Source organism: Paralcaligenes ureilyticus (assembly GCF_004346225.1).
GTDB classification, from domain to species: domain Bacteria; phylum Pseudomonadota; class Gammaproteobacteria; order Burkholderiales; family Burkholderiaceae_B; genus Paralcaligenes; species Paralcaligenes ureilyticus.
In genome coordinates this window covers 57672-173014 of the sequence record NZ_SMAJ01000005.1, presented here as the reverse complement: position 1 = coordinate 173014, position 115343 = coordinate 57672, and the positions used below count along the sequence as shown (strand labels likewise).

104 protein-coding genes, 1 tRNA gene and 1 pseudogene (2 of these 106 cut by a window edge) are annotated in these 115343 nt (G+C 58.5%); 52 read left to right on the top strand and 54 right to left on the bottom strand.

The features are described from left to right. Positions 1 to 350: the 3' portion of a hemerythrin domain-containing protein gene (locus tag EDC26_RS09130; RefSeq protein WP_132581737.1), read on the top strand. Its footprint begins 199 nt before the window's first position; the window shows 350 of its 549 coding nt (coding positions 200-549); its start codon lies off the left edge, out of view; its stop codon occupies positions 348 to 350. Here EDC26_RS09130 and EDC26_RS09125 read toward each other — a convergent pair. Beyond that, complete coding sequence (locus EDC26_RS09125; RefSeq protein ID WP_132581735.1) at positions 347 to 790, bottom strand: VOC family protein; 444 nt, start codon at positions 788 to 790, stop codon at positions 347 to 349. The two genes, EDC26_RS09130 and EDC26_RS09125, sit on opposite strands and share 4 nt — an antisense overlap. A 140-nt stretch (positions 791 to 930) precedes the next feature. Here EDC26_RS09125 and EDC26_RS09120 point away from each other — a divergent pair, with 140 nt between their 5' ends. Continuing rightward, positions 931 to 1575: a TetR/AcrR family transcriptional regulator gene (locus EDC26_RS09120; protein WP_132581733.1), complete on the top strand. Its 645-nt coding sequence runs from the start codon at positions 931 to 933 to the stop codon at positions 1573 to 1575. An 11-nt stretch (positions 1576 to 1586) separates the two neighbouring features. Here EDC26_RS09120 and EDC26_RS09115 read toward each other — a convergent pair whose 3' ends face one another. Continuing rightward, positions 1587 to 1862, bottom strand: coding sequence for a hypothetical protein (locus EDC26_RS09115; protein WP_132581731.1), 276 nt, complete (start codon positions 1860 to 1862; stop codon positions 1587 to 1589). Between the two features lie 581 nt (positions 1863 to 2443). Between EDC26_RS09115 and EDC26_RS09110 the strand changes: the two genes are divergently transcribed. Continuing rightward, positions 2444 to 3478, top strand: a complete 1035-nt coding sequence (locus tag EDC26_RS09110) for an aldo/keto reductase (protein WP_132581729.1) — start codon at positions 2444 to 2446, stop codon at positions 3476 to 3478. On the opposite strand, the gene EDC26_RS09105 is transcribed toward EDC26_RS09110, so the two are convergent. Beyond that, positions 3418 to 3969 carry a sterol desaturase family protein gene (locus tag EDC26_RS09105; protein WP_132581727.1) on the bottom strand — a complete coding sequence of 184 codons (552 nt, stop codon included), beginning with the start codon at positions 3967 to 3969 and terminating at the stop codon, positions 3418 to 3420. The genes EDC26_RS09110 and EDC26_RS09105 overlap by 61 nt on opposite strands. 205 nt (positions 3970 to 4174) lie before the next feature. Here EDC26_RS09105 and EDC26_RS09100 point away from each other — a divergent pair, with 205 nt between their 5' ends. Together EDC26_RS09100 and EDC26_RS09095 are read left to right on the top strand one after the other, a co-directional pair. Beyond that, positions 4175 to 5353, top strand: coding sequence for an efflux RND transporter periplasmic adaptor subunit (locus EDC26_RS09100; RefSeq protein WP_132581725.1), 1179 nt, complete (start codon positions 4175 to 4177; stop codon positions 5351 to 5353). Beyond that, the gene (locus tag EDC26_RS09095) at positions 5350 to 8520 is read left to right on the top strand and encodes an efflux RND transporter permease subunit (protein WP_132581723.1); all 3171 of its coding nucleotides are present in this window, start codon (positions 5350 to 5352) and stop codon (positions 8518 to 8520) included. Before EDC26_RS09100 ends, EDC26_RS09095 begins: the two co-directional genes overlap by 4 nt. Before the next feature lie 166 nt (positions 8521 to 8686). Here EDC26_RS09095 and EDC26_RS09090 read toward each other — a convergent pair whose 3' ends face one another. Next, positions 8687 to 9592: a LysR family transcriptional regulator gene (locus tag EDC26_RS09090; protein ID WP_165930970.1), complete on the bottom strand. Its 906-nt coding sequence runs from the start codon at positions 9590 to 9592 to the stop codon at positions 8687 to 8689. Positions 9593 to 9718: 126 nt separating this feature from the next. Here EDC26_RS09090 and EDC26_RS09085 point away from each other — a divergent pair, with 126 nt between their 5' ends. Further along, on the top strand, positions 9719 to 10366 hold the full coding sequence (locus EDC26_RS09085) for an FMN-dependent NADH-azoreductase (protein ID WP_132581721.1): 648 nt from the start codon (positions 9719 to 9721) through the stop codon (positions 10364 to 10366). Positions 10367 to 10520: 154 nt separating this feature from the next. On the opposite strand, the gene EDC26_RS09080 is transcribed toward EDC26_RS09085, so the two are convergent. Then, positions 10521 to 10733 carry a hypothetical protein gene (locus EDC26_RS09080; protein WP_132581719.1) on the bottom strand — a complete coding sequence of 71 codons (213 nt, stop codon included), beginning with the start codon at positions 10731 to 10733 and terminating at the stop codon, positions 10521 to 10523. 383 nt (positions 10734 to 11116) lie between these two features. Between EDC26_RS09080 and EDC26_RS09075 the strand changes: the two genes are divergently transcribed. The 3 genes from EDC26_RS09075 to EDC26_RS09065 are packed head-to-tail and all read left to right on the top strand — an operon-like array spanning position 11117 to position 17653. Then, positions 11117 to 15316: a Pls/PosA family non-ribosomal peptide synthetase gene (locus EDC26_RS09075; RefSeq protein ID WP_132581717.1), complete on the top strand. Its 4200-nt coding sequence runs from the start codon at positions 11117 to 11119 to the stop codon at positions 15314 to 15316. Positions 15317 to 15342: 26 nt separating this feature from the next. Further along, positions 15343 to 16731 carry an ATP-dependent RNA helicase DbpA gene (gene dbpA, locus EDC26_RS09070; RefSeq protein WP_132581715.1) on the top strand — a complete coding sequence of 463 codons (1389 nt, stop codon included), beginning with the start codon at positions 15343 to 15345 and terminating at the stop codon, positions 16729 to 16731. 40 nt (positions 16732 to 16771) lie between these two features. Next, positions 16772 to 17653 carry an OB-fold protein gene (locus EDC26_RS09065; RefSeq protein ID WP_132581713.1) on the top strand — a complete coding sequence of 294 codons (882 nt, stop codon included), beginning with the start codon at positions 16772 to 16774 and terminating at the stop codon, positions 17651 to 17653. A 601-nt stretch (positions 17654 to 18254) separates the two neighbouring features. Here the strand turns inward: EDC26_RS09065 and EDC26_RS09060 are convergent. The 5 genes from EDC26_RS09060 to EDC26_RS09040 are packed head-to-tail and all read right to left on the bottom strand — an operon-like array spanning position 18255 to position 24805. Then, positions 18255 to 18485 (bottom strand): acyl-CoA carboxylase biotin carboxyl carrier protein subunit, encoded by a 231-nt coding sequence (locus tag EDC26_RS09060; RefSeq protein WP_132581711.1) that lies wholly within the window; start codon positions 18483 to 18485, stop codon positions 18255 to 18257. A 50-nt stretch (positions 18486 to 18535) separates the two neighbouring features. Then, positions 18536 to 19897, bottom strand: a complete 1362-nt coding sequence (locus EDC26_RS09055; protein ID WP_132581709.1) for an acetyl-CoA carboxylase biotin carboxylase subunit — start codon at positions 19895 to 19897, stop codon at positions 18536 to 18538. Between the two features lie 25 nt (positions 19898 to 19922). Next, positions 19923 to 20903, bottom strand: coding sequence for a Bug family tripartite tricarboxylate transporter substrate binding protein (locus EDC26_RS09050; RefSeq protein ID WP_132581707.1), 981 nt, complete (start codon positions 20901 to 20903; stop codon positions 19923 to 19925). Positions 20904 to 20951: 48 nt separating this feature from the next. Further along, positions 20952 to 23225 carry an acetate--CoA ligase family protein gene (locus EDC26_RS09045; RefSeq protein ID WP_165930969.1) on the bottom strand — a complete coding sequence of 758 codons (2274 nt, stop codon included), beginning with the start codon at positions 23223 to 23225 and terminating at the stop codon, positions 20952 to 20954. A gap of 50 nt (positions 23226 to 23275) precedes the next feature. After that, the gene (locus EDC26_RS09040; protein ID WP_132581703.1) at positions 23276 to 24805 is read right to left on the bottom strand and encodes an acyl-CoA carboxylase subunit beta; all 1530 of its coding nucleotides are present in this window, start codon (positions 24803 to 24805) and stop codon (positions 23276 to 23278) included. A gap of 134 nt (positions 24806 to 24939) precedes the next feature. Between EDC26_RS09040 and EDC26_RS09035 the strand changes: the two genes are divergently transcribed. Beyond that, on the top strand, positions 24940 to 25857 hold the full coding sequence (locus EDC26_RS09035) for a LysR substrate-binding domain-containing protein (protein WP_132581701.1): 918 nt from the start codon (positions 24940 to 24942) through the stop codon (positions 25855 to 25857). Positions 25858 to 25944: 87 nt separating this feature from the next. On the opposite strand, the gene EDC26_RS09030 is transcribed toward EDC26_RS09035, so the two are convergent. Continuing rightward, on the bottom strand, positions 25945 to 26760 hold the full coding sequence (locus tag EDC26_RS09030; RefSeq protein ID WP_132581699.1) for an EcsC family protein: 816 nt from the start codon (positions 26758 to 26760) through the stop codon (positions 25945 to 25947). A gap of 195 nt (positions 26761 to 26955) precedes the next feature. Here EDC26_RS09030 and EDC26_RS09025 point away from each other — a divergent pair, with 195 nt between their 5' ends. From EDC26_RS09025 to ycaO, 7 genes are all read left to right on the top strand, one after another. Beyond that, positions 26956 to 27759, top strand: a complete 804-nt coding sequence (locus EDC26_RS09025; protein WP_132581697.1) for a GntR family transcriptional regulator — start codon at positions 26956 to 26958, stop codon at positions 27757 to 27759. Positions 27760 to 27810: 51 nt separating this feature from the next. Continuing rightward, positions 27811 to 28593 carry an ABC transporter permease gene (locus EDC26_RS09020; protein WP_243700847.1) on the top strand — a complete coding sequence of 261 codons (783 nt, stop codon included), beginning with the start codon at positions 27811 to 27813 and terminating at the stop codon, positions 28591 to 28593. A 3-nt stretch (positions 28594 to 28596) separates the two neighbouring features. Further along, positions 28597 to 29412, top strand: coding sequence for an ABC transporter ATP-binding protein (locus EDC26_RS09015; protein WP_132581695.1), 816 nt, complete (start codon positions 28597 to 28599; stop codon positions 29410 to 29412). Positions 29413 to 29449: 37 nt separating this feature from the next. Continuing rightward, entirely contained in the window at positions 29450 to 30436 is a 987-nt protein-coding gene (locus tag EDC26_RS09010) for an ABC transporter substrate-binding protein (protein ID WP_132581693.1), read from the top strand. Beyond that, positions 30433 to 32052, top strand: a complete 1620-nt coding sequence (locus tag EDC26_RS09005) for a GMC family oxidoreductase (protein WP_132581691.1) — start codon at positions 30433 to 30435, stop codon at positions 32050 to 32052. The genes EDC26_RS09010 and EDC26_RS09005 overlap by 4 nt, the downstream gene beginning before the upstream one ends. Positions 32053 to 32079: 27 nt before the next feature. Beyond that, positions 32080 to 33225, top strand: a complete 1146-nt coding sequence (locus tag EDC26_RS09000) for a mandelate racemase/muconate lactonizing enzyme family protein (protein WP_132581689.1) — start codon at positions 32080 to 32082, stop codon at positions 33223 to 33225. A 173-nt stretch (positions 33226 to 33398) separates the two neighbouring features. Next, a complete protein-coding gene (gene ycaO, locus EDC26_RS08995) occupies positions 33399 to 35123 on the top strand; it encodes a 30S ribosomal protein S12 methylthiotransferase accessory factor YcaO (RefSeq protein WP_132581687.1) in 1725 nt (574 codons plus the stop codon). Here the strand turns inward: ycaO and EDC26_RS20580 are convergent. The 3 genes from EDC26_RS20580 to EDC26_RS08985 all read right to left on the bottom strand — a co-directional run bounded on the left by EDC26_RS20580 (position 35090) and on the right by EDC26_RS08985 (position 37252). Next, positions 35090 to 35254, bottom strand: coding sequence for a FitA-like ribbon-helix-helix domain-containing protein (locus tag EDC26_RS20580; RefSeq protein WP_425012481.1), 165 nt, complete (start codon positions 35252 to 35254; stop codon positions 35090 to 35092). The genes ycaO and EDC26_RS20580 overlap by 34 nt on opposite strands. Positions 35255 to 35581: 327 nt before the next feature. Beyond that, positions 35582 to 35657, bottom strand: a tRNA-Thr gene (locus EDC26_RS08990). A gap of 146 nt (positions 35658 to 35803) precedes the next feature. Next, positions 35804 to 37252, bottom strand: a complete 1449-nt coding sequence (locus EDC26_RS08985) for a YdgA family protein (RefSeq protein ID WP_165930968.1) — start codon at positions 37250 to 37252, stop codon at positions 35804 to 35806. Positions 37253 to 37431: 179 nt separating this feature from the next. Here EDC26_RS08985 and EDC26_RS08980 point away from each other — a divergent pair, with 179 nt between their 5' ends. Then, positions 37432 to 38028, top strand: coding sequence for a 2-hydroxychromene-2-carboxylate isomerase (locus tag EDC26_RS08980; RefSeq protein ID WP_132581683.1), 597 nt, complete (start codon positions 37432 to 37434; stop codon positions 38026 to 38028). 47 nt (positions 38029 to 38075) lie between these two features. On the opposite strand, the gene ispH is transcribed toward EDC26_RS08980, so the two are convergent. Both ispH and EDC26_RS08970 read right to left on the bottom strand, forming a co-directional pair. Next, complete coding sequence (ispH, locus tag EDC26_RS08975; RefSeq protein WP_132581681.1) at positions 38076 to 39038, bottom strand: 4-hydroxy-3-methylbut-2-enyl diphosphate reductase; 963 nt, start codon at positions 39036 to 39038, stop codon at positions 38076 to 38078. Then, positions 39038 to 39493 carry an FKBP-type peptidyl-prolyl cis-trans isomerase gene (locus tag EDC26_RS08970; RefSeq protein WP_165930980.1) on the bottom strand — a complete coding sequence of 152 codons (456 nt, stop codon included), beginning with the start codon at positions 39491 to 39493 and terminating at the stop codon, positions 39038 to 39040. Before EDC26_RS08970 ends, ispH begins: the two co-directional genes overlap by 1 nt. Before the next feature lie 73 nt (positions 39494 to 39566). On the opposite strand from EDC26_RS08970, the gene radC reads away from it, so the two are divergent. The 5 genes from radC (at position 39567) to EDC26_RS08945 (ending at position 44725) form a co-directional block, all read left to right on the top strand. Next, entirely contained in the window at positions 39567 to 40244 is a 678-nt protein-coding gene (radC, locus tag EDC26_RS08965; protein ID WP_132581677.1) for a RadC family protein, read from the top strand. A 60-nt stretch (positions 40245 to 40304) separates the two neighbouring features. Beyond that, positions 40305 to 40937 (top strand): arylformamidase, encoded by a 633-nt coding sequence (gene kynB / locus EDC26_RS08960; protein WP_132581675.1) that lies wholly within the window; start codon positions 40305 to 40307, stop codon positions 40935 to 40937. A gap of 245 nt (positions 40938 to 41182) precedes the next feature. Then, entirely contained in the window at positions 41183 to 41449 is a 267-nt protein-coding gene (locus EDC26_RS08955; protein WP_132581673.1) for a type B 50S ribosomal protein L31, read from the top strand. A 97-nt stretch (positions 41450 to 41546) separates the two neighbouring features. Further along, positions 41547 to 43316: an ArnT family glycosyltransferase gene (locus EDC26_RS08950; protein WP_132581671.1), complete on the top strand. Its 1770-nt coding sequence runs from the start codon at positions 41547 to 41549 to the stop codon at positions 43314 to 43316. After that, a complete protein-coding gene (locus tag EDC26_RS08945) occupies positions 43313 to 44725 on the top strand; it encodes an MATE family efflux transporter (protein ID WP_132581669.1) in 1413 nt (470 codons plus the stop codon). The genes EDC26_RS08950 and EDC26_RS08945 overlap by 4 nt, the downstream gene beginning before the upstream one ends. 632 nt (positions 44726 to 45357) lie before the next feature. On the opposite strand, the gene EDC26_RS08940 is transcribed toward EDC26_RS08945, so the two are convergent. Continuing rightward, entirely contained in the window at positions 45358 to 46617 is a 1260-nt protein-coding gene (locus EDC26_RS08940) for a class I SAM-dependent methyltransferase (RefSeq protein ID WP_132581667.1), read from the bottom strand. 444 nt (positions 46618 to 47061) lie between these two features. Here EDC26_RS08940 and EDC26_RS08935 point away from each other — a divergent pair, with 444 nt between their 5' ends. From EDC26_RS08935 to EDC26_RS08860, 16 genes and pseudogenes are all read left to right on the top strand, one after another. After that, entirely contained in the window at positions 47062 to 48255 is a 1194-nt protein-coding gene (locus EDC26_RS08935; RefSeq protein WP_132581665.1) for a Bcr/CflA family multidrug efflux MFS transporter, read from the top strand. A 105-nt stretch (positions 48256 to 48360) separates the two neighbouring features. Beyond that, entirely contained in the window at positions 48361 to 48597 is a 237-nt protein-coding gene (gene rpmB / locus EDC26_RS08930; protein WP_132581662.1) for a 50S ribosomal protein L28, read from the top strand. A gap of 36 nt (positions 48598 to 48633) precedes the next feature. Then, entirely contained in the window at positions 48634 to 48801 is a 168-nt protein-coding gene (rpmG, locus tag EDC26_RS08925) for a 50S ribosomal protein L33 (protein WP_132581660.1), read from the top strand. Positions 48802 to 48894: 93 nt separating this feature from the next. Beyond that, complete coding sequence (gene leuS, locus EDC26_RS08920) at positions 48895 to 51549, top strand: leucine--tRNA ligase (RefSeq protein ID WP_132581910.1); 2655 nt, start codon at positions 48895 to 48897, stop codon at positions 51547 to 51549. A gap of 49 nt (positions 51550 to 51598) precedes the next feature. Then, on the top strand, positions 51599 to 52303 hold the full coding sequence (locus EDC26_RS08915; protein ID WP_132581657.1) for an LPS-assembly lipoprotein LptE: 705 nt from the start codon (positions 51599 to 51601) through the stop codon (positions 52301 to 52303). Between the two features lie 7 nt (positions 52304 to 52310). Then, positions 52311 to 53363 (top strand): DNA polymerase III subunit delta, encoded by a 1053-nt coding sequence (gene holA / locus EDC26_RS08910; RefSeq protein ID WP_132581655.1) that lies wholly within the window; start codon positions 52311 to 52313, stop codon positions 53361 to 53363. A gap of 28 nt (positions 53364 to 53391) precedes the next feature. Further along, positions 53392 to 54684, top strand: coding sequence for a glutamate-5-semialdehyde dehydrogenase (locus EDC26_RS08905; protein ID WP_132581653.1), 1293 nt, complete (start codon positions 53392 to 53394; stop codon positions 54682 to 54684). An 11-nt stretch (positions 54685 to 54695) separates the two neighbouring features. Next, complete coding sequence (locus EDC26_RS08900) at positions 54696 to 55112, top strand: CopD family protein (RefSeq protein WP_132581651.1); 417 nt, start codon at positions 54696 to 54698, stop codon at positions 55110 to 55112. A gap of 11 nt (positions 55113 to 55123) precedes the next feature. After that, positions 55124 to 56632, top strand: a complete 1509-nt coding sequence (locus EDC26_RS08895) for a THUMP domain-containing class I SAM-dependent RNA methyltransferase (RefSeq protein WP_132581649.1) — start codon at positions 55124 to 55126, stop codon at positions 56630 to 56632. A 106-nt stretch (positions 56633 to 56738) separates the two neighbouring features. After that, a complete protein-coding gene (locus EDC26_RS08890) occupies positions 56739 to 56918 on the top strand; it encodes a hypothetical protein (protein WP_132581647.1) in 180 nt (59 codons plus the stop codon). A gap of 109 nt (positions 56919 to 57027) precedes the next feature. After that, positions 57028 to 57582 (top strand): RDD family protein, encoded by a 555-nt coding sequence (locus EDC26_RS08885; protein WP_132581645.1) that lies wholly within the window; start codon positions 57028 to 57030, stop codon positions 57580 to 57582. Between the two features lie 110 nt (positions 57583 to 57692). Then, positions 57693 to 59003 (top strand): annotated as a pseudogene (locus EDC26_RS08880) (acetate--CoA ligase); the annotation flags it as partial. Between the two features lie 32 nt (positions 59004 to 59035). Continuing rightward, positions 59036 to 59566: a gamma carbonic anhydrase family protein gene (locus tag EDC26_RS08875; protein WP_132581641.1), complete on the top strand. Its 531-nt coding sequence runs from the start codon at positions 59036 to 59038 to the stop codon at positions 59564 to 59566. A 159-nt stretch (positions 59567 to 59725) separates the two neighbouring features. Then, positions 59726 to 60655 (top strand): Hsp33 family molecular chaperone HslO, encoded by a 930-nt coding sequence (gene hslO, locus EDC26_RS08870; RefSeq protein WP_132581639.1) that lies wholly within the window; start codon positions 59726 to 59728, stop codon positions 60653 to 60655. A 220-nt stretch (positions 60656 to 60875) separates the two neighbouring features. Next, entirely contained in the window at positions 60876 to 61883 is a 1008-nt protein-coding gene (locus EDC26_RS08865) for a TadE/TadG family type IV pilus assembly protein (RefSeq protein ID WP_165930967.1), read from the top strand. A 354-nt stretch (positions 61884 to 62237) separates the two neighbouring features. Next, on the top strand, positions 62238 to 63305 hold the full coding sequence (locus tag EDC26_RS08860; protein WP_243700854.1) for a PQQ-dependent sugar dehydrogenase: 1068 nt from the start codon (positions 62238 to 62240) through the stop codon (positions 63303 to 63305). A gap of 1 nt (position 63306) precedes the next feature. Here EDC26_RS08860 and ftsB read toward each other — a convergent pair whose 3' ends face one another. From ftsB to EDC26_RS08805, 11 genes are all read right to left on the bottom strand, one after another. Further along, the gene (gene ftsB / locus EDC26_RS08855; RefSeq protein WP_132581633.1) at positions 63307 to 63642 is read right to left on the bottom strand and encodes a cell division protein FtsB; all 336 of its coding nucleotides are present in this window, start codon (positions 63640 to 63642) and stop codon (positions 63307 to 63309) included. 72 nt (positions 63643 to 63714) lie between these two features. Then, positions 63715 to 65001: a phosphopyruvate hydratase gene (gene eno, locus EDC26_RS08850; protein WP_132581631.1), complete on the bottom strand. Its 1287-nt coding sequence runs from the start codon at positions 64999 to 65001 to the stop codon at positions 63715 to 63717. A 163-nt stretch (positions 65002 to 65164) separates the two neighbouring features. Further along, entirely contained in the window at positions 65165 to 65620 is a 456-nt protein-coding gene (locus EDC26_RS08845) for a MarR family winged helix-turn-helix transcriptional regulator (RefSeq protein ID WP_132581629.1), read from the bottom strand. A 2-nt stretch (positions 65621 to 65622) separates the two neighbouring features. After that, the gene (locus tag EDC26_RS08840; protein ID WP_132581627.1) at positions 65623 to 67221 is read right to left on the bottom strand and encodes an MDR family MFS transporter; all 1599 of its coding nucleotides are present in this window, start codon (positions 67219 to 67221) and stop codon (positions 65623 to 65625) included. 544 nt (positions 67222 to 67765) lie between these two features. After that, on the bottom strand, positions 67766 to 68050 hold the full coding sequence (locus EDC26_RS08835) for a DUF1330 domain-containing protein (RefSeq protein ID WP_132581625.1): 285 nt from the start codon (positions 68048 to 68050) through the stop codon (positions 67766 to 67768). A 59-nt stretch (positions 68051 to 68109) separates the two neighbouring features. After that, positions 68110 to 68964 carry a 3-deoxy-8-phosphooctulonate synthase gene (gene kdsA / locus EDC26_RS08830; protein ID WP_132581623.1) on the bottom strand — a complete coding sequence of 285 codons (855 nt, stop codon included), beginning with the start codon at positions 68962 to 68964 and terminating at the stop codon, positions 68110 to 68112. A gap of 26 nt (positions 68965 to 68990) precedes the next feature. Next, on the bottom strand, positions 68991 to 70670 hold the full coding sequence (locus tag EDC26_RS08825) for a CTP synthase (protein WP_132581621.1): 1680 nt from the start codon (positions 70668 to 70670) through the stop codon (positions 68991 to 68993). A gap of 54 nt (positions 70671 to 70724) precedes the next feature. Further along, positions 70725 to 72470, bottom strand: coding sequence for an aminopeptidase P family protein (locus EDC26_RS08820; RefSeq protein ID WP_243700853.1), 1746 nt, complete (start codon positions 72468 to 72470; stop codon positions 70725 to 70727). Between the two features lie 63 nt (positions 72471 to 72533). Continuing rightward, positions 72534 to 73187 carry a CoA transferase subunit B gene (locus EDC26_RS08815; protein WP_132581617.1) on the bottom strand — a complete coding sequence of 218 codons (654 nt, stop codon included), beginning with the start codon at positions 73185 to 73187 and terminating at the stop codon, positions 72534 to 72536. An 11-nt stretch (positions 73188 to 73198) separates the two neighbouring features. Beyond that, positions 73199 to 73897 (bottom strand): CoA transferase subunit A, encoded by a 699-nt coding sequence (locus tag EDC26_RS08810; protein WP_132581615.1) that lies wholly within the window; start codon positions 73895 to 73897, stop codon positions 73199 to 73201. 62 nt (positions 73898 to 73959) lie between these two features. After that, complete coding sequence (locus EDC26_RS08805) at positions 73960 to 74457, bottom strand: acyl-CoA thioesterase (RefSeq protein ID WP_132581613.1); 498 nt, start codon at positions 74455 to 74457, stop codon at positions 73960 to 73962. Between the two features lie 219 nt (positions 74458 to 74676). Between EDC26_RS08805 and EDC26_RS08800 the strand changes: the two genes are divergently transcribed. Beyond that, the gene (locus EDC26_RS08800; RefSeq protein WP_165930966.1) at positions 74677 to 76323 is read left to right on the top strand and encodes an electron transfer flavoprotein-ubiquinone oxidoreductase; all 1647 of its coding nucleotides are present in this window, start codon (positions 74677 to 74679) and stop codon (positions 76321 to 76323) included. A 153-nt stretch (positions 76324 to 76476) separates the two neighbouring features. Then, positions 76477 to 77646, top strand: coding sequence for a formyltransferase family protein (locus EDC26_RS08795; RefSeq protein ID WP_132581611.1), 1170 nt, complete (start codon positions 76477 to 76479; stop codon positions 77644 to 77646). Between the two features lie 4 nt (positions 77647 to 77650). On the opposite strand, the gene EDC26_RS08790 is transcribed toward EDC26_RS08795, so the two are convergent. From EDC26_RS08790 to EDC26_RS08770, 5 genes are all read right to left on the bottom strand, one after another. After that, positions 77651 to 78466 (bottom strand): DMT family transporter, encoded by an 816-nt coding sequence (locus EDC26_RS08790; protein WP_243700846.1) that lies wholly within the window; start codon positions 78464 to 78466, stop codon positions 77651 to 77653. A 231-nt stretch (positions 78467 to 78697) separates the two neighbouring features. Further along, a complete protein-coding gene (gene acs / locus EDC26_RS08785) occupies positions 78698 to 80677 on the bottom strand; it encodes an acetate--CoA ligase (protein ID WP_132581609.1) in 1980 nt (659 codons plus the stop codon). An 82-nt stretch (positions 80678 to 80759) separates the two neighbouring features. Further along, the gene (locus EDC26_RS08780) at positions 80760 to 82070 is read right to left on the bottom strand and encodes an MFS transporter (protein ID WP_132581607.1); all 1311 of its coding nucleotides are present in this window, start codon (positions 82068 to 82070) and stop codon (positions 80760 to 80762) included. Next, positions 82067 to 82474, bottom strand: a complete 408-nt coding sequence (locus EDC26_RS08775; RefSeq protein ID WP_132581605.1) for a heme-binding protein — start codon at positions 82472 to 82474, stop codon at positions 82067 to 82069. Before EDC26_RS08775 ends, EDC26_RS08780 begins: the two co-directional genes overlap by 4 nt. Next, positions 82471 to 84357, bottom strand: coding sequence for a propionate--CoA ligase (locus EDC26_RS08770; RefSeq protein ID WP_132581603.1), 1887 nt, complete (start codon positions 84355 to 84357; stop codon positions 82471 to 82473). Before EDC26_RS08770 ends, EDC26_RS08775 begins: the two co-directional genes overlap by 4 nt. 324 nt (positions 84358 to 84681) lie before the next feature. Here EDC26_RS08770 and EDC26_RS08765 point away from each other — a divergent pair, with 324 nt between their 5' ends. Further along, positions 84682 to 85365, top strand: coding sequence for a C40 family peptidase (locus EDC26_RS08765; protein ID WP_207915092.1), 684 nt, complete (start codon positions 84682 to 84684; stop codon positions 85363 to 85365). Between the two features lie 420 nt (positions 85366 to 85785). On the opposite strand, the gene EDC26_RS08760 is transcribed toward EDC26_RS08765, so the two are convergent. Continuing rightward, positions 85786 to 86088: a DUF2325 domain-containing protein gene (locus EDC26_RS08760; protein WP_132581601.1), complete on the bottom strand. Its 303-nt coding sequence runs from the start codon at positions 86086 to 86088 to the stop codon at positions 85786 to 85788. Positions 86089 to 86373: 285 nt separating this feature from the next. On the opposite strand from EDC26_RS08760, the gene EDC26_RS08755 reads away from it, so the two are divergent. From EDC26_RS08755 to EDC26_RS08735, 5 genes are read left to right on the top strand one after another with little or no spacing between them, the layout of a single operon-like run. Then, complete coding sequence (locus EDC26_RS08755; protein ID WP_132581599.1) at positions 86374 to 87591, top strand: amino acid ABC transporter substrate-binding protein; 1218 nt, start codon at positions 86374 to 86376, stop codon at positions 87589 to 87591. Between the two features lie 25 nt (positions 87592 to 87616). Continuing rightward, positions 87617 to 88480: a branched-chain amino acid ABC transporter permease gene (locus tag EDC26_RS08750; protein ID WP_132581597.1), complete on the top strand. Its 864-nt coding sequence runs from the start codon at positions 87617 to 87619 to the stop codon at positions 88478 to 88480. After that, positions 88477 to 89424 carry a branched-chain amino acid ABC transporter permease gene (locus EDC26_RS08745; protein ID WP_132581595.1) on the top strand — a complete coding sequence of 316 codons (948 nt, stop codon included), beginning with the start codon at positions 88477 to 88479 and terminating at the stop codon, positions 89422 to 89424. The genes EDC26_RS08750 and EDC26_RS08745 overlap by 4 nt, the downstream gene beginning before the upstream one ends. Then, positions 89421 to 90155 carry an ABC transporter ATP-binding protein gene (locus tag EDC26_RS08740; protein ID WP_132581593.1) on the top strand — a complete coding sequence of 245 codons (735 nt, stop codon included), beginning with the start codon at positions 89421 to 89423 and terminating at the stop codon, positions 90153 to 90155. Before EDC26_RS08745 ends, EDC26_RS08740 begins: the two co-directional genes overlap by 4 nt. After that, positions 90152 to 90874 carry an ABC transporter ATP-binding protein gene (locus tag EDC26_RS08735; protein ID WP_132581591.1) on the top strand — a complete coding sequence of 241 codons (723 nt, stop codon included), beginning with the start codon at positions 90152 to 90154 and terminating at the stop codon, positions 90872 to 90874. The genes EDC26_RS08740 and EDC26_RS08735 overlap by 4 nt, the downstream gene beginning before the upstream one ends. 90 nt (positions 90875 to 90964) lie before the next feature. Here EDC26_RS08735 and EDC26_RS08730 read toward each other — a convergent pair whose 3' ends face one another. Beyond that, on the bottom strand, positions 90965 to 91912 hold the full coding sequence (locus EDC26_RS08730) for a CysB family HTH-type transcriptional regulator (protein ID WP_132581589.1): 948 nt from the start codon (positions 91910 to 91912) through the stop codon (positions 90965 to 90967). Between the two features lie 72 nt (positions 91913 to 91984). After that, entirely contained in the window at positions 91985 to 93478 is a 1494-nt protein-coding gene (locus tag EDC26_RS08725) for a CoA-acylating methylmalonate-semialdehyde dehydrogenase (protein ID WP_132581587.1), read from the bottom strand. Between the two features lie 259 nt (positions 93479 to 93737). Between EDC26_RS08725 and EDC26_RS08720 the strand changes: the two genes are divergently transcribed. Further along, the gene (locus EDC26_RS08720; protein WP_132581585.1) at positions 93738 to 94670 is read left to right on the top strand and encodes a LysR family transcriptional regulator; all 933 of its coding nucleotides are present in this window, start codon (positions 93738 to 93740) and stop codon (positions 94668 to 94670) included. A 123-nt stretch (positions 94671 to 94793) separates the two neighbouring features. On the opposite strand, the gene lptF is transcribed toward EDC26_RS08720, so the two are convergent. Further along, positions 94794 to 95915: an LPS export ABC transporter permease LptF gene (gene lptF, locus EDC26_RS08715; protein WP_132581583.1), complete on the bottom strand. Its 1122-nt coding sequence runs from the start codon at positions 95913 to 95915 to the stop codon at positions 94794 to 94796. Positions 95916 to 95974: 59 nt separating this feature from the next. Here lptF and EDC26_RS08710 point away from each other — a divergent pair, with 59 nt between their 5' ends. The 3 genes from EDC26_RS08710 to EDC26_RS08700 all read left to right on the top strand — a co-directional run bounded on the left by EDC26_RS08710 (position 95975) and on the right by EDC26_RS08700 (position 98882). Next, positions 95975 to 97477, top strand: a complete 1503-nt coding sequence (locus tag EDC26_RS08710) for a leucyl aminopeptidase (protein ID WP_132581581.1) — start codon at positions 95975 to 95977, stop codon at positions 97475 to 97477. A gap of 9 nt (positions 97478 to 97486) precedes the next feature. Next, positions 97487 to 97921: a DNA polymerase III subunit chi gene (locus EDC26_RS08705; protein ID WP_132581579.1), complete on the top strand. Its 435-nt coding sequence runs from the start codon at positions 97487 to 97489 to the stop codon at positions 97919 to 97921. Between the two features lie 250 nt (positions 97922 to 98171). Then, on the top strand, positions 98172 to 98882 hold the full coding sequence (locus EDC26_RS08700; RefSeq protein WP_132581577.1) for a Bax inhibitor-1/YccA family protein: 711 nt from the start codon (positions 98172 to 98174) through the stop codon (positions 98880 to 98882). A 195-nt stretch (positions 98883 to 99077) separates the two neighbouring features. On the opposite strand, the gene rarD is transcribed toward EDC26_RS08700, so the two are convergent. Next, positions 99078 to 99956 (bottom strand): EamA family transporter RarD, encoded by an 879-nt coding sequence (rarD, locus tag EDC26_RS08695; protein ID WP_132581575.1) that lies wholly within the window; start codon positions 99954 to 99956, stop codon positions 99078 to 99080. A gap of 395 nt (positions 99957 to 100351) precedes the next feature. On the opposite strand from rarD, the gene EDC26_RS08690 reads away from it, so the two are divergent. Beyond that, entirely contained in the window at positions 100352 to 100843 is a 492-nt protein-coding gene (locus tag EDC26_RS08690; RefSeq protein WP_132581573.1) for a DUF2165 family protein, read from the top strand. Positions 100844 to 101240: 397 nt separating this feature from the next. Here the strand turns inward: EDC26_RS08690 and EDC26_RS08685 are convergent, their stop codons facing one another. The 16 genes from EDC26_RS08685 to EDC26_RS08610 form a co-directional block, all read right to left on the bottom strand. Further along, entirely contained in the window at positions 101241 to 101837 is a 597-nt protein-coding gene (locus EDC26_RS08685) for a PIN domain-containing protein (protein WP_243700845.1), read from the bottom strand. A gap of 51 nt (positions 101838 to 101888) precedes the next feature. After that, positions 101889 to 102476, bottom strand: coding sequence for a DNA repair protein RecO (gene recO / locus EDC26_RS08680; RefSeq protein WP_132581569.1), 588 nt, complete (start codon positions 102474 to 102476; stop codon positions 101889 to 101891). Next, the gene (gene era, locus EDC26_RS08675) at positions 102469 to 103356 is read right to left on the bottom strand and encodes a GTPase Era (protein WP_132581567.1); all 888 of its coding nucleotides are present in this window, start codon (positions 103354 to 103356) and stop codon (positions 102469 to 102471) included. The genes recO and era overlap by 8 nt, the downstream gene beginning before the upstream one ends. Beyond that, positions 103353 to 104114, bottom strand: a complete 762-nt coding sequence (gene rnc, locus EDC26_RS08670) for a ribonuclease III (protein ID WP_132581565.1) — start codon at positions 104112 to 104114, stop codon at positions 103353 to 103355. Before rnc ends, era begins: the two co-directional genes overlap by 4 nt. After that, complete coding sequence (gene lepB, locus EDC26_RS08665; RefSeq protein WP_132581563.1) at positions 104114 to 105001, bottom strand: signal peptidase I; 888 nt, start codon at positions 104999 to 105001, stop codon at positions 104114 to 104116. Before lepB ends, rnc begins: the two co-directional genes overlap by 1 nt. 29 nt (positions 105002 to 105030) lie before the next feature. Beyond that, positions 105031 to 106824 (bottom strand): translation elongation factor 4, encoded by a 1794-nt coding sequence (gene lepA, locus EDC26_RS08660; RefSeq protein ID WP_132581561.1) that lies wholly within the window; start codon positions 106822 to 106824, stop codon positions 105031 to 105033. A gap of 112 nt (positions 106825 to 106936) precedes the next feature. Further along, positions 106937 to 108433 (bottom strand): Do family serine endopeptidase, encoded by a 1497-nt coding sequence (locus tag EDC26_RS08655; RefSeq protein WP_132581902.1) that lies wholly within the window; start codon positions 108431 to 108433, stop codon positions 106937 to 106939. Between the two features lie 28 nt (positions 108434 to 108461). Beyond that, complete coding sequence (locus EDC26_RS08650) at positions 108462 to 109514, bottom strand: MucB/RseB C-terminal domain-containing protein (protein WP_132581559.1); 1053 nt, start codon at positions 109512 to 109514, stop codon at positions 108462 to 108464. After that, positions 109514 to 110023, bottom strand: a complete 510-nt coding sequence (locus tag EDC26_RS08645) for a sigma-E factor negative regulatory protein (RefSeq protein WP_132581557.1) — start codon at positions 110021 to 110023, stop codon at positions 109514 to 109516. Before EDC26_RS08645 ends, EDC26_RS08650 begins: the two co-directional genes overlap by 1 nt. A gap of 10 nt (positions 110024 to 110033) precedes the next feature. After that, entirely contained in the window at positions 110034 to 110633 is a 600-nt protein-coding gene (gene rpoE / locus EDC26_RS08640) for an RNA polymerase sigma factor RpoE (RefSeq protein WP_132581555.1), read from the bottom strand. Further along, entirely contained in the window at positions 110630 to 111211 is a 582-nt protein-coding gene (locus EDC26_RS08635) for a hypothetical protein (protein WP_132581553.1), read from the bottom strand. The genes rpoE and EDC26_RS08635 overlap by 4 nt, the downstream gene beginning before the upstream one ends. Positions 111212 to 111224: 13 nt before the next feature. Continuing rightward, the gene (gene fabF, locus EDC26_RS08630) at positions 111225 to 112454 is read right to left on the bottom strand and encodes a beta-ketoacyl-ACP synthase II (protein ID WP_132581551.1); all 1230 of its coding nucleotides are present in this window, start codon (positions 112452 to 112454) and stop codon (positions 111225 to 111227) included. A gap of 147 nt (positions 112455 to 112601) precedes the next feature. Beyond that, positions 112602 to 112841: an acyl carrier protein gene (gene acpP / locus EDC26_RS08625; protein WP_013742768.1), complete on the bottom strand. Its 240-nt coding sequence runs from the start codon at positions 112839 to 112841 to the stop codon at positions 112602 to 112604. 280 nt (positions 112842 to 113121) lie between these two features. Beyond that, a complete protein-coding gene (gene fabG / locus EDC26_RS08620; protein ID WP_132581549.1) occupies positions 113122 to 113868 on the bottom strand; it encodes a 3-oxoacyl-ACP reductase FabG in 747 nt (248 codons plus the stop codon). 5 nt (positions 113869 to 113873) lie between these two features. Then, on the bottom strand, positions 113874 to 114806 hold the full coding sequence (fabD, locus tag EDC26_RS08615) for an ACP S-malonyltransferase (protein WP_132581547.1): 933 nt from the start codon (positions 114804 to 114806) through the stop codon (positions 113874 to 113876). Between the two features lie 2 nt (positions 114807 to 114808). After that, on the bottom strand, positions 114809 to 115343 hold the 3' portion of the coding sequence (locus EDC26_RS08610) for a beta-ketoacyl-ACP synthase III (protein ID WP_132581545.1). It continues 452 nt past the right edge of the window; the window shows 535 of its 987 coding nt (coding positions 453-987); its start codon lies off the right edge, out of view; its stop codon occupies positions 114809 to 114811.

Genomic DNA, 115343 nt, shown 5'->3' with positions numbered 1-115343 from the left:
CACTGCAGCACCACGCCGATGAGGAAGAAAACCTGTTCCCCGCCCTGATCGAATCCATGGCCGGCTCGGACGCAGTCTGCATACGAGAAATGACGCAAGGCCTGGCGGATGACCACCGCGCACTGGAAGCGCGCTGGCGGCGTCTGCGCCAGGTGCTGGAACACATCGCGGCGGGCCAGCCCACTAATCTGCCCACCGATGACATCGACGCATTTACCGGCCTGTACGAGCGCCACCTCAAGCTTGAAGAAGACGAGTTGTTGCCGATGGCGGCCCGTTTGCTTGGCGACGATGAGCTGGCCGCCATCGGTCGCGCCATGCGCGAGCGACGAGGCATAGGCGAAGTTTAGGCCGCCGGAACAATCGGCTTTTCAAGCGGCACAATAACCATCCACGACACGCCAAATTGGTCGGCGACCATGCCAAAGCGCGAGGCATAGAACGTCTTGTCCATGGGCATCTGCACCTGCCCGCCTTTGGACAATGCCGCAAACAGGCGTTCGGCCTCGGCATCGCTACTCGCATTGAGCGATAGTGAAAATCCCTTGAAGTCAGGCTTGCCTTGGCACCGGCCATCGGAAGCATGCACCGTGCTCTCGCCGATGCGCATGGTCATGTGCATGATCTTGTTCTCGGAACCCGCAGGCATCTGCGCCTTGCATTCTTCAGAGGGTTCGGGGCCATCTTTCATACGCATAAGCATCACCACCTCGGCGCCCAGCGTACTGCGATAAAAATTGGCCGCCTCTTCACAGCGGCCATCGAAAAACAGGTAGGGTGTGACTTGCATGGCAATCTCCTTCAAGACTTGGAATATGAAAGGCGAGGATGTCGGCAGGTTTATTCAGACACAGTGTTGCACTTTTGTGTACACCGTACACAAAATAGTAGCAAAGATAATGTACAGTGTCTACATCTTTTGGAGGAATAATGAAAGCCAATGTAAGCCGGCCGCCGGCGCGCAGCACTTATCGCCATGGAGACCTGCGCCACGCACTCCTGGAAGCGGGAATCGACCTGGCGCGTGCGGGCGGCCCCGACGCGATCGTGCTGCGCGAGGCCACCCGTCGCGCAGGCGTAGTGCCCAATGCCGCCTACCGGCATTTCGCCAGCCGGCATGAATTGCTCCAAGCCGTACGCGCAGCCGCTCTTTCCGAACTGGCAGTGGCGATGGAAACGGAATTGGCGGGGCTGCATCAGGGGAAAAATCCTGTTGAATTCGCCCGCGCCAGCGTGCGAGCCGTGGGCACCGCTTATTTGCGATTCGCCCAAACCGAAACAGGGCTGTTTCGTACCGCATTTGCGGCCACCGATCCGGTGGAACAGGACACCGACCCCGCAAAAACAGGCGCCACGGGCCTCAACCCCTATCAATTGCTAGGCTTGGCCCTTGACAGGCTGGTCAAAGCCGGCGTGCTTGCCCCGAATCGCCGCGCGGACGCCGAATACCTGGCCTGGTCAGCCGTGCACGGCCTGGCCATGTTGATTATTGAAGGCCCCTTGCACAACCTGACCCCCGCGCAGACAGCCGTTGTCGGTCAGCGCCTGCTGGACATGGTCGAAAAAGGGTTATAACGTTCGAAGCGCTAGCGGCGCCACCCGCGACCACCCCAGCCATGGTGACGACGGCCACCACCCCACCAGCCAAAGCCGAAGTTCAAAGATACCGGCGGACCGATATAAGCGGGGGCCGGCTCCACGTAGACAGGGGCGGGTTCCACATAAGCGGGCGCCGCATAATAGCCGTCCGAGTAGCTATAAGACGAATAGCCAGCCGGATAGACGGCGCAACCGCCGAGAACTGCCATCACACTGAGCGAAAAAATCAGGCGTTTCGCCACGCCGGTCGTAATTTGTCTCATGTCGTTTGGACATCGCCGGTACCCGGCGGTTCGATAATCACGGGCTTTGTTACAACTGTAGTGAATCGGTTGCAAGGGCTTGTAGCGGCAGCCCTTGTGGCTGCCATCGGTGATCTGAAAATACCGCAACGATTATCAACGATTTGGCACCCACAAGAGGTGCCGCTACATGCGACGGCCACGTCAATTAGACCCACCAACGATCCCCCAAACACCCACCACACGAGCGTCGGGGCCAGTCAAGGTGGGGCGGGCGATTCGGGCGCGCCGCGCGCAGGGCCGGCTTCGGGGATTCAAGGCGTGCGCTGTTTGAGCGGGACGCTTGCGAATAGCCTGGGGGGCTATTCGCCTCGCGAGTTCGCACGCCGCCCCGAAGCCGGTCCTGCGCGCGGGAAGTTCTGGCGCAGCCAGAACCGTGCCCGTCCGAGCCCGATCCACCTTGACTGGCCCCGATGCGGGGCTAGAAGAAGGTTCCAAGCAAGATAACATTAATGCGAAAGGATGAATGCCACCCACAAGGGGTGGCGCTACGGGTTTTGTGCTATTTTTGCTTCTTGTCATCAGAACCGGATAGATCAATCATGCAATATCGACGTTTAGGCAAAAGCAATCTCAAAGTGTCGGCCCTATGTCTGGGCACCATGATGTTCGGCGACCAAACCGAACTGGACGAAGCGCGGAGCATCGTCGCCTCGGCCCACGAACACGGAATCAACTTCATCGACACCGCCGACGTATACACCAAAGGCGAATCCGAACAAATGGTGGGCAAGCTGCTACACGCCAATCGCCATGACTGGGTACTGGCGACCAAGCTGGGCAACGCCATGAGCGCGCAACCCAACCAATCGCACTACTCACGCAGCTGGATGATGCGCGAAGTCGACAACAGCCTGCGGCGCCTGGCGACCGATTACGTCGACATCCTGTACCTGCACCGCGACTTTCATGGAGAAAACCTGGAAGAAGCCGTACGAACCCTGGGCGACCTGATCCGCGAAGGCAAAATCCGCGCCTTCGGCGTTTCCAACTTCCGCGGCTGGCGCATTGCCGAAATCATTCGTTTATGCGAAAAAACCAACGTCCCCGCCCCCATCGTATGCCAGCCTTACTACAACCTGCTCAATCGCGGCCCCGAAGTGGAAATCCTGCCCGCCTGCGCGCATTACGGACTGGGCGTGGCGTCATACAGCCCCATTGCCCGCGGGGTTCTAACAGGCAAATACCTGCCCGGACAAAGCCCCGCCGACAGCACCCGCGCGGCGCGCGGCGACAAACGCATGATGGAGACCGAATTCCGTGAAGAATCGCTGTTGATTGCGCAAACACTGCAGCGGCATTGCGAAGCACGCGATATCAAGCCCGGACACTTCGCCACGGCATGGGTTCTGGCCAACGCACTGGTCAGCGCCGTGATCGCCGGGCCACGCACCCTGGCTCAAATGGAAGACTATTACCCTGCCATCGATATCAAGATCTCCGCCCAGGAAGAAGCCCTGGTCGATAGCCTCGTCAGCCCCGGGCACCCTTCAAGCCCGGGCTACAACGATCCCGGCTATCCGTTCTTCGGACGAGTCGCAAAAACCCAGTCCCAGAAAGACGTGGTCACCCCATAATAAACATTGGCGCCCGGCTGGTGGTGCAATGCGTGGGCCCGCTTGCGCGACTGGAACCAGCCGCCCTTGGCCCGCCAATGGTGGGAGGCGTGATGCATGACGTCATAAAACAAGTACCCGCACATTACGCCCAAGGTCGCGGCGAGCGCCAGCCACACATCAATCAACAAGAAAAGCGGCGCAAACACCAGCGCCGCAATCAATAACAGGCTGCCCACGGTAGAGGTGCCTATCAACGCAAAAGGCCGTTTGTGATGTTCGTCGTGCCAGCGTTTGAAAGGCTGCAGACCGTGCAGAATATGGCGGTGCAAGACATATTCGATCAGGCTCCATACCGCCAGCCCCAGCACCAAGGCCAGCGCCAACACCGGCCAGCGCCCAATCGGCGTATAAAACAACACCGCAAAAAAACCTGCGAGAATAGTCGCCGGGTACACAACAAAATCAGCGGCATACGCGACCGGGCTGTGCTCAAGTGCAAAAAATTTCATCGGTATCCTCGGTTTGCACCATATGGTCAGGCTAATCGTCATGATACCGGAGTTTGCATCAACCAATAAACGGAGTTTGCAACAATCAAAACCTTCCGGAATTAAAATGTCATAATCGCGTCTGACCAGGCAATTGAACTCTGCCAGGGCGAACATGTCTACCCGTATGCCTGCAGCCCGCACTGAAGGAAATTAAGCCCAAACCATGACCACCCTGTCTTCGACGCGGCGCTCGATGCTGCTGATCGGCATACCCGTGCTGGCTGTCCTGGGCGGCGCGATCTGGCTGATAACCCACCACAAAACCGATGCCGCGCCGCCACCTGCGCAGACAACGTCGGTCGTGGCCACAACGACCCGGGTACAGCAACACGACGTCCCTATCTATCTTACCGGCATCGGCACCGTCACCGCACGCGAAAGTGTCACGGTCAGGGCACGCGTAGATGGCCAGCTGGAGGCCATCGGCTTCAAGGAGGGGCAGGACGTCACCCAGGGACAATTGATTGCCCAGATCGATCCGCGCACGCTGCAGGCCCAGCTGGATCAGGCGCTGGCTCAGAAGGCAAAAGACGCGGCGCAACTGGCCAACGCCCGGCTGGACCTGCGCCGTTATACGGACCTGGCCAAACAAAACGCCTCGCCCCGGCAACTCCTGGACACTCAGCGAGCTCAAGTAGCCCAGCTGGAGGCCGCCCTACAGGCCGACGAGGCGCAAGTCAACTACGCCAAAACCCAATTTAGCTTTACCCGCATTACCGCTCCGATCAGCGGGCGCGTGGGTGCCAGGCTGGTCGATCCGGGCAATATCGTACACGCGACGGACCCCAACGGCCTGGTGGTCATTAATCAGATCGATCCCATCTCCGTCGTATTCACCCTGCCTGAAGAATCGTTCCAGGATATCAACCAAGCCCTGCATAACAGCAAAACTCCTCTGGCCGTAACGGCTTATGCCCGCAACAACCCCGAAGCGCTGGGGCAAGGCCACCTGATCCTGCTGAACAACCAGATCGACACCAGCACCGGCACCGTGCAGTTGAAGGCCGATTTTCCAAACTCGGACCACAAGCTGTGGCCCGGCCAGTACGTCAATGCCCGGCTTTACCTGGGCGTGCGCAAAAGCGCGTTGACCATCCCCTCGCAGGCCGTCTTGCGCGGGCCCGAGGGCAACTTCACCTTCGTCGTCGACGCGAACGACACGGCGCGGGTTCAAGCCATTCATGTGCTTGGAATCCAGGACGGCCTGGCCATTGTCGACAAAGGGTTGCAAGCCGGGCAAAGGATCGTGACAGACGGCCAGTACAAACTCAAGACGGGAGTCAAAGTCACTGAATCAAGTCCGCAAAAGGCAGCCAGCACGACCCAGGACGACACCAATTGAGCATCTCCGCCACATTCATCAAGCGGCCGATTGGCACGTCGCTGCTGGCGCTGGCGCTCTTTCTGGTCGGGGCGGCGGTATGGCCGCTCCTCCCGGTCGCCCCCCTGCCGCAGGTGGACTTCCCCACTATCCAGGTCACCGGCAAGCTGCCGGGCGGCGACCCCGAGACGATGGCCTCGAGCGTGGCCCAGCCGCTGGAGCGACAGTTCTCCCAAATAGCGGGCCTGACACAAATGACCTCGGTCAGCGCGCTGGGCTCGACGCAAATCACGCTGCAATTCGATCTGGCGCGCAATATCGACTCTGCGTCGCTGGACGTACAGTCGGCCATCAATGCGGCCACCGGGCAGCTACCGGCCAATATGCCCAGCCCGCCCACCTTTCGCAAGATCAATCCGGCCGACTTCTCCATCATGCTCCTGTCGGTCCAGTCCGACGTGCTGCCGCTGACGCAAGTCAATGATTACGCCGACAACATACTGGCGCAGCAACTCTCGCAAATCGAAGGTGTCGGGCTAGTCAACATTTTTGGCCAGAAGAAACCGGCCATACGCATACAGGTAGACCCCGTCAAACTGGCGGCCCTGGGCCTGAGCCTGGAAGACATACGCGGCGTCATTGCCAACACCACGGTCAACCAGCCCAAAGGCACGATAGATGGCCCCAAGCAAAGCTTTACCGTCTACACCAACGACCAGCTGCTCGATGCCCAGCCCTGGAATGACGTCGTGCTGGCCTATCGCAATGGCACGCCGATACGAATCAAGGACGTGGGCATTGCGGTGCCCGGAGCCGAAGATGTCAAGCAGGCAGCCTGGGCCTTTCCCGGAAAGGCCGCGACTCCGGGCGACTCAGCCATCAGCGGCCCATCGCTGATCGTGGGCATCACCAAGCAGCCCGGCGCGAACGTCGTGGAAACCGTGGAGCGCATCAAGGCGGCGATGCCACACCTGCTGGCCTCCATTCCGCCCACGGTCCATGTCAGCACCATGACCGACCGCACGCAAAACATACGCGCTTCGCTGCACGAAGTCGAACTGACCCTGCTGCTGTCGATTTGTCTGGTGGTCGGCACGATTTTCGTTTTCCTGCGCAGCGTCCCGGCCACCCTGATACCCAGCGCCACCGTGCCGCTGGCGCTATTGGGCACGGCCGCCATCATGTATCTGGTGGGATTTAGCCTGGACAATCTGTCGTTGATGGCGCTGACCATTGCCGTGGGCTTCGTTGTGGACGACGCCATCGTGATGCTGGAAAACATATATCGCCACATCGAAGAGGGCATGCCGCCGATGGAGGCAGCCTACAAGGGGTCGGCCGAAATCGGCTTTACCATTGTTTCGATTTCAATTTCACTGATTGCCGTATTCATACCCCTGTTGCTGATGGGCGGCATTGTCGGCCGGCTGTTTCGCGAATTCGCAATTACGGTGACGCTCACCATCGTGGTCTCGGTCGTGGTGTCGCTCACGCTGACCCCCATGCTCTGCTCACGCTTTCTCAAAAACAGCAATCGCGAATCGCATGGCCGCATCTATCGCACGTTCGAGCGCGGCTTTGACCTCCTGCATAACGGCTACCGGCGCGGACTGAACCTGGTCTTGCGCCATCAGTTCATTACGCTGTGCAGCTTTATTGCCACCGTCGCGGCCACAGCGGTACTGTTCATCGTCATTCCAAAGGGCTTCTTCCCCCAGCAGGACACCGGCTTCGTCTTCGGCTTTGCCGAAACCTCGCAGGACTCATCATTCTCGGCCATGAACACGCGCATGATGGCGCTGGCCGACGTCATACGCGAAGACCCGGACGTTAGCGGGTTTGGCATGAGCAGCAACCAGCCTACCTTCAACACCGGCCGATTCTTCATCAACCTCAAGCCCAAGGACCAGGGCCGCACCATCAGCGCCGACCAGGTCATTGCGCGCTTAAGGCCGAAACTTGCCGATATCGAGGGCATCCGGCTCTTCATGCAGGCCGGACAAGACATCAATGTGGGCGGCCGGCTGTCGCGCACCCAATACCAGTACACGTTGACCGACGCCAATCTGGATGAGCTCAATATCTGGGCGCCCAGGCTGCTCGCGCGCTTTCGGCAACTGCCGGAGCTGACCGATGTAGCCTCCGACCAGCAAAACGCGGCCAGCACGGCAACCATCACCATAGACCGGGCCCGGGCGGCGAGCTTTGGCATCACGCCGGCCCTGATCGACGCAACCATCTACGACGCCATAGGCCAGCGCCAGGTGGCGCAATACTTCACGCAGATCAACAGCTACCACGTCGTGCTGGAAGTCACTCCGCGCCTGCAGGAAGACCCCAATCTTTTCAGCAAGCTTTACGTGACCTCGCCCATTACCAAGCAGCAAGTGCCGCTGTCGAGTTTCGTTACGGTGGACACCAACAAGACAGGCTACCTGTCGATCAGCCATCAAAGCCAGTTTCCCGCGGTCACCCTGTCATTCAATCTGGCCCCGGGCGTGGCGCTTGGACAAGCCGTCACGGCGATCGAGAAGGCCCAGTCCACGATGAACGTGCCGCAGTCGCTGATTGGAGCATTCCAGGGAACGGCCAAGGCCTTTGGCGATTCGCTGGCCAGCCAACCCTATCTGATCGCCGCCGCGCTGGTCGCCGTTTACATCGTGCTGGGGCTGCTGTATGAAAGCTACATCCACCCGCTGACGATTCTGTCGACCCTGCCCTCGGCCGGCGTGGGCGCATTGCTGATACTGATGGCCAATGGCTACGATCTGAGCGTTATTGCCCTCATCGGGATTATTTTGCTGATCGGTATCGTCAAGAAAAACGGCATCATGATGATCGACTTTGCGCTTACCGCCGAACGCGAGCACGGGATGTCGCCGCGAGACGCCATCTATCAGGCCTGCCTTTTGCGTTTTCGCCCCATCATGATGACCACCATGTGCGCGCTGCTAAGCGGCCTGCCCCTGATGCTGGGCCACGGCGCCGGATCGGAACTGCGCCAGCCGCTGGGCTTTGCCATGGTGGGCGGCCTGATCCTATCGCAAGCCTTGACGCTCTTCACCACGCCGGTCATCTACCTTTACCTGGACCGCGCCCACTATTGGTATATGCGCCGCAAGCAGGCCCGCCGCGCGTATAAAGCCAGAAAGGCGCGTCTGGCCCGGCGCGCCCTGCGGAATGAATAAAGGAAAGCGCGAGTAGGGCGAGCGCGAATGGGACGATGGCACCCACAAGGGGTGCCGCTACAAATACGTACCCGTGAATCATGTAGCGGCAGCCCTTGTGGCTGCCATTTTTTTGTTGCACCTTGCCTATATATTTTTGTAGCACCCCGTTTTTGTAGCACCCCGCCTATATATCAGAGGTGCATATCGCCCGCTCGCCCAGAAAATCCAGCAACAGCCTGACGGCCGGCACCAGGCCGCGGCGGGATGCAAAAGCAGCATGCAAGATGCCGGGCGGCAAGCTCCAGCCCGACAGCACCGTCACCAGGCGCCCGTCGGCCAGTTCTTCGCGACACATGTAGCTGGGCAGTACGCCCACGCCGGTTCCGGCCAGGATGGCATATTTCAGGCTCAGCAAATCGTCGGCCACATAACGCGGCTGGTGCCGGAAGACCCGTTCCTTCCCATCGGGCGCAAGCATTCGCCATACCGACCGGCCGTCGGCCGCCGACATGGCGACCGTATCGAACCGGCCCAGATCCTCCGGCGTCAGAGGATGCCCCTGACGCTGCAATTGCACCGGGCTGATGACGATCACGGCTTGCGACACCCCGAGGTGCTTGACGACCAGACTTCCGCTGTCCTCAAGGGTTGCGCGCACTCGCAAGGCAATGTCCACGCCTTCATCAACCAGATCGACTACCCGATTACTGACCTCCATAATTACCTGCACCTGAGGATGGCGCGCCATGAATTCCGGTAAAACCTGGCCGACCCAGGACTGCGCCAAGGTTACCGGGCAACTTAACCGGACAATCCCGCGCGGCTCGCTCCGCGTCTGCGCAATGATGGCCACCGCTGAATCGGCTTCTTCGCATACGGCGACACAATGACGCAGATATATTTCGCCCACCGCCGTTAGCGACAACTTGCGCGTAGTCCGCTGCAAAAGACGCACGCCCAGATCCGTCTCGAGCTTGGCCACGCGACGCGACAAACGCGATTTCGGCAGCCCCAGCGACCGCCCTGCCGCCGCAAACCCGCCACGAGTCACCACCTCGGCAAAATACCGCATGTCATTCAGATCTTGCATGCTCGGCTCCAATTAGATCAATAAATAGAACAATCTATTGTAATTTCGCTATCTTATCAGTGAATCGATACTTATCCATAATGTATTCCATCGCCGGACACTCGGCTTCCCAGATACGGAAAAATCATGAAACTGCTACATATCGATTCAAGCGTAAACGGCGCCAACTCTGTCTCGCGCCAATTAACCGAACACATTGTCGAACTATGGAGTGCCAGCCATCCCGATATCGAAATCGATTATCTGGACTTGGCCTCGGCTGCTCCCAGCCATCTGTCGGCAGAATCCATGAGCTTCAGGCTGCCGCCCACCGCCACCGAGTTGAGCGAAGTGCAAAAGCGCGAAAACATTCTTTCCGAAGCGCTGGTCGCACAGTTTCTGGCCGCCGATGTAGTCGTCGTGGGCGCGCCGCTGTACAACTTTTCCATACCCAGCCAACTCAAAGCCTGGATAGACCGCATCGCCCAGGTCGGCCGCACCTTCAAATACACCGAAAGCGGGCCCGTAGGGCTGGCCACCGGCAAAACGGTGATCGTGGCCTCCAGCCGCGGCGGGATCTATTCCACGAGCGAGGCCAGCCGCGCCATGGAGCATCAGGAAAGCTATCTGCAGATCATATTCGGCTTCTTCGGCATTACCGACGTGCGTTTCGTACGCGCCGAGGGTCTTAATATGGGGGTCGATATCCGCGCTCGCGCCATCGCCGCGGCGCAGGAAGAAATCAGGAATCTGGATACGGCCATGCGCGAAAGCGATGCCCTGATTGCGGCCTGATCGGTAATGGGTGCCGCCATTCTGTTTTTGTAGCGGCAGCCCTTGTGGCTGCCATCGCCGCCGGCAATCCAGGCGGCGTTTTGCATCGATGACAGGCACAAGGCCTGTCGCTACAGGGTGGCAACAACCTGTCAGATCGGCCGCCAACACCCCGTCAGGTCAGATTGTCCGCCGCCCAGCGCTCGCACTCCAATGCAAGGCGCATCATGGTCTGAACAATCTGCACCTCGGTGCTGCCGGCCGCGCGCTGGGCTGCGCCAAAGGCTGCCAGGCTTTCATCGGTTGGGAACCAGTCTTTTTCCGGCTGGATTTCAAGGCCGTCGACGTGCTTGATGTGGCCGTTGGGCAAGATATACCATGTATTCATAAGATTGAAAGAGCCCTTGTTTTATCGAAAAAGGCACACCCTGCCGGCCTGATACCTGTATCAACCATTGCAAGTAAACAACGATGATGTGGCACCCACAAGGGGTGCCGCTACATTCAGCGGTGCCGTCACACTCGGGGGTACCGCCATATTCGCCGTCGCGATCCGTGTCAACGATTGCAAGTAAACAACAATTCCTTGCATAACCGCGTGCCAAGGCGGATTAAAATACGTATTCAACGAATTCGATTGGGTTGTTGCCGCTTCAATACGATAATGCCATATCTGAACGCCGGATAGGCATTGCACCGTCGGGTTCAGTAACCTTATTACTTTATGTAAGGGCGGCACATTCGCCTTCTGCCTCAAAACACCGCTACTACATGTCCCACTCTTATGTTTTGCATGGCTTGCAACAGCCGGAATTGCTGCGTCTCACTACACTGGCTGATCTGTTCGAGGCAACGGCGAAACGCTTTCCCCAAAAAACCGCACTGATTTTCGGCGAGCACAGCTTAAGCTATGCCGAGCTGAACGCCTTGGCCGACCGCGCCGCCCACAGGCTGATCGAGGCCGGCGCACGCGCCGGGCATATTATTGGCCTATGGCTGCCGCGCGGCATCGATTTGCTGGTGATGCAATTGGCCATCGCCAAAACCGGCGCCGCCTGGCTGCCTTTTGATGCGGACACTCCGGTTGAGCGCATCGCCGTATGCCTTGATGACGCCGAGGCGTTTGCGCTTGTCAGCTGTGCAAGTTTGCAAACGCAGCTAAGCAGTCTGGGCACTCCCGTGCATGTCGCCGAGCACCTGCTGGCCTCGCTTGAAAACCCCGCAGCGCCCTTGCGGCGGCGCATCGGCACACACCCCTACGACACCGCTTACGTGATCTACACGTCCGGGTCGACCGGCAAGCCCAAAGGCATTGCCATCAGCCAGGGCAGCATCTGCCATTTTCTGCAAAGCGAAAACGCCGTGCTCGGCGTGCGCGACAGCGACCGCGTGTATCAAGGGTTTTCGGTTGCCTTCGACATGTCGTTCGAAGAAATCTGGATCAGCTACCTGGCAGGCGCCGCATTGTGGATTGCTCCCAAGGAAATTGCTTCCGATCCCGAGGCCCTGCCCCGTGCACTCGATCGGCAGCATATTACCGTGCTGCATGCCGTGCCGACCCTGCTGGCGCTCTTCACCGAGGACGTGCCCAGTTTGCGCATCATCAATCTGGGCGGCGAAATGTGCCCTGAATCGCTGGTGCGGCGCTGGGCGCTGCCCGGACGCCAGATGTTCAATACCTACGGCCCGACTGAGGCCACGGTGTCGGCCAGCCTCGCGCAACTGAACCCAGGCGAGCCAGTGACCATAGGTCAGCCGCTGCCTAATTACGGCTTGCTGGTGGTCGCCACCGACGAACCCGGCGTGGACGGCCAGGTACTGCGCATTTTGCCGCACGGCGAAACCGGCGAGCTATGCATCACCGGACCGGGCGTGGCCGCAGGCTACCTGGGCCGGCCTGAGCTGACCCGCGAAAAATTCCTGCCCAACCCATGGAGCACGGGCGAACACGACCAGCGGCTTTACCGCACCGGCGACCTGGCCCGCATCGACGCCAATCGTCAAGTGCATTGCCTGGGTCGGGCCGACGACCAGATCAAGATTCGCGGCTTTCGAGTCGAACTGGGTGAAATCGAGGCTGTCCTGGCCCAGCAACCCGGCATCGGCACGGCGGCCGTGGTGTTGCGCCAGGATCAAGGCATCGATCAACTGATCGCCTTCTGGGTCGCAGGCAACGGCCAAAGCGCCGCGTCCGATGCAGCGCCGAATGCCGAGGCCGCCTCTTCAGACGCCGTTGAATCCGCCAATACCTCTACGGCCGAGCTACCCGTTCCCTTGGGCGATGGCACCCACGAGGGGTGCCGCTACAAAAATACGGCCGAGCTGCGCACGGCGCTGGGCTTGCGCCTGCCGCCTTATATGGTGCCGGCGCGCTTCGAGCGCCTGACGGAGATGCCCAGGCTGGCCTCGGGAAAAATCGACCGCAAAGCGCTCAAGGCAATGCCGCTGGCTGTCCGCGGGCCCGCCGAAGGCTCCGATGCTGCGCAAGGCCCGGCCGAAGTCGCCCTGTTTGCCGCCCTGGAAACACTTTTTCCAGGCCAAGCCATACGGCGCGAACTGGACTTTTTCAGCGACCTGGGCGGCCATTCCCTCTTTGCGGCGCGGCTGGCGTCGGCGCTGCGCGCCGACCCGCGTTTTGCCCAGGTCACCGTACGCGACATCTATCAAAACCGCCAGATCGGCGCGCTGTCCCAGGCATTGGCCGGCGCCATGGCGCGGCAAGCCAGCGACACCGCGGCGGGCCACGTTGAACGCACCGCGCACCCCACGCGCATCATGCACTCGCGCTGGCGCCGCTGGCGCTGCGGCGTAGCGCAGGCCTTTACCGTGCCGTTCCTGGTGACGTTCAAAATGGCGCAGTGGCTGATTCCATTTTTCTGCTATCAGTATCTAACGGGCGACCCCGGCGACTCGATCAAGTTCGCGGTCATCGTATCCATAGGCGCTTATTTGCTGGCCACCATAGTCGAATTCATTCTGGCCTGCGCCGCCAAGTGGTTGATACTGGGCCGCCTGAAACCCGGGCGCTACCCCCTCTGGGGCGTCACCTACTTCCGCTGGTGGCTGACCGACCGCATCCTGGAAGCGGCGCCGCTATACATGCTGAACGGCTCGTCTTTATACGTCTATTGGCTGCGGGCTCTGGGTGCAAAAATCGGCAACAACGTACTGATAGGCTCGACCACTTTGCGCGTCCCCGACCTGCTCACCATCGGCGATGGCGTGAGCATAGGCAACGGCGTCAACCTGGAAAACGCTCGTGTGCAAAATGGCGAATTGATTCTGGGTGCCATCACGATCGAAGACGAAGCGTCGCTAGGCTCTTATGTCGTGATGGAAGGCAATACCCACGTGGCCGAATGGGGCCATGTGCAGGGGCAGTCGGCCTTGCGCGATGGCACGCGCGTGCCGACCAGGCGTATCTGGGGCGGGTCTCCGGCGACCGATCACGGCGAGTTCGATCCCGCCAGCCTGCCGCCCAGGCCCATCGAATCACGGTCTCGCATCGCAGGCAAGAACGTCTATTACGTACTGGGCGCCCTGCTGATCAGCATCCTGTTTTTCGTCCCCCTGTTTCCGACCTTCATGCTGGTGGACTATCTGGACATCGACAACCTGTCGGTGGGGGCGCTGGCCAGATCCGGCTTCGCCAACGATTACGATGTGTTCGCGCTGCGCCTGATCAAGTATTTTCTGCTTGCGCTTCCCGCCAGCGTTGTCATGGTTGTCCTGACCGCCCTGGTCGCCGCCGGCATACGCTGGGCCCTGCTGCCTAAACTCAAGCCCGGCCGCTACCCGGTAAACGGCAATGTCTATCTGTACAAATGGCTGGTGAATCAGATCCAGGAGTCCAGCCTGCAGGTGTTGCATGGCGTTTATGCCACCGTGTTTTCCTCCACCTGGTACCGGCTGTTGGGCGCCAAGGTGGGCCGGGACGCAGAAATCTCAACCGCGCTGGGCGTTGTGCCCGACATGCTGTCCCTGGGTGACGAAACCTTTATTGCCGACGCCGTCATGCTGGGCGACGAACACATAGACGGCGGCTGGATGACGGTCCAGCCTACGGTGATTGCACGACGCAGTTTCGTGGGCAACGGCACCTATATACCCGACGGCACCAATCTGCCCGAAAACGTGCTCATCGGCGTGTTATCGAGCCTACCGCGCGACACCCCCGTACGCAACGGCGATACCTGGCTCGGATCGCCGCCCCTTAATCTGCCCGCTCGCGAAACGGTCCAGGGCTTCCCCGAAGAGCTCACTTACCACCCATCGCAATCACGGCGCTGGCAGCGCGGCCTGGTCGAAACCTTCCGCATCGTCGCGCCCCACTCGCTGGTGATCGCGGCCGGTTATGCCATTGTGCTCGATGTCGTGCCTATTGCAGGCGCCGGCCACTGGCTCCAAGCCACCTGGGAACTGGCCGTATCGGGCCTGCTGTTCGGCCTGGCGACGTTTCTGTTCGTCGCCTTTTTCAAGTGGGTTCTGCTGGGGCGCTACAAGCGCTGCGCCGTGCCCATGTGGACGCCCTTCGTCTGGCTATCCGAAGCCACCACCAATATGTATGAAGGCATAGCGGTGCCCAACTTCCTGCGGTACTTGCGCGGCACGCCGTTTTTGCCCAAGGCGCTCAACCTGTTGGGCGCCCACATTGGGCGCGGCGTCTACCTGGACACCACCGACATGACCGAATTCGACTGTGTGTATATCGGCGATTACAGCGAACTCAACGCCCTGTGCTGCCCCCAAACTCATTTGTTCGAGGATCGGGTCATGAAAATCGACGACGTACGCATCGGCGCGCGCGCCTATATGGGGCCGCGCAGTACGGTTCTATATAGCGCCATCGTGGCCGACGACGTGCACCTGGGTCCGCTGACACTGGTCATGAAGGGCGAAAACATACCCGCCGGCACGGCCTGGCACGGCTGCCCCGCCATGCCCCAGTCCGATCCCCCCTGCTACACTTGATCTCCTTTTATGCGGGCAACCCCACTGTGTCGACCTCCTCTTTCTCCACTCTCGCCCTAACGCCCGCTGAACTCGACAACCTCGAGCAACTGGGCTATCGCGATATGACGCCGATTCAGGCGCAAAGCCTGCCCCTGATTCTCGCGGGCCAGGATCTGATCGCCCAGGCCAAGACGGGCAGCGGCAAAACGGCCGCCTTCGGGCTGGGCGTCCTGCACAAGATCAATCCCGCCGACTTTGCCACTCAGGCGTTGGTGCTGTGTCCGACACGCGAACTGGCCGACCAGGTGGCCAACGAATTGCGCCGCCTGGCACGCTCGACCAGCAATGTGAAAATCCTGACAGTGTGCGGGGGCACGCCTATCCGGCCGCAAATCGAATCGCTCGCCCGCGGCGCGCATGTCATTGTCGGCACACCCGGCCGGCTGCTGGACCACATCGAACGAGCAAGCATCGACTTGTCGACCATTCATACCCTGGTGCTCGACGAAGCCGATCGCATGGTCGATATGGGTTTTTACGACGATATCGTCACGGTCGTGGACGCCTGCGCATCCACCCGGCAAACCCTGCTGTTTTCAGCGACCTACCCCGCCGACATCCGCCGTGCGAGCGCGCGATTCCTCAAGAAGCCGGCCGAAGTCAAGGTCGAATCCCTGCACGATGCCAGCGAGATCGAACAACATTTTTACGAAATCCAGCCCGACAGCCGCAACGCCGCCGTCACCCAGCTGCTTGAGCATTTCAGGCCGGTCTCGACCCTGGCCTTCTGCAATACCAAAGCACAATGCGAAACACTGGCCACCGAATTGCGCGCCCGCGGGTTCAGCGCCCTGGCTCTGCACGGCGACCTCGACCAGCGAGAACGCGAAGACGTGCTGGTGCAGTTTGCGAACCAGAGTTGCTCGGTGCTCATTGCCACCGATGTCGCCGCGCGCGGTCTGGACATCCAGACCCTGGAGGCGGTGATCAATGTCGATGTGACTCCAGACGCCGAGATGCACATCCACCGCATCGGCCGCACCGGCCGCGGCAACGAAAAGGGCCTGGCGCTAAGCCTGTGCGCACCGCAGGAAATGCGCTGGGCCAACCTGATCGAGCAATACCAGGGCGCGCCACTCGTGTGGTCCAACCTGGCAGCGCTAAAACCCGCGCCTGGCGGCCGTTTGCGCGCGCCCATGGTCACGTTGTGCATTCAAGGCGGCAAAAAGGACAAGCTGCGCCCGGGCGACCTGTTGGGAGCGCTTACCGGCGACGCTGGCCTGACAGCCACACAAGTGGGTAAAATAAACATCTTGCAGTTCGTCAGCTTCGTGGCGCTGGATCGGCATATCGCCAAAGAGGCCTACGCGAAGTTAAGCAACAGCAATATCAAGGGTCGGCGCTTCAGAATGCGTTTCATGCCAGGTAATTAGGCACGGTACAACTCGCAGGAACACCAGAGGTTCATAAAACGTGATTGCACTTCGGCCAACGCGTAAGCAAATTTACCCAATATTAAGAAAAATTGTCCGAACCCTCATCGGACTGCTTTTCCTGACCGCTACTTACATAGGCGCCGCGGCGAGCGTACACGCACAGAAACCGGCGCCCGCACCGGTCGCTGCACCGGCCCTCACAGCACCCACATCCGGCCAACAACCTAAACCAGCAATCGCCCCGGCCGATACCGAGGCCATTGCCCTGACAAAAAAAATAATTATCGACGACCTGACGCGTTGGGTAAACGGCGATCATTCCAAATTGGCGTCGTTTCACAAATTCATGTTTCACTACGATGTCAGCGTCAATGCCGATCAACTGGCCAAGGCGTATCAGAATAGCGAAGCCGAAGGCGACGACAAGTACAAAAACAGAATATTGCGTATCGGCGGACCCGTCTCGCGCACAGGCCCGAACAACGCCGCCCCCTACTTGATACTGGGCAATGCAGCCTCGGCCATAACCGTTAAAGCGATGTTGAGTCGCAGCGAATCAAGCAAAGCACCCACACTGGCCAAAGACGGCCGGGCCAGCCTGATCTGCAAAGAAGAAGGCATCAAATCGGGAGTCATCAGGCTCGACCAGTGCCTCACCCTTGATACCGCCTTGCTGGCTACCAAACAAAGAGAAGACAAATGGCTGAACGACTTCTTCGCTATTGACGTAGTGCCCTCGGAAAACCCCGGCACCTCGCTAGTGGGGCAACTCTACGTCAAAATCGAAGCCGTCCGCAAAGACTCGGAATGCCACGAACATTGGACCCCGAATTGCAGCGTCAAGCTGGAACATCAAAAATTCGACGCCACTCTGGCGCAACGCTATCGGGATCTGGCCGCGGCTCTGACTTGGAAGTAGCATACAGATGCTCGGCTCCCACGAGCTTGGCAATGAGGAGCGAGCTAGAGCATTTTTGGTCAAACGGTACACGGTGCGGGATGTTCGGCTGGACGCGTTTTGGTATTTGAAAACGCCGTCTATGGAGGCCGGGGCGGGGCATGCCCGGAATTCACTTGCCGGCAGCCTGCCTCTGACGTAGCCCGTAGCCTGCCTCTATCACGTTGCCCGTGACCTCACTCGATCAAACACCCGCCGACCCCCATATATCCTCGGTGCATGTCACCAGCGCAGCCGCAGGGCGAGGGGTGGGTACCGTCCGGTCATTCGGCCAGCGCCGGGTGCTGACGAAGGGAAGGCGGGGGGTGTCGGCGGGCGCTGTCTGAACGCAGCCGCGCCAGCGGCGGAGAGAGTTCGCCCGACGCCCGCCTGGACGAGGCAGACCCGGGCAGTCGGGGCGCGTAGCGCCACGACCGCTGGACGGACCGGACGGTATCCACCCCTCGCCCTGCGGCGTCTTAACAGAATGACCTCCCACCCAAAAACAGCTCAAAAAAACAGCTCAAAAAAACAGCGACACGAAACGCGTTCAGTTCCGTAAAACACTTCAACCGAAAATGCCCTAGACACCCTCTGCGTCAATGGTCGCAACAGTTTGACCCTCCGCAACGGGATCGCCTTCTTTGACAAGGAGACGAACAACACGGCCCGAAACGGCACTTAATACAGGGATTTCCATTTTCATGGAGTCGATAATCATGATCGACTCATCTTCGTCAATTTCCGCTCCCTCCTGAACCTCAATCTTCCATACCTTTCCAGAAACGTCCGATGTAATTTCCTTATGTGCCATTTTATTTCTCCCGTTGTAACGTCGTATTGATGAAGCGAGGCCATGAGCAGCTACCTTGCGCTTTTAGAAACCGGGCCTGCCACTTCCATTCCCAGCCCGGTATGCACATGGCCAGAGCGAAATTGCTCGCTCCGGAGCACCCGCTGCACGAACGGAATGTTGTGCTTAATACCTTCGATAACCGTTGCGTCAAGGGCCGCCAACATACGGTCGATTGCATTGTCACGATTGTGTCCATGCGCGATGACCTTGACAATCAGGGGGTCGTAATGCGAGGTTATTTCATCCCCTTCCGAGTAACCGGTTTCCGTACGAATTTCCAACCCAGGCGCAAGCCTGAATGTCTTGAGAATTCCTGGGGACGGATAAAACCGTACCGGGTCTTCCGCGTAAATACGTGCCTCAATTGCGTGGCCATTGTTCGGGATGGCCGCCGGCAGAACGCTATCGAGCCTTTCGCCAGCGGCCAGCCGGATTTGGGCGACGACCAAATCAATACCTGTAATTTCTTCCGTCACTGCGTGCTCCACTTGAAGCCGCGTATTCATTTCCAGAAACCGGAAGTCCGTACCCTTCTCGTAAAGTGTTTCAACCGTTCCAATCACATCATAAGGAAGCTTGCCGAGGACCTTTACGATATCGTTCGCGGCCTTCTCTACCGTGGTACGAGAAATCAAAGGCGCCGGGGATTCTTCAATAACCTTTTGATAACGACGCTGAACGGAACAATCGCGCTCAAATAAATGCCGGATATTGCCATATCGATCAGCGAGTACCTGAAACTCAATGTGGCGTGGCTTTAACATCAGGTTCTCAAGGTATAGCTCTGTGCTGCAAAAACTTCTTTCTGCCAATGAACGTGCTTTTTCTATAGCCTTGATTAATTCAGACTCATCACGCGCGCCTACCATCCCAATACCTCCCCCTCCCGCCGCGGGCTTTACAAGCACGGGGTAACCCAGAATCCGTGCCGCCTCAAGCGCTGCATCGGTTCGCCCGTCCAGCAACCCGGAGCTCGGCGCCATTGACAACCCGTGGCGAGACATCAGATCGCGCGCTCTTGTTTTGTGCCCCATGGCCTCGATCCACTTGGGGCTTGGGCCAATAAAGCGAGCGCCAGCAGCGTTGACACGTTGTGCAAATTCAGCACTTTCCGACAAAAACCCATAGCCCGGGTGAACACCATCCGCCCCAGATCGGCTCAAAACCTGCATCAATACTTCCTGATTCAGGTAACTGGCCTTTGGCTCAGACGCACCAATAGAGTATGTTTCATCCGCATCGGCGAGATATCGAAGGCCGGCATCGGCCTCGGAATATACAGCGACACTCCGAATACCCAGCACGCGAAGCGCGCGAAGAACGCGCGCCGCGACGGCGCCGCGATTTGCAACGAGAACTTTGTTGAACATGATATTGCCCAATGACACTTCACAACTACTTCGGCTTTCTGAGGTCGGCGTCCACAAGGTCCGGTAAATCTTTCGCAACGTGCTGCCACATTGTCAATTCGCCGCGGACTTTCGCCCTGAGTTCGGCCGGCGGCATGGAAACCGCTTCACTTCCGGCAACAAGAAGTTTCTTTGAAAAATCCTTGTCAGAGGTAACTTTTTTTGTGGCTTGGGCAAGCCGAGCCTGTATCGAAGCCGGGGTATTGGCCGGCGCAAACACAACATACTGAATGCTGATATCGTAATTCACGCCAATTTCCGACAAGCTAGGTACGGACGCAAGCGCCGGGCTGCGTTTCAAAGACGTGACTCCCAGCGCCTTGAGCTTTCCGCTTTGAATGAACGGCAGCAGTACGGGTAGTGCCGCATACACCATATTGACCTGGCCGGCAATCGCGTCAGTTGTGGCCGCGGCTCCTCCTTTATAAGGAACGTGCAGCAACTTCATGCCCGCACGTGAATTCATCAACTCCACAAAAGTGCGCAAGGACGCACTGGATATCGTGTATTTGCCAGGTGCCGATTTTGCCGCGGCAATGAGTTCTTTCATCGTTGAAAATTTTGTCTTGGGGTTGGCCGCAACGACAAACGGTGTGTTCGCAACCAGACCGACCGGGGTCAGTCCCGTCAACGCATCAAAGGGCGGCATAGGGCCGAAAACCGAATTCCAGATGTAGGCGCCATCGCTAAAGAGTAGCGTGTAGCCGTCTGGAGTCGACCTCGCGACTACGTCGCTGCCAATATTGGTCGAAGCGCCAGGCCGATTGTCCACGACAACAGGTTGGCCCGTCTGCTCGGAGAGCTTCTTGGCATACAAGCGAGCGACAAAATCCGTACTGCCTCCTGGCGAATAGGGAACAACGAGGTGAATTAATCGCGTGGGATAATCCTGTGCGATAGCAGGGCTTAGGCTGGTAACTATCGTGATAACGACAATCCCTGCAAGGCGGCTGAAGTACTTGTTCATAAGTCTCCTTTGTTTAATTTTTCGCCTACAGAACCATATCGATTCTGCTTAAAATGGCAATGTCTCTTTGGCGATGTTTTTTGCTTCGGAATACGCACTACGCTGTTGAATCGGCTCGGGCTTTAGCCGTTGCCGCTTGATATGAAATTCTTCGAAACGGGCCAATGCGCCCAAAGCATGACTGGCCATGGTGAAATTTTCGAACACAGGGATACCTGCTGCCACCGCGCGCTCGGTCTGCAAGCGCCGCGCCGCATCGGTCTCGGGGTTGCCATCCGAGCGCAAGACCATCACTAAGCCCGTGCCATTACGTGCTGACCGGCCATGTGCTATGCACGCATCGACGATATGCTCTACTGTGCGCCTGTCGCGATAGCTCAATAACACGGGTAAATTCAGATGAACTACGATCATATCAATCCCGCCATCCTCGCATAAGGCATCCAGAATCTCACTGGCCACTCGGCCTTCTGTACGATCAAAGACGTTGGCCGGCAAATCGATGGGATTATTGTCGCTTGCGCCGTCAGGCAAGTTCAGTGCATGCAATCGCGCTTTAGTGTCGGCTGCGAATGTCGCCAATGAAAAACCTTTTTGAGCGAAGCGGTCGGTTGCCACGACACTGGCCCCGCCCCCATTTCCAAAAAGGGCGAGGTCACGTGTTGGGCGCTCCAAATTCGGCGTCATGGTTTGGAATAGCAGCAAAACCTCGATCAGCTCCTCCACCGTGTCCACTAAAAGACAGCCCGTTTGCGACGCTACGGCTTGCCACGCACGAAGGTCTCCGGCCAATGAGCCTGTGTGTGATGCGGCTGCCTGTTGACCCTGCGACGTCCACCCACCTTTGAGCAGCACGACCGGCTTCCTGGCTGCGGCCGCATTCAAGAGATCGAAGAAACGTCTTCCATCCTTAATATCCTCCAGATAGAGCCCAATCACTCGAGTCAAGTCGTCGGAAAGAAAATGTTCCAATAAGTCGTTCGGCCCCAGATCGATGCTATTGCCGACCGTTACCACCGAACTAAAACGCAGACCACGTGCCTGTCCGCAACGCACGAGGTCAATACCAAATCCGCCACTTTGCGAAATGATACCGACATGCCCTTCCGGGTTTTGGATCTTCTGCGTTTCCGTGAAGGTTACGCGCCCACGAGGCGTATATATTCCAAGACAGTTCGGGCCCAGAACGCGCATGCCCCCAGCCTTGATGGCCGCAGCCAATTCAGCATCACTTTCGGCGCCGTTGCTTCCCTCACCGAACCCGCTCGTCATGATTTGCGCAAATCGCACTTTTCCGGCGCCCTTTCTCAATAGCCCAGGCACAGCATGCCGCGGCGCCGCAACGTAGGCATAGTCGATTTCGCACGGAACATCGCTGAAATTCCGATAGGCGCGCCTGCCGCCGATTTCGGTCATACTCGGGTGGATCGGATAAATTTCCCCCATAAATCCAAGCATCTCGATATTGCGAATAAAGCGGTTTCCTGCGCCTCGACCTGAAGCCGACACGCCCGCCACGGCAATAGTTTTGGGCACAAACAAGGGTTGAAAATTTACGGACCGTGGCCCTGGCGGTGCATGCGCGCGGCGACGGCCGGTTGCAAAAGTGATCCGGGCATCTACCGCGATGGCGCCACTTTCACTCACAATCAAGGGATTGATGTCGAGTTCCTGAATGTCATCGGCAAGCACCATCAAAACACCGCCGACGCCCCCGACTTTGACAAGGGCGTCGACCAGAGCCTCCTCGTTGGCGACCACACCGCCACGCGCACCTTGCAGAACAGGAAATGCAAGCAACTCTTTAAGCATGGTTCGCGCTTCGTTCTCATCGATGGGACACACGCGAAATGTCACATCGGAAAAAATCTCAACAAAAATGCCGCCGAGGCCCACCATCACCATGGGCCCGAACTGAGGATCGATATAGCCGCCAACAACGAGCTCGTGGCCCGGAGGTGCCATTTCTTCAACCAGAAACCCTTCAACCAAGGCCGGATCAGCACGCCAGCCTTCACGAATCCCGCATGCCGCCTTCTGTACGGCATCGGCATCGTCCAACCCAAGCCGCACACCACCCAGGTCGCTCTTGTGCAAGGCATTCGACGACAATACCTTGACCACATAAGGAGGCGATAAGTCACTACAGGCAAGCGCCGCCGCAACAGGATCCACCGCCGTCCTGGTTCGAGGAACGGTCAGGCCAAAGGACGAGAGCAAGGCCTTCGCCGCATACTCATCCAAAGCAGTCTGCCCAAGTTTTCTGCACTGCTCGACGTAGGCCAGCACGCCACTCACACCGGTATTCTCAGCAGCGATCACTTGCAACTCCATGAAACTATTGTTCAACGAGTACTTCCCCTAGTCGGTCGCTAATAACTCGTCGGCCAGATGGAGAGCGTGTGTTTCCCTACAAAACCCTCGCCACAGTGAACCTTGAGTAGATTTTTCAACATTTTGCGTGTATCCCGCGGATCGATGACCGCGTGAGCTTCATACAGGGCAGCGAGCGACCATGCAGACGAATCCCGTTCGAGATCGGCAAGCAAAGCGTCGAATCGGGCGGGGTCTTCCTCCCGCTTCAGCTTGTGCAGCATGTGCACACCCAGCGTCGGATCAACAAATCCCAGATCCGCCGTAGGCCACGCCAAGACTTCATGGGAGTTTTTACCTCCGCCCATATTCAGGTAGGCCTGGCCATAGCTTTTGCGCATGATTACCGAAATCTTCGGCACGCTTACTAGGCTAATCGCATTCATCCAGTTCATGATGCGTCCTGGAGCCCAACGTTTCTCACTGTCCATCCCAATCAGAAATCCCGGCTGGTCAACCAGAAAAACAAGAGGTATGTTGTACGAATCACACAACACCATAAAGCTCGTTGCCTTACGCATGGCGTCGATATCGATGGCGCCGCCCTTGAACTTAGGGTTGTTCGCTATGATCCCTACGGAATATCCGTCGATCCTTGTCAACCCGGTAGTGATTGACTTGCCGAATCGCGCCTTCAATTCAAAAAAACTGTCGCGATCGCTAATCGATTGAATGATTCCGCGTACGTCGTATACCTTGTTGCGACTTTCAGGAAGCACCTCCAGTATGGCTTCCCCCGTTTCGTCGGTGCCTTGCGGCACGGCGCAACGAGGGGGCCTCTGGCCTGCATGACTCGGCAAGTAGCCAAGAAACTTGCGAATCATTTCAAGCGCTTGCTCATCCGTATCCACCGCAACATCGACCAGCCCGGTTACTTCGGTGTGCAAGCGCCAGCCACCCAACTCTTCCGCATCAACCTCCTGGTTGATCGCTATCGATGTGACACGGCTGCTGGCCACGGCCATGGTCGCGCCTTTGCGCATCACGGCGAAATCCGACATACAGCTATACCAGGTCGATGAGCCATAGCAATTACCCAGCAGCGCGGATACCCAGGGAGTCTTTCGACTACGCAGGTATTCGACCGCATCCTGGCCAAGCATGGCTCTGCCCGCCGCGCCCATCCGGTCGGGCATACGCGCACCCGCCGATTCGCCCAGAAAAACGAGCGGCATACCCCGTTCAGTGGCAATCTCTCGGATATGCCGAATTTTTTTGCCATTAATGGCGCTGCTGGTCGCCCCCACCACCGTAAAGTCGTTTGATACGACGCCGACCGGCCGTCCATCGATGGCGCCATAACCCGCAATTTTTGCATCGGCCGGTGTCTTACCTTTCGTTTCCGGGTGGATGCCGCGCGCGAACATGCCGGACTCGACGAAACTCCCCGCATCGAGCAAAACATCCAAACGCTCACGCGCATTCAACTGCCCCGATCGGCGCCGGCTTGCCAGCTTCGCCTCACCGCCCATAGCGAGAGCCTCAGCGGTATGACTCTTGAGTTCGTCCAACTGCACACCAAACTTCATCACCTGCCTCCGTAAAAGGCAAGTGTCAGATACAAGATACTATGCGGTCAAACACAGAATTAGCATCACAATATGCGTTAGCATCATAGATTCAAATCCTGGACCGACTTGGAAAGCTTCACATAGGAAAAGAGATGGCGCTCAGAATCAACCTAAAGCAGATCAGCGCATTCCGATCCGTAATGATTTCCGGATCGACAAGCGCGGCGGCTGAATTGCTTAACGTCTCGCAATCGGCCGTCAGCCGATTGATACAGAATCTTGAGGCACAGACTGCTTTTCAACTTTTCCTCCGTCAAAACGGAAGGCTTTATCCGACGCCGGAAGCGGAGGCTTTGCTAAAGGAAGTCGAGCAAGCCTATAGCCGGCTGGATCATCTGGATAACGTGATGCGCAGCCCTCGGCTGCTAGAGAGCAAACACCTGCGCCTCATCGTCTCGACCCCGTTTGCACAATGGTTTTTACCGGCGGCGCTGGCTCAGTTCCAAAGACAGCGCCCCGATATTCGAGTATCAATCAAGATTGTAGTCAGGCGCGACATGGCAAAGTGGCTTGAAGAGCAAAAATTCGACGTTGCCCTGATTACATTTCCGGTTGACTACCCGGCCGCGCATTCGCGCAAGCTGCCCAGCCTGAATGGCGTCTGCATATTGCCACTGAGCCATCCACTAGCACAGGCATCCGTCGTGCATGCCAAGGACCTCGCAAGCCAACTATTCATCTCGATCATTCCGGACACTGTCCTGAGGATGAAGGTAGACCAGGTTTTCAATCAACTTTCCATCCAGAGATCTCTCATGATCGAAACACAATCGGGGGCATCGATCTGTAGCTTGGTCGCAGAAGGCCTGGGCGTGTCAGTGGTCGACCCCATTACCGTTGGGAATCCAATTGGGAAAAAATTTGCAGTGAAGGCGTTCCACCCAACCATTAAATTCGACTTTGGAATCCTGCTTCCCATTCAACGGCCGGTTTCTGAACATGCAGATAAATTTATCAGCATAGTGCGGGAGCAGGCGTTCGCCCTGGAACAACTGTGCAATGCGCTATAACAAGGCAAATCACCGGAGAGTTACCCGAGCGGGCGTTCGACCGCAAACCACCGCAATCCACAAATTATCCACTCAATGGTAATTTAGTCAGCCCCACCCTGCGAAAATCTCGCGATACCGCGCCTGAACCACGGCCCGGCCGTAGCGTTTCTCAAGACGCCTGACAATAAAGTGACCACGCGCCATATCCTGAAAATGGTCAATAAAGACATAATTCACGCCGCCCCCCATCACGGCGCCCAACACAGGGATGGCCTGCGCCAATACCTTGTCGGCCACTTGGCTGGAAAAGCGCGCGGCCACTTTTTCGACAAAGCGACCCACCAATGGCACAGCCGCTGCCTTGCCGGCAAGCTCGCCCGCCTTGGCTGCGGCAATATAATCGGCCGCCGCGGCCAAGGCCTGGCTAAGCGCCGTTCTGACCATGAAATAGGCCGATTCGGCCGCATCATCGTCTTTTGACCGGCCGCCCAGCGCAAAAACCTCAATGCAGGCCAGGCGGCTTTCGGCGCCGGACAAGTCCTCTCCTTCGCTGCGGGCAATATCGGCAATCGAGCGCAGTATCACCGCGGTCGATACCGGCAATTCCACCGCCAGGCCGGGCAACCCGAAAACACCGCCCGCGGCACCCGCCAAAGTCGCAGCGATTTTGTGCGAAGAGTCCCAGGAGGCCTTTTGCACCTTCTGCGCATCCATCGTAAAAATGGCCACATCCGCGACCCTGAGCAGCGACCTCTTCGTGTATTCGGCAATTTTGCGTTGCCAGTTGTGCGGCAGGCGGTCTATCCCCAAAGTCAAAGGCTTACCCACATAATTGGCAATTTTTATGCCCACGCCCGGCTCTTCCAGCAAGCGGACGGCTTTGCGTAAATCGGCCATTTCCTGGGTGGTGAACGTACTCATGACGTCAGTGTAATCCCGGCATTCCTTTTCAAGCATCCGTATCTTTTCGGAGCAGCCCATCCGATGCAAGGTCATTTTTGACTTTCAGAATGTTGGCACCCACAAGGGGTGCCGCTACAAAAACACGCCCAATGCCGCTAAAAAATTTCGTCGGAAACACTTGATTTTTCCAATTGTGCTTATTAATATAACTTTATGAACAATGAATCATCCGTACTGCACAAAAGCCGCATGCCGCTGTATTTGCAGGTTGCGAAACTCATGCGGCAAAAGATTGAAAGCCAGCAATGGCGTTTCGGCGAACAAATACCAACGCTGGACGAGCTCGAAAAAGAATACAAAGTTTCGCGCATTACCTTGCGCGGCGCCCTGAATCAATTGGAGCAATTTGGTGTCGTGCGACGCACGCGCGGGCTGGGTACGTTTGTGGCAAAGGACTTGTCGGAAGAACGCTGGTTCAAGTTGGCGAACAATCTGGACGAACTGGTTGAAAAGGTGGTGGACCTCAAAATACGGCTGCTTCATATCGACCAGACCGAGTGTTCGTTGGCACCCGCATTTCAATTCGGCGAAATCGGCGCCGCCTACCGCCGGCTCAAGCGCGTGCATTATCACGAAGGCGTTCCCTATTGCCTGATCGAGATATATCTGGACAAGGCTATTTTCGACTCTGACCCCGAGGCATTCAGCAATGCGCCTGTCGTACCTCAATTGGCGAAGCGGCGTGATGTGCAGATCGGCGGCGCAAAACAGATTCTGCGAATCACCGTTACGGATGAGGATACGGCATCTCACCTGAATATCGGAGTCGGCGATCCCATCGCAGACGTTTGCCGCACCATTCTGGATGAAAACAACCGAATCATTTATTACGCCCACATTCAATACCCAACCCAGATGATTCAGGTAGAAACCGATTTGATGCAAGGCATGCCCCGCCATCAAAAGAAACGCCCATCCAAGAAAGAACAAATCATTCTGGATAAACCGGACACATGAAAATGTGCCGAGAAAAACCGAGACAGAACAATCCTTGATTCGGAGATTTACGTGGCAGGACGCAAAGAAACAAACGCAATCGCGCATATCTGCTGGGCGGTTTTCCCCTTTCTGTGCCTGATTCTTTTCTGGATATTCTTGCGAGCCTCGGGCCTGATGAATCCCTCTTTACTGCCTTCTCCGTTAGAGGTCATGCAGACTTTCTGGATTCAGTTGACCAAGGGCGACCTACTCATAAACATCATAATGTCGGTACAGCGAGTCCTGTTCGGACTGTTGCTTGGCATGCTGCTCGCGGTGCCCGTTGGATTCCTGATCGGCTGGTACAGGCCGGTGCGCCGCTTTGTAGACCCATTGATCAATTTTTTCCGAGCATTGCCGCCCATTGCACTGATCCCGTTGGTGATCGTCTATCTTGGCATCGGCGAGCTGGCCAAGATCGTGATCCTGTTCTATGCCTCGTTTTTTTCCGCCGTTATCGTCATGTACGAAGGCATGACACAAATCAGTCCCGTTTACATACGGGTGGCGCGGGCACTGGGGGCCAGTGATCTGGAAATCTTCATCAAAGTGATGGTGCCCATGACTGTCCCTCACATGCTGACTGCGCTGCGAGTTGCGCTAGGAGTGGCCTGGGCCACGCTGGTGGCGGCCGAGCTGGTCGCCGCGCAACAAGGATTGGGTGCGATGATCCAGAACGCCTCTGCCTTCTTTGATCTGCGTACCATCTATCTCGGAATCATTTGCATCGGAATACTGGCGTTGCTGATGGATGTCGCATTGCGCCATCTATCGAAGCGGCTCGTCAGTTGGCAAGACAAAGCGGAGGCCTGATCCATGGAATCAAAAGAGCGCATACGTTTCGATAATGTATCCATGCAGTACCAAACCCCCGGTGGATTGCTGGAAGTCGTCAAACAGATGTCATTTTCGGTGAACCAGGGGGATTTCATTTCCTTGGTCGGCCCGTCGGGTTGCGGCAAGACGACGCTGCTGAACATGGCCGCGGGTTTTCTCAAGCCGAGCAGCGGCGTCGTAACGCTTGACGGCACGCCGATCGAAGGCCCAGGGCCAGACCGTGGCGTCATGTTCCAGGAGTATGGCGTATTCCCTTGGTTAACCGTCGAACAAAACATCGCCTTCGGACTGAATCTGAAGGCCAACGGCGGGCGCAGTACACAGGAAAAGCAAGCGATCATCGACCGTTATCTGGAACTGATGGGGCTCTCGAGCTTTCGCAGGGCTTATCCCAAAACCCTGTCCGGCGGCATGCGCCAGCGCCTGGCACTGGCGCGCACCTACGCCGTGCATCCGGAATTCGTGCTGATGGACGAACCGTTTGGCGCGCTAGACGCTCAAACGCGCAGCGCCATGCACGATCTGCTGCTGGAGGTACTGCATGCGGAAGGCAAAACTGTCTTGCTCATCACTCACTCGGTTGAGGAAGCCGTGTACCTTTCCAACAAGGTTCTGGTCATTTCCGCCCGACCCTCGCGCATACAGGAAGTAATCGATATCCCATTTCCCTATCCGCGTGCCCACTCCCTGCAGGAAACACCCGAATTCAACACGCTGCGCTCCCGCATACACAATTTGGTCATGCGGGAATATGCAGCGCAAGAAGCCCAGGCAGCAACAAAAATGGCAGGCTAGCCATCACGATATTTCTCAAAACAACGGAGATAAAACCATGAAACGCCGTACTTTTATTCAGCTTGCCGCAGCCACTGCGGCGGTACCTTCGATCGCATTTTCCAAGACAAAAAAAGTGAAGCTCGGATACCTGCACACCTTGGCGGTTGACGGCCAGATGTGGCTGGCCGACTCGCAAGGTTTGTGGAAGAAGGAAGGCCTGGATATGGAATTCATCCAGTTCCAGACCGGACTTGAACTGTTCCAGGCCATGAGCGGCGGCAGCATCGACGTGCTGAGCACAGGCGCCGTCATGTCGAATTTTCCGGCTCGAGGTCAAGGCAAGGTATTCCTGATCAATGACATCGAATTCGCCACCGCACAACTATGGGTGCATCCCGACATGGGCATCCACGACTGGGCCGATTTAAAAGGCAAGAAAATCTCTACCACGGCCGGGACCACCGCCCATGTGTTCCTGGACACTGCGCTACGTGCCCATGGGATTGATCCCAAGAAAGACGTGCAGCTCGTCAACCAGCGTATGCCCGATGCGGTCACTGCTTTCATTTCCAAAGCCGTACCGGCTGTAGCGCTGTGGGTGCCCTTCAATATTCCGATCCGCAACAAATCGCCTGGTGCAAAAATGCTGGGCGACGCATCAGCCTACTACCCCAAGGCAGCGATTGTCGACGGCTGGGCTGCGCGCAACGACTTCTACGACAAGGAGAAGGACGTGCTCGAGCGCATCATTCGCGCCTGGGTCAGCGCTAACGACTATTTCGTCGCCAATCCGGACAAGGCTCTGATCCAGCTCCAGGCCAAGCACTATCCCAATGTTCCTTTGGCCGATCTCAAGGAACAATTCCATGCGCAAAAAATGTTCACGTCAAAAGAGTGGGCCAAACTTTATGCAGACGGCACAGTCACGAAATGGCTACAGAAGGTGACCGACTTTTTCGTGGACTTCGCGCATATTTCGGATGCTGTACCGGCCTCGCAATACTTTGATCCAAAACTCTATCTCAAGGTAATGAAGTCATGAATTCCGGGCAAAACGGGAACGAGCCCGCCTACGATTACATCATCGTCGGTGCGGGCTCGGCAGGCTGTGTGCTAGCCAACCGATTATCTGAAAATCCCTCGGTCAAGGTGTTGCTGATCGAAGCAGGCAAACCCAACCGGAACTTCTGGCTGCACCTTCCTGTGGGGTATTTCAAGACCATCTACGATCAACGATTTTCCCGGCTCTTCGATACCGAGCCCTGCGAAGGCTCGGCGGGCCGCAACATCATCTGGCCCCGCGGCCGGGTGCTGGGCGGCTCGAGCTCCATCAACGGCCTGCTCTACATCCGGGGACAGCACCAGGATTACGACAACTGGGCGAATCTCGGCGCAAGCGGGTGGGAATATCGCTCGGTGTTGCCGTTTTTCAAACGTTCCGAAGGCTACGAGCACGGCGAAAACGACTACCATGGCGGCCGCGGCGAACTGGGCGTCTCGGATCTGAAGAACGATCATATCTACTGCAACGCGTGGGTCCAAGCCGGCCAGCAGTTCGGACTGCCGCTGAACAGCGACTTCAACGCGGCGACCGATTATGGTGTTGGAGCCTATCAGCTCACCATCAGGAATGGCTGGCGCTCCAGCTCGGCCGTAGCCTTTCTGCGGCCGGCACAACACCGGGCCAATCTCACTGTGCTGACACAGGCGCACCTGTACCGCGTCCTATTCGATGGCACAACAGCGACAGGTGTCGAATGGGGCCAGAACGGTGAAACCCGCCGGGCCCGTGCCGAGCGCGAGGTGATCCTTTCCGCCGGCACAATTCAGTCGCCGCAGTTATTGCAGCTGTCAGGCATAGGCCCGGCAGCCCTTCTGGAAGAGCACGGCATCAAGGTGGTCGTCGATGCCCCCGAGGTTGGAGAAAACCTGAAAGACCATTATCAGGCACGCACCATCGTCCGGCTGAAGAAAAAACTATCGCTTAATAACGATGTGCGTAATCCGCTCAAGCTGGCGGAAATGGGACTGGAATGGATGTTCAAACGGTCTGGCCCACTGACCGTCGGCGCCGGGCAGGTCGGCGGATTCGCCAAAACCGAATACGCGCGGCAGGATCGCGCCGATATGCAGTTCAACGTCATGCCCCTGTCCGTCGACAAACCCGGCACGCCGCTGCATGACTACCCGGGATTCACCGCGTCAGCCTGCCAATGCCGCCCCGCCTCGCGTGGACGACTGCAGATCCGCTCGGCAGACCCGTTGGCTCCTCCGCGTATCGAAACCCGCTACCTGAGCGAAGAGATCGACCGCAGCACCCTTGCGGCCGGCGTAGAGATGCTGCGCGAAATATATTCCCAACCCGCGTTTCGCGAACTGATCGACGGCGAGGTGCTTCCCGGATCACACCGCAAGACGCGCAGCGACCTCGTCAATTTCGCGCGCGAAGCGGGCGGAACGGTATTTCATCCCGTAGGCACCTGCCGGATGGGTTCGGACAGGGACGCAGTGGTCGACCCAACATTGAAGGTACGCGGCGTACAGCGGCTGCGCGTGATCGACGCTTCCATAATGCCCGAAATCGTGTCGGCCAACACCAATGCCGCATCCATCATGATCGGTGAAAAAGGCGCTGATCTGATTCTCACCAGCCCATAGCAAATAGCCTATAAGGGCACGCCCAGCATGTATGTATTTCCAGACTCTCTTCCCATCCACCTGGCAAAAGTGGACGCGCTCGTGTATCGCGCCCCCATCGCCGACCCGGTGCAAACGTCTTTTGGAACGATGTACGACCGTCCGGCCGTACTGGTCAGGGCGGAAGACCATGAGGGTATGGTTGGCTGGGGCGAAATATGGTGCAATTTTCCCAATGTGGGCGCCGAGCATCGCGCGCGTATGCTTGAATCCTGCATTGCACCCATCCTGCTGGAGCAGGAATGGGCACATCCGACGCACGCCTTTGAAGCACTGAGTCGACGCTTGGAGGTGCTGGCTATTCAATGCGGTGAACCGGGAACTATTGCGCAAGCCATTGCCGGCACCGATATGGCGCTATGGGATCTGGCCGCCAAGCGTCTGAACCAGCCGTTATGGAAACTCTTCGGCGGCGCGCCGCAGGTACAAACCTATGCTTCGGGCCTCAGCCCTGCCCAACCCGAGAAACTGGCCGCTATCAAACATAGGGAAGGCTACCGCAGCTTCAAGCTAAAGGTTGGGTTTGGCACTGAACGCGATATCGCCAATCTTCGCGCACTGCGCGAACTGTTCGGATCCGGCACGGTTCTTATGATTGACGCGAATCAGGCATGGACACCCGAAGCAGCCTTGGAAATGAGCCGCCGACTCGCTCCATTCAACCCCATCTGGATGGAGGAGCCGATCCGGGCGGATCACACATTAGCGGACTGGCAGAGCCTGGCCAAAGCATCTCCTATTCCTATCGCTGCCGGCGAAAACATGCGCAGTACGGAGGAATTTTCCGCCGCTATCGCATCTGGAGTGTTTGCCGTGATTCAACCCGATCTGGGCAAATGGGGCGGTTTCAGCGGCTGCCTGCCAGTGGCCCAGCGCGCCATCGACCACGGCCGCATGTTTTGTCCCCATTGGCTGGGCGGCGGCGTCGGCCTGATCGCATCAATGCAGTTCAAAGCCATAATGGGCAGTTCAGGCTATGTCGAGGTGGATTCCAATCCGAATCCCTTGCGCGATCTATTCGCCACCCCCTACCTGCGACCTGATAATGGAACTATCACACTGTCGGATCAACCCGGCCTCGGGATTACGCCGGATCTTGATGCAGCGCGAGGCTTTCTGGTGAAACATCGGTAACATCGTCCTGATATTTCGCAGCGACAGACCTCGATCCGCACCGAACTCCCAACTGCTACACTCACAGCCCACATCAAGCATTGCATGGCCTCATGAACAATTCAGCGTTCGGTCGCCCTTTTACCCGGGCGCCGACAAGCGGCGCCTATTTTCCGCACCCTCACTGAGCTCCTATGCAAACCCAAAGCTTTATCCCCGGCAAAGACGCCTCGCTCGAATCGACTATCGACACCATGCAGAAAAAGCTGGCGGCTCGCGGGTTCCGGCTAAATGAATCCTCCCTGCTGCACGAAGTCGACGGCATCTGGTCCACCCACATGAAGGACAATGACTGCCCAATGCTGTTTTCAAACGGCAAGGGCGCGACCGAACTGGCGGCGCGCGCCAGCGCTTACGGCGAATTTTTCGAGCGCCTGGGCACCCATTATTTCTGGACCCACTTTTATCTGGGCGAAACCCGTGCCAACCGTCCTTTCGTGCACTATCCGCAAGAGCGCTGGTTTGCACCCACATCGGACGGCAAATGGCCCGATGAAATGCTTAACTCCGAGTTGCGTGCGTTCTACAACCCCGAGGGCGAAATCGACGGCGAAGTGCTGGTCGACCTGAATTCCGGCCATGTGAAGCGCGGCATCTGCACCCTGCCCTACACGCGCCTTCGCGACAGCGTCCAGGTTTACATCCCCGTCAATATCATCGGCAATCTGTACGTCAGTAATGGAATGGCGGCAGGCAACACCCTGATGGAAGCGCGCACCCAGGCCCTGTCCGAGATTTTCGAGCGCCACATCAAGTACCGCGTCATCAGCGAAGCGCTGTGCCTGCCCGAAGTGCCCGACGAAGTGATTGCGCGCTTCCCGAACATTAAGGCCGGCATCGCAGGCTTGCGTCAGGCGGGTTTTGGCATCATGGTCAAGGATGCTTCGCTGGGCGGACGCTATCCCGTCATGAATGTCACGCTGGTGCACCCGAAAGATCAAGGCGTATTTTCCAGCTACGGCGCACACCCACGCCTGGAGATCGCGCTCGAGCGCGCCATGACCGAACTGCTGCAAGGCCGCGCGCTGGACTCGCTGGAGGGCTTTCCCGAGCCTGGCTTTGACATGAGCGAGATCAATGCCGTCTCCAATCTGGAAATTCATTTTGTCGATTCCAGCGGTGTGATCAGCTGGAACTTCATGGGCAATACACCGGACTTCGCGTTTGCCGACTGGAACTTCGGCACCACCACCGAGGAAGACTACCATTGGCTTGTGCAATGCATTCACGGCGAGGGTAAAGACATTTACGTGTCCGACTTCAGCGAGCAAGGTGCCTACAGTTGCCGCATCCTGGTGCCCGGCATGTCCGAAATTTATCCGGTCGAAGATCTCGAGTGGGAAAACAATAGCATCGGCAATGCCATTCGCCCTGCACTGCTGCGCCTGTCCGATCTAAGCGATGCCGACGCGACCCAATTGCTGTCCGACCTGCAAACCATGAACCTGAATGATGAGCGCCCGCTCTGGGAAATTCTGGGTCTGGCGATTCCCGTGGGCACGCCATGGAAGCAACTGCGCATCGGTGAACTGAAAACGTTGCTTGCGCTCGCTGTGGGTGATGAAGACGCCACCCGGGAAGGCTGCGACTGGATCCACCACTTTAACGATCTGAACCCCGCGCGCCGCCTGGTGTATCGCTGCATTGAAAGCATGCTTAACGTCGAAAACGCAGAGAACTACCAGCGCTCGCTGGTGATGATGTATGGCGCAGCCACGGTACGCCAGGCCCAGGCCCTGCTTGACCGCAGCGAACGTTTCTTCGGGCTGGAAGCGTTGGGCCCGGATATGCAGGGCAGCGCCATGCACCAGACGCTGCTGACGGCTTACGATAAATTATTTGCGGGTGATAAGGCATAGGCTGATATCGGTGCATGCCACAACGGTTCTGAAATTACGTTCGCGCACGCTGCACGCACGCGCAAAGCGCGGTGTACCTCATATGGAACATTGCGGATAGTGAGAATAGTGGCGTTACTCAAATCAGGCATGATGCTTTCCCTTCGGCTCAAACCGAATTACCAGGCGCTGTCCGCAGGCTTCGGCGTAGCGAGTTTGGCCCGACGCCCGCGACGAGGCAGATCCGGATCAATCACGCCGTGCCGGCCCAGCCCCTGCCCCCATAGACGGCATTTTCAGATACCAATACGTCCGGCCAAACACCCAGACATCCCGCGCCGTATACCGGTTGACCAAAAATGCTCTAGTGTGCTTTCTTTTTGGGGGAAGATGCATAGTGACGTATGGATTCCATAACCCCCGCGTGACCCCAACAAAAACGCCAACTCCGAAGAATTGGCGCAAGTGTTTGATTTTTCTGGTGCCGATGAAAGGAGTCGAACCCTCGACCTTCTCATTACGAATGAGCTGCTCTACCAACTGAGCTACATCGGCTTCGCAGATGACGGGGCTACACCCGAGCCATCCCGACCAAGCCCGCTATTATACACATTTGTCATGGTCGATAAGGACACAAGGTCGGGGCCTTGAGCCAGCACTGCCCGTAAATGCGACGAGCAGGCCGCACACGCTCGCACACCCTACATGGCCACCGCCATGGCCCTTTGCGCAAATTCCATCACCGACATTTTTTTGCCGTTGACGTCGACGCTGTTATTTTCGTATTTGATCGCGGCCACTGCCTTGTCGCCATCCACTTTGGCCAAGCCAGCTGCCTGCAGCTTGCCCGCATAGGCATCGAACAGCATTCCGCCCACCGCATCGGCTTGTGGATTGGCTTGCGTCCCGCCCTGCAACTGGCTGGCCAACCTGGACAGCATGGGTTTGGAAATCGAGAAATTCAGCGCGATCTGTTTCAGGATCTGCGGCAACAAGGTGTCAAGGCCGGCCTGGGCAGCGGCCGCCTTGTCAGAGGGGCTGCTTAGATCAAGCTTCAGCGACGCCGTGCTTTCGCCTTTGTCGTTTTTCCACACCAGCGAGTCAACCGAAACCGAAGGGTTGCTGGCCAGCACATCCATGAATTTTTCACGCAGTGTGGCGGACTCGGCGTCAGTCAGTTGCAGGTCTTCGTCATTTTGGACCCCGTGCGCGGCCTTGAACGCGTTGTACTGGTTGGCCAGCGCATTGACTGCGTCGATATTGAAGTGGCTGGCCCGGCCGGTAAAGGACATGCTGCCCAGATCGGCCTTCGCGGCACTGACCTGCCCCAGCTCGTAATGCAAGTCGGCATCGAGCAGCTGGTCTTTTTGTTGCGTGTTAAGCCCAACAGCCAGTTTTTGGACCTGCACAGGCTCGTCACTGTCGGACGAGAAAGCCATGCTGTCGGCGTTAAGGCTGTTTTGAATATGGGTGACGCCCTCGGCGGGCGTCGTGGTTTTGCTGCCTAACACAATGCCTTTGATCTGCACCTCTTCGCGAGGCTGCGTCTGAGCAAACCCAAGCGAGTCAAACCGGCCCGATACCGTGCTGTTTTTGTAGTCCTGCGAAAAAACGATATTGACCTTGCCGCCGCTGAATTGGGTGCTGGTGCCATCCTCGGCATAGGTCAAAGGCTTCAGATCCCACTGGGAATCGCCTTGCCCCGAGAAACCGATTTTGGTGACGGCGGCCACGGGAGCCTCGCCCTTGGCGCTATCGAACCATTTTTGGGTGGCCGCAGTAGGCATCAATTGTGCCTGGCTGTAAGCCAGCATGGGCATAGCGCTGCCGGCGCGCAGCGCCTCGATGGGGAATGGGCCGTGCTGCAGATGATCGGCCAATTTGAATTCCATGGGCTTGCCGTCATTACCTATCATCGCCAGCGTATAGACGACGTCAGACGAAAACACACCACGCTTGTAATCGACGATGGAAACCTTCAAACCGCTACCGCCCAGGTCCGGGCCCAGCATTTTGACCAGACGCTGATTGGCTTGAACGACGGCCTGCTCAATAACGGTTTGAGCCCGCTTGCCCACGTACCAGGAGGAGCCCGTATAGGCAACCCCCAGAACCACGACGATGCCAAGTAGCTTTGCGCTTGTTTTCATTGATAGCCTGCTGAAATGTGATGAGCCAACTGGCGCGTCCAAACGCGCCATACAGACGCATCATAACCAATAGGCGGCTGCACGGCATATAGGCCATGGCGCCACGGTATACACTTTAAGCGGGCTGCCCGCGTGGCGATCCACTCTTTCATCACTTTTGCCGGGCACGATCAGACGTCATGAAGACTCCATTCGATTTTTATTTTGATTTTTCTTCACCCTACGCCTACTGCGCCAGCACGCGCATCGATGATCTGGCGGCCGAATTTGGGCGTACCGTGCGCTGGCACCCCATCCTGCTGGGGCCGGTATTCAAGCAAATGGGGGTGTTGCCCGTTGCCCAGGTGCCAATCAAAGGAAGCTACGCGATGCACGATTTTGCGCGCACCGCCGCCCTCTTTGACATCCCGTACGTGCAGCCCGCCCAATTCCCGATTTCCACGGTCACTGCGGCGCGCTCCATGGTATGGATCGAAAAGAATCTGGGCGAGGCCCGTGCCCGGCAATTCGCGCATGCGGCTTATCGCGCCTATTTCGCCGGGCAGCAGGATATCGGCAATGTCGATGTGGTTTTGGCACTGGCGAACGATATAGGTATAGACACGGCCGAGCTGGCGGCCGGCATACAACAAGACCAGATTAAAACGGCCCTGAAGGAACAGATAGAAGCGGCCACCGCCCGCGGCGTGTTCGGCGCGCCTTTTATTTTTGTCGACGACGAACCCTTTTGGGGGTTCGACCGTTTTGACTATATTCGGAAATGGTTGCAGCGGTGATGGCAACGGGTTCGTCGATGGCACCCACAAGGGGTGCCGTCACATGATCACAACTTGCGCGACAGCTCTTTGGGCAAGGGAAATGATACGTTTTCCAGGGCTCCGGACAAGGCACGCACGGAACCCGCGCCCAGCTCTTTAAGGCGGACAATGACCTGCTGCACCAGTATTTCAGGCGCAGAGGCTCCGGCCGTGACGCCCACTCGCCGGGCCTGCGCCAGCCAGGCCGGATCGATCATGTCGGGGCCATCGATAAGATGTGCGACCGCGCCCTTGCGCTCGGCGACCTCGCGCAGGCGATTCGAATTGGAGCTATTGGTGCTGCCCACCACCAACACCAGATCGCAGTCGGGCGCCATCATCTTGACGGCGTCCTGGCGGTTTTGCGTGGCATAGCAAATATCGCTTTTCTTGGGTTCGATAATCGTCGGGAAACGAGTGCGCAGAGCGTGAGCGACCGCAGCGGCATCGTCTACGGACAAAGTGGTTTGGGTCACGAACGCCAGATTGTCGGGATCGCGCACCTGCAGCGCCGCCACGTCCTGCACCGTTTCCACCAGGTACATGCCGCCATCGGCCTGGCCCAGCGTACCCTCGACCTCCGGGTGCCCGCGATGCCCAATCATGATGATTTCCCGCCCGGCCGCGCGCATTTTGGCGACCTCAACGTGGACTTTGGTGACCAACGGGCAGGTTGCGTCGAACACCTTCAGACCCATGCTCAACGCCTCGTCGCGCACAGCGCGGGCTACGCCGTGCGCAGAAAAGACAACGATGGCGCCCTTGGGCGCTTCGTGCAGCTCGTTGATGAAAATAGCCCCTTTGGCTTTCAGATCCTGCACGACATAACGGTTGTGCACGATCTCATGGCGCACATAAATAGGCGCCCCATGTATTTCGAGGGCCCGCTCGACGATATCGATCGCGCGGTCCACGCCCGCGCAAAACCCTCGCGGCTGGGCCAGAACGACTTCAAGGCCATCGGGCGCTTCTTTTTCCGGCGCAAGCATCACAGCACCCCTAATAAAGCAACATCAATCCGCAGGTCGGCACCCGCCAGCGGATGGTTGAAATCGAACAACGCCCAGGCATCCCCCATCTCTTTGAGCACGCCCGAATAGCGGCCGCCGTTGGGTGCGGTGAATTCGACCAGATCGCCGGGCTGAAACCGAGTGTCGGGGGCGGCATTGGCGGCCAGCATGGTCTGCGTCACGCGCTGCAGCAGGTCGGGATTGCGGTCGCCATAGGCTTGCGCCGCGGGCAGCTCGACACTGAATTTTGTGCCGTCCGCATGCCCCACCAACGCTTCTTCCATACCCGGCGCCCACTGTCCGCTACCCATCTGCAGGGTAGCGGGGCGACCCTCAAAGGTGTCGGCAAACACCGATCCGGCGGCAGGGCCCGAAGTCAGCACTATGCGGTAATGCAGGGTCAGGTAGGAATCCGGGCGGACAAAAGCGTTCACTGAATCAAGAATCGAAGTCAAAATCTGTCACCGTACAGGGTCATTACTAATAACGTCTATTTTAGAGCCTCTTATGACACTTCACACGACCCTGCCCACCCCCGAGCGTCCACGCGAACGCCTGATCACACACGGAGCCCGTGTTTTAACGGCTCCTGAACTGCTGGCGATTATCCTGCGCACCGGCATCAAAGGCTGCAACGCCGTAGAACTGGCGCAGCGCCTGATCACACGATTTGGCGGCTTGCGCGACCTTTTGGCCGCCGATGCGCAAACGCTCATGACCGTAGACGGGCTGGGCCTGGCCAAAACCTGCGAACTGCTCGCCATCAACGAGCTGAACCGCCGGGCGCTCGAAGAAGACCTGAAGTCAGGCCAGGCGCTCGATCAGCCGCAGCGCGTCAAACACTACTGCACCGCAGCCCTGGGACACCTGCGTGTCGAGCATTGCATTGCGCTGTACCTCGATAGCCAATACCGCCTGATCATCGCCGAGGAAATTTCCCGCGGCACGCTTACCCAGGCATCGGTATATCCGCGCGAGGTCATCAAGGCAGGCCTGCGGCATCACGCCGCCGCCCTGATCCTCGCACACAACCACCCATCGGGAGTCTCCGAACCCAGCGAAGCCGACCTGGCGCTCACCCGTCACCTGAAACACGCCCTGGCGCTGGTCGACATCCGCCTGCTCGACCACCTGATCATCACCGCAGGCCAAGCCGTATCCATGGCCGAACGCGGCCAGATTTAAATGCCGTAATGGTATAAGCTTCAATCACTTGCATACTTTGACAGCGCGGATCGCACCATCATGACGAAACGTCTGTGGGATATTTCACCTCCGGTTTCCACCCGTTCGCCGGTATTTCCCGGCGACACGCCTTATCGTCAGCAATGGCGCTGGACAATCGGCGCAGATTGCCCGGTCAACGTCAGCGAAATCACCTTGTCGCCGCACGTGGGCGCGCACGCCGATGCGCCTTTGCACTACGACGCAACGGGTGCGGCCATCGGCGCGGTCGACCTGGAGCCGTTCCTGGGGCCCTGCCGGGTCATCCATGCCGTGCATGGCCGCCCGCTGATCACCATCGCCGACTTGCTCCCCTTTCTGGCCGATATGCCGCCACGCATTCTGGTCAGAACCGCCCGGCGAGCCGTCAGCGACCGCTGGAGCGACGAATTCTCCGCCTACGCACCCGAAACCGTGGCCTTTCTGGCTGAAAAAGGGGCCAGATTGATCGGCATCGACACCCCCAGCATCGATCCGGCATCCAGCAAAACGCTGGATAGTCATCAGACCATTTTGCGTCACGACATGCGGGTATTGGAAAACCTGGTGCTCGACGATGTGCCGGCAGGCGATTACGAGCTGATTGCGCTTCCCCTGGCCTTTATCGAAGCCGACGCCAGCCCTGTGCGCGCAGTGTTGCGTTCGCTGGGCTGATCATGTAGCGGCAGCCCTTGTGGCTGCCATTCGGAAGGCCCCAAAAAGAAGCCCCCAAAAAGGAAATTTACAAATAAGCTCTTTCCATACTACAATAGCCGGCTATTTACAGGGCACGTTGTCAGGTGCTGGGTTAACGCGCCTGGCGGGGCACGGAGTTGGTGCGCCGGGCTGGCGTATAAACGACAACTGACTGGCGACCCGAACTATTTGGGATGGATATCCCACGAATAACAGGAATCGATATGAAAGCAAGCATCCACCCCGAATACCGTGAAGTGGTATTTCTGGATCAGCAAACCGGCACCAAATTTATTTCGCGCTCGACCCTCACCAGCCGCGAAACAGTCGAGCTCGACGGGAAAACCTACCCGCTTTTCAAGTGCGACGTAACGTCCGAATCGCACCCGTTCTACACCGGCGCTCAAACGCGTCTCGTGGAAACCGGCCGCGTTGAAAAATTCCGCGCCCGCTTCGCCCGCACCGCAGGCACCACCAAAAAGGCATCGTAAGCCGACACGATCTGCGTCGTCTACCGAAGGCAGCCTTGCGGCTGCCTTTTTACTTTAAGATATCCTCTTTGTTTTTCTCTTCGGGGCGCCTCTTTCCGTGTCACCCAACGACACCCGATCCACACCGGCCCGCCTGACTGCGCCGGCCACGACCAAATTACCCAGAGTCCTGTTGCTGGTTCTGGGAGTCGTTTACATTTTTTCCGGCCTTTTTTTCAGGGATCCGTGGAAAACCGATGACGTCGTCGGCCTGGCCACCATGCTCACGGCGCTTCATGGCCCGGCGCACGCCTGGCTGCTTCCCCAGGTAGGCGTGCTGGCCCACGCGCAAGATGGCCCCTTGCCGACCTGGGTGGGCGCTTTCAGCATCTGGCTGTTCGGCCCGTTGTTCGAGCATTTCACCTCGTCGCTCAACGCCTCGATCATTGCCTCGCGCCTGCCCAACCTTCTCTGGTTTGCGCTGGTCACAAGCTCTGTATGGTATGGCACCTATCTGCTGGGGCGCCGTCCCGAACCGCAACCGCTGGCACTGCCGTTCGGCGGCGAGCCTACGGTGCGCGATTACGGCCGCATGATCGCCGATGCCGCGCTGCTGCTCATTATTGCCACGGCCGGCATTTTATTGCGCATGCATGAAACCTCCGAGGTGCCTGCCATTATTGCGTTTCAGGCCTTGGCTTTTTATGCCGTCGCCCGCATGCTGGACCGCCCGCTATCGGGCGCCGTGACCCTCGGCGTAGCTCTGGCGGGGGCCTTTCTAACCCGAGGCTGGATTGGCGCGCTGCCCATCATGCTGGCCATTCCCTTTATCTTCATGCCGCGCAGCGCTTTGTGGCATGGCAAGCAATGGCTGATTATTACCGCCGTAGTGGCGATTTCACTGGTGGCCCTATGGTGGATTCCCGCCCATCAGATAGGCGCTTACTGGATGCAAAACTGGTGGCTGTGGAATATCAACTCCTTTTCCTGGCCCCGTTACGAAACCGCGATAAGCATCTTGCGCGATCTGCCCTGGTTTCTTTGGCCGACCTGGCCATTCGCCATTCTGGCCATCTGGCGCTGGCGTTCGTGGCTTGCATCTCCCCATATCTGGATCCCCTTGATGTTCGCCTTTTGGCCACTGGCGTTCATGTTTTTTCTAACCGACGTATTCGAGCCCGAATACAGCCTGATGGCTGTGCCTGTCGCCATTCTTGCCGCCTTTTCACTGCCGACGCTGCGCCGCGGCGTAGTCAATTCGCTGGACTGGTTCGCCGTCATGTGTTTTTCCCTGACGGCGGCCACCGTATGGCTGGGTTGGATAGCCATGCAAACGGGGTGGCCGACGCAAATCGCCCACAATATCGCGCGCCAAACCACCGGCTACGAACCCCATGTCGCGCCCGCCGCGGTGCTGATCGCGCTGGCGGCAACCGCGGCGTGGCTTGGCCTGGTGCGCTGGCGGCTGCACTCCAAGCCGCTGGCCTTGTGGCGCGGAACGGTTTTGTCGGCCTGCGGGCTGGTTACGACCTGGGTGCTGCTGGCCACGCTCTGGATGCCCGCGATCGATTACGTGCGCAGCTACCGCGACGTATCGGCTCAATTAAGCACGGCCCTGCAAACCTACAAGAGACCGCATGAATGCGTGCGTGCCCTGGGAGTCGGCTCAGGCCAGCGCGCCTCCTTTCTGGCCTTCAACAACATCAATTTCAGTTACGACTCGCACTGCACATTGATTTTGCAGCAAACCTCGCCACAAAGCCTTGAAAATGGCCGGGCCGCCTATTCAGGCGCGGCGGAATCGGGCGCAGCCCAGGTGCTGTGGCAGGGCAAACGCGGGCCGGACCGCCGGGAAATCTTCCGTTTGCTGCGCATCGTCAAGCCATGACTCCAGCGGTGCATCCACCCGCACGCTTTTGGCTTTACATCAGGGAAACGCTCAGGCAAGCCTGGCCGGTGCTCATCAGCTCATGGGCAGGTGTTGCGTTCGGTGTTCTCGACACCACCATGGCAGGCCACGCAAGCGCCGCCGATCTGCAGGCCATGGCGCTGGCGGCCTCTATCTATATCACCATTTTTGTCGGCTTGATGGGGGTGGTGCATGCGCTCATTCCCATTTTGGCGCAGCTCTACGGCGCCGAACGTTACACCGACGTAGGCAAAACCTGGGGGCAAGGCGTCTGGCTGGCGCTGGGCCTGTCCCTGGCAGGCGCGTTGACCATGCTGTTTCCCAACGTGTGGCTAGGGCTGTCGGGCCAGGTGGAACCCGCCGTGCGCCAGGGCATCACCTGGTATTTGCGGGCTCTGATACTCGCCTTGCCGGCCACGCTGGTTTTTCGCACGATCTACGCGCTGGGCACGGCCGTATCGCGCCCCAAAACCGTCATGATCATCAATCTGACCAGCGTCGCCTTCAAATTCGCCTTCAACTGGATTTTCATATTCGGCAAACTCGGGCTGCCGGCGATGGGCGCGGCAGGCGCCGGCCTATCCACCGCTGTAACAGCCTGGCTTTGTTTGGGTGCCGGGCTATGGGTGATCCACCACGACCCTTACTACACTCGCCTCAAGCCTACGCTGGGCCGCATACACTGGCCGATTCTAAAGGATCTGTTGCGCCTCGGGCTGCCGATGGGCGGCTCGTACCTGGTGGAAGTCTGCGCCTTCAGCTTCATGGCCTTGCTGGTGGCCCGCGAAGGCATGTTTGTATCAGGCGGGCATCAAATCACTTCCAACCTGGCGGCCCTGTGCTACATGATGCCCATGGCAGTGGGCATCGCGTCGGCATCACTTACCGCACAAGCCATAGGCGCCAACGACCTTCACCGCGCCCGCAAAACAGGGCTGGCCGGAATCGTCGTGGTGATAACCGGCGCGCTCATCACCGCCAGCCTGCTGATTGTCGGTCGCCCACTGATTCTGGCCGCGTATACCGACGATATACGGGTTGCCGCCGTAGCAGCCACTTTGCTGCAGATTCTTCCTTTTTTCCATCTATGCGATGCCATGCAATGCATAGGCTCCTATTTGCTGCGGGCCTATAAAGTAGCCGTCATACCCTTGCTTCTGCAGATCATAGCCCTGACCGGCATCGGCTTGGTCGGCGGCTGGTGGCTGGGCTACGGCCCCGCCGCAGGCGCCCTTCAGCCCTTGCTCGCGTCAACCATGCCCGGAGCGCCGCCCGGCGCCGCCGCCATGTGGCTGATGGCCCTGGTCGGCCTGGGCCTTTCAGCCCTGCTGCTGCACGGCTGGTACTGGCGGGTAGTCGCTCTGCATGCGAGAAAAATGCTTCACTAGGTAATGTGCCAATGTTTTAGATGTGCCAATGTTTTAGTGAAGGAGCCGTCTTGATGTGTCAAGATTCTGGCACCCACAAGGGGTGCCGCTACAAAAACGTACCCGCCGCTTGTAGTGGCAGCCCTTGTGGCTGCCATCAGCGTTGATAACCAAGACGATCCTACAGACGCCATGCCACCCACAAGGGGTGGCGCTACATCATCGACGACCACACGAGCATCCACCAATCGAGCGGCATGGCCGGTTAAGGTGGGGCGGGCGACTCGGGCACGCCGCGCGCAGGGCCGGCTTCGGGGATCCAAGGCGTGCGCTGTTTGAGTGGGACGTTTGCGATCAGTCCAGTGGACTGATCGCCCCACGAGTTCGCACGCCGCCCCGAAGCCGGCCCTGCGCGCGGGGAGTCATGGCGCAGCCATGACCGTGCCCGTCGGAGCCCGAACCGCCTTAACCGGCCATGCCGCGGGGCTAGAAGGTTTTACGCGGATAGGGTTGATACGAAAAAATGCCACCTGCAGCGAATGCCACCCGTCAAACGCCACATACCAGAAACGCCACCTTCAGCGAATGCCACCCACAAGGGGTGGCGCTACGGGGGTGGCGCTACAAGGTACCGCTACAGATGCCGCAACAAACTATTGAGGGCGATAAATGTAATCGCGCCGCCAAGGGTAGTTTAGATCGGCCGGATAATCGAGCTCGTCGGCACGCCCCGTAGAGATCGGTTGCGCCACTACCTGATGCAGGGCAACCCAGCCATGCTCAAAACCCATGGCGCATCCTGCCAGATACATACGATACGCGCGCAGCGACCGCTCGCCCTGCTCGCCGCCCAGAATCGCGCGGGCCTCGGGCAAGCGTGCCTCGAGCGCATCGCTCCACGCCCACAGAGTACGAGCGTAATGAGGCCGCAGATTTTCAACATCCAGATCCTCCAGGCCGCCATCGGTAAGCGTCGCCAGCACATTGCTGATGTGGGTCAGCTCACCGCCCGGAAATATATACTTCTCGATAAACTCGCCCATGCCCGAGCCCAACTCGGGATTATCAATACCGCCCGCCGTAATGCCATGATTGAGCACCAGCCCGCCAGGGCGCACCAGGCGGCGCAGTTTCGAAAAATAGCCCTTCAGCTGAGCCCGGCCAACGTGTTCGAACATACCCACCGACGCAATCTTGTCATAAGGCACAGACTCGTCGAGCTTGCGGTAATCCAGCAGATGCATCCGAACCCGCCCGCCAAGGCCTTTTTCCTCGATCAGGCGATTCACATGAGCATGCTGGTTCTTCGACAAAGTAATACCGGTAGCATCCACCCCGTAATGCTCGGCCGCCCACAGTAACAAACCGCCCCAACCCGCCCCTACGTCAAGCATCCGCTCGCCCGCGTGCAGCTTCAATTTGCGGCATATATGATCGAGCTTGGCCTCCTGTGCCTGCGCAACTGTCATGTCGGGTTCGCGAAAATACGCGCAGGAATACACCCGTCGTGGATCGAGCCACAGCGCATAAAAATCGTCGGACAGATCGTAATGAAATTGAATCTGGCGCTCATCGCGTTCAATCGAATGCCGCCATACCGAAACCAGATTCTGCACCAGGCTGGTCAGCCAGCCGCCGCGCGCTGCATCAACCGGCGATCCTGGCAAAATAGCTACGGCAAGACGCATCAGGTCACGCATGGACCCGTCAATATCCACCTTGCCCTCAACATAGTCCTCGCCTATCACCCCCACCTGCCCCGCTGCCAAATGCATCAGGCTGGCCTTGTCTTTAACCATCATCCGGACCTGGGAACCCGGACTGCCCAAATGCGTACCGTCGGGCAGCACCAGCTCAAGAGATACCGGCAAAGACGCGATCTTGTTTTCTATAGCCGAAAAAACCGAACTCACAAACAGCCTCCTAGTCTAAAACCACGCAATCACGAATACACTCGGAACCACGCCCGGCCGAACTGGAACACGCGCGAATCCTGGCAGCGGATACGGATATTCTGCGCTATTGCCAGGATGGCACCCACAAGGGGTGCCGCTACAACAAAAAAGAACCACAATTCGGCCGAAAAAAGCACAATTCGCCCGAAAAAGAACCACAATTCAGCCGAAAACGGGCCATTCTTTATCCAAAGAAATAACACAAACTGAACCATGCTAAGATTCAAGCCGGTTGTAACCGCTGTTCAATTTATCACCAAATAGCGGCATGCGGGCACCCCTTCACCCTTGCGCCATCCATTTTTTGTAGTCATTTCCCGACACATGCGACGTTGCCCACCGCCGCCGCCCGATGACGACGGGTTTCCCTGATCGGGCCGGCGCAGCTCGTACCTTCCTTACATGCCATCTGCCAAAAACAAACAAGCCATACCGGGTTGGCTCATCCTGATGGGCCTGCTGACAGCGCTTGGCCCGCTGGCTATCGACATGTACCTGCCTGCGTTTCCCTCCATCGTAGCCGGGTTGCACTCCACCCAGGGGCAGGTGGAACGCACCTTGGCGAGCTACCTGTTCGGGCTGGCTCTGGCACAGATTTTCTATGGCCCTTTTGCCGATCGCTACGGCCGCAAGCTTCCCCTGATGGCAGGTCTGGTGCTGTTCATCGTCGCCTCGATCGCCTGCGGCCTGACCGACAACGTCGAGCATCTGACCTTATGGCGCATCGTACAGGCCTTTGGCGGCGCCTCCGGCATGGTCATCCCGCGTGCCGTCATCCGGGACAATTTCGATACCCGCGACGCCGCCAAGGCCCTGTCCTTATTGATACTGGTAATGGGCGTGACGCCCATCCTTGCCCCGCTGCTGGGCGGACAAGTCCTGATTTTCGGCAGCTGGCGCGGCCTGTTCGCCATCATGGCCACCGGCGGCTTGCTGCTGCTCATTGCGGTGGCCCGCACCATGCGCGAAACGCTGCCGCCGGAAAAGGTCATTGCGCTGCGGATTTCGACCATTGCCCGCAACTATTGGGGACTGATGCGCCACCGGAAATTCATGTGTTACACGCTGGCGGGGGGGTTGGGCTCGGCCGGCATGTTTGCCTATATCGCCGGTTCTCCGCGCGTATTTATCGAAATTTTTCATGTGGACCCAAAATATTTCGGTTTTTTATTCGGCCTGAACGCCGCTGCGCTGATCGTCGCCTCGCAGATCAGCGCACGGCTGCTCAATCGCCATACCCCCCAGGCGTTACTGAAAAACGCGCAGATCACCCTGGCCTGCGCCACCCTCGCGGCGCTGCTGATTACCCTGACGGGTGGCATGACGCTGTTTATCCTGATGCTGTGCCTGATGTGCTTCATGGCAAGCCAGGGTTTCGTCAATCCCAATGCCGCCGCGCTGGCCCTGGCCGAGCAAGGCGGGCGCCTGGGCGTGGCCTCGGCGTTGATGGGCACCCTGCAGATGCTTTGCGGTGCTTTGTCCGGCCTGGCCGTGAGCGAATGGCAGTCCAGTACGCCCCTGCCTTTAACCGGCCTGCTGGCGCTATGCGCGTGCCTCTCATGGCTATTTGGACGCATTGCGCTACGATCAACTTGATTCCAGACGGTAAACCGTAGTAGACTGTCAGGCTTTACGAACATCACCGGTCCGGTCTTTTAACTGGCTGCAGATTAGATAATCAGATCATCAAGGGGTATAACCATGGCACGCGTATGCCAAGTTACCGGCAAAGGCCCAATGACGGGCAACAATGTTTCGCACGCAAACAACAAAACCAAGCGTCGCTTCTTACCTAACCTGCAATCGCGCCGTTTCTGGGTCGAGAGCGAAAACCGCTGGGTGCGCCTGCGCGTTAGCGCCAAGGCGATCCGCACCATCGACAAGAACGGCATCGATGTCGTTTTGGCCGATTTGCGCGCCCGTGGCGCACTGGCTTGATGCCGGCGCTAGCGTTCTAACCATCAGGAGCTCATCATGGCAAAAGGTATCCGCGAGAAAATCAAACTCGAGTCCACCGCAGGCACAGGTCACTTTTACACGACTACCAAAAACAAGCGCACCACGCCCGAGAAAATGCTGATCAAGAAATTTGATCCGGTTGCTCGCAAGCACGTCGACTACAAAGAAACCAAGCTTAAATAAACGGTTTTCTGTAAAAGCCCTGCTACGGCAGGGCTTTTTTTTGCGCCCTATAATGCAGAGCTTGTGCATCCACCGATAAGCCACCCGAATCCCATGCAGGAACGCTACAACCCCATTGCCGTCGAATCGGCCTCCCATCAAAACTGGCAAGCGCGCGATGCGTACCGCGTCGTCGAACACGCCACATTTCCCGATGGCTCGGCCAAACCCAAGTTCTATGCCTGCTCCATGCTGCCCTACCCCAGCGGCAAGCTGCACATGGGGCATGTACGCAACTACACGATCAACGACATGATGACGCGCCAGTTGCGCATGCGCGGCTATAACGTGCTGATGCCCATGGGCTGGGACGCATTCGGCATGCCGGCGGAAAACGCCGCCATCAAATCCAAGGTGCCGCCGGCCAAATGGACTTACGACAACATCGCCTACATGAAGAAGCAGATGCAGGCGATGGGGCTGGCCATCGACTGGTCGCGCGAAATGTGCGCCTGCGATCCAAAATACTACAAATGGAATCAATGGCTGTTCCTGAAGATGCTGGAAAAAGGCATCGCCTACCGCAAGACTCAGGTCGTCAACTGGGATCCCGTCGACAACACGGTGCTGGCCAACGAGCAGGTCATAGACGGGCGCGGCTGGCGCTCGGGCGCCCTGGTTGAAAAACGCGAGATTCCGGGCTATTACCTGCGCATCACCGACTACGCCGACGAGCTGCTCGAACACGTGCAAAACGAACTGCCCGGCTGGCCCGAACGCGTACGCCTGATGCAGGAAAACTGGATCGGCAAAAGCGAAGGCGTGCGCTTTGCGTTTACACACACGATCAAAAACAACGACGGCAAACTGATACAAGATGGACGCCTGTACGTCTTTACGACGCGCGCCGACACCATCATGGGCGTGACCTTTTGCGCCGTGGCGCCCGAACATCCGCTGGCGACGCACGCCGCTCAAAGCCGGCCCGAGCTGGCCGCGTTCATCGAGGCCTGCAAACAAGGTGGCACAACCGAGGCTGAATTGGCCACGCGCGAAAAAGAGGGCATGCCTACGGGGCTTGCCGTCACGCACCCGATTACCGGCGCTCTTGTGGACGTATGGGTTGGCAATTACGTGCTGATGAGCTATGGCGACGGGGCCGTCATGGGCGTGCCCGGCCACGACGAACGTGACTTTGCCTTTGCCAAAAAATACGGGCTGCCCATCGCGCAGGTCATTGCCCACGAAGGCAAAACCTATAGCACGGACGCCTGGCAGGAATGGTATGGCGACAAGCAAACAGGCCGCACCATGCACTCGGGCAAATACGACGGCCTGAGCACTGGCGACGCCGTCAATGCCGTAGCCCGCGACCTGGCGGAAAAAAATCTGGGCGAAAAACAGACCACCTGGCGCTTGCGCGACTGGGGCATTTCGCGCCAACGCTATTGGGGCACGCCCATCCCCATCATCCATTGCCCAGACTGTGGCCCAGTCCCGGTTCCAGAGCAGGATTTGCCGGTGGTACTGCCCGACGACCTGATCCCAGACGGCAGCGGCAACCCTCTGACCAAACATGAAGCGTTCCTATCTTGCTCATGCCCGCGTTGCGGAAAGGCGGCGCGACGTGAAACCGACACCATGGATACCTTCGTGGATTCATCCTGGTATTTCATGCGTTACACGTCGCCGGGCAACGATCAGGCCATGATCGATGCCCGCAACGATTACTGGATGCCTATGGACCAGTACATCGGCGGCATCGAGCACGCGGTGCTGCATCTGTTGTACGCGCGCTTCTGGACGCGCGTCATGCGCGATCTGGGCATGCTGAAATTTGACGAACCGTTCACCAGGCTCTTGTGCCAGGGCATGGTGCTCAACCATATCTACTCGCGCAAGAACGCACATGGCGGCATCGAATATTTTTGGCCCGAAGAGGTCGAAAACATCTACGACGCAAAGGGCGCCATCACGGGCGCACGCCGGCGCTCGGATGGCTCGGCCATTCAGTACGGCGGTATCGGCACCATGTCCAAGTCCAAGAACAATGGCGTCGACCCGCAATCCCTCATTGACACGCTGGGCGCCGACACGGCACGCCTGTTCGTCATGTTTGCCAGCCCCCCCGAACAAACGCTCGAATGGTCCGATTCCGGCGTCGAAGGCGCCCACCGCTTTCTGCGCAAACTCTGGGCGCTGTGCCATGGCCGGCAAGCCCGGGTTGCGGCAGCGCATAACGTACAGGCCGAAGCGCCCGCCGACGAGGCCACCAAAGCCTTGCGCCGCGAAATATACAGTCTGCTCAAGCAGGCTGACTACGATTACCAGCGCATCCAATACAACACGGTGGTATCGACCAGCATGAAAATGCTCAATGCCATCGAATCGGCCAAGCTGGACGACAGCCCGCGCGCCACACAAGCCTTGGCCGAAACCCTTGGAATCCTGTTGCGCGTACTGTATCCGGTCGTGCCTCACATCACTTGGCAGCTCTGGCAGGATATGGGCTACGACCAAGCCTACGGCGACCTGCTCGACGCCCCCTGGCCCGCTCTGGATGCAACGGCATTGATCGCCGACGAAATCGAACTCGTGCTGCAAGTCAACGGTAAACTGCGCGGCGCGCTCACCGTGGCCCACAGCGCGAGCAAGGCCGACATTGAAACGCTGGCTGTCGCGCACGAAGCGGTTGGCCGCTTTCTTGAAGGGCGCCCTGTCAAACGAACTATCGTCGTACCCGGCAAACTCGTCAATGTTGTGGGATAAATCATTTATGCCTCGTTTCTCGCTCCGGCGTCCAGGCGCTGTCCGTCCCATGCAACGCGGTGTGAGCGGGCGGTGGCACCCACAAGGGGTGCCGCTACATGCTGGGGCGCCGTTACATGCTCGCCTTGCGCAACAGAGCGTGCGCGGGCTGGCGTGCGCCTTGCTATGCACCCTGCTCGCAGCCTGCGGATTCCATCTGCGCGGCACGGCGCCCTTGCCCTTCGACAGCCTGTACACCAATATCGCCGAAAACTCGGCGTTCGGCGCGCAAATGCGCCGCGCCATCGAGGCCAGCTCGCCCAACACGCGTATTGTCGAGGACGCCGCCCTCGCGCAGGCCAAGCTGATACAGCTGGCCAGTAATCAGTCGCTGCGCCAGTTGTCGATCAATGCACAAGGCCTGGTCGACGAGTACGAATTGAATTTAACGTTTACCTTCGAAGTGGTCGACGCCAAAGGCCATATCCTGATGGCACCCACGACGCTCACCTCGTCGCGCGACCTGCCCTACGATCCTAATGCGGTCCAGGCCAAGCAAGGCGAAATCGGCACGGTCTTCAAAGAAATGCAACAAGGCCTGGTGGACCGGGTTGTGCGCCGCCTGAGTGCGCCCGACGTCATCGAAGCCGCCCGCCGTGCCGGCACACAAAACATCAAGATCAACCCAGCCGATATTCCCTCCGGCCACAATGCGGCGCCCGCCGCCGTACCCTGGAGCATTCCCCGCATCGAACCGGGGGCGGGCGTGTACTGAAGCCACTATGGGACGCCGCCTCGACATCGACAGCCTGCTGCAACATCTGCAGCAGACACAGGCCTCGCTTGATGCAATGTACGTTGTCTCGGGCGACGAGCCGTTGCTGGTCATCGAAGCCATGGACGGCTTGCGTGCCGCGGCAACGCGGGCAGGCTACGCCGAACGCGTCAGCCTCATGCTGGACGCCCGCAGCGACTGGAGCACGGTCATGGCCGCGACCCAGAATATTTCGCTATTTGGCGACAAGCGCCTGGTCGAAATGAAAATTCCCACCGGCAAGCCTGGCAAGACAGGCGGCGAAACACTGACGAAGCTGTCGTCGATGGTGCAGGCACATGAGCTCGCCGACACCGTGGTGCTGATCAGCCTGCCGCGCCTGGATCGCGCCACCGCGGCAAGCAAATGGGCCGGCAGCCTGATGCAGGCCGGCACCTCTATCGAGCTGGCCAACGTTGAACGCACGGCGTTGCCACAGTGGATCGCGCAACGGCTGGCCAGGCAAAACCAGCGCCTGGACGCGGCCACACTGGAATGGATGGCCGACAAGGTCGAAGGCAACCTGTTGGCGGCCTTTCAGGAAGTACAAAAACTGGCCCTGCTGTATCCCGAGGGCAAGATCGACGCCGGCGACGTCGAGCGTGCGGTGCTCAACGTCGCACGCTACGATGTATTCGGCTTGCGCGACGCTATGCTGGCCGGCCAGCCGGCCCGTGCGCTGACCATATTGGCCGGGCTGCGCGCCGAAGGCGAGGCCCTGCCGCTCGTACTGTGGGCCATCGGTGAAGAAATTCGCGTCATGGCGCGCCTGGCGATGGCGCAGGCCGGCGGCCACGACCTGGGCGGCGAGATGCGCCGCCAGCGCATTTTTGGCGCACGCGAACACCTGGTGCGCCAGACGCTGGCCCGGATGCCGCCCAAAGCATGGCCCGCCGCGGTGCTGCACGCCCACGAAGTCGACCGGCTGATCAAGGGGCTGAAAGTGCACGGGCGCCTGAACGACCCCTGGGAAGAGTTGGCGCGGCTAACCCTGCGCATTGCCGTCGCCAAACTGAGATAATCACCGAATACTTCATACGATGACGACCATGACCGATTCCCCCCTTGCCCACGCCGCGCCGCACGACGCGGCCACTTGCGACATGACGGCGCTGGGCCAGCAGGCCCGCCGCGCGTCGCGCCTCATGATGAAAGCGCCGGGGCAAGCCAAGGCCTGCGCGCTGCGCGCCATGGCGGCACGCCTGCAAGCCAGACGCGGCTATCTGCAAGAGCAAAACGCCATCGATCTGGCGGCGGCCAAAGCGGCTGAACTGGCTCCCGCCTTGATCGATCGCCTGACGCTGTCAGACAAGGCCCTGGACACCATGGCCGCGGGCCTGATGCAAATCGCCGACATGCCTGATCCGGTCGGCAGCCTGACCGCGTCGCTCATCCGTCCCAACGGCATGCGCGTGGCGCAAATGCGTGTACCGCTGGGAGTCATCGGCATTATTTACGAGTCGCGCCCCAATGTCACCATCGATGCGGCCGCGCTTTGCCTCAAATCGGGCAATGCCACGATTCTGCGCGGCGGCAGCGAAGCCTTCCATTCCAACCGGGCGCTGGGTGCAATTATCCAGGAAGGCCTGGCCGAGGCGAACCTGCCCGCCCATGCCGTGCAGGTGGTCGGCACCACCGATCGAGCGGCAGTGGGCCAGATGATCACCCTGACCGATTACATCGACGTCATCATCCCGCGCGGCGGCAAGGGGCTGATCGCCAGGCTGGCGGCCGAATCCAGGGTACCGCTGATCAAACACCTGGACGGCAATTGCCACGTTTATATCGATGCCGCCGCCGATCCCGACCGTGCCCACGACATCGCCGTCAACGCCAAAACCTATCGCTACGGCATATGCGGCGCCATGGAAACTCTGCTGGTGCACCGGGATATCGCCAACCGGGTATTGCCTCGCCTGGGCGCGAGCCTGACCGCACTCGGGGTCGAACTGCGCGGCTGCGAACGAACCCGCGTACTGATCCCGTCTGCCGTCCCGGCCACCGACGAAGATTGGGACACCGAATATCTGGCTGCAATACTGGCAATTCGGGTCGTCGACAGCCTCGACGAGGCTATCGACCACATCGCGCGCTGGGGCTCGGGCCACACCGAGTCCATCGTCACCGAAAGCCTGTCGGCGGCTCAGCGCTTCCAGCGCGAGGTCGACTCCAGCTCCGTGTATGTCAACCTGCCCACCTGTTTTGCCGATGGCTATGAATACGGCCTGGGCGCCGAAATCGGCGTTTCAACCAACCGTCTGCATGCACGCGGCCCGGTCGGGCTCGAAGGCCTGACCACGCTGAAATGGGTTCTGTCCGGCGAAGGCCAATTACGCGGCTAAGGCCCTCATACATGCTCTGGATCAAAACCTTCCATATCCTGTTTGTCATCTCGTGGTTTGCCGGCCTGTTCTACCTGCCGCGCATTTACGTCAATCTGGCGCAAACGCAGGACCCGGCCACGACGGCCTGCCTGTTGGGTATGGCGCGCCGCCTGTACCGCTTCGTTACTCCGCTGGCGGCCCTGGCGCTTATCTTCGGCCTGTGGCTGTTTCTGGGCTATCGAATCGGCCAAGGCCAAGGCTGGATGCATGCCAAGCTGTTCTTTGTCGTCGTGCTCGTTGCCTACCACTATGCTTGCGGCCTGTTGTTGAAAAAATTCGCAGCCGGCCAAAATACCCGCAGCCACCGGTTTTACCGATGGTTTAACGAAATACCCGTTATCCTTTTACTGATCATTATTGTTCTGGTCGTAGTCCGGCCCTTTTGATTCCTGACCCTATGACCGATAGCTCCAAACCCCGCAAAATCCTGGCAATCAAGAAAACTGCCGCCAACTCGCCCGACATACCGGCCGAACGTCGCCAGCGCGCGGGCGGCCGCGCGCGGCAGGTCGCCCAGCAAGACCGTGCGCGAAGTCAACAGCGTGCGGCGCCCACGCGAGAAGTTCCAGTAGAGCCCGCTGCGCCAAGAGCTGAGACAAGCCATAAGCCAGTGGGGAGCAGCCGCCAACGGGAACCTCGTTTCGAGACGGAATCTTTTCCCCACGAACATTCCACACCCGACGCCGTGCCCGCCGATGGGCGCGATCGCAACGAAGTCACTGCGCCGCGCGTCCACCGGCGCCCCCGGCCTGCGGCTCAAGCCGAGATTTTTCCCGTTTTCGCACCTTGTCCGCAAGGTATCGAAGAAGCGCTGGCCGCTGAACTACAGGCGCTGGGCTTCGATCAGGTGCAGACCGCCCGTGCCGGATGCCACTTTATGGCCGACTGGACGGGCATCGAGCGCGCCAATCTATATTCGCGGCTGGCCACCCGTATTCTGGTCCAGGTGGCGCATGGCCCGGCGCATCACGAAGACGACATTCTCGATCTTGCCTATCAAACGCCTTGGGAGCGCTGGTTCGGCGCGGAACACAGCCTACGCGTAGACACCTCTGCCATACGCAGCCCCATGAAAAGCCTGCAATATTGCAATCTGCGCGCCAAGGATGGGATTTGCGACCGTTTGCGCGACCGCGAAGGCGCACGCCCCGATATTGATACGGTAAGGCCCGATGCGCGCGTTCACCTGTTTCTAAGCGAAGACACGGCCACGCTGTACCTGGACACGTCGGGCGAGTCGCTGTTCAAACGCGGCTGGCGGCTCGACAAAGGCAGCGCTCCGCTACGCGAAAACCTGGCTGCCGGCCTGTTGGCGCTTTCGGGCTGGGATCCATCCCAGCCCCTGCTCGACCCCTTCTGCGGCAGCGGCACCATTCTTATCGAAGCAGCCTGGATTGCCCTGGGCGTGCCGGCCGGCATCTGGCGCCCCTTCGGTTTCGAGCGCTTGCGCGACCACGATGCCCGGCACTGGCGCGATATCAAAGATGAAGCGCGCACCCATATTGCACCGCAACTGGAAAGCCCGCTGGTCGGCTACGACCTGGACCCGCAGGCGATCGAGGCCGCCCAGCGCAACACCGAAAGAGCGTGGCTGACGACCGACTCGATACGGTTTGAAGTGGGCGACGCGCGCGAGGTTGCACCGCCCGCCGAATCAGGCTGGCTGATTACCAACCCTCCCTACGGGGAACGCATGGCCGCCGACGAAGCGGGTTTATGGCGCGCCTGGTCGGAAAACCTTAAAAGAAACTATAGCGGATGGGAAATCAGCATCATTTCCAGCGACCTGGACCTGCCCCAGTTGCTGCGCTTGAAGCCCAAACGCCGCTACCCCCTGTACAACGGCGCCCTGGACTGCCGCATGTTCAGCTTCGAAATGGTCAAGGCGGGGTACCGCAAGCCTTAAAAGCAACAGTCATGCGGCATCGCAACATTCCACTTGCCTAATCTAGGGTTAACCCCTATAATAGGGTTAACCCTGAACGAAACGTTCAATTTAAGTGGAGTACCGCATGAAAAACCTGAACCAAACCATTCGCCTCACCGACGAACTCGAACGCGAATTGATGCTGCAAGCGATTGAAGACCAATTCCGCTTCCGCCCTCTTGTTGCCTTGAAAAACCTGGCAGCGAAAGTCGCCGGCTTGTTCAGCTCGGCCTCGAGCGCCCCTCAGGTCAAATCGGCCCACTAAGCCCACAAGCTCCTCGCCTGCGCCAAGCAAGGCGGGGATGCCACGCATAAAAGCCGCTTTTGCGGCTTTTATGCTGTGAAGCCCGTCAAAGTACGGGATAATGGCGGACATGAATCCAAGTAAATCCCTGGTAGCCGACGCCGCCGGTGCGCCACCGCTACAGCCTACCCTTCAGACCCCCACCCGCTGGCGCCGTTTCGCGTGCATGATGTACGAGGCGGTGCTGCTATTCGGGGTTATCTTTTTAACCAGCTATCTGTTCGATACACTGACCCAAAGCCGCAGCGGACTCATGTTCCGTCACGGGCGCCAGGTCGTCCTGTTTATCGCCATCGGCGCCTATTTCGTGCTGTGCTGGCGCAAGCAAGGGCAAACCTTGCCCATGAAAACCTGGAACATCCGTCTCATTGACCGCAACGGTCTGCCTCCACCCACCTCGCGTCTTATCCTGCGCTATATCCTGATCTGGCCCATACCGCTGATTGCCGCCATGCTGGTACGGGCCGCCTCACAGGCCACCGGTTACAGTTCCACCGATCTATTGATCGTAGCGGCCCCTTTTACGCTATTTCTCTGGACCTGGCTCGATTCCGACCGGCAATTTCTTCATGATCGGCTGTTGGGCACACGCCTGAGCAATACGGAAGAAAAGTCATCGGTATAAACCCTAGGTCTTCGCGCTTTATGAACCGGAGGGATTGCACAGAACGGGCTTGTCGTTCATGCTCTAGGAAAAATTTCACCTTCCTGCGCGCCCAAGCATCATAGAAGACAATGAACGACCAATACCCGGAGCTGTACCCGTCTTATCACTGGTTCGTCCCTTCTCAATTTAATATTGCACAGGCCTGCGTGCACCGTTGGGCCGAAAACCCGCATGAAGGCCGGCGCATTGCCATTTATTTCGAAGACGAAGCGGGCCAGCGCGAAGTCTGGACTTATGCCCGGCTAGCCGAAAACGCCAGCCAGCTCGCCAACGGCCTGACCCGTATGGGCGTAGCGCGCGGCGACCGCGTCGCTGTCGTAATGGCGCAACGTCCCGAAGCAGCGGCTGCCTATATGGCTATTTTCAGTGTGGGAGCAATCGCCACGCCCATGCCAGCCCAATTGGGCGTCGATGGCCTAAGCAAGCGCCTGCGCGACGCCGAGGCACGCGTTGCCATTGTCGACGGCGCAGGCGGCCCCGATTTGATCCAGGCGCAGATGCGCTGTCCGGCACTGACGCAAATCATAGGGTTGGGCTTCCAGCACGATAATATTATCCCCTGGCGCACGTTGCTCGCCCGCCAGCCGGCCAGTTTCAAAATCAGCCCCACACAATCCAGCGCCCCGGCCCTTTTGCTCTATACATCCGAGGCGGGTCAGAATCCGAAGGGAGCGTTGCTGTCGCATAGCGCGCTCATCGGCAACCTGCCCGGTTTTGTTGCGTCGCAAAACTGGTTTCCGCAAAAATCCGATCAATTCTGGAGCCCGGTCGAATGGACCCGGACCGATGGCCTGATGGGCGCTCTGCTGCCTACCCTGTATTTCGGCCACTCCATTGTTGCTACCCTGGGGCGATTCTCGGCGATACGGGCCTTTGAACTCCTGGAACGCTACCGGGTCACCAATGCCGTGCTGCCGCCCGCGACCATCAAAGCCATGATGAACGAAGTCACCAACCCGCGCGACCAATATCAATTGGCGCTGCGAGCGGTCGCGAGCACCGGTGAAACCCTGGATCAGGCCGCAACAAACTGGTGCATCAATGCGCTGGGCGTTACTCCCAATGAAGTGTTCGGCCAAGCCGAAATGCACTCCCTGATCGGCAATAGCGCGCAGAAGTGGCCGGTGAAGGTCGGCAGCATGGGCCGCCCTTATCCGGGACACCGGGTTGCCGTGCTCGACGCCCAAGGCAAACGCTGCGCGGCAGGCCAGACGGGCGAAATCGCCCTGAATCGCTATGATATGCATGGCCATCTCGATCCCGTCCTGTTTCTGGGTTATTGGCGCAACGACCTGGCCACGCGCGCGAAATTCGTGGACGACTGGTGCCTGAGCGGCGATCGGGCCACGGTCGACAAAGACGGCTATTTCTGGCATGCCAACACTGGCGCCACTACTAATACAAATCCCTGATGGCTATTTATCAATTTGAATCGTTAACCCCCCATATAGACCCCGACACCTTTATTTTCGAGAGCGCCGATATCATCGGCGACGTCACGCTGGCAGCCGGGGTCAGCATCTGGTCCAACGTCAGCATACGCGGCGACAATGCCCCCATCAAGATAGGCCGCGAGAGCAACGTCCAGGAAAACAGCGTATTGCACGTCGACGCCGGCTGCCCGCTGACCATCGGCGATAACGTTTCAATCGGGCATCAAGCCATGCTGCATGGCTGCACCGTCCACGAAGGAACGCTGATCGGCATACAGGCCGTTGTCCTGAACAACGCCGTCATAGGCCGCAACTGCCTGATCGGCGCAGGCGCCCTGGTGCCCGAAGGCCGCCACATCCCCGACAACTCCCTGGTGGTGGGCGTGGGCAAAATCGTGCGCCAGCTCTCGGCCGAAGAAATCCAGGGCCTGTACGACAACGCCCATCATTATGTCGAGCGTGGGCGCCAATATCGCAAAGCGCTGATCTCCCTTCCGAAACAGCCCTGAACGCGAAAGGTTTTGCCACCCACGAGGGGTGGCGCTACATGATTTACGTTCAGGTATTTGTAGCGGCACCCCTTGTGGGTGCCATTCTCGCGAAACAAAAAATACCGCATTGCCTATCAACGGTTTGGCAGCCACAAGGGCTGCCACTACAATCGATCCATGACTGATCAATTGAAGAAATATCTTTTCGAAGACCATAGTGCCCGGGCTCAGGCGGTGAAGCTCAATCACGCCTGGCAAACAGGCATGGCTCATCAGAGCTATCCCGAATGCGTACAGCAATTGCTGGGCGAACTCGTCGCCGCGGCGGTACTGCTCGCGGGCAATATCAAATTCGACGGCTCGCTGGTGCTGCAACTGCAAGGCGACGGACCCGTCGCGTTGATCGTGGTCGAGTGCAGCGCCGATCTGGCGATTCGCGCCACCGCCAGCCTGCGCGAAGGCGTTCCGATCCCATCCATCCCGACCCTTCAAAGCCTGCTCAACGCGCACGGCCAGGGGCGTTTTATCGTGATGCTCGACCCCGGCCGCGATCAACCCCATGCACAGCCCCCCTATCAAGGAGTGGTGCCGCTCGAAGGCCAGACGGTAGCGGAAGTGCTTGAGCTTTATATGCGCCACTCAGAGCAACTGGACACCCGCCTGTGGCTGGCCGCCAACGCCGATCAGTGCGCAGGCTTGCTCATGCAGCGCCTGCCCGATCACGGCGGCATAAGCATCGGCGCAAGCGCCGAAGAACATGAAAGCGCCTGGGAGCGCGCCAGGCATCTGGCGGGAACGCTAAAAACCCATGAGCTGCTGGCGCTGGACACCGACACGCTCATACACCGTCTGTTCTCGGAAGAAACCCTTATTGCCTTCGAACCGCAAAACGTGCGCTGGCACTGCCCCTGCACCCACGCCCGCGTGGCCGACATGCTGCGCATGCTGGGCCGCAGCGAAATCGAAAGCATACTCAGCGAACAAGGGCATGTCGATATCGCCTGCAATTTCTGCGGCAAGCCCTATCGGTTCGACGCCATCGACTGCGCCGGCTTGTTTATCGAAGCGGCCAACGTCTCGCCGGACGATGCCAAATCCGTACATTAATGTAGTGGCAGCCCTCGTGGCTGCCGTCAATATCCCACACCAATCCGGCTAGAACCTTCTTCCTCTTCCCGCATCGTCGGCGATTAAGGATTTTGGCGCCCACGCATAATCCACAATCGACGGCCACGCTTCAGCGGCACACAATGCGGCTATGCGGCTCATCGATCATCTTCTTCATCCCGGGGGCCACCTTCGCCGCCCGCTTCCCGTGGCAACGACCATGGCAGGCCGCCTCGTGCAAAAACGCAAGACCCGCCAACGCGGCACGAGCCTGATCGAATTTTCCATCGTGGCCGTCCCTATTTTGCTGATCGGGCTGGGGTCCGTAGAAATCGCTCAATGGTTTTACGTCAAGCAAGCGGTCAGCATCGCACTGCTGCAAGCCGCCCGCGCCGGCATCACGCAACACGCCAAACCGCAGGTTATGGAAACGGCCTTCGAGCACGCCCTGCAACCGCTCTACGCCTCGCCGGGCCATTCGTCAGCCGACCGCCTGCAACGCGCACTGGCCCGCCGCGCTCAGTTGACCGGCGGGCCTGCGTGGCAAATGGAAATTCTTAATCCCACGCCCGCCGCCTTCCACGACTTCGCCGATGCACGCTTAGGCCTAAGCCGTGAAACCGGGCTGACGGCCATCAACAATAATTACCAGGCCGAACAGGATCAGCGCTATCGTGCCCAGGGCCGCATCCAGGGATTGGGCCCGCGCTCCGGCCTGTCCATCTACCAGGCCAATGTCCTGGCCCTGCGCGTGACGTATCTGCATGAGCCGGTGCTCCCCGGCATGAAGGCGCTAATGAGGCAACTAAGCAAACAGACCGGATCGTACGCCGATCAGGCCATGGCTCGCGGCGGCTATCTGCCCATTAGCCAAGAGCTTGAACTTACGATGCAATCGCATCCGGTCGACTGGCCTGCCTTGGGTAACCAAAAGATCATCAGGCAACAAGCCTACGAGTCCATTCAGGGCACCTCGGCACCACCATCGCCCTGCCATGGCCTATGGTGTCTGGATATGAAACCGTTTAGCGCCGGCTCATTACCTGCGGACCCGGCGTCGCTACCCGGTACATCGCTGCCTGAAACGGGCAATCCTGCTGACAGTGTGGGGAACCCATTGCCCGGAGGCGAAACGGGAGGCGCATCACCTGATCCGGGTATCGACGACTTGGCTGTCACCCCCGATGACCCTGCCTGCGGAGTGACCCTATGCTGCGTGGATGGTTAAGTCATCACAGAATGCAGGGATATTGCGTCAACGGATGTACACAATGGCCTAGATGGCACCCACAAGGGGTGCCGCTACAAAAACGACCCCGTCTCTAATGTAGCGGCACCCCTTGTGGGTGCCAATCAGTGATTACCAAATCCAGTAGCTACCAAATCCTGTCGTTACCAAACTCTTGACAATCAAGGCAGTATCTACAAAGATTGCACCGGTAGAGACACAGAATAGGCCGGCCGTGCCGGTCAAGGATGGAACGCTGCCATGCACCCATCATCCATCACCCACATATCACGACTTAAGCGCGCGTTGCTCTGCGCGGGATTCATCCTGCTCGGGCTGCTGGGCAATAGGGCCATGCCGACCCCGCTGCCGCTCGACCTGCTACAGGTTCCGCCGGGCTTCCACATTGAACTGCTCACCCACGCCGTGCCCAACGCGCGCCAGATGGCTCTTGGCCGCTATGCGAACGGACGGGGCGTGCTCTATGTCGGCAGCATGAGCGCCGGAAATGTCTATGCAGTAGAGCTCGAACAAAACAGGGCGAAAGCTGTACACATCATCGCCTCGGGGCTCGAGCTCCCGGTGGGCGTTGCTTATCGGGATGGCCAGCTATATATATCGGCCGTGTCGCGGATTCTTCGCCTGGACGGAATCGATGATCGGTTGAACCATCCGCCCAAACCCATAGTGGCGACCGATCGCTTCCCCACCGAAACGCATCACGGCTGGAAGTTCATTGCCTTCGGGCCCGACGGCTGGCTTTACGTGCCGGTCGGCGCGCCCTGCAATATCTGCAATCCGGATGCGCGCCACGCCAACATCCAGCGGATGAGGGCCGATGGCAGCCAAACAGAACTTGTCGCGCGCGGCGTGCGCAATTCGGTGGGGTTTGACTGGAATCCTGTCGATCAATCGTTCTGGTTCACCGATAACGGCCGGGACATGATGGGCGACAACTTGCCCAGCGACGAGCTGAACCACGTCACGAAGTCCGGCCAGCATTTCGGCTACCCATACTGCCATCAGGGAGACACACTCGACCCGGAATTTGGAGCCGGACACACTTGCAAGGAGTTCGTCCCTCCCGCAGTCAAACTAGGGCCGCATGTAGCGGCCCTGGGCATGCGATTCTATACCGGCCATCAGTTTCCGCCCGAGTATCGAAACAACCTGTTCATTGCCGAGCACGGCTCGTGGAATCGAAGCAAGAAAATCGGCTACCGAGTGGTCAGGGTCGTACTCGATCATAACAATCGTGTCGTGCGCCAGGAACCGTTTATTGAAGGCTGGTTGCAGCACCGCGCCAATGGCGCGGAAGTCGTATGGGGCCGCCCGGTCGACGTCCTGAACATGCCCGATGGTTCGTTGCTTGTCAGCGACGACCTGGCCGGTGCGATTTACCGCGTGAGCTACGGGCCGTGAATCAGTTGCCTTTCTTCTGCTCCGGCGACGCCAGCGCGGGAGTGCTGACCGACGGCCCTTTCTCGTGAGGGGCCAGTATCTGCACAAAAATCTCGCCGTCCTTCACCATGCCCAGTTCGCCGCGAGCACGTTCTTCGACAGCCTGCGTTCCTGTTTTCAGATCCTGCACTTCGGCGGCCAGCGCGTTATTGCGCGCGAGCAAAGCATCGTTGGTATCGTGTTGGGTAGCCACCTGTTTTTGCAATTCGTGCACACGCCCCCACCCGCCTTTACCCCACCAAAGCGGGTATTGGATGATAAGCGCCAACAACAGCAGAACCAGGAATAGCAATCGCATGTTTTGGGAAACGGCTCTTGTAAATGTGCAGATCGACTACTTTCAGCCCGGCGGCGAGGCCGGGCAGCCACGCTAGCGCAAATTGTAAAACGCGTCGCGTCCCGGGTAACTGGCCACCTCGGCCAGCTCTTCTTCGATACGCAACAATTGATTATATTTGGCCATGCGATCGGAGCGCGACAACGAGCCGGTCTTTATCTGCAAGGCATTGCTGCCTACCGCAATGTCGGCAATGGTCGAATCTTCGGTTTCACCCGAGCGATGGGAAATGACCGCGGTATAACCGGCGCGCTTGGCCATTTCGATGGCGGCGAAGGTTTCGGTCAGGGTGCCGATCTGATTGATTTTGATCAGGATGGAATTGGCAATCCCTTGTTCAATTCCCTGCTTGAAGATTTTGGTGTTGGTAACAAATACATCGTCGCCCACCAACTGCACTTTTTTACCCAGTTGATCGGACAGGATTTTCCAGCCGTCCCAATCATTTTCAGCCATGCCGTCTTCGATCGAAATGATGGGATACTTGTCGCACCAGGTGCTGAGCAAATTGGCGAAATCCTGCGAGGTCAGCGCCACGCCACCCTCGCCCGCCAAATGGTAGCGGCCATCGCGATAGAACTCGGAGCTGGCGCAATCCAGGCCCAGCGCAATCTGCGAACCCGCTTCGTAGCCCGCCGCCGAGATGGCTTGCAAAATCAGTTGAATCGCGGCTTCGTGATTGGCCACGTTGGGCGCAAAGCCGCCCTCGTCGCCCACCGTGGTCGGCATCCCTTGCTGGTCGATCAGTTTTTTAAGGGCATGAAAGACTTCGGCACCCATGCGCAGCGCTTCGCGAAAGCTGCTGGCTCCCAGGGGCAGAATCATGAATTCCTGCAGATCCAGTGTGTTGTTGGCATGCGCGCCGCCATTAATGACGTTCATCATCGGCACCGGCATTTGCATCGGGCCGCTTCCGCCAAAATAGCGATACAGCGACAGGCCCGAGTCGTCGGCCGCCGCGCGCGCCACCGCCATACTGGCGGCCAGGATCGCGTTGGCGCCCAAACGGCCTTTGGTTTCAGTGCCGTCAAGATCGATCAGGGTGCGATCAACAAAAGTCTGTTCCTGCGCATCGAGCCCCATCAGGGCCTCGGAAATTTCGGTATTCAGGTTCTCGACCGCACGCAGCACGCCCTTGCCCGAATAGCGCGACGCATCGCCATCGCGCAGCTCAATAGCCTCGCGCGCACCGGTAGATGCGCCCGACGGTACAGCGGCACGCCCCATCGCGCCCGACTCGAGCAGCACATCACATTCAACGGTCGGGTTGCCGCGCGAATCCAGAATTTCGCGCCCAATGATATCTACGATTGCACTCATGATATTGACTGTCCTGCCTGAGTAATAGGTTTGGCATACGCCTCAGCCTTGCGTCCGAAGCGAAAAATCGGTTAACCGCCCGATTGTACCTGCCCAATCCCGGTTAAGGCCCGGATTGCGCGCGCCAATAGTGATTTTTTGTATTCACGCGACGGTTCCGGCTTCAACCTTTACTGTGCGCAGCCCGGCCTGTTTCATCGCGCAGCCGCTCGTCCAGCCGATCGAGCATGGCGCCCAATGCCGCCAGGTCGTTTAAAGACAAGTCTGTGAGCACCCGCTGAATGAATTCGATACGACGAGGCATGGTCTGCTCCACCACGGCGGCGCCGGCCGTGCTCAACACGACATTGGTCAGACGATTATCCCGTGCATCGCTGTGACGCTCGACCCACCCCAAACGTTCGATGGTCTTGATCTGGCGCGTTAAAGAGGCCGGATCCATGCGCAACGCCTCGGCCAGTTTCTTTTGCGATGTCTCACCCTGCTGGTACAACATCAGCAGCACGCGCCAACGCGGCATGGGCTGACCGATACTGGCATCGAAAGCCGCCAGCAACGCCCGATAGGTGCGTCCCAACTTCTGCAAAACCTTGATCTGCGGGAAATCATCATCGGGCATCGCTATTCTCCCACCGGCACATTGACCTTCACGCTGCGTGATAACTTTATGGGCGGCACCCGCCGTACCCACACAAAGGCAACAAGCGTCACCACCAAAGCCAGCATGACGCCCGAATGGACCGCATCAACCAGCGACACCCGGGCCGCCTCAAGCAGCACGCCGCCGTCCAGACTTAAGGCATGCATATGCGTCAAAAAGCCATTTTGCACTACATCATTCACCAGTACCTGCGGATCTTCCAGGGTTTTAAGCCATGCCGCCGACGGCTGCCCCTGCGTGGCCTGCCGGACTCCGCTTATGTAATAGTGGGTAACCAAAGTGCCGACAATAGCCGTGCCCAGCATCCCGCCTATCATGCGCACCGATTGCAGCAAAGCCGTGGCAATGCCCAGATGCGAGCGTCCGGCCGTCTCTTGAGCGAAAACAGTCAGGTTCGGCATGACAAAGCCCAGGCCCAGGCCGCCCAGCACCATATATACGACAATGATCCAGGTGGCGGTCGCCTGATGCATGGCGATAATTCCCAGGCAACACATCGCCATCAGCGCAAACCCCGCATACAGCATCGCATTAGGGTTGGGAATGCGCGTGATAATACGACTATTGGTGATGCTTCCCACGGTAATGCACACCACCAGCGGCGTAATCAGCACACCCGCTTTTTGAGGCGTCAGGCCAAACCCACCCTGCAGCAGCAGGGGCAAATAAAACAAAATCGCAAACATCGTAAAGCCGGCGAACAGCGATAGACAAAACAGAGCCGCCAGGCTTTTGTTGCGGAACATTTCAATGGGCAGCAGCGGCTCGGGACAACGCCTCTCCCAGTAAAACAAAGCCACAAACGTGATCACGCTAAACAGACACAACCACATCATGGACAAATTAAAGCCTTGCCCCGGCAGAAATTCGACAAGCAACTGCAGGCTGCCCAGACCCAGAGCGACCAGCAGCGCCCCTTGCCAATCCAGACGTATATGGCTGGTCTGAATCTGGCGAATCAGTGGCAGGTAACGCCATACGAACCACAGGCTAAGCAAACCTACCGGCAAATTCACATAGAACACCGAGCGCCAGCCGGCGTACTGCGTAAGAAATCCACCCAGCGATGGCCCAATGGCATTGGCAATGCCAAATGCAGCGCTAAACAACACCTGCCAGCGCAAACGCACATGGGAATCGGGAAACAAATCGGGGATGCAGGCAAACGCCGTGCCCACCAGCATGCCACCGCCTATCCCCTGCAAAGCGCGCGCCAGCACCAGTTGCAGCATGGAATTGGACATGCCGCACAAGGCTGAAGCGGCGCTAAACAGCACGATCGACGCCATGACAAATCGCTTGCGGCCGTAATAATCACCCAGACGTCCGAATATGGGCACGGTAATCACCGAAGTCAACAGATAAGACGTGGCCACCCAGGCATAAAGCTCAAAGCCATTGAGTTCAGCGACGATAGTAGGCAGCGCCGTGCCCACAACCGTCTGATCAATCGCCACCATCATGGTGACAAAGCACAACCCCACCATCGCCAACAATGATTGACGTACTGACAAAACACGCCCGCTATCGGTCGCGCCAGTTGCTGCAATGGGGGCCATGAAATACCTTGATACCACAATCATTGACAAGTCAATAATTCTACCGGGAACCTGGATTAAATACAAGGGATTACCCTTATGTGCTGAATTAGGGAGCGGGTAGGCGTTGTAGTGGCAGCCCTTGTGGCTGCCATCGGCGTTCTAAAAATAGCGCGGTGATTATCAACGATTTGGCAGCCACAAGGGCTGCCACTACATGAGCAACGAACGTCAGCGACAAACATCGCCACCGCTAGCGTCGTGGGCGGTCAAGGTGGGGCGGGCGATTCGGGCACGCCGCGCGCAGGGCCGGCTTTGGGGATGCAAGGCGTGCGCTGTTTGAGTGGGACGTTTGCGATCAGTCCAGTGGACTGATCGCCCCACGAGTTCGCACGCCGCCCCAAAGCCGGCCCTGCGCGCGGGAAGTCATGGCGCAGCCATGACCGTGCACGTCAGAGCCCGATCCGCCTTGACCGGCCGCGATGCGGGGCTAGAAGGTTTTACGCGGATAGGGTTGATACGAAAAAATGCCACCTGCAGCGAATGCCACCCACAAGGGGTGGCGCTACACGCCTTCGACGATATACATAGTCATATTGGCAGCGCCCTCGCGCGCATTGCGGGCACGGCGATACTGGGCCGAGTTATAAAACGCCCTGGCAGCCGCCATCGACGCAAACTCCAGCACAACCGTGCGCGCCGGCGTATCGCCCTCCAGGCCCTCGCACTTGCCGCCCCGAACCAAAACCTTGGCGCCGCAGGAGCTCATCGCCAACGAAGAGAACCGCTTGTATTCCTCATAGCGCTCCGGCTTGGTCACATCAATATTGGCAATAAGGTACGCAGTCATAAATGTCTCGCCAAACTATTCCCACAGTCTCAATCGACACAGTCTAAGCCAATACAGCCTCAATCAAACTGGTCTTCTATAAACCCGCTTTTTTTAACACTGCGATCAATGGCCAGCAATGACTCCAGCAACGCCTCCATATGCTGCAAAGGCACCGCATTGGGGCCATCGGACAAAGCCTCACAAGGTTTGGGATGGGTTTCCATGAACAGGCCCGCCACCCCCACCGCCACCGCCGCTCGCGCCAGCACAGGCACAAACTCACGCTGCCCGCCGGACGACGTGCCCTGCCCGCCCGGCAGCTGCACCGAATGCGTCGCATCGAACACAACCGGGCAGCCCGTCTCGCGCATAATCGCCAAAGAACGCATGTCCGACACCAAATTGTTATAGCCAAACGACGCGCCGCGCTCGCATACCATGATGGTGTCGCCATCGCCGCCCGCGGCAATAGCGGCAGCCCGCGCCTTGGCGACCACCTGCGTCATATCGTGCGGCGCAAGAAACTGGCCTTTCTTGATATTGACCGGCTTTCCGCTCGCCGCGCAGGCATGGATAAAATCGGTCTGACGGCACAGGAAGGCGGGTGTCTGCAACACATCGACCGCCGCCGCCACATCCGCTATCTGCCCAATATCATGTACATCGGTCAGCACCGGAACACCCAGGTCCGCACGCACATCGGCCAGAATCTGCAGGCCTTCGCTCATGCCCGGGCCCCGGTACGAAAGCCCCGAACTGCGATTGGCCTTGTCGAACGAGCTTTTATAAATAAAAGGGATACCCAGCTTGCGAGTAATCTCGACAAGCCGTCCCGCCGTATCAAAGGCCATCTGCCGGGACTCGATCACACACGGGCCGGCAATCAGGAAAAAGGGCTGATCCAGGCCCACTTCAAAGCCGCATAGTTTCATCGGAACCCTCGATATGCCTTCGCCGCTCACACCGCAGACGCTGCCAATTTGACCTCGTGCACGGCGGCGTGCTGCTGTTGATGCGCGATCGCCGCCTGGACATAACTCGTAAACAAGGGATGGCCGTCGCGCGGGGTAGAGGTGAATTCAGGGTGGAACTGCACGCCCATGAACCACGCGTGGCCGGGCAACTCCATGATTTCAGGCAAATGCTCAGTAGGCGTGCGGGCGCTTATCACCAACCCGGCCTGCTCCAGGCGTGAAAGGTACACATTATTGACTTCATAACGGTGACGGTGGCGTTCGTAGACTTCGACACCGTATATTTCGGCTGCGCGCGTTCCAGGCTTGACGGGGCAACGCTGCGCACCCTTGCGCATGGTGCCGCCCAGATCGGAGGATTGATCGCGTTTTTCAATTTGCCCCTCGCGATCCTGCCACTCGGTAATCAAAGCCACAACGGGATGCGGCGCGGCAGGATCGAATTCGGTGCTGTTGGCCCCGCCCAGCATGGCCACGTCGCGCGCGAACTCGATCACCGCCAGTTGCATGCCCAGACAGATGCCCAGATACGGCACGTTATTTTCGCGAGCATAGCGAATTGCCGCAATCTTGCCCTCGATGCCGCGCTTGCCAAAGCCGCCCGGCACCAGAATCGCATCAAGCGATTTGAGGCAATCCACGCCCTGGGCTTCGATCACTTCCGAATCCAAGTATTCGATGACGACACGCGAATGCGTATGGATGCCGGCATGCACCAGCGCTTCGGTGAGGGATTTGTAGGACTCGGTCAGGTCGACATATTTACCGACCATGCCGATCCGAACCGTATGCCGCGGGTGCTCAATGGCTTCAACCAGCCGATCCCACATCGTCAGGTCGGCCGGCGGCGGCGTAATGGCCAAGGCATCGCAGACCAGATTGTCCAGCCCCTGCTTGTGCAGCATGGAGGGAATCTTGTAGATCGAGTCGGAATCCCAGACCGAAATCACGGCATCGAGCGGCACATTCGAGAACAGGGAAATTTTGGCGCGCTCATCGTCGGGAATCGGCCGGTCGGCACGGCACAGCAAGGCATTGGGGTAAATGCCGATCTCGCGCAGCTTTTGCACCGAGTGCTGAGTGGGCTTGGTTTTAAGCTCACCCGCCGTGGCGATGAACGGCACCAAGGTCAGATGGACGAATGCGGCGTTGTTGCGACCCAGGCGCAGGCTCATTTGGCGCACTGCCTCCAGAAACGGCAGCGACTCGATATCGCCCACCGTACCGCCGATTTCAACGATGGCCACATCGGCCGCGCCATTCCAGGCGGACTTGGCGCCGCGTGCAATAAAGTCCTGGATTTCGTTGGTGATATGCGGAATGACCTGTACGGTTTTACCCAGATAATCGCCGCGACGCTCTTTGCGCAGCACCGATTCGTAGATCTGACCGGTCGTAAAGTTATTGACCTTGTGCATCCGCGACGAAATGAAGCGCTCGTAGTGCCCCAGGTCGAGGTCGGTTTCAGCGCCGTCTTCTGTGACGAACACTTCGCCATGCTGAAACGGGCTCATGGTGCCCGGATCGACATTAATGTAAGGGTCTAATTTGATCAGGGTGACGTGCAGGCCGCGAGACTCGAGGATTGCGGCCAATGAAGCAGCAGCAATGCCCTTACCCAGAGAGGACACTACCCCGCCCGTAACAAACACATATTTAGTCATTGTATTGGCGCCCGGGGCCACCGGGCTTGAGCAGGAAATTTGGATTATAGCCTGCTACAGCGGCTGCGTACGCAGCAGCAGCCACTGTTTGGCCGCATCACGTACCCTGGGCAGCAAACGAGCCCGAACCTCGGCATGGTAGCCATTGAGCCACGAAATTTCGGGTTCGGTCAGCAGGCTGCGCTCGATCAGGCGAGTGTCAATCGGGCACAGCGTGAGCGTTTCAAACTTCAGGAATTCGCCAAACTCGGTCGTCATCGCGGGGCGGGCGACGGTCAGGTTTTCGATCCGGATGCCCCAGCGTCCGGGACGATACAAACCCGGTTCGTTGGAGGTGATCATGCCCGGCTCCATACCCATATTGGGCTTGATCGGCGTGCGATAGGAAATGACTTGCGGGCCTTCGTGCACATTTAAAAAATAGCCCACGCCGTGACCCGTGCCATGCCCATACTCGGCGCCCGCCTGCCAGATCGGCAAACGCGCAATCGCATCCAGCGACGGCGAGGCCGTGCCGCGCGGAAATACCGCCTGCGAAAGCGCCACCATGCCCTTCAAGACTGCCGTATAGTCGCGCCGCTGCTCCACAGAAGGCTGGCCCACCGGCACCACGCGTGTAATGTCCGTCGTGCCGCCTTTATATTGGCCACCCGAGTCGATCAGTAACATGCCATCGCCGCGAATCTCGGCGTGCGAAGCCTGGGTGGCGTGATAGTGCGGCATGGCGCCATTGGCGTTAAAGGCAGCAATGGTGCCGAAGCTGGGAGACACGAAGTTGGCCTGGCGTGCCCGCGCCGCGCAGATCTCTTCATCGACGGTCAGTTCAGTAATGGTTTGCTTGCCCTGCGCCGATTCGAACCAGGCGAAGAACTCGCACAAGGCCGCACCGTCCTGCTCCATGGCGTTTCTCACCTGGGCCAGTTCAGCCTCGGTCTTGCGCGACTTAAGCAAATGCGACGGGTTGACAGCCTCGACCTGACCGACATAGGCGGCTGCGGCCAACACGCCCACAGTCGTGCGTGCCGGGTCGACCAGCAAAACCTGGCCCTCGGGCAAAGCCGCCAAAGCAGCGCCGGCCTGCGCATAGGGTTCGATCTGCACCCCATCGCGGCCCAGCGTCGCCCGCAGGGCGGTATCGATTTTCTCGGGCGCCACAAATAAACGCGCAGTATCGCGGCCGATCAGGGCATGAGCAAGAAATACCGGGTTGTACGAGACATCACTGCCGCGCAGGTTGAAAATCCAGGCGATATCGTCCAGCGACGAGACCCAGTGCCAATCGGCCTTGTGCGTGGCCATGGCGGTGCGCACCGCCGCCAGGTTGACGGCCCGGCTGCGACAGGCAAACGGAGCCACATGTTCATAAACGGCCGCCACGGGCAAGGGGCTGCGTTCCGGCCAAATCGTATCGACGACATCCTGATCGCTCACCAGCACAATCCCTTTCTGGCCCAGGTCGGCCTGCCACTGCCTGTAGGCCTGCAGATTAAGCACCTGGCCGTCGACGCCTACGCGGCTGCCCCGCGGCAATTCGGCGGCAAGCCAATCGACAAAGCCCAACACCCCGTCGGCGCCCGCCCGCATGGTCTGGATACCCGTGCCGGCCAGAACCTGCTCGGCCTGCACCCAATACCGGCTGTCGGTCCATACTCCCGCAAACTGCGCCGTAACGACCAGCGTGCCGGCCGAGCCGTCAAAGCCACTTAGCCAACTGCGCGCCTGCCAGTGCTCGGGCAGGTATTCGGAAGAATGGGGATCGGACGACGGCACGATGCAAGCATCGATCTTCTGTGCGGACATGGCCGCGCGCAAGGCCGCGATGCGTTGGGCAAAAACTGAATTGACCACAAACTTTCCTTTTTTTTACGCGACGGCGGACACGTCGAGCCGTGCCTTTGTTTTGGCCTGAACCTCGGCCACCGTGACGCCAGGCGCCAGTTCGGTAAGCTTCAGCCCATTGGGGGTGACTTCCATCACGCCCAGATCGGTAATGATCAGCTTGACCACGCCCACCCCGGTCAGCGGCAAGGTGCACTCGGGCAGCAGCTTGATGTCTTCGGTGCCGTCTTTCTTACGCGCCACATGTTCCATCAGCACGACGACCTTGCTCACTCCGGCCACCAGGTCCATGGCGCCCCCCATGCCCTTGATCATTTTCCCGGGAATCATCCAATTGGCCAGATCGCCGGTTTCAGACACCTGCATGGCGCCCAGGATGGCCAGATTGACCTTGCCCCCGCGGATCATGGCAAACGAGTCGGCCGACGAGAAGATCGACGACCCCGGCAGCGTTGTAATGGTTTGCTTGCCCGCATTGATCAAATCGGCGTCGATTTCGTCATCGGTGGGAAAAGGGCCTATGCCCAGCAAGCCGTTTTCGGACTGCAGCCACACCTCGACCCCTTTGGGCACATGGTTGGCCACCAGCGTGGGCAGACCGATACCCAGATTGACATAAAAACCGTCTTGCAGTTCACGAGCGGCGCGCGCCGCCATTTCATCACGATTCCAGGCCATTATTGCTCTCCTTATGCTTTGCGGGTGGTGCGTTGTTCGATACGCTTTTCGGGGTGGGCGTTGACCACGATCCGATGGACGTAAATACCCGGCAAATGGACCGCGTCCGGATCGATCTCTCCCAGGTCGACCAGCTTTTCCACCTCGACAATGGTGATCTTGCCCGCCATGGCGACATTCGGGTTGTAATTGCGAGCCGTTTTGCGAAACACCAGATTGCCGCTGCGATCGGCCATATAGGCCTTGACCAGCGACACATCGGACACCAGCGAACGCTCCATCACGTATTTTTCACCGTCGAACTCGCGTACTTCCTTGCCGTCGGCCACGATGGTGCCCACGCCGGTGCGCGTAAAAAAAGCCGGAATGCCGGCGCCGCCCGCACGCAATTTTTCAACCAACGTGCCCTGCGGCGTGAACTCGACCTCGATCTCACCCGCCAAATACTGACGTTCGAATTCTTTGTTTTCACCCACATACGAGGAAATCATTTTCTTGACCTGGCGGGTGTTGAGCAACTGCCCCAAACCAAAGCCATCGACACCCGCGTTGTTGCTGATGCACGTCAGGTTCTTCACACCCGAATCGCGCAAGGCCGCTATCAATGCTTCGGGAATACCGCAAAGCCCAAAGCCGCCTACGGCAATGGTTTGATCGTTGGCGACCACGCCTTTAAGTGCTTCTGCGGCACTTGCATAGACTTTATCCATTACTCCTGTCCTTTAATAAATGAAAAGAATTCACACGCAACCAGCATAGCCAATACTGGACCTCATACAAAACAACGGGCAAAACCCGCCAGCTCCGACGCCGTCCAGGGCGAAGACTTGCCGCTGGCCGAGTCGGTGCCGACCATAATATTTTTACCTTTGGCATAAATCGTCCCCGGATCCTCTTCGCACTCGATGCTCATGTCGAGCTCCATGCTCGAACGCCCTATCCGGGCGAGCGTCAGGCGAACCACGGCGGTGGAGGGATACCGCAAAGGCTTTAGAAAATCCAAAGAGGCGTGCGCCAGCACCCCGACGCGGGTCGACGGCAAAATGATCCCTGCCTGGGCGAACAAACACACGCGAGCCTCTTCGGCATAGCGAAAATAGAGCGTGTTGTTGACATGATTCAAGGCGTCCAGATCGCCCCAGCGCACCGGCATGACCCAATGGAAAACACCCCCGATCCGCGGTGCGCCGGACGACAACGTATCGGGCGCTAACGTAGCGGCACCCCTAGTGGGTGCCACCCCCTCCGGCGAGTACCCGGGTGTCTGCATAACGTAACCTGCCTCTTTATGAATTACTTCCATATTCCAAGTATAACGGCAAGCCCCAGACGCCTCAGACCGCCTCCAGGACACCTACCCTGCCGCCCCAACCCGATTCGGGCCACCGCCACTCAGACTGCAATACAATCGACCATGCAAAACTCACAGGCTTGCAGGGCGAATCGCTTCAAAATACGAAATACCAAAAATCACGGGAGATTTTTATAAATGTCTGAACGCGAATCAATGGAATACGATGTGCTTGTCGTGGGCGGCGGGCCGGCAGGCCTGGCCACGGCCATACGCCTTAAACAGCTGGCCGCCGAGCACCAGCGTGAAGTCAGCGTCTGCATCCTGGAAAAAGGCGCCGAAATCGGCGCTCATATCCTGTCCGGGGCGGTCATGGATCCGCGGGCACTCACCGAGCTCATCCCCGACTGGAAAGAAAAAGGTGCACCGCTCGACACGGCAGTGACGGCCGACAAGTTTCTTTTCCTGACCCAGAAAAAAGCCCGTTCCACACCGGGCTGGCTGCTGCCCCAGTGCTTTCAAAACCACGGCAACTACATCGTGCGATTGGGCGATCTGACGCGCTGGATGGGCACGCAGGCTGAAGAACTGGGCGTAGATATCTTCCCCGGCTTTGCGGCCAGTGAAATTCTCTACACCGAGTCGGGCGCGGTAAAAGGCGTGGCCACCGGAGACATGGGTGTCGCCCGCGATGGCTCCCACACCGATCATTATCAACCGGGCATGGAGCTGCTTGCGCGCTATACGATTTTCGCCGAAGGCTCGCGCGGGCAATTGGGCCGTCAGCTCATTGAACGCTACAAACTGGATGCCGGCCGCGACCCCCAAAGCTATGCCATCGGCATCAAGGAGCTGTGGGAGGTCGACCCCTCCCAGTCCCAGCCCGGGCTGGTGATGCACACCGCAGGCTGGCCGCTCGACACCGACACGTACGGCGGGTCGTTCCTGTATCACTTGTCGAACAATCTGGTGGCCGTGGGTCTAGTCGTGGGCCTGGACTACGCCAATCCGTGGCTGTCGCCCTTCGAAGAATTCCAACGCTACAAAACTCATCCTGCCATACGACCCACTTTTGAAGGCGGCAAGCGTATCGCTTACGGAGCCCGGTCGCTTACAGCCGGCGGCCTGCTCTCTTTGCCCAAGCTCTGTTTCCCGGGCGGAGTCATGGTCGGTTGCGAGGCCGGCGTACTGAACGCCTCGCGCATCAAAGGCAGCCATTCCGCCATTAAAACCGGCGCTCTGGCCGCTGAAGCGGCTTTTGAAGCCCTGCAGGCCGACCGGCGCCACGATGAATTGCTTGGCTATCCGGCTGCCTTCGAAAAATCCTGGCTATATGCCGAACTGAACAAATCGCGCAACTTTAAACAATGGTTCAAGAAAGGCCGCACCATCGCCACGGTCATGACCGGCGTCGAACAATGGTTGCTTAAAGGCAAAATGCCCTGGACGCTGCACCACAGCAAGCCCGATTACGCCAACCTGCAGCCGGCCGCCGAATGCGCCCGCATCGATTACCCCAAGCCCGACGGCAAACTGACCTTCGATCGTCTCAGTTCAGTCTTTATTTCCAATACCAACCACGACGAGAACGAACCCATACACCTCACCCTGAAAGACGCCTCGATTCCGGTTTCCGTCAATCTGGCCAAATACGGCGGCCCCGAAACGCGCTATTGCCCCGCCGGAGTATACGAATTCGTGAAAACCGAGACGGGCGAAGACCGCCTGCAAATCAATGCGCAAAACTGCGTGCACTGTAAAACCTGCGACATCAAAGACCCCACGCAAAACATCGTGTGGGTGGCGCCGCAAGGCGGCGAAGGGCCGGTGTATAGCGGCATGTAGCGGCACCCCTTGTGGGTGCCATCTGCGCCATAACCCGTAGCCCGTTTAGCAAAAATGGCAGCCACAAGGGCTGCCGCTACATGAACAACGATCAAATTTGTTCAACACCGACGGATCGAAATGAGCCCGTCCGCACGCAAATAGAGAATGTGAATGAAATGTACATTGGTAGGATCACGATACTTCGGCGCCTCGGTGCTCGAGGCATTCCTCGCTGACGGGATAGAAATCGCCGGCGTAGTGACGCCAACGGAGGACGATAGGCTGGCACTGGCCGCCCGAGCGGCCAAAATACCGACCATGGTCCACGGCAACCCCAAACTCGTGGGGCCCGAGGTGATTCCCGAAGGTACCGACCTGATCGTCGCGGCGCATACACACGCTCGCGTCACGGACGAGGCGCTGGCGCGCTCGCGCCTGGGCGGCGTGGGGTATCACCCTTCCCTGCTGCCACGCCATCGCGGCATTGCCGCAGTCGAGTGGACCATCCTGGAAGGCGACCCGATCGCCGGCGGATCCGTCTACCATCTTGCGCAAGGATGGGACGCTGGCGCCATCGCGGCGCAGGACTGGTGCTTCGTGCGCCAGGGAGAAACAGCGCGCGAATTATGGGAAAGAGCGCTTGCTCCCATGGGCGTAACGCTGTTGATCGGCGTCGCGCACTATGCGCGCGAACACGACGCGCTGCCCGCCCGGGAGCAGGATCAGCGCTTCGCAACGCGCGCGCCCATGATCCGCCGCCACATCGAGCTGACCGAGGCACCCGACGAGCCGCGCGCGTCCATCGTGGTTACCGCCATCGGCGCCGACCGGCCGGGCATCGTCAGCCTGATCTCGGAACGAGCGCGCAGCTTCGGAGCCAACTGGGCAGGCAGCCGCATGGCAAGCCTGGGGAACCAATTCGCCGGCATGGTGCATTTCGAAGTCGCTCAGCGCAATGCGGATAGCTTCGCGGCGGCATTGCGCGGCCTGGAGGCTTCCGGCTTGCATATTGTGATGGCGCGCAGCGATGCCGCGCCTGCGGCGCCGGGTCAGCGACGCGTCTCGCTCGGGCTGAGCGGCCTCGACCGTCCGGGCATTGTGCAGGATCTGTCGGCCAGCCTGTCCGCGCACGGCATCAGCATTGAAGAGCTGATCACCCACGTCGATCATGCGGACGCGCCAGCCGCCAGCCACCTGTTCAGGGTAAAGGCCATTCTTGCCGTGCCGACGGCATTGCTGATGGATAGTCTGCACGCCCTGCTGGAATCATTGGCCGCCAGCATGGTAGTGGATATCTCGCTGGATCCGAATGACGTGAAGGCCGCGGCCTATCAGCATTGACTGCTCAACTCAACTTCTTTCTGGTCACAGGCGCCAATGTCACCACCACCAGGCCGGCCAGCATAAAGGCGACACCGGCAAGCTCCACCGCCGTCGGACGCTCGTTCAATAGCCACCAGGCAAAAATGATCGCCAGCACCGGGACGCCCAGACTCGACATGCCGGCTACCGTGGCGCTGACCCGTTGCACCACCATCATCCACATCACCCAGCCTACCGCCGAGGCCATCACGCCCATATACAGCAACCCCACCACCGTCTGCGATCCCCAATGAATCGCCATCTGCGGCACGCCCAAAGAGAGCGGCAGGGTAAACAACGTGCCCAGGAGCATCTGCCAGGCGGTTAAATTCAGGACATTGACATTGGGATGGCGCTGGAACAGCATCTTCGCCAGCACCACACCCAGGCCCCAACTGGCGCCCCCCAACAAAGCAAGCAAAGAACTGAGGACGCCGCCGCTCATCCCTTCCCACGGAGCGATCACGGCCACCAAACCCACCGCGGCCAGCACAAAACCCAGCACATGGCGGCGCGTGGGCTTGTCGCCCAATAAAATCCAGGCAAACAGCAGCACCCAGAACGCCATGGTGTATGACAGCATCACCACTTGCCCCGTGCCCCCCGCGATCAGCGCAAACTGCGCCAAACACTGGAAAGCAGTGGTTTGAAACAAGGCAATGCCCAAGGTCAGCCAAAAGGGTGGGAAACGCAACGACTGCCGCGACGCCAGCAAAATGACAAACAAAACCAGGAATCCGATGGCATAGCGCAAAGCCACCAGGTCAAACGGGCCTATCAGGTGGGACAGATGTTTCATGACGATCCAGCTGAACCCCCAAAGCAGCACAGTGAAAGCCATCAGGAAAAAAGCTGCGTGGTCCGGCCGGTCTTTATTCAAAAAAGCTCCACAAGAAAAATGGCACCCACAAGGGGTGCCGCTACATTTCGGCATGGCGGCCACAAGGGCTGCCGCTACAAGCGCCGCCGCAACGTATTTGTAGCGGCACCCCTTGTGGGTGCCGCCATACGGCGGGCGCCGTCACACCCGCTACACCGATTGCGACAACTGATCGAGAATCTGCGGGTTTTCAAGCGTCGACACGTCTTGCGTCACCTTCTCGCCCTTGGCGACCACGCGCAGCAAGCGGCGCATGATTTTACCGGAACGGGTTTTGGGCAGATTCTCGCCAAAACGGATATCTTTCGGCTTGGCAATGGGCCCGATTTCTTTGGACACCCAATCGCGCAACTGTTTTGCAATGGCCTTTGCTTCGGCGCCTTCGGGCAAAGAACGTTTGAGCACCACAAAGGCAACAATCGCTTCACCTGTCGTAGCGTCGGGGCGCCCAACTACTGCGGCCTCGGCCACGAGTTCATGCGACACCAGAGCCGATTCGACCTCCATCGTGCCCAGGCGGTGGCCCGATACGTTCAAGACGTCGTCGATACGGCCCATGATCCAGAAATAACCGTCGGTGTCGCGCTGAGCCCCGTCGCCCGCCAGATAATAGCCTTTGAGCTCCGGCGGAAAATAGCTCTTCTTGAACCGTTCCGGATCACCCCAAATGGTACGCACCATGGCGGGCCAAGGGCGTTTCATGACGAGGAACCCGCCCGTGCCACGCTCGACATCATCGCCGGCCTCATCCACCACCGCCGCAGCGATACCCGGCAACGGCAAGGTGCACGAGCCCGGCTTGAGCGGCGTGACACCCGGCAAGGGCGAAATCATATGGGCGCCCGTCTCGGTTTGCCACCAGGTATCCAGCACCGGACAATGCTCGCGGCCCACATGGGTGTAGTACCACATCCAGGCTTCTGGATTGATAGGCTCGCCCACCGATCCCAAAATGCGCAGGCTGCTTAAATCGTATTCGCGCGGATGAAATTGCGGCGCCGCTTCGGCCGCCTTGGTCAGCGAACGAATCGCCGTGGGCGCGGTATAGAACACCGACACTTTGTGGCGTTCGATCATGTCCCAGAAACGCCCCACATCGGGATAGGTCGGCGTGCCTTCAAACACGACCTGCGTCACCCCCGCCGCCAGCGGTCCGTACGCGACATAGGTGTGCCCTGTCACCCAGCCCACATCGGCGGTACACCAGTACACATCGCTGTCCTTGGCGTCGAACGTCCATTTCATGGTCAACAGCGACCACAACAAAAAGCCCGCCGTGGCATGCTGTACACCCTTGGGCTTGCCGGTAGAGCCTGAGGTGTACAAGATAAACAGAGGATGCTCGCCGCTGAGCGAAACCGGAGCACATGTACTGGGTTGCTTGGCCGTCACGTCATGCATCCACAAATCGCGGCCTTCCTGCCATGCCACCTTGCCACCCGTGCGACGATAGACAATCACATGGCTCACGGCCTCGCACGACCCCATTGTCAGGGCTTCATCTACGGCGGGCTTCAAGGGGATCTTCTTGCCGCCGCGCACTTGCTCGTCGGCTGTGATGACCAGCACCGCACCCACATCGACAATCCGTTCGTGCAGGCTCTTGGACGAAAACCCGCCAAACACCACCGAATGGATAATGCCCAGACGAGCGCAGGCCTGCATGGCCACCACGGCTTCGACCGACATGGGCATGTAAATAACGGCCCGTTGCCCGGCCTTGTAGCCCAACGCCTTGATGCCATTGGCGAACTCGCATACGCGCGCATGCAGCTGCTTATAGCTGACGTGTTCGACCTGGCCATCATCGGCCTCGAAAATAATCGCTGTCTTGTTTGCGGTAGGAGTATTCAAGTGCCGATCGAGACAGTTGGCCGATACATTCATTTCGCCATCGGCAAACCATTTGTAAAACGGCGCCTGCGATTCGTCGAGCACGGTGGCAAAGGGCTTGTCCCAAACCAGATTTTCGCGCGCCAATCTCCCCCAGAATTCCAGCGGCGAACGCTCCGCCTCATCACATAGCGCCCGGTACCCCTCCATACCGGAAATATTGGCATCTTTAACCAGATTGGCGAAAGGCGGGAAGACCCGGTTTTCCACCAAGACTGATTCGATCTCTGTAGTCATGACACTTAGCTCCTATTAGCGAATGAAATAATTTTTTGTAGCGGCACCCCTGTAGCGGCACCCCTTGTGGGTGCCGCCCGCCTCAAACCATAGTATCGCGCTGACGCAGGCCGCGTGCAAAATCGACCCGCGTCAGCACCAGCAGGCCCGCCACGAAAAACAGCCCCGTAAACAGCAGGGCCGCGCGCTGATTGCCGCCGGTGAACCACGTAACCAGGCCATAGCAAAGCGGACCGACCACGGCCGACAGCTGTATGGCGAAGGTCCACAAAGAATAGAATTCGGCCAGACGCTCCTTGGGAGCAAACGCCCCCACCATGGCACGGCCGGCGCTTTGGCTGGTGCCCATGCACAGGCCGGCCAGCGTCGCGGCAATCCAGAATACCCATAGTTGTACAGCGGCGTACGCCACCAGCACCATCACGATCCAGCCGCACAAGGTAAGCGCCAAAGCACGCTTGTGGCCGATACGATCCTGGACATGGCCGAACAAAAAAGCGCCCGCCGCCGCCGCAATATTGACCGTAAAGACCAGGGCCATGGTTTGCGCCATGGTAAAGCCCATGGCCTCGGTGGCATACACCGCGGACAGTGTAATGACCACGGCAATGCCCGCCTGATAGCAAGCACCGCAAAACAGCAATAAGCGAAAATCCTGGAAATGCCGGCTCGTTTCGCGCCAGGCCGTCAGCAGGCGGGCCAACATCCCTTCCGCCGGCCTGTGGCTGGCCTTGGACCGCTCGCGCAAAAACACAAACGAGGGCACCGCCGCCAGGGCGAAAATCAGGCCCGTCAACAGCATGACTCGCGGCACATACAGGCTGGCGGTCTGGCCGTGCGCCGAAGCCCAGGACACGAGCGCCAAGGCCAGTCCCAGGCTCAGCATGCCGCCACAATAACCAAAGCTCCAGCCCCAGCCCGACACTCGGCCCAGAGCGCTGGGTTGGGCTATCTCGGGTAAAAAAGCGGCGACGATCGACTCGCCTACGCAATAACAATAATTCGACAAGGCCAGGACGACCAGGCCCAACGCAATATCCCCGGGGCCGACAAGAGCCAGCAAAAAGGTGCCCGCCACACAGCCCACCGTACTGCTGAACAACAAGCGCCTTTTCGAGGCCCGGGCATCGGCTCGCGCGCCCAGGGCCGGCATGGTCAGCATGACCATCAAATAAGAAAAAGACAGGGCCGCTGTGAACGCCAGTGTGGCCCAAGGCTTCTGGGCAGCCACCACCCCTACGAAATAGGCGCTGAAAACCGTGGTGAGCACCACAGTTGTGTAGCCCGAATTGGCAAAATCGTACATCGCCCAGGCCCACACCTCGCGCCGGGTAACCCCAGGATTGAGCGTACCGTGAAACCCGACCGCGGCCCCCGGCACCCGGCCTGTCATAGTTTCAAGGCGGCAATCCCCGCTCGGGCGATCTCAACATCTTCACTGGACTTGACGCCCGACACACCCACCGCACCCACGACCTGCCCCTGCACCACAACAGGCACGCCGCCTTCGAGCATGCCGTCGAGAAGAGGCACCGACAGAAACGAGAAACGTCCTTGATTGATGGTGTCTTCGTAGCCCTTTGATTCGCGCCGGCCCAGGGCCGCCGTGCGCGCTTTGGCGGGCGAAATATGGGCCGAGATGGGAGCGGCCCCATCCATGCGCGCCAAACCCAGCACGTGCCCGCCGTCATCGACCACCGAAATGGTGACCGCCCATTTATGCTCACCGGCATGCTGCTCGGCCGCGGCCAATATGGTTTTTACATCGGAGGCACTTAATACAGGTTTGGTTTTCATAAAGAATCCTTGATTTGTTCGAGGGCGCTGGGGTCTTCAATCGTGGTCAGGTCGCCCGGATCCCGACCTTCGCATAATGCCACAATCGCACGCCGCAACACCTTGCCGGAGCGGGTTTTGGGCAGGGCTCCCACGAAATGGATACGAGCCGGACGCGCGACGGCGCCAATGCGTTCTTCGATGACGCGCTTAATGTCGTTTTCCAGATCGGCTTGGGCCTGGCCGCCCTCGAAGGCAGCAGGGTCTTTCAGGACCGCGAAGCCCACCGCCACCTGCCCTTTGAGGGCATCGCGCACACCCACTACGGCCGATTCCGCCACGGCGGAATGACTGTTCAGAGACTCTTCGATTTCGCGCGTACCCAAACGGTGCCCCGCCACGTTGATGACGTCGTCCGTGCGCCCCAAAATGAACCAGTAGCCATCGTCGTCGTAAAGCCCCCAATCGAAGGTGGAGTACAAGGTACGATTGGGGATGGCGGAAAAATAGGTGCGTACGAACCGCTCGTCGTCGCCCCATATGGTGGACATGGCGCCGGGCGGCAGAGGCGGAACTATCGCCACGACGCCCTTATCGTTCGGGCCGAGATCTTCACCCGTACTTTCGTCGACCACGCGCACATCGTAGCCAAAAACCGGAAACGAAGGACTACCGAACTTGGTGGGCACGACCTCCACGCCAGGCTGGGCCGACAAAATCGGCCAGCCGGTCTCGGTTTGCCAGTAATTGTCGATAACAGGCTTGCCCAGGCTTTCGGAAATCCAGACAGCCGTGGGCTCGTCCAGCGGTTCGCCCGCCAGGTATAAGGTCTGGAGGCTGGATAAATCATGTTTTTTCAATAGCGCCGGGTCGTGTTTTTTAAGTACCCGGATGGCCGTCGGAGCCGTAAACATGGCATTGGCGCGGTATTTTTCGACCATTTTCCACAATATGGCGCCATCGGGCCGGGTTGGCAGACCCTCGTACATCACCGTAGCCTGGCCATTGAGCAACGGCCCATACACCACATAGGAATGCCCCACCGCCCAGCCGATATCGCTGGTGCACAAATAGGTATCGCCCGGTTTGCCGCCAAATATGTAGCGCATGGACGCCACCATCGCAACGGCGTACCCCCCCGTATCGCGCTGCACCCCCTTGGGGTTTCCCGTGGTGCCCGAGGTGTAAAGAATATAGCTCGGGTCGGACGATTCCAGCCATTCGACCGGCTCTTCCGCCCCATCGTATCTGGCGCGCAGCGTGGCGTAGTCCAGATCGCGGCCGGCAACGGGGTCGAACTTGACCAAACCCCGATTGACGAGCAAAACCGATTTTGGCGGATGCTGCGAGGTTTTCATGGCCTGATCGAGCAAGGGCTTGTAGGGAATAGCCTTGCCCGCGCGGGACCCGGCGTCGGCCGACACGACCACCTTGGGCCGCGCGTCATCGATGCGCTGCGCCAGATTATGCGAGGCGAACCCGCCAAACACAACCGAATGGATGGCTCCGATGCGTGCACACGCCAGCATGATGAACGCCGCCTCGGGAATCATGGGCATGTACACCAGCACGCGATCGCCCTTGCGCACGCCCAGGCCGCGCAATATGGCGGCAGCGGCATTGACCTCGCGCGCCAGGTCGGCGCGAGTGTAAATAACCTCCTGGTCCACCTCGGTAGACACCCAGATCAGGGCCGGTTTATCGGCTTGCGTGGGTAGCCAGCGATCGACAGCGTTATAGCAAAGATTGGTTTTCCCACCGACGAACCACCGCGCAAACGGCGGGTTTGAGTAATCAAGCACCTTGTGAAACGGGGTTTCCCAGTGGATATGCTGCGATTCCCGTCGCCAGAAATTTTCGCGATCCTCTATGGACTGACGATGGAATTCGCGCAATTTCTGCATTGTTGTCTCCAGGTTCGGCGGATCGTTCGAGCGATCCCCATATTAGAAAAATGAGTGAATTAAATTGTATTAGTCTGTGTCAGACAGAATAATTTTAATCCCTGTTCAGGCCCTTTTCATAGTAGAAATGGCCCTTATAGGGTAGTTTCATCCAAGGCCCATGCAAACGCCGGGAGCGCTTTACGTGCCGGACAAGATTAGTTAAACTCGACCCCACTTATTAAAACCAACCGCCAATTTTGCGCTGAATCCAGGGACATTTACATTCCGTTAACACTAACGTTGTAAAAATGCTGGGTAAGGCGCGGCCATACATCGAAGACTATGCCGCCACATCGACTCCTGACCCAGCTATCCTCAACGCTCACTCATCAGAATCTCTGGCGCGCCGGCAAATGCCTGATACTTGCCGCCACAATGGCCCTGGCAGGATGCGCAACCAACGCACAAAACCAACACGCCGACTCCAGTCCCCTCAATCTACGCGACACCTACCTCTCAAGAACCCAGTCCGATCCCCTAGGCGCTTACCTCAAAGTCGAGGACATCAACGCCGACAGCAGCCAGTATCCCGCGGCAAACTCCAAACCTACCAAAGCACTGGCCTCTACCGCCCTGCATTTCCTGGGCATCCGATATCGCTACGGCGGCAGCGCTCCCAATCGGGGCTTCGACTGCAGCGGCCTGGTTGCCTATGCGGCCGAAAAATCCTTGGGCCTCAAATTGCCGCGCCGCGCCGCCGAGATGGCGCATAAAGGCGAATCGATCCAGCCAAAAGACCTGAAAAAGGGCGATCTGGTCTTTTTCAACACCCTGGGGCACCGCTTTTCGCACGTGGGCATCTATTTAGGCGACCATAAATTCGTTCATGCACCTCGCAGAGGCCAAGTCGTACGGGTGGAAAACATGAACGAGGCCTACTGGAAAAAGCGCTACAACGGCGCCCGTCGCCTGGCGGCCAATAGCTCTTCCGAAAAATTGGCCAAAGAAGCCCTCAGCCAGCGCTAGACCGTGAATGGCGTCCAGGCGATGGCGCCGCCAAAATGGCTAGAGCATTTTTGGCCAACCTTGTATACGGCACGGGATGTTTGGGTATTTAGCTGGACGTATTGGTACCTGAAGACGCCGTCTATGGGGGCCGGGGCGGGACCGGCACGGCGTGCTTGATCCGGATCTGCCTCGTCCAGGCGGGCGTCGGGCCAAACTCGCTACGCCGCTGTCGCGGCTGCGCTCAGACATGGCCCGCCGACAGCCCCCGCCTTCCCTTCGTCAGCATCCGGAGCACGCCTTACGCCGGCCCCGCCCCGGCCCCCATAGACGGCTCGCGTCATGGCATGCCAGAAACTCATTGGCCCGCAGCCTGCCTCTGACAGCGCCCGCCGACACCCCCCGCATCCATGACAGGCACAAGGCCTGTCGCTACAACTCCTACATATAGCCGCACTGATCCAGCGCCTGTTTCATGCTGCAAACCGAACGGCGACACGCCAGTACACGTACGCCCGAGCGCTGCGCCGCGGCCCGGAATGTCTTCATGACATTGTGTCCCAGGAAATCGGTCAACAAAATCAGCAACTCCGTCCCTGAAGGCAAGGTAGGCGTTTTCTTTTGATGAGAGGGATCGCGACCGCTGATGTGCTGTCTTATCGCAATATTGCGCCCTTTGAGCAAATCCGGGATATTACCCAGACGATCCGCACCGACCACCACAGCGTTAACCTGTTCAGACATAGCCGCTCCATCCATTGAAATTAACGTAATGATAATCATTCTTATTACTATCGTCAATTACCAAAAATTTTCTGGGGAAAACCCCGATAGAGTTTCTCTCAAAAAATTAAATCAATGTGAATCAACAGCTTATAAAGATTTTCAGACTAACGATGGGACAATTACGCCAATTTTCTGAAAAGAGTAAGGAAATAAAACTGACAAATTGTAAGGAATTCAGTTTGCCGTCAAGCGAAACAGGGAAAATAAAAAACGTTCTTTAACATAGATAGGAGGTGTCCAATCATGCTGTCGAAAACATTCCATACCCTGCCCTTCGCGTTCACCGTGCTCGCGCTGTCGTTAGGGTTGTCCACCGCGCGTGCGGCCGAACCTGAAATCGTTTTGGGAACGTCTGTACAACTCACTGGCGCGAATGCAAATACCGGCCGTTATTATCAGGACGCCTACAAATTTACCATCGACAAAATCAATGCCGCCGGCGGCGTCAAAGTCGACGGAAAGCAGTACAAGCTTGCACTAAAACTTTATGACAACCAGTCCGACGTAAATCTAAGCGTGCGTCAGTACACACAGCTCGTCTCGCAAGACAAGGTCAATTTCCTGTTGGGCGGCTTCGCCAGCAACTTCATGGTCGCAGATTCGGCCGTATCGGAAAAATACCAAATCCCCATGGTTCAAGGCGGTGGAGCATCGGATCAGATCTTTGCGCGCGGTTTCAAATACATTTTTGGAACGCTCCCAGCGGCCAGCGACTATTTTGGCAGCACCATCGCCATGCTGAAAAAAGTAAAGCCTGTTCCCGCCTCGGTCGCCTTGTTATATGCCGATGACTCCTTCGATGTCTCGGTGGCGAAAGGCACACGTCCTTTGCTCAAGAAAGCCGGGTTGAACGTAACCATCGACGAAAAATACAGCGACAACGCAAACGACTTCAACTCTTTGCTCTCGCAAATCAAAGCGAAGAAGGTGGACGCAATCCTGGTCTCCGGCCACGAAACCGGGATCTTGAATTTCGTCCGTCAGGCCAAGAGCCTGAATGTTTCGCCAAAAATGTACTCCTTCACGGTAGGCGTTCCCAGCCAGGATTTTCGCAAAGCGCTGGGTAAAGACGCCGACTACGCATTCGGCATGACCGCCTGGATCCCCGACGCATCGCTGAAGGATAAATGGTTCGGCGACGCCGTCCAGTTCGCGGCCGCCTACAAGACCAAATATGGCTACGAGCCTGACTACCACGCGGCGTCCGGCGCCAGCGACGTTGAAACCATCGTAAACGCCATCGAAAAAGCCAATTCGCTGAATCCTAAAAAAGTACGCGATGCCATCGCCGCCAGCAATTTCGAGAGCCTGTACGGCAAGATCGCATTCAGCCCATCGGGGCAGATCAGCCTCGATCAAACCGTCATTCAGGTGCAAAACGGCGTGCTCAAATCTGTATTCAACGGCACAAACTTCCTCACGCCAGTTCAGTACCCCATGCCCTCGTGGTCCGGCCGTTAAATCTATATGACTAAGAGGAGTTAACGTGGATTTACTTTTGCAAGTCCTCGTCAACGGAATCCTGCAAGGCGGGCTGTACGCCATTATGGCGCTCGGCCTGGCCTTGGTATGGGGCGTGTTGAATATTGTCAATCTCGCCCACGGCGCCTTTATTATGGTGGGCGCCTATATTTCCTGGCATCTGTTTACCTATTTACATCTGGACCCCTTTATAAGCCTGCCGATCACCGCAATCATAATGTTTGGCGTAGGGTACGCCATTCAAAGAGGCATACTGAATTTGATCACGCGCGCGCCGATGTTCAACACGCTGCTGATTACCTTTGGAATTGAAGTCATCCTGACATATGTGGTTCAGCTGGCCTTCTCGGCGGACTTCAAAACGATCAATCCATCTTACGCCGGAAACAGTTTTGCCCTCGGGGCGGTAACCATCCCGCTCGTGCGATTTGCCGCATTTGGGGCGGCGCTGGTATTGACCCTGGCGATGTGGATTTTTCTGCTGCACACCCGATTGGGGCGGGCCATTCGCGCAACGGCGCAAAACCTGGTGGCTGCGCGGCTATACGGCGTGGAGCCACGCCATCTGTATGCGGTGACTTTCGGGCTGGGGCTGGCCCTGGCCGGTGCGGCCGGCGGCTTGTACGGCACCGTATCGCAAATCAACCCATACATTGGTGCGTCACTCACCGTCAAATCATTTGCCATCGCAATCGTCGGCGGCCTGGATTCGCCATTGGGGGCTATCGTTGGCGGCCTGATCATCGGAATCGTGGAAGCCCTGACCGCGTTATACATAGGGCCGACCTACACCGACGTTGCCAGCTTCGGGATTTTGATACTGGTGCTTATCGTTCGACCTAGCGGTTTGCTCGGGAAAACAGCATGAAAAAGCTACCCATTATTCTGATTCCAATTGTCATCATCGCCCTCGGACTACTGCCGTGGTATGGATCGGACGTCATAATCCAGTTCGGCATCAGTACGTTATTACTGGCTGTCCTGGCTCAAGGCTGGAATATTATCGGCGGCTATACCGGTTATGCATCGTTCGGTAATTCCGTCTTTTACGGCCTGGGGGCCTACGGCGTGGGCATTGCCATGGTTCAGTGGCATCTGCCGTTTGCTGTTGGCATGGCCTTCGGGGTGCTGCTTGCCGTTATATTTGCAGTCGTCCTCGGCTTGCCCGTGCTACGTTTGCGAGGCCATTATTTCGCCATTGCCACGTTGGCCCTGGCTCTGGTCATGACCGCCATCGTGTCCAACATTCCGCTGGCCGGAGAAAACATTGGTCTGGTACTGCCTCCGCTGAATAACGACCGGTTTTTCTACGAGCTATCGCTGGGCTTGCTGATCATCACCACACTTACCGTGTACTGGCTGGCGCACAGCCGCTTCGGTTTCGGCCTGATCGCCATTCGTGAAAATGAGGAAGGCGCCGTGGTCATGGGGGTCAATACTACCCGCTACAAGGTCATGGCCTTCGCGCTGGCCGGTATTTTCACTGCACTGGCGGGGGGTATTCAGGCCTACTGGATCACATTCCTGGATCCGGTGAGCGCGTTTGATCTGGGCCTTAACGTAAAAATGATCATCATGGCCGTTTTCGGAGGCCCCGGCACCGTGTTGGGACCCATCATCGGCTCATTCATCCTGTCAGCCATTTCTGAAGTCCTGTCCAGCGAAGTCACCAGCGTTGCAGGCGTATTTTTCGGTGTGGTCATCGTCATTGCCGTCGTTCTCATGCCACGCGGCCTGACCGATGTCATACGGCGCTTTCACCTCTCAGGCTGGCGGTACTTTATCGAAAACATTCGGGCCAACCGCTTATGACAGCCATACTAGAAGCACGTCACCTGACCCGCCGTTTTTCGGGCCTGCTGGCCGTCAACGACGTTAGTTTCACGCTCAATCAGGGTGAAATACTGGGTTTTATTGGCCCCAACGGCGCCGGCAAAACGACATTGATCAGCCTGATAAGCGGCACCCTGGCGCCGACCGAAGGCGAAGTTTTCTTCCTGGGCAAGTCGATCAACTCGGTTCCTGCCTACCAAAGGGCGCGCCTGGGCATAGGCCGTACCTTTCAGATCATGCGGCCCTTTCCAGGCCTGTCGGTACTGGACAACGTGGCGGTCGGCGCTTTGTTCGGGCGCGGCGGCGGCGAAAAGAAATTGCGGGTCGCCCGCGAAAAAGCCCGTGAATGCCTCAATTTCGTGGGCCTGGGCAAACACATCGATCATCGCGCCGAAGAACTGGGCGGCCCGGACCGCAAGCGGCTGGAGCTGGCCAAGGCGCTGGCCATGCAGCCGCAAATCCTGCTGTGCGACGAGGTCATGGCCGGGCTGAACCTGGTCGAGATCGACGAAGTCATCGAGGTGATTCGCAAGGTGCGCAGCCAAGGGATCAGCATCATCGTCATCGAACACGTCATCAAGGCTATCAAGACCCTATCGGACCGAATCATGGTTTTGCACCATGGAGAAAAAATCGCCGATGGCGCCCCCGACGAAGTGCTCGCCAACACCACCGTCGTTGAAGCTTATTTAGGAAAGAAACGCACATGAGCCAAAGCCCTACCCCCTTGCTGCACATGAGCGGCGTGTCGGCAGGCTATGGGGAGATGTCGGTATTGAAGAGTATCGATCTGGACATTTTTCCCTCCGAAATTGTCGCCCTGGTAGGCAGCAACGGCGCCGGCAAGACAACGTTGCTGCGCGTCCTGTCGCGCCTGATCAACTGCAGCGGCGAAATCCACTATAGCGGCACGCCGATCAATCACTACACACCCGATCAGGTCTTTGCGCTGGGCATGGTGCAAGTTCCCGAAGGGCGGCAGTTGTTCGACCGCATGTCGGTGCAGGACAACCTGCTGATGGGTGCCTATCACCGCCGCAACCGCAGCGAAGTGGCACAAGACCTGGAAAGAATTTACACCCTGTTTCCGCGGATGGCCGAACGGCGCAAGCAGATCGCCGGCAGCATGTCGGGCGGGGAACAGCAAATGTGCGCCATGGCGCGCGCCATGATGGCCAAACCCACCCTGCTCATGGTCGATGAAATGAGCCTGGGGCTGGCACCCATCATCGTCGACCAACTGATGGACGTGCTGGTCAGCATCCGGGCGCAAGGGGTTACCGTGCTGCTGGTGGAACAGGATATACATCTGGCGCTGGCCACCGCCGACCGCGGCTACGTGGTCGAGACCGGCAAGATCGTGCGGCAAGGCCCGGCCAAGGAACTGATCGACGACCCGGCGCTGCAGCAGGCCTATCTGGGACTGTAAGGAATGGCACCCACAAGGGGTTCCGCTACAAAACGCACCTGTCGTTAATGTAGCGGCACCCCTTGTGGGTGCCACTTCCCCTACGAAAACCTACGGGATCTTGACCTCATCAAGCGCCTTCTGTACGACCTCGCGGGTCAATTCAGGCGCCAGCATTTCCAGCAGAACATAAACATAATCGCGCAGGAAAACGCCCGATTTGATGGCCACATTGGTGACATGCGTGCCGAACAAATGCCCCACAGGCAGACCCACCAGCCCTTTGTCGCGACGCGGATCGAACGCCATGCCGGCAATGATTCCTATGCCCATCCCAACGTCCACATACGTTTTGATCACGTCGGCGTCGATCGCCTCAAGCACAATATCGGGCGTTACGCCATTCTCGTCAAAGACCCTATCAATCGCCCTGCGACCTGAAAAAGCGCGGTCGTAAGTCACGATGGGATATTGCGCCAGTTGTTCGAGCGTCAACTTTCGGGCGGCGCTGGATTTCAGTTCAGCCAGCGGATGATCGGGGCGCACGACCACGGCGTGCTCCCAGGAATAAACCGGCAAGGCGGCCAGGCCCGGCGTCTCATCCAGGGTCTCGGTAGCGATGGCGACATCGGCCTGTTCATGCAGCACCATCTGCGCCAGATGCGGCGGGTTGCCTTCGGCCAGCGACAGATGCACCTTGGGAAATTTTTTGCGAAAAGCCGGAATGACCTTGGGAAGAATATAGCGCGCCTGAGCATGGGTACAGGCAATCACCAGCCCGCCCTCGTCACGGCGCGCGAACTCGTCGCTGACCTTTTTCAGGTTGTCGAGTTCACGCATGATGCGATCGATAACCACCGACACCACCGCGCCTGGCTTGGTCAGACCTTTGATACGCTTGCCATGGCGCTCGAAGATTTTTACGCCCAGCTCGGCCTCAAGCTCGATAATGGCTTTGGATACGCCGGGCTGCGAGGTGAAAAGCGCACGCGCGGCTTCCGTCAGGTTGAAATTACGCCGTATAGTCTCGCGTACAAAGCGAAATTGTTGCAGGTTCATAAAAAATAGCCCTATAGGAAGGGCTATTATATGTTATATAAAATATAGTGTTAATTATTTATAGTTATATACTTACTTCATGGAAATGGTTGTATTGACACCGGTGGTATGCGGCGACCAGCGGGCCGTAACGGTTTTGGTTTGAGTCCAGAAGCGTAACCCCTCCTTCCCATTGGGACCCAGATCGCCCAGTTTTGAACCGCGCGAGCCCGTGAAGGCGAACCACGCAACCGGAACGGGAATAGGCAGATTAATGCCGATGTTGCCCACATCAATATTGTTCTGGAAATAGCGCGCCACCCCGCCATCCTGCGTAAAGACCCCGACGCCATTGCCGTTGGGATTCTTGTTGATGAGCTCAATCGCCTCATCGAGCGTGTCCACGCCGACCACATCCAGCACCGGCCCAAACACCTCTTCGCGGTAAATGGTCATATCGGCGTTCACTCCGCCGAAGATCGTCGGCCCTACAAAATTGCCTTTTTCGTACCCGGTAACCTTGATATTGCGGCCATCGAGCAGCAGCTCTGCCCCTTCGTCCACGCCTTTTTGAATCAGGCCCTCTACGCGTTTACGCGCACCTACTGAAACCAACGGGCCCAGATCCGCATCACGATCGGAGCCGACATCGACTTTGAGCTTTTTAGCCCGTTCGACAAAGTCGGGCAGCCAATTACGCGCTTCGCCTACCAGCACGGCCACCGACGTTGCCATGCAGCGTTGGCCCGCCGCCCCAAATGCCGCGCCAAGCAACTGATTCAATGCGGCATCACGATCTGCGTCAGGCAAAATCACGCAATGGTTTTTAGCGCCCATCCCCGCCTGACAACGTTTTCCGTTGTCGGCCGCGCGACGATAAATCTCGGTGCCCACATGGGTAGAGCCAATAAAGGAGATAGCTTTGACATCGGGGTGATCACACAAGCCATTGGCGATTTCAGGGCCGCCATGGATCACATTCAACACTCCAGGCGGCAATCCTGCTTCGAGCGCGAGTTCAGCCAATAGCAGCGACGAACTGGGGTCTTGTTCGGAAGGTTTCAATACAAAGGTATTGCCGACCGTAACCGCCATGGGAAACATCCAGCATGGCAACATGATGGGAAAATTGAACGCTGTGATTCCCCCACACACCCCAAGCGGGTGAGTCAATGTATAAACATCAATACCTCTTGCTGCATTCTCGGCGTATTCGCCCAATTGCAGGGTCGCCATAGAGCAAGCGTGCTCGATGGCTTCAAGGCCACGGCCCACTTCACCCTCGGCATCGGGCAGGGTCTTGCCATGCTCGAGCGTGATCAATTCGGCCAATTTCTTCGTGTTGTCGCGCACCAGTTTTTGTAAGTTCAGCATGACGTGCACACGAGCAGCCTGGCTGGTATTACGCCACTGTGCAAAGGCTTTCTTGGAGTCGGCTATCGCCAGATCCAGCTCTTCCCGGGTCGCAAACGGCACTTGCGCCACCACCTCCTGGGTGGCGGGATTAAGAACATCCCGCCAATCGGTTGTTTTTGATTGGATCAGCTTGCCGCCAATCAGTAAAGGGATACGAGGTACAGCACTCATGAATAGCTCCTTGGCGCATGCACCATGCGCTCAGTATGGTAAATGGACGATCGTTCGGCGTTTTTGTTGATATCTTACTTCTTGACCAATTTATCTTTTATATTTTGGGCGTGACAAGCGCTCCTGTGACGTAGACACTGCGCACTTGCCCAGTGTAGTTGTGTAAAAAACTTATTTCCATCACAATATTTGCACATTGGTTGCTAATAATTGCACAACAGGCGGCGCCGCAGACGCAGTCCGCAGACGAGGAACACACATGCTGGATTGGGACGGCTTGCGTTATTTTCTGGAAGTGGCCCGAACCCAGCGCGTCAGTGCGGCCGCCGTGCGCCTGGGGGTGCAGCACAGCACGGTTTCGCGCCGCATCCAGACCCTGGAGCACGAGCTCGACACCGTGCTGTTCGATAAATCCAAAGCCAGCGGATTCACTCTTACCGAAGACGGGCTGCGCTTTTTCACGTATGCCGAACAAATCGAAGGCACCCTGTTTTCAGCACGCGAAGAGCTCTCGGGGATCGGACAAACGCTATCCGGGCACCTGCGGGTGGGGTCGACTGAAGGGTTCGGCAACTATGTCCTGACTCCACTCATGGTGGATTTTCAGCGTCGCTACCCTGCCATCACCCTGGACATCATGCCCGTGCCGCGTTTCATCAGTTTGTCCAAACGCGAAGCCGATATCGCCATCTCGCTCGAGCAGCCGCAGCGCGGACCGTACATATGCACCAAGCTGATCGACTACTCGCTAAAACTTTACGGCAGCGTGGACTGCCTGGCGCACAAAGGCCCCGTTGCCACGCACAGCGACCTGGCGCGCCATACCTTCATCGGCTACGTGGAAGAACTGCTGTTCAGCGACCGCTTGCGCTACCTGGACGATATCGTGCCCAACAGCCGCGTTGTTTTCAAAAGCACCAGCGTGATTGCCCAATACCACGCAACGCTGCAAGGCCACTCGCTGGCGATCCTGCCATGCTTCATGGCGGCCCAGGATCCACGCCTGCAGGCCGTGCTGGAAAACGAAATAACCGTCAAGCGCAGCTTCTGGATGTACTGCCACGAAGACCTGCGCCGTTCCAAGCGTGTCATGGCCCTGTGGGACTTCCTGAAAAAAACCGTATCGCTCAACGAGCCCCTGCTGGCCGGAAAATCGGACCGGCTGCTCTATCTGCCTGAAGCGGCGCCATAGATTTACCAGCGCACCCGTTGCCAATGTAGCGGCAGCCCTCGTGGCTGCCAAAATCCTGCCACCCACAAGGGGTGGCGCTACACATTCTGGTTGGTTCTCGTAGAGGTAGCCCTCGTGCTGCCATTACGTAATGGCTACGGCCTGCGCCCCTTTCTTCGGCGCCTTGACACGCAGCTTGCGCCACATCATGACCGCCATCAAAAGCGTAAATGCGCCGTGCACCACCCATAGGCCCACGTCAAAGCTCAGTTTGCCGCTGCCGACCCAGCCGCGCGACAGATTGATCAGATTCATATAAAGCAAACCGATCAGGCCTGCCACCAGAATATCGCCGGAACGGCCCAGGCGCGGATTGACGGCTCCCAGCGGAATAGCCAGCAAAGCCAGATTCAGCGCCGCCAGCGGTAAAGAAAGGCGCCACATCAGCTGAGAGCGTGCCGTATTGGTATTGTCGCCAACCAATTGGTCGGTGGGCCGCGCCTTGAGCTGACGCTCGGCCATTTCGCGCGCCACCTTGACGGAGCCAGCGTCATTCTTGCTTTCAAGCCGAAAGCCATAGCGCCTGAAATCGAACAGACGCAATTGAGGCTTGCCCGGCTTCAAATCGTAGCGATGACCGCGATCCAGTATCAGAAAGCGGTCGCCGTTGGCCTCGGTCTCTACCCGGGCGCTATCGGCAGAAATCACGGTCAGCCAATCGGGCTCGATGACCCGGGCAATCACGTGACCGAGCTGATCGCCCGGCTTGCTGGGGTCTTCGGCAAAAAACACCCGCGCGCCGTTGTCGGTTTCAATGAATTGCCCCGCCGTCACCTTGGACAGATCGGAGCGCTGTTCATAGCGCTGGCGGTACTCGGCGATCTGGCGATACGCCCAGGGCGAAGCGACCAGCGTCAGAACCGCAATCGCCACCGCGACCGGAGCCGCGCAACGCAATACCGGCCCGACCCAATCCTTGAGCGACAGACCGCTGGCAAACCAAACCACCATTTCAGACTCTCGGAAATTCCGGGCTACCGTGGTCAATACAGCAATAAAGAGCGACACCGACAAAATAACAGGTAGCGCAGTAATGCTCGAGAACGCCGCCAGGCCAAACACCACGTCGGCGCCGATCGTGCCGTTGGCGGCCTCCCCCAGCAAACGCACCAGCAACACGCTAAGCCATACAATAAGCAGCGTGGAGAACACCACGCCCGCATGACTCATGATTTCGGATACTACGGAACGTTTAAATAGTGACATGTGAAAATATGCGAGATAATCGCGAGTAATCCTGTACGACGCACTTTTTGGAAATTCGAATGGAATTTAGCACACAGACCACCGCCTCCTTGCATCAAATTAAAACCGCTGCCCTGGCCGTGGGCGTTTTTACCGACGGAATCCTGAGCGCAGCCGCCGACATTATCGATCGCGCGAGCAACGGCGCAGTCCGTGAAACGCTTAAATCCGAATTTCCGGCCAAAGCCGGTACCCATCTGGTTTTGCGCAACATTCCGGGGGTTACCGCCGCCCGAGTCATTTTAATCGGCCTGGGCCAGCAAGACCGCTACAACGCCACTACGCACGCCAGTGCCGAATTCACCTTCGCCCACTACTGCGTGCAAGCCAATCTCGCCGAAGGGGTGTCCACCCTCGCGTCCATCGAATGCGCTGACGCCAGCGTACGCAATCGCGCCCAGGCGGCAGCCGTCGCTGTGGGACGCGCCATCTATCATTATGACGCCACCTTGGGCAAACGCGACCGGAAACCCGCGCCCCGGTTAAAGAAATTCGCCCTCTCCATTTCCCGCAACCAGGCCAGCCATGCACAACAAGGGCTGAAAAACGGCGCCGCCATCGCCCACGGCATGAATCTCACCCGGGAACTGGGCGATTTACCCGCCAACATCTGCACCCCCACACATCTGGGCAGCGTCGCCAAAAAACTGGCCAAAGAATTCAAAAGCCTCAAGGCCGAGGTGCTGGATCGCAAACAAATCGAAGCGCTCAAGATGGGCTCATTCCTGTCTGTCGCGCGCGGCTCGTATGAAGCACCCGCTTTCATCATCATCAAACACGTCCCGGCCACCCGCGCAGCCGACAAAACCCGCAAGGCGCCCATTGTACTGGTCGGTAAAGGTGTCACCTTTGACGCGGGCGGCATTTCTCTCAAGCCCGCCAGCAATATGGACGAAATGAAATACGATATGTGCGGCGCCGCCAGTGTGCTGGGGACCCTGCGCGCCATCGCCGAACTCGAGCTCGACCAGGAGGTCATCGGGCTGATCCCCACCTGCGAAAACCTGCCCAGCGGCCGCGCCAACAAGCCGGGCGATGTTGTCACGAGCATGTCGGGGCAAACCATCGAAATCCTTAATACCGATGCGGAAGGCCGCCTGATCCTGTGCGATGCGCTCACCTATGCCGAGCGTTTCAAACCTGCCGCCGTCATCGATATCGCCACACTGACAGGCGCATGCATCGTTGCGCTGGGCCACGTCAATTCGGGTCTCTTCAGCAAAAACGACGCTCTGGCCGAAAGCCTTCTGCAAGCAGGCCGCGACGCCAACGACGTCGCATGGCGCCTGCCGCTCCAAGATGCCTACCAGGAGCAGCTTCACTCCAACTTCGCCGATATCGCCAATATCGGCGGGCCACCGGCCGGATCGGTAACCGCCGCCTGCTTTCTGTCGCGCTTTACCGGCAACTACACCTGGGCTCATCTGGATATTGCCGGCACCGCCTGGCGTAGCGGCAAGGAAAAAGGCGCCACCGGGCGGCCCGTTCCCCTGCTCGTTCAGTACTTGCTCAACCAGGCGTAAACAGCGCAAATGGCCCGTGTCGATTTCGCCTTTGGCGCCCAGGACCGCTTGCGCATGGCCTGCGAGGTCGCGCACAAACACTACCTGGCGTCGCGCAGCCTCATCGTATATTGCCGGGACGAGCAAATGCTGGGGGACTTCGACCGCCAGTTGTGGGGCTTCGACCCCACCGCTTTCGTGCCGCACGTCCGGGCCGACGACCCGCTGGCCTCCAGCACCCCCGTCTGGCTCACGGCCGACCCGCCGCAGCCTGCCCGGCACGGCGCGCCGGCCGCCTGGCTGCTCAACCTCGATAGCCAATGCCCACCTGGCGCAGAAGGCTTCGAGCGCATCCTGGAAATCGTCTCCGACAAACCCGAGGACAAACAGGCTGCCCGCCTGCGCTGGCGCCAGTATCAAGCCGACGGGCACACCCCCTGCGCGCACGACGTATCGAATACGTAGCGGCGGGCACGTTTTTGTAGCGGCACCCCTTGTGGGTGCCATCGCCCTTGCACGCATGACATGCCGGCAGCAAGCTGCCGTCCAACGGGAACCAAGTGCGTCCCCATCACTCTAAGAGTAAGATAAGAGGTTGTACAAGATGACTTTACCCTCTGGCTCACTTGCAAATTCAGTTGTTTGTCAGGTATCCTAGAGACCTCCATTTTGGCATCGGTTGGCATACTGCCCCGCCGATATTAAAGGATTTACTATGAGCGATTTCCAACAAGCCCCGCTGCCGTCTCGCGGCACCTATACGACCGCCCCCGGGGAAGTCGTACGCAATCGCGTGCTGCGCAATACCTATTGGCTGCTAACACTGTCGCTGATCCCCACCGTATTGGGCGCAATGCTGGGTATGCACTTGGGGGTCGGTCATGCCATGGGCGCCAACCCAGGCACCAGCGCCATTATTTTCCTGGCAGGCGCCTTTGGCCTGATGTTCCTGGTCGAGCGCAACAAGAACAACTCCATGGGCGTCGTCCTGCTGCTGGCCTTCACGTTCTTCATGGGCGTCATGTTGTCGCAACTGCTCGGGCGCATCATGGGCCTGGGCAACGGCGCACAACTCATCATGCTGGCGTTCGGCGGCACCGCTGTCGTGTTTGGCGCAATGGCCAGCATCGCCACCACGACCAAACGCGATTTCACGCACCTGCAAAAATTCCTGTTTATCGGCGTGGTCGTGCTCATCGTGGCTTCGCTGGCCAACATCTTCTTGCAGCTGCCCGCGCTCATGCTGACCGTGTCGGTCATGGCCATCGTCATTTTCTCGGCCTTCCTGCTGGTCGATCTGCAACGCGTCATCAACGGCGGCGAAACCAACTACGTCACCGCTACCCTGGCTATTTACCTGGACCTCTACAACGTCTTCGTCAATTTGTTGATGCTGCTGGGAATTTTTGGCGGCAACCGCAATTAGGCGCTAACGCAAGCACCGGTTCAATGGCAGCCACAAGGGCTGCCACTACATGATTCACGGTCACGTTTTTGTAGCGGCACCCCTGTAGCGGCACCCCTTGTGGGTGCCATTTTTCTATAGAAAGATGCCGTTTCAATTGCCAAGGTTCTGCGACCCACAAGGGGTGGCGCTACGGGTGGCGCTACAAATAGAACCTTACCGCTTCACCCAAATCCACAACCCCTCCGCACCCACCAGCACCACGGCGATCCAGATCGGGATATAAGTCCACCAAGCGCTGGCTGTCATACCCTCGCCCAGCAACAGGAAAGCCACCCAGAACAGCAGAACGGGTTCGACATAGCCCATGATTCCGAATAAACCCAAAGGCAGCATGCGGCTGGCCGACAGATAACAAACCAGGGCTGTCGAACTAATGACCCCCAACAAAGGAATCAGGCCCAGAAGGCGGGGATACTGAAAAACCTGATCCATCAAACCCGGGTTTTGCGATGCCAGGACGACAATCGCCGCGGGCGTCAAAAACAACATGTCAAACCACAAGCACGTCAGCGAACGCAAGCGTAGCGCGCGGCGCAGCATGAAGTACGGTGGATAGCCGAACACGACCAAAGCCGTCGCCCACGAAAACGAACCCACGCGGATAAATTCGTGCGCCACCCCCACCATCGCCACGCTTACCGCCAGCCATTGCACCCGGCTAAGGCGTTCCTGATAAAAAAAGCGGCCCACCAGCACCATGGAAAGCGGCAATAAAAAATAGCCCAGCGACACGTCCAGGGCCTTTTGATGCAAAGGAGCCCAGGTGAACAGCCACAACTGCGCCCCCAGCAAGGCAGCGCTGGTAAAAAGAAGCGGCCAAAGCCGCCACCCGCAGCGCAGCCGGCGCACTATTTGCGCAATATCGTCCCATGACCGATTGCGAGAGACCAAAATAGCAATGGCGGGCAACGCCAGCAGAACGCGCCAGGCAAAAATCTGTTCGCCTGTCAGGGGGAACAACAGGACGGTGTAATAGTAAAGTCCGGCAAATAGTGCGGAAGAAAAAACCGATAACGCGATGCCTTGCTTCACATCAACCCTTTTGAAAAACTCCTGAACCATTGACTGAACAAAGCCTACCCGCCTATGCCACCCACAAGGGGTGGCGCTACAAAATGACAGGCACAAGGCCTGTCGCTACAAAAACGTGACCGTGAATAATGTAGCGGCAGCCCTTGTGGCTGCCAAACATCGCATCGACGGATAATGACATAAAAAAATAATGCCATCCCTCATGACGCATCAATATAAATCATCATTCTAAAAAGTGGCGCGTAGAAATACAGATGGCACCCAAAAGGCGTGCTGACTTACTTATTGCAACGATGCCATATCGAGCCTAAGATTCTCCCCACCTCATATCATGCATGTGGGACTTTTTACCCGAACACCGCTTTCATTACGGCAGATCAAACGAAGGGGTAACGATGTTCGTCCGATATTCAAAAATTTTGCTGGTGGCAGCGATTGCGTTATTCGCATCGCTGGTCGCTTTTGGCAACATTACCGACTATGGCAGCAACTTTGCGTTTGTTAGCCATGTATTGATGATGGATACCATCTTTCCAGACGCGACCATCAAGTACCGTGCCATTGATTCCGTTTTTCTACACCACGTGGCCTATATCTTCATTATCGTGCTTGAGACGGTTACGGCCATACTGTGCTGGATCGGTGCCATCCGTCTGCTGAAGCGGGTCAACGCTCCGGCCCCTGAATTCAATCGTCTGAAAAGCACCGCCATTGCTGGCCTGACACTGGGTTTTCTGGTTTGGCAGGTGGGTTTCATGTCTATCGGCGGCGAGTGGTTTGGGATGTGGATGTCCAAGCAGTGGAACGGCGTAACCAATGCGTTCCAGTTTTTTACCACTATCGGCGTCGTGCTGATCTATCTCGTGCAAAAAGACGGCGATAAATGAAGCGCTAGGAAAATTAACTCGAGAGCGACCTGCTTGTCCCAAGGGGTGGCGCTACAAAAAAATGGCAGCCACAAGGGCTGCCACTACAAGCAACGAGCACGCCAACATTAGCAACGAGCACGCCAATAAAATCACAACAATGCCGCCAACATCCACTACACAAGCGGCGTGCCCGGTTAAGGTGGGGCGGGCGACTTGGGCGCGCCGCGTGCAGGGCCGGCTTCGGGGAGGCAAGGCGTGCGCTGTTTGAGTGGGACGTTTGCGAATAGCCCAGTGGGCTATTCGCCCCACGAGTTCGCACGCCGCCCCGAAGCCGGCCCTGCGCGCGGGGAGTCATGGCGCAGCCATGACCGTGCCCGTCGGAGCCCGACCCGCCTTAACCGGGCACGCCGCGGGTTTAGAAAGAAGATTCTAGCGACGAGCACGTACAGGCCTTGTTCAAACGAAACAGGCGTTCGCGCTTTAGGGTTTCGCCAATCGGCTCACCCTCTCTACCTACCGCCAGCAGGTCCAATGGAATGGCCTCCAGGGCACGCTGCATGGCCTCGGGATAGTTCTGCCAGCACTGCAGCAAAAACTTGTCGGGGTCATAGAGAGCAAGCCCCAGCCCATGCAGCTCAGTACGATTGAAATCCTTGATATTGCGCGTCAGAACCGCGACCGACGCGACCGGCCACCTGGCCTGTGCAGCCCGCGCAGCGGCGATCACATGCCAATCCTTGGGATCACTGCGACGCAAACCGCCCTTGAAGGCCGAAACGTCTCCCTGATCTGCATCGGGAAACTCCGTTTGCAAAGCCTCCCACTGGACCTGTAAATCGGGCGCCGATGCCTGCCATAAATGCGCCGCCGTGCGGCGCCACTCATCACCGATAATCGGGCTCCATGCAGGACGAAAACAATTCTCGCCCGCCAGCCGAAGCAGCACACGGCGCAATACACTGGAAATCAGCACACAGGTGTCGATCACAACTACATCAGGCAATTCGGCCACCCCTTCGCTCCTTGAAACCTGCGCCACCCACACGGCCCGCCCACTGCGCCATCAATACCGTTGCAGCTCCATCAGGACTTTGCGCGTCAACAACGGACGCCCCGCCAATTGCTCATCGAGCCGCTCGCGCAAAGAGGCACGCAAATCCGGCTCCGCACGCGCATCGTCAAAATCGGGAACAGGCTGCTCCACCCCATAACCGGTTTCAGTCAACAGTATCCATTCGAAACGCCGCAGCGCGCCGGCCGCCGACGACCCTTGCGCCAATTGCGCCAAGGCGGCGTCGTAGGCATCGAACAGCACTGCATGCGGATCTTCACGCGGCAGCAAGCGCAGCAGCAATTCATTCATATACCACGCCGACATATAAGCACGGCCCGCCAAAGGCCAGACTCCGGCACACTCGGCGCGCGTCAGCGTCTTGACCTCGCCCGCGCCGCTCCACGACAGCTCGAGCGGCTGAAACATGGACAAGACAGGGCGCAGAGTCGAATAAGGCCTTTTGGCCCCCTTCGCTACCAGCGCTACATTACCGTATTCGCGTGTAAAAGCTTGAACGATCAGCGACGTTTCGCGCCAGGGCGCCGCGTGCAGCTGATAGCCACGCGCCTCGTGGACGCGCTGTCCGCGTCTACTCATACCCTAAATCGCGCAGGGCCCCTTCGCGATCCGACCACCCCTTGCGCACCTTGATGTACACCTCCAGATGCACCGGCTTGTCCAACAGCTCGGCCATATCGTGGCGCGCTTCGGAGGCAATTCTTTTCATGTGCGCACCGCCCGTTCCCAGCAATATAGGCCTGTGGCTTTCGCGCTCAACGATCACACAGGCCGCTATCCGCGCACCCTTGTCGGTTTCTTCCCATTGTTCTATTACCACCGTGCAGCCGTAGGGCAGTTCATCGCCCACCAAGCGGAAAATCTTTTCACGCACCAGCTCGGCGGCAATAAAACGCATCGGCCGGTCCGTCAAGGTATCGGCTTCGAACATGGCTTCGCCCTCGGGCAGGCGGCTGCCAATTTCGGTCAGCAGATTCTCAAGCTGGACCCCACGCAAAGCACTGACGGGCACCACAGCGGCATAGGGAAATTGCGCCATGATCTTGCCCACGTAGGCGAACATCGCATTTTTATCTTTCAGCGCGTCGACCTTGTTGATGGCCAGAATGGTCTGCCCACCCTTGGGCAGCAGGGGTAGCAGCTGCGCATCGCCCGAAGACCATTTGCCGGCCTCCACCACGTGCACAACGACATCCACTTCCGCCAGCGCCTGCGTCACCACGCGATTCATCATGCGGTTCATGGCGCCGCCGTGGCGTGTTTGAAAACCCGGCGTATCCACAAATACAAATTGCTCATGGTCGCGCGTCAACACGCCGTGAATACGATGGCGCGTGGTCTGCGCCTTGCGCGACACAATCGAAATCTTGCTGCCGATCAGCGCATTGGTCAGCGTCGATTTGCCGACATTGGGCCGGCCCACAAACGCAATAAAACCACAGCGGAAAGCATCGCTCATTGGGTCTCTTGGGGCACAGCCACCGGTAAGGACAATTGCGTCGATTTGCGCGCCCGCGCCCCGCCGCGGGAACCCTTGGGCGGAGCCAGCGCTTCGACCGCCGCAATAGCCAGGGTAGCGGCAGCCTGCTCGGCCGCCCGCCGGCTGGCTCCGCCCGCAGTTACAGTGATCTCAAGCTTGGCGATGCTGCACTCCACTTCGAACAATTGATTATGCGCCGCGCCGTGCGTCGCAATGACGGTATATACCGGCAAGGCGATCTTGCGCCCCTGCAGCAATTCCTGCAGCAAGGTTTTGGGATCTTTGCCTAGCGTTTTGGGGTCAATATTGACCAGTATGGGCGCATATTGGCGTGCAATGACCTTCTGGGCCGATTCGAATCCCGAATCGAGAAACACGGCGCCGAAGATGGCCTCGACCGCATCGGCCAGAATCGACGGGCGGCGAAACCCGCCGCTTTTGAGCTCGCCTTCGCCCAGGCGCAGGTATTGCGACAAGCTGAGCCTTTGAGCGATGTCGGCCAGGGACGACTGCTTGACCAGATTGGCGCGCGAACGCGATAAATCGCCTTCGTCGATTTTGCTGAAGCGTTTGAACAAAAGCGCAGCCACTACGAAATTAAGCACCGAATCACCCAGAAACTCGAGGCGTTCGTTATGGTGCGCACTATGGCTGCGATGCGTTACGGCCTGCTCGAGCAGGGCGCCATCGCGAAACTGATAGTCCAGGGCGGACTCAAGGGAAGCAAGGCTAGTCATTAGTGGAACCGGCCTATGCGGCTGGGCTCGCTGAAATTCATCCAGATGAAAAAGGCGCGTCCCACAATATTCTGATCCGGCACAAAACCCCAATAACGACTATCCAGGCTATTGTCGCGGTTATCGCCCATCATGAAATAATGCTTCGGGGGCACCGTACAACGCACGCCATTGCTGAAATATTCGCAATTGTTGCGGTAAGGATAATCTGAAATAGGCATAAAGTCTTGGGGCGCTTCCTTATTTAACAAAATACTGTGCTCGACCGTCCCCAGTTGTTCGGTGTAACGCCCCACATAGGCGGAACGATCCGGTTCAAAATAATCGCCCGCGCGCACATGGGCGACTTCATGGCCGTTGATGGACAATGTTTTGTTCTGGTACAACACCACGTCGCCAGGCAAACCCACTACACGCTTGATGTAATCGACGCTGGGGTCGACCGGATAGCGAAAAACCATCACGTCGCCACGCGACGGCGTGCCTATGCTGATGATTTTCTTGTCGATAATGGGCAGACGTATGCCGTACTGAAACTTGTTCACCAGGATCAGGTCGCCGTTTTGCAGCGTGGGCAGCATGGATCCCGATGGGATCCGGAACGGCTCGATGACAAACGAGCGCAAGACGAACACAAAGAGAATGACCGGAAAAAAACTGACGCAGTACTCGATAAACCACGGAGTGCTATTGGCCCTGTCGTAAGCCTCCTGACGCAAGCGCGCAGCTTCCTGGGCATCGACGCCCGCCAGCCCGTAATCGGCATTAACCATGGCCGCCTGCGCCCGCGCACGCCGGCGCGCTCGCAAAACGAAATAATCCAGACACCACACCAGGCCGGTAACCACCAGCAGCACAAATAAAATCAGCGCAAAATCCCAGCTCATGCCAAACATACCTTCCTCGTTGTAAGTGCCTACTTGTCTTCGACCTGCAAAATAGCCAGGAACGCTTCCTGCGGAATCTCGACGTTGCCGACCTGTTTCATGCGTTTCTTGCCCGCTTTCTGTTTCTCGAGCAATTTCTTCTTGCGGCTGATATCGCCTCCGTAACACTTGGCCAACACATTTTTGCGCAAGGCCTTGACGTTTTCCCGGGCAATGACTTCGGCGCCGATAGCCGCCTGGATGGCAATGTCGAACATCTGGCGCGGTATCAGGCTGCGCATTTTGGAGACCACCTCGCGCCCGCGGTAACGCGCGTTGGAGCGGTGCACAATCATGGAAAGCGCATCGACCCGGTCACCGTTGATCACCAGATCGACACGCACCACATCGGCCGCACGGTACTCTTTGAATTCATAATCCATCGACGCATAGCCGCGAGACACGGACTTAAGCTTGTCGAAGAAGTCGAGCACGATTTCGGCCAGGGGAATTTCGTAGACCAAATGCACCTGCCGGCCGTGATACGACATATTGATCTGATTGCCCCGCTTGACCGTACAAAGCGTCATGACCGACCCCACATACTCTTGCGGCATGAACAAGGTCACTGTCACGACAGGCTCGCGTATCTCGACCACATTGCCCACCTCGGGCATGCGCGAAGGGCTTTCGATAAGGGCAACCGAGCCATCGCGCTGCTCGACCTCGTAGACCACCGTGGGCGCGGTGGTGATGATGTCCATGTCGAACTCGCGCTCCAGGCGTTCCTGCACAATTTCCATGTGCAGCAGGCCCAGGAAGCCGCAGCGAAAACCAAACCCAAGCGCCTGCGACACTTCAGGCTCGTACATAAGCGACGAATCGTTCAGCTTCAACTTCTCGAGCGAATCGCGCAACTGATCGTATTCGCTGCTTTCGACCGGATAAAGCCCCGCAAACACTTGGGGCTTGACCTCTTTAAAACCCGGCAACGCGGCACTGGCGGGGCGCCCGGCCAGCGTCAGCGTGTCGCCGACCTTGGCGTGTTCGAGCTCTTTGATTCCGGCAATGACAAAACCCACGCCGCCGGCCGACAGTTCTTTGCGCGTTTCGGACTTGGGCGTAAAGACGCCGACCTGCTCGCACAAATGGGTAGCGCCGCTGGCCATCAGCAACACCTTGTCCTTGGGTTTGAGTACGCCATTGACAATACGCACCAGCATCACCACACCCACGTAATTATCGAACCACGAATCGATAATCAGGGCCTGCAGAGGCTGGGCCGGGTCTCCGGCGGGCGCCGGCACGCGCGCGACGATCTGTTCGAGAATCTCGTCGATACCCACGCCCGTCTTGGCGCTGGCCAAAACGGCTTCGGAAGCATCAATGCCGATAATGTCCTCGATTTCCTGGCGCGCGCCATCGGGATCGGCCGAGGGCAGATCCATTTTATTGAGCACCGGGATCACCTCGACACCCAGCTCAATCGCCGTGTAACAGTTTGCGACAGTCTGGGCTTCGACGCCTTGCGAGGCATCGACCACCAGCAAAGCCCCCTCGCACGCCGACAAGGAGCGGCTGACTTCGTAGGAAAAGTCCACGTGCCCCGGGGTGTCGATCAGATTCAGCTCGTAGGTACTGCCATCTTGCGCCAGGTAACGCAGCGCGGCCGTCTGCGCCTTGATGGTGATCCCGCGCTCACGCTCGATCTCCATGGAATCAAGCACTTGGGATGACATTTCGCGATCGGCCAAGCCTCCGCAACGGTGAATCAGGCGATCAGCCAGGGTCGACTTGCCATGGTCGATGTGGGCAATAATAGAAAAGTTGCGGATATGATCCATACACCAGACAAAGCCGCATAGCGCGGAATAAATGAGTTGTGCCAAGACAAAAAAAGGAGCGCATAGTTGCGCTCCCTTGCGGCTATCGTGGCATTTTAACGGTTTCTACGGATTATTTTCCGGGTGTAATCGTAACCCACTGAGTTTGATCGCCACGCAAAACCAGCAGCGCCGCCGCCCGAGACGTGCTCAGTTGCGAAACCAGCTTGGCAAACTGCTCGGGACCGGTGATATCCACATCGTTGACCGTCAGGATCACGTCGCCCACATTAATGCCGGCCGTAGCAGCGGGCTCGCCCACTTCGGTGACCTGCACGCCGCCGCTGAACTTGTCTTTGCTGTGCACTTCGGCAGGGACTTCGGTCACCTTCAGGCCCAGCGAGTCAGTCGGAATTTCCTTGGGCGCCTTCGGTTCGGCCGCCTTCTTGGCCGCCGTCGCCTTCAGTTCGGCCACCTTGACGTGGAGCGTCACCATCTTACCTTTGCGCCAGACTTCCATGGGCACCTCGGTACCGGGCTTGGTAGCGCCAACAATGCGTGGCAGATCGGTCCAGTGGGCAATCGATTTACCGTTGAACTTGGTGATCACATCGCCCGCCTTGATACCGGCCGCTGCGGCAGGAGCACCGCTTTCAACGTTGCTGACCATGGCGCCTTGAGCCTTGGGAAGACCGATGGCCTTGGCCACGTCGTCAGACACCTGGCCAATCTGCACCCCGATACGGCCGCGGGTCACCTTGCCACTGGCTTTAAGCTGGTCAACCACACGCATCACTTCGTCGATCGGAATGGCCAGGGAAATACCCATAAAGCCGCCGCTCTGAGAAATAATCTGCGAGTTGATACCTATGACCTGGCCGGCCAGATTGATGAGCGGCCCACCCGAATTACCAGGATTGACGGCAACATCGGTCTGAATAAACGGCAGGTAGTCGCCCGTATCGCGATTAATGGCGCTGATAATGCCCGCCGTCACCGTTGAATCGAGCCCAAAAGGCGAGCCAATAGCCAAGACCCATTGACCTTTTTTTATCTGATTGGAGTCACCAATGGGAATAGGCGTCATCCCCTTGATGTCGATTTTGATCAGCGCAACATCGGTGCGCGGATCGGTGCCAATAACCTTGGCCTTGTATTCTTTGCCATTGGTCAGGGTGACGAAGATGCCATTGGAATCGGCCACCACATGGTTATTGGTCAAAATGTAACCATCGGACGATATAAAGAAACCGGAACCGACGCCGCGAGGCACTGTGTGCTCTTTCGGGCTGGGCGAAGACGGTGCAGGCGCGCGACGGCGCTGACCAGGCTGGCTAGGCTGACCCGGCATCTGGAAGTCGGGGCCGAAGAACCAGCGGAACATATCGTAGGGATCGTTGCTGTTGGGACCCATACCCTGGGCGCGCACAGGCACGGCTTCGGTGGTGCGGATATTGACCACCGAACCTTCTGTCCTGGCGACCACAGCGGTAAAGTCGGGCAGGGCCAGCGTTGCCGCCGGACTCTGCGCATGCGCACCACCCACGGCGGAAAACGCAAGCAACGCGCTCACCGATGCCGTAGCCATGATTCGTCTAATTTTGCTATCGGCTGCATGTGTTGAAAACATCATAGAACTCCTTTGACAGTATCTGAAATTACCGGGGAGCGATCAACGGCGCGTATTGGGCATGCTGCGCAATGTCGCGCAGCGTGGCTGCCGGCACTTCGCCTATGGCGGTGAGCCGGTAGTCGCCGATTTTCGCACCAAAAATATTCATCGCCCCCTTGTGTACGGCCCCCGTAAGAGGGGCCGTTTTGCGCGTACGGTCTGTCGGCTCTATAAAGACTGAAATAGCCGCCAAACCATCCGACAAAACCAGCTGGCTTACCTTCCTGCCCGCATTCATGGACCGCGAAACCTGAGTAATGGTCTCGAAGCCGGCCGGAGCAGGAATCTGCCACCCCATTTTGGCCAGATCGATGGGCGCCATAGGGGATTCAAGCACCCGCCAACCGTCCGTTTTCCAATGGGGATCCAATTGCTCGTCTGAAATAGTGTCATCCATGTGCAAAGACGTGAATGAAATCTGATCGACCACTTCGCGGTGCAGCCCCAAGGTTTGGGCCTTGAGCAGCAAATGAGTGGCGACATCGGCACAGAAACGGTAGCCGTAGCGATGAGCATCGCGCGGATTAAGCTCGATGACCGTACACTCTCGCCCCGCAACACGGCTGGGAACCCTGCCCTTCTTGATCGCATAATGCGCGGGAATGCTCTTGCCGTCGCCCAGCAGCAGAGCGGGAAAACGATCACCACGCCCGCGCTGCAGCACTATGGTTTTTTTCTCGGGAATAAGACACTGAACGGCGTTGTTATGCCTGACGAACTCGCGCGGCGCGCCATCGAGCATTTCGAGCAGCTCGCGCTCGCCGGTCCCATCCATCCGGTGTACGACCCGGGTCGACTGCATGACCGGGCCCTGCTGGTAGGTAAACACACCCGAATAATTGCTCTGACGAGCCGCCGTCTGGATTTCTTGCAACAGCGCTACAAGGGGATCGGGAACCGCCTGAGGCGAATCTTCCGCCGCCCATGCCGGCGCGGCCAGCACGCAGGCTGCCGCCATACACAGAACCGCCGCCAGACCGCCGACGCGCGACCCGTACAAGCGTCCGGCGCCGGGGGAAGGAGCGGCCAATGCACCCATTAGCGTTGATCTCCGGCGTCGAAAGACACCTGCCGCACCGGGCTGATGCCCGCTATCTGGCGATGCGCATCAAGATAATCGCGCAAACCCGGATCGTCGGCGCTGGCCACCACCTGAGTGGCCGTCGCGCCCGGATTCGATCCGGCAGTGCCCCCGGAGAAATAAGGCAGCGCCACCCAGGCAACCGAAACCACCGCCGCCGCCACCGCCAGACCCGATAAGCCCAGGCGCACCGAAGACAGCCGGTGCCGCATGGGTGCCACAATGGGCGGCTCGGCTTCTATCGCCTGGGAAAGTCTCGCCAGGAAAAGATCGGAGGGGTGCAAGGCAAGATCGCCGTTGCGCAATACATCGCCCACCAAATGGTAGGTATCCCATATTTGCCGTCCGGCAGGAGAATCAAGGCCCTCAGGGCAAAGTGCATCGCCTTCACCGTCCATCCAGACGGAAACCGACGACTCCAGCGTAACTGAGTCAGGGTCGTGTCCGGGTTTAGCCGCTACTTGCATAGGAGTCTCCTTACCAGCGATGATCGGCATCGTTGCCCAAAACAGGGCGTAATTGGGCCGCAATCGCTTCTCGCGCCCGGAATATGCGTGAACGCACCGTCCCGATGGGGCAGTTCATACTCTGGGCGATATCTTCGTAGCTCATGCCTTCTATCTCACGCAAAACGATAGCCGTACGCAACTCCGCAGGCAAAGCGTCGATGGCCGTGTTAACGGTTTCAACGATCTGACGGCTTGCCAATTGCGATTCTGGCGTACTGATATCGGTTAGGTTGTCGATTTGACTAAAAGTTTCACCATCTTCGGTTTCTATTGCACTGGGAGTGCTGGGACGACGCCCATTGGCCACCTGCCAATTGCGCGCGGTATTGATGGCTATGCGATAAAGCCAGGTGTAAAACGCACTGTCGCCGCGAAACTGGGGCAAAGCACGGTAGGCCTTGATAAAGGCCTCTTGGGCCACATCCTCGACCTCGGACGAATCACGCACCATGCGCGAAAGCAGGCGCATTATTTTGCGCTGATACTTTAAAACCAGCAGATCGAAAGCGTGCTTGTCGCCACGCTGCACGCGATCGACCAGTTCGGCATCGACATCGCGCTCGCTCATCGCCCCCCTCCCTTTTCAGCGCGCCATTCGGGCAGCGTCGCCTGCCTGGCAAGCAGCACACGCAGTTCGCGCCACGCTTCGGGCGAAACACTGGCCTTCCAGACAGTCAATTCCAGCATCGTTTCCTTTGAGCCGGAGGCCAGCGCCGCGCGAAAGCGCAAACGCACCCACGCAAAGGCGGGCCAGGCATGGGTCAGTTGCAAAGGACGCCGGGCGGCGGCGTTGACCAGCGCCCATTGGCGTGCGCCATCGAACTCGAGCATCGCCGGCGTTTGGCCTCGAAATAAGGGTTTTCCCCTAAATGCCGAGATGGCAGCCACGAGGGCTGCCGCTACGGAAACCAGCCCGAGGATTATGTAGCGCCACCCCTCGTGGGTGGCAAAACCTTGGCAGCCTAGCGGATATCCACATTCCGGGAAGATGGCACCCACAAGGGGTGCCGCTACAACATGCGCCGCCGTCACGACATGGGGTGCCGCCACATAGGCCAGCGCCGAGGCGGCGGCAGAAACAATACCCGCAGCAAGCACGGTCGCCCAGCGCGGTTGCCGGACGGTCCATTGCCTGATGCGGTTCATGGGGCGCTGCGGCCTAAATCCGCCGGACAACCATCGACCCGTTTGTTCCACCAAAACCGAAAGAATTCGACAGTGCCACGTCGATCTTGAGGTCACGCGCCTCGTTGGCGCAGTAATCCAGATCGCACTCCGGATCCTGATTGAAAATATTGATCGTGGGGGGTGAAATTTGATGATAGACCGCCAGGGTCGTGAATACAGCCTCGATGCCGCCCGCCGCACCCAGCAAATGGCCCGTCATCGATTTGGTGGAATTGACCACCAGTTTTTTCGCATGATCGCCAAAAGCCAGCTTGAGCGCCTCGGTTTCGTTTTTATCGCCCAAGGGGGTCGATGTGCCGTGAGCGTTGACGTAGTCGACCTGATCGGGATTGACCCCGCTATTGCGCAAGGCATTGGCCACGCCGCGCCGCGGGCCGTCGCGGTCCGGCGAAGTGATGTGGTGCGCATCGGAGCTCATGCCATAGCCGGCAAATTCGCCATAGATGCGCGCGCCGCGCGCGCGGGCATGCTCGTACTCTTCAAGCACCACCACGCCCGCCCCTTCACCCAGCACAAATCCGTCGCGGTCGCGATCCCAGGGGCGCGAAGCCGTGGCGGGGTCATCGTTGCGAGTGGACAAGGCGCGCATGGCCGCAAACCCGCCTATCCCCAAGGGCGAGACGGTGGCCTCGGCCCCGCCGGCCACCATGACATCGGCATCGCCGTATTCAATCAGGCGCGCCGCATCGCCAATGGAGTGCAGGCCCGTTGTGCAGGCCGAAACCACGGCATAGCTGGGGCCTTTGAGACTCAGCATGATCGATAGCTGGCCGGAAATCAGGTTGATCAGCGACGCCGGCACAAAAAATGGCGATATCCGCCGTGGCCCGCGTGCCATATATTCAATTTGAGTTTCTTCAATACGCGACAAGCCGCCTATGCCCGAACCGACAATGACGCCTATGCGTTCGGCATTGGCCTGCGTGACCTCCAGGCCGCTATCGCGCCAGGCTTGCACGCCCGCCGCCACGCCGTAATGGATGAAGGTATCCATCTGCTTGGCCTCTTTGCTGGACATGACTTGCGTCACGTCAAAGCCTTTGACCTCGCCCGCTATCTGGGCGCTGAAAGCGGAAGCATCAAAACGCGTAATACGGCCTATGCCCGAACGCCCATTGACGATATTGTCCCAGGCGCCATCAATATCGTTGCCGACGGGCGAAACAATACCAAGACCGGTGATGACGACACGTCGTTTCACGGATGGCTTCTCCTATAAAAACAAAGGCGGCTTGAAGCGAATACGCCAACGCCCGCGCCGTACGCAGCGCTTGTGGCAGGCCTACTCTCTAGAAACCGCCCTGACCCCGCCCAGGCAAACACCGGGCTTGCGTCATGAAAGTTGAAACTACTGTTTGCTATGCGACGAGATATAGTCAACCGCTTGCTGAACCGTCGTGATTTTCTCGGCCTCTTCATCCGGGATTTCGGTTTCAAATTCATCTTCAAGCGCCATCACAAGCTCGACCATATCGAGCGAATCGGCACCGAGGTCGTCAAGGAAGGAAGATTCGTTTTTGATCTCGGCTTCGTTGACGCCAAGTTGTTCAGCGACGATCTTTTTGACGCGCTGTTCGATGCTTTCCATGCAGATCTCCAAGTTGGGAAAATTCCCGCGAATTATAGCCAAACGAAATAGTTATGGGGTTTGGCCATGATAAAAAAACGGCATTTCCGGATAAAAACAGCATGACACGCCGGCAGCGTGCGCCGTCCCCCCTGAACACCTCTTGACTGAACGGATTTTACCCCGTTCAGCTGATTATTCCATCTTAAATCGATCGGCCGCTTGAAAACCAGGCGCTCGACAGTACAACGCGTACAAACCGCCGGGGCAGACAAGACGCACGATCGACTTGCAACGAAAACTACATATACATGCCACCATTGACATGCACGGTTGTACCCGTAATATAGGCCGCCTGCGGGCCGGCAAGAAAGGCCACGGCATTGGCCACATCGGCAGGCGCACCCATGCGGCCCAGTGGTATTTGCGACAAAATGGTTGCGGCCTGCGCCTCGGTTAACGCGCGAGTCATATCGGTTTCGATGAACCCGGGCGCCACACAATTGACCGTAATATTGCGACCGCCCAGCTCACGTGCCAAAGCGCGAACCATGCCCGCGACCCCGGCCTTGGCGGCCGCATAATTGGCCTGGCCCGGGTTGCCGCTGGAGCCCACCACCGACGTAATATTGATAATGCGGCCCCAACGGGCTTTCATCATGCCCTTCATGACGCAGCGCGACAAACGAAACACGGCGGAAAGATTGGTGTCGAGCACTGCATCCCAGTCTTCGTCCTTCATACGGACGGCCAGATTGTCACGCGTAATGCCGGCATTGTTCACCAGAATATGAGGCCCGCCGCCTTCCAGCTTGGCCAGATCATCGCACAGGGCTTCGCAGGCCGACAGATCGGTGACATCCAGCACCACGCCGCGGCCGCCCACCGCAGCCAATGCTTCGGAAATGGTCTGGGCGCCGGCGGCAGAGGTCGCGGTGGCGACGACATGCGCGCCGCGGGCGGCCAGTTCAAGCGCAATGGCGCGGCCTATGCCGCGGGTAGCGCCGGTGACAAGGGCCACTTTGCCCTGGAGCTGCGTGTCTTGCATGATTTTTATCCTTGTAAGGCGCCCAGCGCTGCGTCCAGCGAAGCTGGATCGGTGATCGAAAGGCCGGTCAGGCTGGAGTCTATGCGTTTGACCAAACCACTCAGTACCCGGCCCGGCCCGCATTCGACGATATGGCTGATGCCTTGCGCCTTCATGGCCTGCACGGTTTCCACCCAGCGCACCGCGTGCCAGGCCTGGCGCACCAGTGCGCTCTTGATGGCCGCAGGCTCGGCCGGACTGGCCACATCGACATTGTTGATAATCGGAATAAGCGGCGTTTTCAGTTCGACCTGCGCCAGGGCCTGTTCAAGCCGAACAGCCGCCGGCTGCAGAAGGCTGGAGTGAAACGGCGCGGACACCGGCAAAACCAGGGCACGCTTTGCGCCCGCCGCCTTGGCCAGAACACAGGCGCGTTCAACGGCGGTTTTATGCCCCGCAATGACAACCTGCGAAGGCGCATTGAAATTGACCGCTTCAACCACTTCGCCCTGGGCAGCCTGCGCGCAGACGTTTTTGACGGCCTCATCGTCCAGCCCCAGGATAGCCGCCATACCCCCTGTTCCTACGGGTACCGCCGCTTGCATCGCATCGGCGCGCACACGCACGATCCGCAGCGCGTCGCCCAGCGTCAAAGCGCCCGCGGCCGTCAACGCCGAATATTCGCCCAGGCTGTGGCCGGCCAGCAGCACCGGCGCCGCCCCACCCGCCGCTATCCAGGCACGATACACCGCCACGGCCGCCGCCAACATGACGGGTTGAGTATTGGTCGTAAGATTAAGCTGGTCGGCGGGGCCTTGGGAAATCAGAGCCCCCAGATCCTGGCCGAGCGCCGCCGACGCCTGCTCCGTTACCTGGGCAACCGTCGCGTTGCCGGCCCACGCATCCAGCATGCCTACCGATTGCGACCCCTGCCCAGGAAAGACAAATGCGATTTTCATTTTTACATCCTCGCGAGGATCGAGCCCCATGTAAAGCCGCCGCCGACACCCTGCATCAAGACCAGATGGCCGGGCTTGATGCGGCCGTCGCGGCGCGCCACATCGAGCGCCAAAGGCACACTGGCTGCCGACGTATTGGCATGTTTATCGAGAGTGATGATTACCTTTTCGTCGGGGATGCCCAATCGTTTGCTCAAAAAATTCAAGATCCGGACGTTCGCCTGATGCGGCACCAGCCAGTCAATATCGGTCAGGGCCACGCCGGCCTCGATGCAAACATCGCGGGCCGAGCGAGTCAGTGCGGTAACCGCCAACTTGAATACCGCCTGGCCGTCCATCCGCAAAAACGGATCGCCCACCACCTTGCCGTGCGCCACATTGCCGGCCGCGCAAAGAATGTTCATCTGGCTGCCATCGGCATTCAACCGGGCTCCGATAATGCCGGGCTCGTCCGAGGCCTTCAGCACCACGGCGCCCGCACCGTCGCCAAACAGCACGCACGTGCCGCGATCATTCCAGTCCAGGATGCTGGAGAAA

Excerpts from the sequence above, each read along its gene's own strand:
- era (WP_132581567.1), bottom strand. The coding sequence starts at position 103,356 with ATGAGCGATGCTTTCCGCTGTGGTTTTATTGCGTTTGTGGGCCGGCCC.
- EDC26_RS09115 (WP_132581731.1), bottom strand. The coding sequence starts at position 1,862 with ATGAGACAAATTACGACCGGCGTGGCGAAACGCCTGATTTTTTCGCTC.
- EDC26_RS08650 (WP_132581559.1), bottom strand. The coding sequence starts at position 109,514 with ATGGGTGCATTGGCCGCTCCTTCCCCCGGCGCCGGACGCTTGTACGGG.
- EDC26_RS08810 (WP_132581615.1), bottom strand. The coding sequence starts at position 73,897 with ATGGATAAAGTCTATGCAAGTGCCGCAGAAGCACTTAAAGGCGTGGTC.
- EDC26_RS08905 (WP_132581653.1), top strand. The coding sequence starts at position 53,392 with ATGACCGATTCCCCCCTTGCCCACGCCGCGCCGCACGACGCGGCCACT.
- kdsA (WP_132581623.1), bottom strand. The coding sequence starts at position 68,964 with ATGAAACTATGCGGCTTTGAAGTGGGCCTGGATCAGCCCTTTTTCCTG.
- EDC26_RS08755 (WP_132581599.1), top strand. The coding sequence starts at position 86,374 with ATGCTGTCGAAAACATTCCATACCCTGCCCTTCGCGTTCACCGTGCTC.
- eno (WP_132581631.1), bottom strand. The coding sequence starts at position 65,001 with ATGAGTGCAATCGTAGATATCATTGGGCGCGAAATTCTGGATTCGCGC.
- acs (WP_132581609.1), bottom strand. The coding sequence starts at position 80,677 with ATGACTACAGAGATCGAATCAGTCTTGGTGGAAAACCGGGTCTTCCCG.
- EDC26_RS08700 (WP_132581577.1), top strand. The coding sequence starts at position 98,172 with ATGAGCGATTTCCAACAAGCCCCGCTGCCGTCTCGCGGCACCTATACG.
- EDC26_RS08825 (WP_132581621.1), bottom strand. The coding sequence starts at position 70,670 with ATGACTAAATATGTGTTTGTTACGGGCGGGGTAGTGTCCTCTCTGGGT.
- lepA (WP_132581561.1), bottom strand. The coding sequence starts at position 106,824 with ATGGATCATATCCGCAACTTTTCTATTATTGCCCACATCGACCATGGC.
- EDC26_RS08725 (WP_132581587.1), bottom strand. The coding sequence starts at position 93,478 with ATGAGTGCTGTACCTCGTATCCCTTTACTGATTGGCGGCAAGCTGATC.
- EDC26_RS08795 (WP_132581611.1), top strand. The coding sequence starts at position 76,477 with ATGAAATGTACATTGGTAGGATCACGATACTTCGGCGCCTCGGTGCTC.
- EDC26_RS08745 (WP_132581595.1), top strand. The coding sequence starts at position 88,477 with ATGAAAAAGCTACCCATTATTCTGATTCCAATTGTCATCATCGCCCTC.
- EDC26_RS08845 (WP_132581629.1), bottom strand. The coding sequence starts at position 65,620 with ATGCCCGATGATGATTTCCCGCAGATCAAGGTTTTGCAGAAGTTGGGA.
- EDC26_RS08875 (WP_132581641.1), top strand. The coding sequence starts at position 59,036 with ATGGCTATTTATCAATTTGAATCGTTAACCCCCCATATAGACCCCGAC.
- ispH (WP_132581681.1), bottom strand. The coding sequence starts at position 39,038 with ATGCTTGCGCCGGAAAAAGAAGCGCCCGATGGCCTTGAAGTCGTTCTG.
- EDC26_RS08980 (WP_132581683.1), top strand. The coding sequence starts at position 37,432 with ATGAAGACTCCATTCGATTTTTATTTTGATTTTTCTTCACCCTACGCC.
- EDC26_RS08890 (WP_132581647.1), top strand. The coding sequence starts at position 56,739 with ATGAAAAACCTGAACCAAACCATTCGCCTCACCGACGAACTCGAACGC.
- EDC26_RS09030 (WP_132581699.1), bottom strand. The coding sequence starts at position 26,760 with ATGAGTACGTTCACCACCCAGGAAATGGCCGATTTACGCAAAGCCGTC.
- EDC26_RS08865 (WP_165930967.1), top strand. The coding sequence starts at position 60,876 with ATGGCAGGCCGCCTCGTGCAAAAACGCAAGACCCGCCAACGCGGCACG.
- ftsB (WP_132581633.1), bottom strand. The coding sequence starts at position 63,642 with ATGCGATTGCTATTCCTGGTTCTGCTGTTGTTGGCGCTTATCATCCAA.
- EDC26_RS08780 (WP_132581607.1), bottom strand. The coding sequence starts at position 82,070 with ATGACAGGCCGGGTGCCGGGGGCCGCGGTCGGGTTTCACGGTACGCTC.
- EDC26_RS09110 (WP_132581729.1), top strand. The coding sequence starts at position 2,444 with ATGCAATATCGACGTTTAGGCAAAAGCAATCTCAAAGTGTCGGCCCTA.
- EDC26_RS08655 (WP_132581902.1), bottom strand. The coding sequence starts at position 108,433 with ATGTTTTCAACACATGCAGCCGATAGCAAAATTAGACGAATCATGGCT.
- lptF (WP_132581583.1), bottom strand. The coding sequence starts at position 95,915 with ATGTCACTATTTAAACGTTCCGTAGTATCCGAAATCATGAGTCATGCG.
- EDC26_RS09125 (WP_132581735.1), bottom strand. The coding sequence starts at position 790 with ATGCAAGTCACACCCTACCTGTTTTTCGATGGCCGCTGTGAAGAGGCG.
- EDC26_RS09035 (WP_132581701.1), top strand. The coding sequence starts at position 24,940 with ATGGCGCTCAGAATCAACCTAAAGCAGATCAGCGCATTCCGATCCGTA.
- recO (WP_132581569.1), bottom strand. The coding sequence starts at position 102,476 with ATGAGTAGACGCGGACAGCGCGTCCACGAGGCGCGTGGCTATCAGCTG.
- EDC26_RS08945 (WP_132581669.1), top strand. The coding sequence starts at position 43,313 with ATGACTCCAGCGGTGCATCCACCCGCACGCTTTTGGCTTTACATCAGG.
- EDC26_RS09105 (WP_132581727.1), bottom strand. The coding sequence starts at position 3,969 with ATGAAATTTTTTGCACTTGAGCACAGCCCGGTCGCGTATGCCGCTGAT.
- EDC26_RS08935 (WP_132581665.1), top strand. The coding sequence starts at position 47,062 with ATGCCATCTGCCAAAAACAAACAAGCCATACCGGGTTGGCTCATCCTG.
- EDC26_RS09025 (WP_132581697.1), top strand. The coding sequence starts at position 26,956 with ATGAACAATGAATCATCCGTACTGCACAAAAGCCGCATGCCGCTGTAT.
- EDC26_RS08720 (WP_132581585.1), top strand. The coding sequence starts at position 93,738 with ATGCTGGATTGGGACGGCTTGCGTTATTTTCTGGAAGTGGCCCGAACC.
- EDC26_RS20580 (WP_425012481.1), bottom strand. The coding sequence starts at position 35,254 with ATGCCTGATTTGAGTAACGCCACTATTCTCACTATCCGCAATGTTCCA.
- EDC26_RS09085 (WP_132581721.1), top strand. The coding sequence starts at position 9,719 with ATGAAACTGCTACATATCGATTCAAGCGTAAACGGCGCCAACTCTGTC.
- ycaO (WP_132581687.1), top strand. The coding sequence starts at position 33,399 with ATGCAAACCCAAAGCTTTATCCCCGGCAAAGACGCCTCGCTCGAATCG.
- rpmB (WP_132581662.1), top strand. The coding sequence starts at position 48,361 with ATGGCACGCGTATGCCAAGTTACCGGCAAAGGCCCAATGACGGGCAAC.
- fabG (WP_132581549.1), bottom strand. The coding sequence starts at position 113,868 with ATGCAAGACACGCAGCTCCAGGGCAAAGTGGCCCTTGTCACCGGCGCT.
- EDC26_RS08835 (WP_132581625.1), bottom strand. The coding sequence starts at position 68,050 with ATGACTGCGTACCTTATTGCCAATATTGATGTGACCAAGCCGGAGCGC.
- fabD (WP_132581547.1), bottom strand. The coding sequence starts at position 114,806 with ATGAAAATCGCATTTGTCTTTCCTGGGCAGGGGTCGCAATCGGTAGGC.
- leuS (WP_132581910.1), top strand. The coding sequence starts at position 48,895 with ATGCAGGAACGCTACAACCCCATTGCCGTCGAATCGGCCTCCCATCAA.
- EDC26_RS08760 (WP_132581601.1), bottom strand. The coding sequence starts at position 86,088 with ATGTCTGAACAGGTTAACGCTGTGGTGGTCGGTGCGGATCGTCTGGGT.
- EDC26_RS08885 (WP_132581645.1), top strand. The coding sequence starts at position 57,028 with ATGAATCCAAGTAAATCCCTGGTAGCCGACGCCGCCGGTGCGCCACCG.
- EDC26_RS08770 (WP_132581603.1), bottom strand. The coding sequence starts at position 84,357 with ATGCAGAAATTGCGCGAATTCCATCGTCAGTCCATAGAGGATCGCGAA.
- EDC26_RS08860 (WP_243700854.1), top strand. The coding sequence starts at position 62,238 with ATGCCGACCCCGCTGCCGCTCGACCTGCTACAGGTTCCGCCGGGCTTC.
- EDC26_RS08735 (WP_132581591.1), top strand. The coding sequence starts at position 90,152 with ATGAGCCAAAGCCCTACCCCCTTGCTGCACATGAGCGGCGTGTCGGCA.
- acpP (WP_013742768.1), bottom strand. The coding sequence starts at position 112,841 with ATGGAAAGCATCGAACAGCGCGTCAAAAAGATCGTCGCTGAACAACTT.
- EDC26_RS08775 (WP_132581605.1), bottom strand. The coding sequence starts at position 82,474 with ATGAAAACCAAACCTGTATTAAGTGCCTCCGATGTAAAAACCATATTG.
- kynB (WP_132581675.1), top strand. The coding sequence starts at position 40,305 with ATGACGAAACGTCTGTGGGATATTTCACCTCCGGTTTCCACCCGTTCG.
- EDC26_RS09100 (WP_132581725.1), top strand. The coding sequence starts at position 4,175 with ATGACCACCCTGTCTTCGACGCGGCGCTCGATGCTGCTGATCGGCATA.
- EDC26_RS09050 (WP_132581707.1), bottom strand. The coding sequence starts at position 20,903 with ATGAACAAGTACTTCAGCCGCCTTGCAGGGATTGTCGTTATCACGATA.
- EDC26_RS08705 (WP_132581579.1), top strand. The coding sequence starts at position 97,487 with ATGGCCCGTGTCGATTTCGCCTTTGGCGCCCAGGACCGCTTGCGCATG.
- EDC26_RS08805 (WP_132581613.1), bottom strand. The coding sequence starts at position 74,457 with ATGCAGACACCCGGGTACTCGCCGGAGGGGGTGGCACCCACTAGGGGT.
- EDC26_RS09075 (WP_132581717.1), top strand. The coding sequence starts at position 11,117 with ATGTCCCACTCTTATGTTTTGCATGGCTTGCAACAGCCGGAATTGCTG.
- rpoE (WP_132581555.1), bottom strand. The coding sequence starts at position 110,633 with ATGAGCGAGCGCGATGTCGATGCCGAACTGGTCGATCGCGTGCAGCGT.
- holA (WP_132581655.1), top strand. The coding sequence starts at position 52,311 with ATGGGACGCCGCCTCGACATCGACAGCCTGCTGCAACATCTGCAGCAG.
- EDC26_RS08895 (WP_132581649.1), top strand. The coding sequence starts at position 55,124 with ATGACCGATAGCTCCAAACCCCGCAAAATCCTGGCAATCAAGAAAACT.
- EDC26_RS08645 (WP_132581557.1), bottom strand. The coding sequence starts at position 110,023 with ATGCAAGTAGCGGCTAAACCCGGACACGACCCTGACTCAGTTACGCTG.
- rnc (WP_132581565.1), bottom strand. The coding sequence starts at position 104,114 with ATGACTAGCCTTGCTTCCCTTGAGTCCGCCCTGGACTATCAGTTTCGC.
- EDC26_RS08765 (WP_207915092.1), top strand. The coding sequence starts at position 84,682 with ATGCCGCCACATCGACTCCTGACCCAGCTATCCTCAACGCTCACTCAT.
- EDC26_RS09055 (WP_132581709.1), bottom strand. The coding sequence starts at position 19,897 with ATGTTCAACAAAGTTCTCGTTGCAAATCGCGGCGCCGTCGCGGCGCGC.
- EDC26_RS09120 (WP_132581733.1), top strand. The coding sequence starts at position 931 with ATGAAAGCCAATGTAAGCCGGCCGCCGGCGCGCAGCACTTATCGCCAT.
- hslO (WP_132581639.1), top strand. The coding sequence starts at position 59,726 with ATGACTGATCAATTGAAGAAATATCTTTTCGAAGACCATAGTGCCCGG.
- EDC26_RS08915 (WP_132581657.1), top strand. The coding sequence starts at position 51,599 with ATGCAACGCGGTGTGAGCGGGCGGTGGCACCCACAAGGGGTGCCGCTA.
- EDC26_RS08840 (WP_132581627.1), bottom strand. The coding sequence starts at position 67,221 with ATGGCCCCCATTGCAGCAACTGGCGCGACCGATAGCGGGCGTGTTTTG.
- EDC26_RS08710 (WP_132581581.1), top strand. The coding sequence starts at position 95,975 with ATGGAATTTAGCACACAGACCACCGCCTCCTTGCATCAAATTAAAACC.
- EDC26_RS08815 (WP_132581617.1), bottom strand. The coding sequence starts at position 73,187 with ATGGCCTGGAATCGTGATGAAATGGCGGCGCGCGCCGCTCGTGAACTG.
- EDC26_RS08955 (WP_132581673.1), top strand. The coding sequence starts at position 41,183 with ATGAAAGCAAGCATCCACCCCGAATACCGTGAAGTGGTATTTCTGGAT.
- EDC26_RS09005 (WP_132581691.1), top strand. The coding sequence starts at position 30,433 with ATGAATTCCGGGCAAAACGGGAACGAGCCCGCCTACGATTACATCATC.
- radC (WP_132581677.1), top strand. The coding sequence starts at position 39,567 with ATGACACTTCACACGACCCTGCCCACCCCCGAGCGTCCACGCGAACGC.
- EDC26_RS09080 (WP_132581719.1), bottom strand. The coding sequence starts at position 10,733 with ATGAATACATGGTATATCTTGCCCAACGGCCACATCAAGCACGTCGAC.
- EDC26_RS09090 (WP_165930970.1), bottom strand. The coding sequence starts at position 9,592 with ATGCAAGATCTGAATGACATGCGGTATTTTGCCGAGGTGGTGACTCGT.
- rpmG (WP_132581660.1), top strand. The coding sequence starts at position 48,634 with ATGGCAAAAGGTATCCGCGAGAAAATCAAACTCGAGTCCACCGCAGGC.
- EDC26_RS08740 (WP_132581593.1), top strand. The coding sequence starts at position 89,421 with ATGACAGCCATACTAGAAGCACGTCACCTGACCCGCCGTTTTTCGGGC.
- EDC26_RS08820 (WP_243700853.1), bottom strand. The coding sequence starts at position 72,470 with ATGTCCGCACAGAAGATCGATGCTTGCATCGTGCCGTCGTCCGATCCC.
- EDC26_RS08900 (WP_132581651.1), top strand. The coding sequence starts at position 54,696 with ATGCTCTGGATCAAAACCTTCCATATCCTGTTTGTCATCTCGTGGTTT.
- EDC26_RS09015 (WP_132581695.1), top strand. The coding sequence starts at position 28,597 with ATGGAATCAAAAGAGCGCATACGTTTCGATAATGTATCCATGCAGTAC.
- EDC26_RS08690 (WP_132581573.1), top strand. The coding sequence starts at position 100,352 with ATGTTCGTCCGATATTCAAAAATTTTGCTGGTGGCAGCGATTGCGTTA.
- EDC26_RS08635 (WP_132581553.1), bottom strand. The coding sequence starts at position 111,211 with ATGAACCGCATCAGGCAATGGACCGTCCGGCAACCGCGCTGGGCGACC.
- EDC26_RS09060 (WP_132581711.1), bottom strand. The coding sequence starts at position 18,485 with ATGGCACATAAGGAAATTACATCGGACGTTTCTGGAAAGGTATGGAAG.
- lepB (WP_132581563.1), bottom strand. The coding sequence starts at position 105,001 with ATGAGCTGGGATTTTGCGCTGATTTTATTTGTGCTGCTGGTGGTTACC.
- EDC26_RS08985 (WP_165930968.1), bottom strand. The coding sequence starts at position 37,252 with ATGAAAACAAGCGCAAAGCTACTTGGCATCGTCGTGGTTCTGGGGGTT.
- EDC26_RS09010 (WP_132581693.1), top strand. The coding sequence starts at position 29,450 with ATGAAACGCCGTACTTTTATTCAGCTTGCCGCAGCCACTGCGGCGGTA.
- EDC26_RS08730 (WP_132581589.1), bottom strand. The coding sequence starts at position 91,912 with ATGAACCTGCAACAATTTCGCTTTGTACGCGAGACTATACGGCGTAAT.
- EDC26_RS08790 (WP_243700846.1), bottom strand. The coding sequence starts at position 78,466 with ATGAAACATCTGTCCCACCTGATAGGCCCGTTTGACCTGGTGGCTTTG.
- EDC26_RS09040 (WP_132581703.1), bottom strand. The coding sequence starts at position 24,805 with ATGAAGTTTGGTGTGCAGTTGGACGAACTCAAGAGTCATACCGCTGAG.
- EDC26_RS09000 (WP_132581689.1), top strand. The coding sequence starts at position 32,080 with ATGTATGTATTTCCAGACTCTCTTCCCATCCACCTGGCAAAAGTGGAC.
- EDC26_RS08800 (WP_165930966.1), top strand. The coding sequence starts at position 74,677 with ATGTCTGAACGCGAATCAATGGAATACGATGTGCTTGTCGTGGGCGGC.